The organism is Bordetella sp. BOR01, from assembly GCF_019218885.1.
In the GTDB taxonomy this organism is placed as follows: domain Bacteria; phylum Pseudomonadota; class Gammaproteobacteria; order Burkholderiales; family Burkholderiaceae_B; genus Bordetella_A.
In genome coordinates, this window is record NZ_JAHUWT010000006.1 from 113,678 (window position 1) to 226,148 (window position 112,471).

At 65.1% G+C, this 112,471-nt stretch carries 113 protein-coding genes (2 of these 113 cut by a window edge); 43 read left to right on the forward strand and 70 right to left on the reverse strand.

The window, feature by feature from the left end:
* The 4 genes from KW845_RS27890 to KW845_RS27905 form a co-directional block, all read left to right on the forward strand.
* Positions 1-1,090, forward strand: partial view of an inositol phosphate phosphatase SopB gene (locus tag KW845_RS27890; RefSeq protein WP_218372667.1) — the final stretch only. Its footprint begins 1,697 nt before the window's first position; 1,090 of the gene's 2,787 nt are visible here — the last part of the coding sequence; the start codon falls outside the window, past its left edge; it ends in the stop codon at positions 1,088-1,090.
* 38 nt (positions 1,091-1,128) lie between these two features.
* Positions 1,129-1,611 (forward strand): type III secretion system chaperone, encoded by a 483-nt coding sequence (locus KW845_RS27895; protein WP_218372668.1) that lies wholly within the window; start codon positions 1,129-1,131, stop codon positions 1,609-1,611.
* A gap of 309 nt (positions 1,612-1,920) precedes the next feature.
* Complete coding sequence (locus KW845_RS27900) at positions 1,921-2,241, forward strand: hypothetical protein (protein ID WP_218372669.1); 321 nt, start codon at positions 1,921-1,923, stop codon at positions 2,239-2,241.
* On the forward strand, positions 2,238-3,182 hold the full coding sequence (locus KW845_RS27905; protein WP_218372670.1) for a dihydrodipicolinate synthase family protein: 945 nt from the start codon (positions 2,238-2,240) through the stop codon (positions 3,180-3,182). The genes KW845_RS27900 and KW845_RS27905 overlap by 4 nt, the downstream gene beginning before the upstream one ends.
* Here KW845_RS27905 and proC read toward each other — a convergent pair.
* From proC to KW845_RS27920, 3 genes are all read right to left on the reverse strand, one after another.
* Positions 3,179-4,039 carry a pyrroline-5-carboxylate reductase gene (gene proC, locus KW845_RS27910; protein WP_255593004.1) on the reverse strand — a complete coding sequence of 287 codons (861 nt, stop codon included), beginning with the start codon at positions 4,037-4,039 and terminating at the stop codon, positions 3,179-3,181. The two genes, KW845_RS27905 and proC, sit on opposite strands and share 4 nt — an antisense overlap.
* A 14-nt stretch (positions 4,040-4,053) precedes the next feature.
* A complete protein-coding gene (locus KW845_RS27915) occupies positions 4,054-5,028 on the reverse strand; it encodes a tripartite tricarboxylate transporter substrate binding protein (protein ID WP_218372671.1) in 975 nt (324 codons plus the stop codon).
* A gap of 101 nt (positions 5,029-5,129) precedes the next feature.
* Positions 5,130-6,161, reverse strand: coding sequence for a LysR family transcriptional regulator (locus KW845_RS27920; RefSeq protein ID WP_218372672.1), 1,032 nt, complete (start codon positions 6,159-6,161; stop codon positions 5,130-5,132).
* 142 nt (positions 6,162-6,303) lie between these two features.
* Between KW845_RS27920 and KW845_RS27925 the strand changes: the two genes are divergently transcribed.
* Genes KW845_RS27925 through KW845_RS27935 form a run of 3 tightly spaced genes read left to right on the forward strand, consistent with a single transcriptional unit; the run spans position 6,304 to position 9,700 of the window.
* Entirely contained in the window at positions 6,304-7,671 is a 1,368-nt protein-coding gene (locus KW845_RS27925; protein WP_255593006.1) for an MmgE/PrpD family protein, read from the forward strand.
* Between the two features lie 56 nt (positions 7,672-7,727).
* Positions 7,728-8,510 carry an enoyl-CoA hydratase/isomerase family protein gene (locus KW845_RS27930; protein WP_218372674.1) on the forward strand — a complete coding sequence of 261 codons (783 nt, stop codon included), beginning with the start codon at positions 7,728-7,730 and terminating at the stop codon, positions 8,508-8,510.
* A 2-nt stretch (positions 8,511-8,512) separates the two neighbouring features.
* A complete protein-coding gene (locus tag KW845_RS27935) occupies positions 8,513-9,700 on the forward strand; it encodes a CaiB/BaiF CoA-transferase family protein (protein WP_218372675.1) in 1,188 nt (395 codons plus the stop codon).
* Positions 9,701-9,737: 37 nt separating this feature from the next.
* Here the strand turns inward: KW845_RS27935 and KW845_RS27940 are convergent, their stop codons facing one another.
* Both KW845_RS27940 and KW845_RS27945 read right to left on the reverse strand, forming a co-directional pair.
* Positions 9,738-10,505, reverse strand: a complete 768-nt coding sequence (locus KW845_RS27940; RefSeq protein ID WP_218372676.1) for an SDR family NAD(P)-dependent oxidoreductase — start codon at positions 10,503-10,505, stop codon at positions 9,738-9,740.
* A 163-nt stretch (positions 10,506-10,668) separates the two neighbouring features.
* On the reverse strand, positions 10,669-11,439 hold the full coding sequence (locus KW845_RS27945; protein ID WP_218372677.1) for an IclR family transcriptional regulator C-terminal domain-containing protein: 771 nt from the start codon (positions 11,437-11,439) through the stop codon (positions 10,669-10,671).
* Between the two features lie 140 nt (positions 11,440-11,579).
* Here KW845_RS27945 and KW845_RS27950 point away from each other — a divergent pair, with 140 nt between their 5' ends.
* Genes KW845_RS27950 through KW845_RS27970 form a run of 5 tightly spaced genes read left to right on the forward strand, consistent with a single transcriptional unit; the run spans position 11,580 to position 15,741 of the window.
* Positions 11,580-12,053, forward strand: coding sequence for a MaoC family dehydratase (locus tag KW845_RS27950; RefSeq protein WP_218372678.1), 474 nt, complete (start codon positions 11,580-11,582; stop codon positions 12,051-12,053).
* 27 nt (positions 12,054-12,080) lie between these two features.
* Positions 12,081-12,515 (forward strand): MaoC family dehydratase, encoded by a 435-nt coding sequence (locus KW845_RS27955; protein WP_218372679.1) that lies wholly within the window; start codon positions 12,081-12,083, stop codon positions 12,513-12,515.
* Positions 12,516-12,571: 56 nt separating this feature from the next.
* Positions 12,572-13,552, forward strand: a complete 981-nt coding sequence (locus tag KW845_RS27960; protein WP_218372680.1) for a tripartite tricarboxylate transporter substrate binding protein — start codon at positions 12,572-12,574, stop codon at positions 13,550-13,552.
* 14 nt (positions 13,553-13,566) lie between these two features.
* Positions 13,567-14,817 (forward strand): CaiB/BaiF CoA-transferase family protein, encoded by a 1,251-nt coding sequence (locus tag KW845_RS27965; RefSeq protein ID WP_218372681.1) that lies wholly within the window; start codon positions 13,567-13,569, stop codon positions 14,815-14,817.
* A gap of 54 nt (positions 14,818-14,871) precedes the next feature.
* Positions 14,872-15,741 carry a spermidine synthase gene (locus KW845_RS27970; protein ID WP_255593007.1) on the forward strand — a complete coding sequence of 290 codons (870 nt, stop codon included), beginning with the start codon at positions 14,872-14,874 and terminating at the stop codon, positions 15,739-15,741.
* Between the two features lie 35 nt (positions 15,742-15,776).
* Here KW845_RS27970 and KW845_RS27975 read toward each other — a convergent pair whose 3' ends face one another.
* The 6 genes from KW845_RS27975 to KW845_RS28000 are packed head-to-tail and all read right to left on the reverse strand — an operon-like array spanning position 15,777 to position 21,439.
* Complete coding sequence (locus KW845_RS27975) at positions 15,777-16,646, reverse strand: fumarylacetoacetate hydrolase family protein (RefSeq protein WP_218372682.1); 870 nt, start codon at positions 16,644-16,646, stop codon at positions 15,777-15,779.
* A gap of 44 nt (positions 16,647-16,690) precedes the next feature.
* Entirely contained in the window at positions 16,691-17,860 is a 1,170-nt protein-coding gene (locus KW845_RS27980; protein ID WP_218372683.1) for an acyl-CoA dehydrogenase family protein, read from the reverse strand.
* A 2-nt stretch (positions 17,861-17,862) separates the two neighbouring features.
* The gene (locus tag KW845_RS27985; protein WP_218372684.1) at positions 17,863-18,309 is read right to left on the reverse strand and encodes a heme-binding protein; all 447 of its coding nucleotides are present in this window, start codon (positions 18,307-18,309) and stop codon (positions 17,863-17,865) included.
* Between the two features lie 22 nt (positions 18,310-18,331).
* A complete protein-coding gene (locus tag KW845_RS27990; RefSeq protein ID WP_218372685.1) occupies positions 18,332-19,906 on the reverse strand; it encodes an AMP-binding protein in 1,575 nt (524 codons plus the stop codon).
* Positions 19,906-20,592 (reverse strand): enoyl-CoA hydratase/isomerase family protein, encoded by a 687-nt coding sequence (locus KW845_RS27995; protein WP_218372686.1) that lies wholly within the window; start codon positions 20,590-20,592, stop codon positions 19,906-19,908. The genes KW845_RS27990 and KW845_RS27995 overlap by 1 nt, the downstream gene beginning before the upstream one ends.
* Entirely contained in the window at positions 20,582-21,439 is an 858-nt protein-coding gene (locus tag KW845_RS28000) for an enoyl-CoA hydratase-related protein (RefSeq protein ID WP_218372687.1), read from the reverse strand. The genes KW845_RS27995 and KW845_RS28000 overlap by 11 nt, the downstream gene beginning before the upstream one ends.
* A 105-nt stretch (positions 21,440-21,544) precedes the next feature.
* Between KW845_RS28000 and KW845_RS28005 the strand changes: the two genes are divergently transcribed.
* Complete coding sequence (locus KW845_RS28005) at positions 21,545-22,480, forward strand: LysR family transcriptional regulator (RefSeq protein ID WP_218372688.1); 936 nt, start codon at positions 21,545-21,547, stop codon at positions 22,478-22,480.
* Positions 22,481-22,524: 44 nt separating this feature from the next.
* Here the strand turns inward: KW845_RS28005 and KW845_RS28010 are convergent, their stop codons facing one another.
* Positions 22,525-23,523, reverse strand: coding sequence for a tripartite tricarboxylate transporter substrate binding protein (locus KW845_RS28010; protein WP_218372689.1), 999 nt, complete (start codon positions 23,521-23,523; stop codon positions 22,525-22,527).
* A gap of 216 nt (positions 23,524-23,739) precedes the next feature.
* Here KW845_RS28010 and KW845_RS28015 point away from each other — a divergent pair, with 216 nt between their 5' ends.
* The gene (locus tag KW845_RS28015) at positions 23,740-24,651 is read left to right on the forward strand and encodes a DNA/RNA non-specific endonuclease (RefSeq protein ID WP_218372690.1); all 912 of its coding nucleotides are present in this window, start codon (positions 23,740-23,742) and stop codon (positions 24,649-24,651) included.
* 56 nt (positions 24,652-24,707) lie between these two features.
* On the opposite strand, the gene KW845_RS28020 is transcribed toward KW845_RS28015, so the two are convergent.
* From KW845_RS28020 to KW845_RS28030, 3 genes are read right to left on the reverse strand one after another with little or no spacing between them, the layout of a single operon-like run.
* The gene (locus tag KW845_RS28020; protein ID WP_218372691.1) at positions 24,708-25,172 is read right to left on the reverse strand and encodes a nuclear transport factor 2 family protein; all 465 of its coding nucleotides are present in this window, start codon (positions 25,170-25,172) and stop codon (positions 24,708-24,710) included.
* Positions 25,169-26,170, reverse strand: coding sequence for a tripartite tricarboxylate transporter substrate binding protein (locus tag KW845_RS28025; protein WP_218372692.1), 1,002 nt, complete (start codon positions 26,168-26,170; stop codon positions 25,169-25,171). The genes KW845_RS28020 and KW845_RS28025 overlap by 4 nt, the downstream gene beginning before the upstream one ends.
* Positions 26,167-27,045 carry an amidohydrolase gene (locus KW845_RS28030; RefSeq protein WP_218372693.1) on the reverse strand — a complete coding sequence of 293 codons (879 nt, stop codon included), beginning with the start codon at positions 27,043-27,045 and terminating at the stop codon, positions 26,167-26,169. Before KW845_RS28030 ends, KW845_RS28025 begins: the two co-directional genes overlap by 4 nt.
* A gap of 125 nt (positions 27,046-27,170) precedes the next feature.
* Here KW845_RS28030 and KW845_RS28035 point away from each other — a divergent pair, with 125 nt between their 5' ends.
* Positions 27,171-27,938 carry a helix-turn-helix domain-containing protein gene (locus KW845_RS28035; RefSeq protein ID WP_218372694.1) on the forward strand — a complete coding sequence of 256 codons (768 nt, stop codon included), beginning with the start codon at positions 27,171-27,173 and terminating at the stop codon, positions 27,936-27,938.
* 124 nt (positions 27,939-28,062) lie between these two features.
* Entirely contained in the window at positions 28,063-29,046 is a 984-nt protein-coding gene (locus KW845_RS28040) for a fumarylacetoacetate hydrolase family protein (protein WP_218372695.1), read from the forward strand.
* Between the two features lie 51 nt (positions 29,047-29,097).
* Here the strand turns inward: KW845_RS28040 and KW845_RS28045 are convergent, their stop codons facing one another.
* Both KW845_RS28045 and KW845_RS28050 read right to left on the reverse strand, forming a co-directional pair.
* Positions 29,098-30,768 carry an alpha/beta-hydrolase family protein gene (locus KW845_RS28045; protein ID WP_255593011.1) on the reverse strand — a complete coding sequence of 557 codons (1,671 nt, stop codon included), beginning with the start codon at positions 30,766-30,768 and terminating at the stop codon, positions 29,098-29,100.
* A gap of 139 nt (positions 30,769-30,907) precedes the next feature.
* Positions 30,908-31,342: an SgcJ/EcaC family oxidoreductase gene (locus KW845_RS28050; protein ID WP_218372696.1), complete on the reverse strand. Its 435-nt coding sequence runs from the start codon at positions 31,340-31,342 to the stop codon at positions 30,908-30,910.
* A 100-nt stretch (positions 31,343-31,442) separates the two neighbouring features.
* Between KW845_RS28050 and KW845_RS28055 the strand changes: the two genes are divergently transcribed.
* The 5 genes from KW845_RS28055 to KW845_RS28075 all read left to right on the forward strand — a co-directional run bounded on the left by KW845_RS28055 (position 31,443) and on the right by KW845_RS28075 (position 36,876).
* A complete protein-coding gene (locus KW845_RS28055) occupies positions 31,443-31,715 on the forward strand; it encodes a GNAT family N-acetyltransferase (protein WP_218372697.1) in 273 nt (90 codons plus the stop codon).
* Positions 31,716-32,077: 362 nt separating this feature from the next.
* Positions 32,078-32,995 carry an NAD(P)-dependent oxidoreductase gene (locus tag KW845_RS28060; RefSeq protein WP_218372698.1) on the forward strand — a complete coding sequence of 306 codons (918 nt, stop codon included), beginning with the start codon at positions 32,078-32,080 and terminating at the stop codon, positions 32,993-32,995.
* Between the two features lie 42 nt (positions 32,996-33,037).
* Positions 33,038-34,465 carry an NAD-dependent succinate-semialdehyde dehydrogenase gene (locus KW845_RS28065; RefSeq protein WP_218372699.1) on the forward strand — a complete coding sequence of 476 codons (1,428 nt, stop codon included), beginning with the start codon at positions 33,038-33,040 and terminating at the stop codon, positions 34,463-34,465.
* A gap of 147 nt (positions 34,466-34,612) precedes the next feature.
* Positions 34,613-35,593: a tripartite tricarboxylate transporter substrate binding protein gene (locus tag KW845_RS28070; RefSeq protein WP_218372700.1), complete on the forward strand. Its 981-nt coding sequence runs from the start codon at positions 34,613-34,615 to the stop codon at positions 35,591-35,593.
* Positions 35,594-36,216: 623 nt separating this feature from the next.
* The gene (locus KW845_RS28075) at positions 36,217-36,876 is read left to right on the forward strand and encodes an isoprenylcysteine carboxylmethyltransferase family protein (protein ID WP_218372701.1); all 660 of its coding nucleotides are present in this window, start codon (positions 36,217-36,219) and stop codon (positions 36,874-36,876) included.
* 88 nt (positions 36,877-36,964) lie between these two features.
* On the opposite strand, the gene KW845_RS28080 is transcribed toward KW845_RS28075, so the two are convergent.
* Entirely contained in the window at positions 36,965-37,825 is an 861-nt protein-coding gene (locus tag KW845_RS28080) for a c-type cytochrome (RefSeq protein WP_218372702.1), read from the reverse strand.
* A gap of 13 nt (positions 37,826-37,838) precedes the next feature.
* Positions 37,839-38,327: a cytochrome c family protein gene (locus KW845_RS28085; protein WP_218372703.1), complete on the reverse strand. Its 489-nt coding sequence runs from the start codon at positions 38,325-38,327 to the stop codon at positions 37,839-37,841.
* A 252-nt stretch (positions 38,328-38,579) separates the two neighbouring features.
* Between KW845_RS28085 and KW845_RS28090 the strand changes: the two genes are divergently transcribed.
* The 8 genes from KW845_RS28090 (at position 38,580) to KW845_RS28125 (ending at position 49,167) form a co-directional block, all read left to right on the forward strand.
* Positions 38,580-39,563, forward strand: a complete 984-nt coding sequence (locus tag KW845_RS28090) for a cytochrome c oxidase subunit II (protein WP_218372704.1) — start codon at positions 38,580-38,582, stop codon at positions 39,561-39,563.
* On the forward strand, positions 39,560-42,088 hold the full coding sequence (locus tag KW845_RS28095; protein ID WP_218372705.1) for a cbb3-type cytochrome c oxidase subunit I: 2,529 nt from the start codon (positions 39,560-39,562) through the stop codon (positions 42,086-42,088). The genes KW845_RS28090 and KW845_RS28095 overlap by 4 nt, the downstream gene beginning before the upstream one ends.
* Positions 42,089-42,091: 3 nt before the next feature.
* The gene (locus KW845_RS28100) at positions 42,092-42,439 is read left to right on the forward strand and encodes a hypothetical protein (RefSeq protein WP_218372706.1); all 348 of its coding nucleotides are present in this window, start codon (positions 42,092-42,094) and stop codon (positions 42,437-42,439) included.
* Between the two features lie 78 nt (positions 42,440-42,517).
* Positions 42,518-43,756 carry an MASE1 domain-containing protein gene (locus KW845_RS28105; protein WP_218372707.1) on the forward strand — a complete coding sequence of 413 codons (1,239 nt, stop codon included), beginning with the start codon at positions 42,518-42,520 and terminating at the stop codon, positions 43,754-43,756.
* Between the two features lie 40 nt (positions 43,757-43,796).
* Positions 43,797-45,152: an HdeD family acid-resistance protein gene (locus tag KW845_RS28110; protein WP_218372708.1), complete on the forward strand. Its 1,356-nt coding sequence runs from the start codon at positions 43,797-43,799 to the stop codon at positions 45,150-45,152.
* A 61-nt stretch (positions 45,153-45,213) separates the two neighbouring features.
* Entirely contained in the window at positions 45,214-46,716 is a 1,503-nt protein-coding gene (locus KW845_RS28115; RefSeq protein WP_218372709.1) for an ABC transporter substrate-binding protein, read from the forward strand.
* A gap of 20 nt (positions 46,717-46,736) precedes the next feature.
* Positions 46,737-48,536: a gamma-glutamyltransferase family protein gene (locus KW845_RS28120; RefSeq protein ID WP_218372828.1), complete on the forward strand. Its 1,800-nt coding sequence runs from the start codon at positions 46,737-46,739 to the stop codon at positions 48,534-48,536.
* A gap of 160 nt (positions 48,537-48,696) precedes the next feature.
* A complete protein-coding gene (locus tag KW845_RS28125) occupies positions 48,697-49,167 on the forward strand; it encodes a GNAT family N-acetyltransferase (RefSeq protein ID WP_218372710.1) in 471 nt (156 codons plus the stop codon).
* Between the two features lie 207 nt (positions 49,168-49,374).
* On the opposite strand, the gene KW845_RS28130 is transcribed toward KW845_RS28125, so the two are convergent.
* Entirely contained in the window at positions 49,375-50,079 is a 705-nt protein-coding gene (locus KW845_RS28130; protein ID WP_218372711.1) for a GntR family transcriptional regulator, read from the reverse strand.
* A gap of 105 nt (positions 50,080-50,184) precedes the next feature.
* Here KW845_RS28130 and araD point away from each other — a divergent pair, with 105 nt between their 5' ends.
* Genes araD through KW845_RS28145 form a run of 3 tightly spaced genes read left to right on the forward strand, consistent with a single transcriptional unit; the run spans position 50,185 to position 53,722 of the window.
* A complete protein-coding gene (gene araD / locus KW845_RS28135) occupies positions 50,185-51,918 on the forward strand; it encodes an L-arabinonate dehydratase (protein WP_218372712.1) in 1,734 nt (577 codons plus the stop codon).
* Between the two features lie 47 nt (positions 51,919-51,965).
* Complete coding sequence (locus KW845_RS28140) at positions 51,966-52,685, forward strand: ribonuclease activity regulator RraA (protein ID WP_218372713.1); 720 nt, start codon at positions 51,966-51,968, stop codon at positions 52,683-52,685.
* A 47-nt stretch (positions 52,686-52,732) separates the two neighbouring features.
* Positions 52,733-53,722 carry a tripartite tricarboxylate transporter substrate binding protein gene (locus KW845_RS28145; RefSeq protein ID WP_218372714.1) on the forward strand — a complete coding sequence of 330 codons (990 nt, stop codon included), beginning with the start codon at positions 52,733-52,735 and terminating at the stop codon, positions 53,720-53,722.
* Between the two features lie 27 nt (positions 53,723-53,749).
* Here the strand turns inward: KW845_RS28145 and KW845_RS28150 are convergent, their stop codons facing one another.
* The 5 genes from KW845_RS28150 to KW845_RS28170 form a co-directional block, all read right to left on the reverse strand.
* Positions 53,750-54,574, reverse strand: coding sequence for a polysaccharide deacetylase family protein (locus KW845_RS28150; protein WP_218372715.1), 825 nt, complete (start codon positions 54,572-54,574; stop codon positions 53,750-53,752).
* Positions 54,571-55,449 (reverse strand): polysaccharide deacetylase family protein, encoded by an 879-nt coding sequence (locus KW845_RS28155; protein ID WP_218372716.1) that lies wholly within the window; start codon positions 55,447-55,449, stop codon positions 54,571-54,573. Before KW845_RS28155 ends, KW845_RS28150 begins: the two co-directional genes overlap by 4 nt.
* Positions 55,450-55,460: 11 nt before the next feature.
* Entirely contained in the window at positions 55,461-56,573 is a 1,113-nt protein-coding gene (locus KW845_RS28160) for a C45 family peptidase (RefSeq protein WP_218372717.1), read from the reverse strand.
* A 54-nt stretch (positions 56,574-56,627) separates the two neighbouring features.
* Positions 56,628-57,611, reverse strand: a complete 984-nt coding sequence (locus KW845_RS28165) for a tripartite tricarboxylate transporter substrate binding protein (protein ID WP_218372718.1) — start codon at positions 57,609-57,611, stop codon at positions 56,628-56,630.
* A gap of 92 nt (positions 57,612-57,703) precedes the next feature.
* Positions 57,704-58,738: a tripartite tricarboxylate transporter substrate binding protein gene (locus tag KW845_RS28170; RefSeq protein ID WP_255593013.1), complete on the reverse strand. Its 1,035-nt coding sequence runs from the start codon at positions 58,736-58,738 to the stop codon at positions 57,704-57,706.
* 142 nt (positions 58,739-58,880) lie between these two features.
* Between KW845_RS28170 and KW845_RS28175 the strand changes: the two genes are divergently transcribed.
* From KW845_RS28175 to KW845_RS28185, 3 genes are all read left to right on the forward strand, one after another.
* Entirely contained in the window at positions 58,881-59,807 is a 927-nt protein-coding gene (locus KW845_RS28175) for a LysR family transcriptional regulator (protein ID WP_218372719.1), read from the forward strand.
* A gap of 63 nt (positions 59,808-59,870) precedes the next feature.
* A complete protein-coding gene (locus tag KW845_RS28180) occupies positions 59,871-60,230 on the forward strand; it encodes a DUF1428 domain-containing protein (RefSeq protein ID WP_218372720.1) in 360 nt (119 codons plus the stop codon).
* A 107-nt stretch (positions 60,231-60,337) separates the two neighbouring features.
* Positions 60,338-60,823 (forward strand): VOC family protein, encoded by a 486-nt coding sequence (locus KW845_RS28185; RefSeq protein ID WP_218372721.1) that lies wholly within the window; start codon positions 60,338-60,340, stop codon positions 60,821-60,823.
* Positions 60,824-60,828: 5 nt separating this feature from the next.
* On the opposite strand, the gene KW845_RS28190 is transcribed toward KW845_RS28185, so the two are convergent.
* Together KW845_RS28190 and KW845_RS28195 are read right to left on the reverse strand one after the other, a co-directional pair.
* The gene (locus KW845_RS28190; RefSeq protein ID WP_218372722.1) at positions 60,829-61,338 is read right to left on the reverse strand and encodes a DUF1993 family protein; all 510 of its coding nucleotides are present in this window, start codon (positions 61,336-61,338) and stop codon (positions 60,829-60,831) included.
* Between the two features lie 98 nt (positions 61,339-61,436).
* Positions 61,437-61,898 carry a GNAT family N-acetyltransferase gene (locus KW845_RS28195; RefSeq protein WP_218372723.1) on the reverse strand — a complete coding sequence of 154 codons (462 nt, stop codon included), beginning with the start codon at positions 61,896-61,898 and terminating at the stop codon, positions 61,437-61,439.
* A 163-nt stretch (positions 61,899-62,061) separates the two neighbouring features.
* Here KW845_RS28195 and KW845_RS28200 point away from each other — a divergent pair, with 163 nt between their 5' ends.
* Positions 62,062-62,718, forward strand: coding sequence for a hemolysin III family protein (locus KW845_RS28200; RefSeq protein WP_218372724.1), 657 nt, complete (start codon positions 62,062-62,064; stop codon positions 62,716-62,718).
* Between the two features lie 67 nt (positions 62,719-62,785).
* On the opposite strand, the gene KW845_RS28205 is transcribed toward KW845_RS28200, so the two are convergent.
* The gene (locus KW845_RS28205) at positions 62,786-63,622 is read right to left on the reverse strand and encodes a class II glutamine amidotransferase (RefSeq protein ID WP_218372725.1); all 837 of its coding nucleotides are present in this window, start codon (positions 63,620-63,622) and stop codon (positions 62,786-62,788) included.
* A 207-nt stretch (positions 63,623-63,829) separates the two neighbouring features.
* On the opposite strand from KW845_RS28205, the gene KW845_RS28210 reads away from it, so the two are divergent.
* Both KW845_RS28210 and KW845_RS28215 read left to right on the forward strand, forming a co-directional pair.
* Positions 63,830-65,071, forward strand: a complete 1,242-nt coding sequence (locus tag KW845_RS28210) for a sulfite oxidase (RefSeq protein WP_218372726.1) — start codon at positions 63,830-63,832, stop codon at positions 65,069-65,071.
* Between the two features lie 2 nt (positions 65,072-65,073).
* Positions 65,074-65,463 (forward strand): cytochrome c, encoded by a 390-nt coding sequence (locus tag KW845_RS28215; RefSeq protein ID WP_370628312.1) that lies wholly within the window; start codon positions 65,074-65,076, stop codon positions 65,461-65,463.
* A 24-nt stretch (positions 65,464-65,487) separates the two neighbouring features.
* Here the strand turns inward: KW845_RS28215 and KW845_RS28220 are convergent, their stop codons facing one another.
* Positions 65,488-65,910 (reverse strand): VOC family protein, encoded by a 423-nt coding sequence (locus tag KW845_RS28220; protein WP_218372727.1) that lies wholly within the window; start codon positions 65,908-65,910, stop codon positions 65,488-65,490.
* 9 nt (positions 65,911-65,919) lie between these two features.
* Positions 65,920-66,735: an aminoglycoside phosphotransferase family protein gene (locus tag KW845_RS28225; RefSeq protein WP_370628309.1), complete on the reverse strand. Its 816-nt coding sequence runs from the start codon at positions 66,733-66,735 to the stop codon at positions 65,920-65,922.
* A gap of 91 nt (positions 66,736-66,826) precedes the next feature.
* Between KW845_RS28225 and KW845_RS28230 the strand changes: the two genes are divergently transcribed.
* On the forward strand, positions 66,827-67,873 hold the full coding sequence (locus tag KW845_RS28230; protein WP_218372729.1) for an NADP(H)-dependent aldo-keto reductase: 1,047 nt from the start codon (positions 66,827-66,829) through the stop codon (positions 67,871-67,873).
* Between the two features lie 8 nt (positions 67,874-67,881).
* Here the strand turns inward: KW845_RS28230 and KW845_RS28235 are convergent, their stop codons facing one another.
* From KW845_RS28235 to KW845_RS28310, 16 genes are all read right to left on the reverse strand, one after another.
* Positions 67,882-68,469 carry a hypothetical protein gene (locus KW845_RS28235; RefSeq protein WP_218372730.1) on the reverse strand — a complete coding sequence of 196 codons (588 nt, stop codon included), beginning with the start codon at positions 68,467-68,469 and terminating at the stop codon, positions 67,882-67,884.
* A gap of 157 nt (positions 68,470-68,626) precedes the next feature.
* Entirely contained in the window at positions 68,627-69,355 is a 729-nt protein-coding gene (locus KW845_RS28240; RefSeq protein ID WP_218372731.1) for a haloacid dehalogenase type II, read from the reverse strand.
* Between the two features lie 24 nt (positions 69,356-69,379).
* Entirely contained in the window at positions 69,380-70,141 is a 762-nt protein-coding gene (locus tag KW845_RS28245) for an ABC transporter permease (RefSeq protein ID WP_218372732.1), read from the reverse strand.
* The gene (locus tag KW845_RS28250) at positions 70,138-71,064 is read right to left on the reverse strand and encodes an ABC transporter ATP-binding protein (protein WP_218372733.1); all 927 of its coding nucleotides are present in this window, start codon (positions 71,062-71,064) and stop codon (positions 70,138-70,140) included. Before KW845_RS28250 ends, KW845_RS28245 begins: the two co-directional genes overlap by 4 nt.
* Before the next feature lie 114 nt (positions 71,065-71,178).
* A complete protein-coding gene (locus KW845_RS28255; RefSeq protein WP_218372831.1) occupies positions 71,179-71,424 on the reverse strand; it encodes a hypothetical protein in 246 nt (81 codons plus the stop codon).
* A 13-nt stretch (positions 71,425-71,437) separates the two neighbouring features.
* On the reverse strand, positions 71,438-71,701 hold the full coding sequence (locus KW845_RS28260) for a hypothetical protein (RefSeq protein ID WP_255593015.1): 264 nt from the start codon (positions 71,699-71,701) through the stop codon (positions 71,438-71,440).
* Between the two features lie 24 nt (positions 71,702-71,725).
* Positions 71,726-73,246, reverse strand: a complete 1,521-nt coding sequence (ccoG, locus tag KW845_RS28265) for a cytochrome c oxidase accessory protein CcoG (protein WP_218372734.1) — start codon at positions 73,244-73,246, stop codon at positions 71,726-71,728.
* 13 nt (positions 73,247-73,259) lie between these two features.
* Positions 73,260-74,198 (reverse strand): cytochrome-c oxidase, cbb3-type subunit III, encoded by a 939-nt coding sequence (gene ccoP, locus KW845_RS28270; protein ID WP_218372735.1) that lies wholly within the window; start codon positions 74,196-74,198, stop codon positions 73,260-73,262.
* Positions 74,195-74,362: a CcoQ/FixQ family Cbb3-type cytochrome c oxidase assembly chaperone gene (locus KW845_RS28275; protein WP_218372736.1), complete on the reverse strand. Its 168-nt coding sequence runs from the start codon at positions 74,360-74,362 to the stop codon at positions 74,195-74,197. The genes ccoP and KW845_RS28275 overlap by 4 nt, the downstream gene beginning before the upstream one ends.
* Positions 74,363-74,364: 2 nt before the next feature.
* The gene (ccoO, locus tag KW845_RS28280) at positions 74,365-75,057 is read right to left on the reverse strand and encodes a cytochrome-c oxidase, cbb3-type subunit II (RefSeq protein ID WP_218372737.1); all 693 of its coding nucleotides are present in this window, start codon (positions 75,055-75,057) and stop codon (positions 74,365-74,367) included.
* An 11-nt stretch (positions 75,058-75,068) separates the two neighbouring features.
* Positions 75,069-76,547, reverse strand: coding sequence for a cytochrome-c oxidase, cbb3-type subunit I (gene ccoN, locus KW845_RS28285; protein WP_218372738.1), 1,479 nt, complete (start codon positions 76,545-76,547; stop codon positions 75,069-75,071).
* 87 nt (positions 76,548-76,634) lie between these two features.
* A complete protein-coding gene (gene ccoS / locus KW845_RS28290) occupies positions 76,635-76,778 on the reverse strand; it encodes a cbb3-type cytochrome oxidase assembly protein CcoS (RefSeq protein WP_218372739.1) in 144 nt (47 codons plus the stop codon).
* Positions 76,775-77,758, reverse strand: a complete 984-nt coding sequence (locus KW845_RS28295) for a hypothetical protein (RefSeq protein ID WP_218372740.1) — start codon at positions 77,756-77,758, stop codon at positions 76,775-76,777. The genes ccoS and KW845_RS28295 overlap by 4 nt, the downstream gene beginning before the upstream one ends.
* Positions 77,759-77,842: 84 nt before the next feature.
* Complete coding sequence (locus KW845_RS28300; RefSeq protein ID WP_218372741.1) at positions 77,843-79,051, reverse strand: CaiB/BaiF CoA-transferase family protein; 1,209 nt, start codon at positions 79,049-79,051, stop codon at positions 77,843-77,845.
* A gap of 38 nt (positions 79,052-79,089) precedes the next feature.
* Positions 79,090-79,959: a CoA ester lyase gene (locus tag KW845_RS28305; protein WP_218372742.1), complete on the reverse strand. Its 870-nt coding sequence runs from the start codon at positions 79,957-79,959 to the stop codon at positions 79,090-79,092.
* Between the two features lie 10 nt (positions 79,960-79,969).
* Positions 79,970-80,944, reverse strand: a complete 975-nt coding sequence (locus tag KW845_RS28310) for a tripartite tricarboxylate transporter substrate binding protein (protein ID WP_218372743.1) — start codon at positions 80,942-80,944, stop codon at positions 79,970-79,972.
* 135 nt (positions 80,945-81,079) lie between these two features.
* Here KW845_RS28310 and KW845_RS28315 point away from each other — a divergent pair, with 135 nt between their 5' ends.
* Positions 81,080-81,958, forward strand: a complete 879-nt coding sequence (locus KW845_RS28315; RefSeq protein ID WP_218372744.1) for a LysR family transcriptional regulator — start codon at positions 81,080-81,082, stop codon at positions 81,956-81,958.
* Positions 81,959-82,026: 68 nt separating this feature from the next.
* Here KW845_RS28315 and KW845_RS28320 read toward each other — a convergent pair whose 3' ends face one another.
* Positions 82,027-82,926 (reverse strand): LysR family transcriptional regulator, encoded by a 900-nt coding sequence (locus tag KW845_RS28320; protein WP_218372745.1) that lies wholly within the window; start codon positions 82,924-82,926, stop codon positions 82,027-82,029.
* 87 nt (positions 82,927-83,013) lie between these two features.
* On the opposite strand from KW845_RS28320, the gene KW845_RS28325 reads away from it, so the two are divergent.
* Positions 83,014-83,802: an NAD(P)H-dependent oxidoreductase gene (locus KW845_RS28325; protein WP_218372746.1), complete on the forward strand. Its 789-nt coding sequence runs from the start codon at positions 83,014-83,016 to the stop codon at positions 83,800-83,802.
* Between the two features lie 97 nt (positions 83,803-83,899).
* Here KW845_RS28325 and aceA read toward each other — a convergent pair whose 3' ends face one another.
* Positions 83,900-85,225, reverse strand: coding sequence for an isocitrate lyase (aceA, locus tag KW845_RS28330; protein WP_218372747.1), 1,326 nt, complete (start codon positions 85,223-85,225; stop codon positions 83,900-83,902).
* A 325-nt stretch (positions 85,226-85,550) separates the two neighbouring features.
* Here aceA and queF point away from each other — a divergent pair, with 325 nt between their 5' ends.
* A complete protein-coding gene (gene queF / locus KW845_RS28335) occupies positions 85,551-86,372 on the forward strand; it encodes an NADPH-dependent 7-cyano-7-deazaguanine reductase QueF (protein WP_218372748.1) in 822 nt (273 codons plus the stop codon).
* Positions 86,373-86,393: 21 nt separating this feature from the next.
* On the opposite strand, the gene KW845_RS28340 is transcribed toward queF, so the two are convergent.
* From KW845_RS28340 to KW845_RS28400, 13 genes are all read right to left on the reverse strand, one after another.
* On the reverse strand, positions 86,394-87,398 hold the full coding sequence (locus tag KW845_RS28340; protein WP_218372749.1) for a cytochrome-c peroxidase: 1,005 nt from the start codon (positions 87,396-87,398) through the stop codon (positions 86,394-86,396).
* 143 nt (positions 87,399-87,541) lie between these two features.
* Complete coding sequence (locus tag KW845_RS28345) at positions 87,542-88,849, reverse strand: MFS transporter (protein WP_218372750.1); 1,308 nt, start codon at positions 88,847-88,849, stop codon at positions 87,542-87,544.
* Positions 88,850-88,929: 80 nt separating this feature from the next.
* Complete coding sequence (pgsA, locus tag KW845_RS28350; RefSeq protein WP_218372751.1) at positions 88,930-89,502, reverse strand: CDP-diacylglycerol--glycerol-3-phosphate 3-phosphatidyltransferase; 573 nt, start codon at positions 89,500-89,502, stop codon at positions 88,930-88,932.
* A gap of 97 nt (positions 89,503-89,599) precedes the next feature.
* Entirely contained in the window at positions 89,600-91,429 is a 1,830-nt protein-coding gene (gene uvrC / locus KW845_RS28355) for an excinuclease ABC subunit UvrC (RefSeq protein ID WP_218372752.1), read from the reverse strand.
* Positions 91,392-92,447, reverse strand: a complete 1,056-nt coding sequence (gene nagZ / locus KW845_RS28360; RefSeq protein WP_218372753.1) for a beta-N-acetylhexosaminidase — start codon at positions 92,445-92,447, stop codon at positions 91,392-91,394. The genes uvrC and nagZ overlap by 38 nt, the downstream gene beginning before the upstream one ends.
* A 41-nt stretch (positions 92,448-92,488) precedes the next feature.
* Positions 92,489-92,926: a holo-ACP synthase gene (gene acpS / locus KW845_RS28365; protein WP_370628310.1), complete on the reverse strand. Its 438-nt coding sequence runs from the start codon at positions 92,924-92,926 to the stop codon at positions 92,489-92,491.
* 87 nt (positions 92,927-93,013) lie between these two features.
* Complete coding sequence (locus tag KW845_RS28370) at positions 93,014-93,754, reverse strand: pyridoxine 5'-phosphate synthase (RefSeq protein WP_218372755.1); 741 nt, start codon at positions 93,752-93,754, stop codon at positions 93,014-93,016.
* Positions 93,751-95,259, reverse strand: coding sequence for an efflux transporter outer membrane subunit (locus KW845_RS28375; RefSeq protein WP_218372756.1), 1,509 nt, complete (start codon positions 95,257-95,259; stop codon positions 93,751-93,753). The genes KW845_RS28370 and KW845_RS28375 overlap by 4 nt, the downstream gene beginning before the upstream one ends.
* Positions 95,256-98,480 (reverse strand): efflux RND transporter permease subunit, encoded by a 3,225-nt coding sequence (locus tag KW845_RS28380; RefSeq protein ID WP_218372757.1) that lies wholly within the window; start codon positions 98,478-98,480, stop codon positions 95,256-95,258. Before KW845_RS28380 ends, KW845_RS28375 begins: the two co-directional genes overlap by 4 nt.
* A gap of 61 nt (positions 98,481-98,541) precedes the next feature.
* Positions 98,542-99,768, reverse strand: coding sequence for an efflux RND transporter periplasmic adaptor subunit (locus KW845_RS28385; RefSeq protein WP_218372758.1), 1,227 nt, complete (start codon positions 99,766-99,768; stop codon positions 98,542-98,544).
* A gap of 118 nt (positions 99,769-99,886) precedes the next feature.
* Positions 99,887-100,300 carry a winged helix-turn-helix domain-containing protein gene (locus KW845_RS28390; RefSeq protein WP_218372759.1) on the reverse strand — a complete coding sequence of 138 codons (414 nt, stop codon included), beginning with the start codon at positions 100,298-100,300 and terminating at the stop codon, positions 99,887-99,889.
* A gap of 206 nt (positions 100,301-100,506) precedes the next feature.
* Positions 100,507-101,694 carry a patatin-like phospholipase family protein gene (locus tag KW845_RS28395; protein WP_218372760.1) on the reverse strand — a complete coding sequence of 396 codons (1,188 nt, stop codon included), beginning with the start codon at positions 101,692-101,694 and terminating at the stop codon, positions 100,507-100,509.
* Positions 101,691-102,278 (reverse strand): DUF4136 domain-containing protein, encoded by a 588-nt coding sequence (locus tag KW845_RS28400; protein ID WP_218372761.1) that lies wholly within the window; start codon positions 102,276-102,278, stop codon positions 101,691-101,693. The genes KW845_RS28395 and KW845_RS28400 overlap by 4 nt, the downstream gene beginning before the upstream one ends.
* A 141-nt stretch (positions 102,279-102,419) precedes the next feature.
* Between KW845_RS28400 and KW845_RS28405 the strand changes: the two genes are divergently transcribed.
* Positions 102,420-103,226: a TOBE domain-containing protein gene (locus tag KW845_RS28405; RefSeq protein ID WP_218372762.1), complete on the forward strand. Its 807-nt coding sequence runs from the start codon at positions 102,420-102,422 to the stop codon at positions 103,224-103,226.
* Between the two features lie 66 nt (positions 103,227-103,292).
* On the opposite strand, the gene KW845_RS28410 is transcribed toward KW845_RS28405, so the two are convergent.
* From KW845_RS28410 to KW845_RS28450, 9 genes are all read right to left on the reverse strand, one after another.
* Positions 103,293-104,087, reverse strand: a complete 795-nt coding sequence (locus tag KW845_RS28410) for an ABC transporter ATP-binding protein (RefSeq protein ID WP_218372763.1) — start codon at positions 104,085-104,087, stop codon at positions 103,293-103,295.
* A 2-nt stretch (positions 104,088-104,089) separates the two neighbouring features.
* Positions 104,090-104,980, reverse strand: coding sequence for an ABC transporter permease (locus tag KW845_RS28415; RefSeq protein WP_218372764.1), 891 nt, complete (start codon positions 104,978-104,980; stop codon positions 104,090-104,092).
* Between the two features lie 109 nt (positions 104,981-105,089).
* On the reverse strand, positions 105,090-106,064 hold the full coding sequence (locus tag KW845_RS28420) for an ABC transporter substrate-binding protein (protein ID WP_218372765.1): 975 nt from the start codon (positions 106,062-106,064) through the stop codon (positions 105,090-105,092).
* Between the two features lie 198 nt (positions 106,065-106,262).
* Positions 106,263-107,243: a tripartite tricarboxylate transporter substrate binding protein gene (locus KW845_RS28425; protein WP_218372766.1), complete on the reverse strand. Its 981-nt coding sequence runs from the start codon at positions 107,241-107,243 to the stop codon at positions 106,263-106,265.
* Between the two features lie 180 nt (positions 107,244-107,423).
* Positions 107,424-108,965 carry a malonyl-CoA synthase gene (locus tag KW845_RS28430; RefSeq protein ID WP_218372767.1) on the reverse strand — a complete coding sequence of 514 codons (1,542 nt, stop codon included), beginning with the start codon at positions 108,963-108,965 and terminating at the stop codon, positions 107,424-107,426.
* Positions 108,966-108,970: 5 nt separating this feature from the next.
* Positions 108,971-109,768: an enoyl-CoA hydratase/isomerase family protein gene (locus KW845_RS28435; RefSeq protein ID WP_218372768.1), complete on the reverse strand. Its 798-nt coding sequence runs from the start codon at positions 109,766-109,768 to the stop codon at positions 108,971-108,973.
* Between the two features lie 7 nt (positions 109,769-109,775).
* On the reverse strand, positions 109,776-111,077 hold the full coding sequence (locus tag KW845_RS28440; RefSeq protein ID WP_218372769.1) for a malonyl-CoA decarboxylase domain-containing protein: 1,302 nt from the start codon (positions 111,075-111,077) through the stop codon (positions 109,776-109,778).
* The gene (locus KW845_RS28445) at positions 111,028-111,789 is read right to left on the reverse strand and encodes a GntR family transcriptional regulator (protein ID WP_218372770.1); all 762 of its coding nucleotides are present in this window, start codon (positions 111,787-111,789) and stop codon (positions 111,028-111,030) included. The genes KW845_RS28440 and KW845_RS28445 overlap by 50 nt, the downstream gene beginning before the upstream one ends.
* Before the next feature lie 122 nt (positions 111,790-111,911).
* Positions 111,912-112,471: the 3' portion of a spermidine synthase gene (locus KW845_RS28450; protein WP_218372771.1), read on the reverse strand. It continues 211 nt past the right edge of the window; the window shows 560 of its 771 coding nt (coding positions 212-771); its start codon lies beyond the right edge, outside the window; its stop codon occupies positions 111,912-111,914.

Genomic DNA, 112,471 nt, shown 5'->3' on the forward strand with positions numbered 1-112,471 from the left:
CCTGGCCACTGTGGTGGGACACGGCGTGCTGGACATGTGGAAAATCAAAGACCCCGCCCAGCGCGCGCAGGCCAACACCAATGGCGCCAAGGAAGTCCTGGAACTGGCTGCCGCCAGCAATCCACGCCTGCAAATCCACTTGAACGCCGGTAACGCCATGACGATGACGCATGTCAGCGTCAACCTGATTTCGCCCGATACCCTGCGCAGTACCTGGTTGGTCGCCAAGGCCAAGCCTGACTATGCCGAGAACGACTACACGCAGGCCCAGTTCCGCGCATTCGAGGCACATTCGGGGCCTCGTACCCTGCAAGTCTACAACCCTGGCACCCAGGCGACTGCCGCTGCCAACGTGACGATCGACCCCATTACTTTCTCGTTCGGCATCAACTCGCTGGCTACTTCGTCCACTTCGACGGCAATGCTGGGTGTATGGCGCAACGTGCACGCTCACAATACCGACAATATGATCAAGCTGGTGGGCGACCTGGGCTCGGGCAATCACGGCGCGGTGGGCGCCCGGCCCGGCGGCTTCATTGGCCAGGTCTACGACCAATTGGAAACCGGCAAGGGCCGGGCCGCCGCACCGGCCGACGCACAGAAGCTGGACGGCTTGCAGAAGCAACTGCAAGTGCAGACAGACCTGGTCCGCCAGATGTTCACCAACAAAGCCTACGAGTCGGGCAATGGCGACACGGCCAAGATGGGCCGCGAGATCCTGGCCTTGCAGGCCCTGGCCGAACAAAGCCTGTCCACCCTGGAAGGCCTGCAACTGGGCGGCAACGACATGGCCGCCACCATGTCCAAGGGCTGCAAGAGCGACAAGGACCGCGGCGGCGTCACCGATGTGGAACTGAAATCCAAGCTGATCCTGCAGGACATGGGTGGCGACATGGCGCCCGACGCTCGCCTGGTGGGCGACGACCAGGAGCTTTACTACACCGTCAGCGCCGGCTCCGGCCAGCTGGAGAACCAGCGCTGGAACACCGGCCTGGGCGGCAGCAAAGAGGCCGGCCACTTGCTGGACCGCATTCCCAGCCTGCAAGTACGGCAGTTCCTCGCGGGCCTGGGCGCCTTCGCCAAAGCCTGATCCACGAATCCGCACCTCTTACGAACCAGGAGCACCCGATGTCCCTTACCCACTTCCAGGCCCTCGTACAGCAACTGGGTGCCCGCCTGGGCGCCCCCGACATGCATACCGACGATAGCGGCTACCTGGCGCTGACCATCGATAGCGTCGAAGCCCATTTCCAGTACGAGCCCGATGACGGCATCGTGGTGCTGTTCACCCGCCTGCAAGAAGTCGAGATCGAGCGCGCCGCAGAGATCTACGGCCTGCTGCTGGCCGCCAATCTGTTCTGGCAAGGCACGAACGGCGCCACCTTCAGCATCGACTTCGACACCGGCAAGGTCTTCCTGGCCGACCGCCGCAGGGCAGAAGGCCTGTCCGAACAAGAACTGGAAGACTGGCTGGAAGGCTTCGTGAACATTGCCATCCACTGGCAGCAGCGCCTGGAAACCGCCAATGCGGGTGGAGCGTTGTTCCCGGATGAGTCCCCTGCGGCCAATGGTGCGGCGGACCACGACGGCTTTCCGGGCGTGCGGGTGTAGCCGCTGGCGCGCCAGGCAGGCGGGCTGTGCATCGCCAGCGAAATACAGACCGGCTTTTGCCGCACCGGGCCGCACACCTGGGGCTTCCACCCGCATCGACTTGACCGGCGACGTGCACGGCCACGGCCTGGTGCAAGACTCCGAACGGGCGCTCCCGCACCGAAAAATTAACGCGGCCTTTACGCGGGAACCCCGTTTTTTTACAAGGCTTATATTCCCCCATTCCTATACTGACCCGGTGTCCAACCAACCGGGATCGAGCCGCGTGCGCCGACATGAATGGCGCAACCGGGCCGCCCTTGTCCACAGATGCTGCCGCGACCTGCGCTTTCCGAAGACCACCGCATTCGATCTCTGCCGCAAGGCGAATCCGTACCGCTGAGTGTTTCCCTGATCTTGCGCGTCGACCCGCGCAACGCCTTCCAGGCGCGCCGCCAATTGCATTCATGCATGGCGCCGGCCCCACGAATCGACGTCGTGGCAGACCCCAACGGCCATGGCCAGACCACTTTCATCATCAAGCTGGCGTATCGCGACGTCGATGCCCTGATGCATTACGTCATGACACACCTGCCGACAGCTGAATTCGGCGCCCTGGGCACCCGCCTGGCCACCGGAGCGGCACGATGAACGCCCCGCGCGAAAACGCGCCATCGGCCTGGGCCGGGCTATGGCTGCCGCTGGTCACCCCGTTGCGCGATGGCTATGTCGACATCGCCGCCATGCAAGCCTTGGCGCGCCGCTATGCGCAGGCGGGCGTGTCCGGCTTTGTGCTGTTCGGGTCCACCGGCGAAGGCAACCTGATCTCGATAAAAGAGAAATTCCTGGCCTGCGACGCGGTACGCTCGGCGGCTCCCCACCTGCCTGTCGTGCTGGGGGTGGGCGGGGTCGAACCCATGGGCGTCTTCCAGACGATCCGCAAGCTGGAACGGCTGCAGCCCGCGGGCTGGCTGGTACCCCCGCCCTATTACCTGCGCCCCGCGCCAGACGGCATCGTCTGGCACTACCGGCAGATTGCCTGGGCCACGCGCCTGCCCGTCATCATCTACGACGTTGCCAAGCGCACCGGCACCCAACTGAGCATCGAGTTGATCGAATACCTGTGCGCCCACACCACATGCGTGGCAGTCAAAGAATGTGATGCGCTGGCCCTGGCCGCGCTGAACGCCCGCCAGAAACTGCCCGGCCTGTGCGGCGAAGACACACTGTTCCTGGATCATTTCCTGCAGGGCGGCACCGGCGCCATGGCCGCCGCGGCCCATGTGCGGCCCGACATTTTCATGGCCGTGATGGCCCTGGCCCGAGCCGGCCACCACGATGTGGCGCAGACCTTGTTCGCCACCTTGAAACCCGTGATCCGGTTGCTGTACCAGGAACCGAACCCCGGTCCGATCAAGAAGTACTTGGCATCGGCGGGCCTCATTGCCGATGAGCTGCGGTTGCCCATGACGCCGGCCAGCGAGGGCCTGGCCAGCCGCCTGAAGCAGGCGATAGCCAAGCTGCCGGCCGAACATGAAGTGGCCGGGCTGGTGTCGGTGGCCGGCCAGCGCGCCGATGCGCGGTCCGGCTAAGTCCTGGAAAGCGCCTGGGCACGCGCATACGCGCCCTGAAGCGCACCCGCGACCGCGGCAGGCAACCGGTACTCATCCAGCACCCGCAAGCCTGCCGCCGTCGTGCCCCCTTTCGATGTCACTCGTTCGCGCAACACCGCGAACGGCGTGTCGTCACTGTCGGCCTGCTTCACCGCGCCCGCTGCGGTGCGCAGCACCAGCTCGCGCGCCTGCTCTTTCGAAAAGCCCAAGGCCTCGACCGCGGATTGGTAGCATTCCAGGAAATAAAATACATACCCAGGGCCGCTGCCCGTGGCGGCCGTCACCGCGTCAATACGTTCATCGCAGTCCACCCAGAACGTATGGCCTGTCGCGGCCATCAGGTTTTCCACCCATTGGCGCTCGGGCGGGGTGACGCCCGGCGTCGCAAGCATGCCTAATACGCCAGCACCCACCAGTGCAGGCGTATTAGGCATGACCCGCACAATCCGATCGCTTTGCAGCCTGGCCGCCAGCGTATCCGTGCTGATCCCCGCCACTATGCTCACGTGCAAGGGCGCACCCAGCACCGGCGCCACGGACGCTATTGCAGCGGCCAAGGCCTGGGGCTTGACGGCCCACACCACCACACCCGCTTCGGCCAAGGCAGCAGCGGCCGCGGGCAAGGTTCGGATACCCGTCGAAGCAGCGAGCTTTTGCCGCTGCGCATCATCGGGCTCGACCGCGATGATGCGCTTCGCGTCCCAGCCGGCATGCAGCAGCCCGGCGATCAAGGCGGTGGCCATCTGGCCACCGCCGATAAAACCGATGGCGGGGGCCTCCGGCTCCTGGTCCCCCGCGCGCCTGTCGTCGTCCACGGTCATTCTTGTGCTTGGCATCGTCGCAGCGCTTCTTACTCAGCCTTGATGCCGTTTTCGTCGATCACGACCGCCCACCTGGCATATTCCTTCGTCAGGCGTTCCTTCGCTTCGGCAAGGCTCGTCGGCTGGGGCTGGACCCCCATGAAACCGAACGTCTCGATGGTCTTGGGGGTTTGCAGCGCCTTGACCGCCAGGGTATTCAGTTTTTCCAGCACGTCCTTGGGCGTGCCGGAAGGCACCAGCAAGCTGTAGGTGGACACGACGTCATAGCTTGCCAGGCCCGCTTCCTTCGGTGTGGGCAGCGTGGGCAACGCCGGATTGCGTTCCGCGGTGGTGACCATCAGCCCCTTGATGCGGCCGCTGTCTTTATTGGAAACCACCGTGGGTGCGGTTGCGAACAGCACATCGATCTGTCCGCCCATGAGATCGACGATGGCCGGCCCCGCCCCCCGGTAGGGAACATGCATCGCGCCGCCAGGAACAGGCTTGAAGAACAGTTCCGCGGCGATGTGTTCCAGCGAGCCGACGCCCGTGGAACCATAGCTGAGCTTGTGCGACTTGGCGTAGTCCAGCAGCCCGGCCACGTTATCGACAGGCAGGTGTGGATTCACCATCAGCACCATGGGCTGGATCCCAAGCAGCGTCACCGGCGTGAAATCCTTCTCAAGATCGTAGCCCACCTTCGATCCGTACAAGATGCCGTTGATGCGATATGTGGTCGTGGGAGCAACCAGCAAGGTATATCCGTCGGGCGCGGCTTTCGCGGCAAACGCCGCACCGATGTTGCCCGAGAACCCGCCGCGGTTATCGACGATGACGCTCTGGTCCGAGACTTCGGCCAACTGCGACCCGATCAGCCGGGCGATCGAGTCGGCGCCGCCACCCGGTGGATAGCCGATGACGATGGTAATCGGCCGCGAAGGATAGGCCTGTGCCTGAACGGCCGGCGCCGACAGGCAAAGCACCGTAGCGCCCAGCAGCACGCGGAATGCAGTGAACAGTTTCATGGTTGGACCCCTTGGGTAGTGAATTCCGACGCGTCGTCTTCCACGACGCTGGCGGCAGTTTATACCCAGTTTACTTATTTAAACAATAAGCAAATCTAATATCAGGGGTTTTCCATGACCTTATCCCATGGAGTCAGGCTTCTGATCTGCGGTACCCACTGATGTTTAAGGATGGTCCTGGCAGTGGCGGATATCCGTTCCCATAGCGCGGCGTGCTCATCCTGGTGTGCCACCAGGCGCAAGGTTCGTTGCAGGCCTTCATTGGGCAAGGGCAGGTACTGGTATTCCTCGAGCAAAGGCCGGGTCTTCAGCACGCACAGCGGCGTGGTGATCGCCCAGCCCAGCCCGGCACGCACCATCGCCAGCACGGCATCGGAGGTATCGAATTCGTATTCCCGCTGCAGCGACAAGCCGTGGTGGCGCAAATACAGATCGATCTGGCGGCCAAGAAAGGCGCCGGGACTGTACCGTATGAAGGGCAGCGCGCGCCCCAATTCTTCCAGCCCGCCGCCTGGAACGGAAACCCCTTTCGGGGCAACGATGAAGAACGGCTCTTTGAGCAGGGGCAGATCAAGCAGCTTGGGGGCATCGCCTATATCGTCAGAGGTCACGATCAGGTCGATGCGCTGTTCCATCAAGCCACGGACATCGGTGCCAGAAACCCCCGAGGTCACGGACCACCGGGACGCCATGTTCGCGATTTCGCGCATCAGCACCGGGCCCACCGTACTGGCAAACGAATCGACCATGCCCATGCGCAACAGCGGCAGCTGGGCATTCTGCTGCAGACTGACCAGTTGCTCGAGTTCGCGCGAACGGCGCAACAGCTCGATGGCCCGTTCGTAGAACGTATTGCCGAACAGGGTCAGTTGCATCGGCCGTTTCGAACGATCGATCAGTTGCGCCCCCAGCCCGTTTTCTATGGTGCCGATAGCCTGCGAAACCGCCGATTGGGTCATGCCCAGCCGGTTCGCGGCGTGCGTCATGCCGTCTTCCTGGACGACCGTCACGAAAACCTCGATCAGGCGCAGGTTCAGCCAACTGCGGCCATTGGCCTGCCCCGCATCCGTCTGCGTGGCGGCGGCTTTTGTCGTGGATTTTTTTACAGCGGTCTTCGAGGCAGGCTTGCGCATACTATATTAAATAGCTAATATGTTTAATCATTAAATCTAATTATATAGAGATCGGTTGCCTTGCACATCTGCCGCATGGCGCGATCTTCTGTCGTCTCCATCCGACCCCTAGCGGTTTGTAACTTCACCCTCAGGAATTCGTATGCAAGCCAACCCTATCCTACCAGTGACACAGGCGCTCGCGGACTTTGTAGCCAATTTGACGTGGGAAAAGCTGCCGGCCGCCGTGCAGGAAGAAGGCCGCCTGGCCATTGCCGATACCATCGGCGGCGCGATCGCCGCCGTGGACGAGCCGGTGACCCGCACCGTGCTGGCCATTATCGAAGGCGAACCAGGCCCCAGCGCAATCTGGGGAACCACCTTGCGCACCACCCCGCGCAATGCCGCCCTGGTCAATGGCGCCATGGCGCACGCCCACGATATCGACGACACCAATCCGTCGATGCGCGGCCACCCCTCGTGCCCGGTCGTGCCCGCCCTCTTCGCGCTGGCTGCCAAGTCGGGCTCCACGGGCCAGGAACTGGTCACCGCCTATGTGGCGGGGGTGGAGGTCGCCACCAAGCTCGGGCGCGCCGTCAACATGACGCACTACAACAAAGGCTGGCACACCACCTTGACGCTGGGAACGCTGGGCGCCGCGGCTGCTTGCGCCAACCTGCTCAAACTGGACGCGGACAAGACCGCTATTGCCCTGGCCATCGCCGGCTCGCGCGCGGGCGGGCTGGTCGCCAACTTCGGCACCATGACCAAGCCCGTGCACGCCGGCTTCGCGGCCGAAGGCGGCGTGACGGCGGCGCTGCTGGCACAGGCCGGCACCACCGCCAACCCTGCCGCGCTCGAGGCCGAGAACGGCTTCTTCGACCTGTTCGTCGGCCTGGACAAAGTCGAGCCGGCCCTGGCCCTGGAGGCACTGAACGAACGCTTCGACCTGGTCGACCCGGGCAACATCTATAAGCAATACCCGACGTGCTCGTTGACGCATTGCGCCATCGACATGCTGCTCGACGGGCTGGCCGATGGCACGATCAAGACAGACCAGATCGAATCCATCGAATGCGCGGTGGGTTATCGCTGCGAAAGCACGCTGCCCTATCACGACGCCCGCACCGGCCTGCAGGGCAAGTTCAGCATGGAATACTGCCTGGCCGCGGCCCTGGCCTACGGCCAGGTCACATTTGCCGAGTTCGAGGACAGCAAGGTCCTGGCGCCGGCCATCGCCGACATCCACCAGAAGATCAAGCTGTACACCCACCCCGACCTGACCACGCCCGAATCCGTACCCGACGATTTCACGGACATCGTCATCAAGCATCGCGACGGCTCGGTGTTCCATGGCCGCGAACAAAAAGCCAAGGGCGATCCGGCCAAGCGCTGGACGCTGGAACAGTTCAAGGCCAAGTTCGTCCAGTGTTGCGCACCGATACTGGGCACCGAGCAAGCCGGCAAGCTGTGGGATGACCTGCATCGCCTAGATGCGTTGCCCACGGGCACGCTGAAGCCCCTGATCTGACCCGGCCGGCTCGCGAACCCATCGTTTCGTTTCCCCCATTACTGAAGGAACACCCCATGCCAGCCTACCCCGTCGAAGGCGTCACCGAGACCTTGAGCATCGACGTCAAAGACAAGGTCGCCGTTCTTACCCTGGATCGCCCCCAGGTGCTGAACGCGCTGAACCACCAGCAGCGCAGCAATCTGGAAGCCGCCTTCAGGGCGCTGGACGCCGACGTAGCAGTTCGCGTCATCGTGCTGCAAGGCAAGGGCCGCGCATTTTGCGCCGGCCAGGACCAGAAAGAAAGCGCCGCCATGGACGCGGCAGGCGCGCACCGTCGCATCGAAGGGTATGCGTCTCTGTATACCCTGATGCGCAGCCTGAGCAAGCCCATCATCGCCCGCATCCAGGGCTACGCAACAGGCGCCGGCCTGCAGCTTGCGCTGCTGTCCGACCTGCGTATCGCATCGACCGACGCCAAGCTGGGCATGACCGAACTGAACGTCGGGTCCGCCGCCATCATGGGTAGCGCGTTCCTGCTGCCGCTGATCGGCGAGGCCGAAATGCGCCGCCTGGTGATGATGTCGGAATTCGTGCCGGCCGAGAAAGCACTATCGATGAAGCTGTTGCACGAAGTCTTGCCGGCCGACGAGCTGGACGCACGCGTGATGGCGATCGCCACCAAGATGGCAGGCTGGCCGCCGCTGGGCATTGCGCTGACCAAAGAATGGTGGCGCAAGATGGGCGACGAGCTGTTCTTTGCCGCCATGGACCAGGCCCGCGAGTCGCACGCGAAGAACTTCGCCGCCGGCGGCCTATCCCACGGCGCCAAGAAATTCCTTGAGCGCGAAAGGGGTTGAACATGGCGCAGCTTCCCCTGAACGGCGTCCGCATCCTGGACCTGACCCAAGCTTTGGCAGGCCCGTTCGCCACCATGATCCTGGCGGACATGGGGGCCGAAGTCATCAAGATCGAGTCCCCTTCGGGCGACTTGACCCGCACGACGCCTCCGCACATTGTGCAGGGCACGTCGCTGTATTTCCTGACGAACAACCGCAACAAGCGCGGCATGATGCTCGACCTGAAAGAGGCCGGCGCGCTGGCGGCGTTCTACGATCTGTGCAAGGTCGCCGATGTGGTCATCTACAACTTCAGCGAAGGCGTGGTCGACCGCCTGAAGATCGATCCCGACACCCTGCGCGCCATCAATCCCGAACTGATCGTCTGCAACATGACGGGCTACGGCCGCAAGGGCCCGGATGCGCGCCGCCGCGCGGTCGATCCAATCATCCAGTCGCTGGCCGGCGCGGTCAGCATCACGGGCTTCCCGGGCGGCGAACCGGTTCGTGCCGGAGTTCCGTCGGCCGACCTTTCCACCGGCCTGTACGCCGCCATCGGGGTGCTTGCCGCGCTGCATGGCCGCTCGCAGACCGGAACGGGCAGCAGCGTAGAGGCCAGCCTGTTCCACTCGCAATTGAGCCTGCTTAACTACATGGCATCGTATTGCGCTTATTCGGGCGAAGTGCCGCAGCCCGTGGGCTCGGGCCATCCCGGCACGGTGCCCTCGCAAGTCTTCAAGACCGCCGATGGCTGGATCACGATCGACGCCGGGTTCGACCGGCATTTCCAGACACTGTGCCAAATCCTGGAGCAGGAAAGCCTTGCCCGGGATCCCCGCTTCATCTCGCGCCAGACGCGTGCCCAGAATCGCGGCGAATTGCTGCCGGTCATTATTGCGGAAATCGAAAAGCGCACCACGGCCGCATGGGTCCGCATCCTGGACGAGGCAGGCATCCCTTGCGGCAAGGTGAACAACGTCAGGGAAGCGCTGGAGTCCCCGCAAAGCACCGCCTACCATGCGCTGCGAGACATCGAGTATCGCGGCGAAACCGTCAAGGTACTGGCCACGCCAGTGTGGTTCGACGATGAGTGCCAGCACCCCGTCACCCGCCCGCCCGAGCTTGGCGAGCATACGTCGGAAATCCTGCGGTCTTTGCTGGGCTACGACGAAGAACGCATCCGCGCGGCGACACAGGTGTCCACGACCTGAGCCTTGCAGCGCGCAGGGCGCAAGCCCTGCGCAGCCTTCAATACATCGACTCGCCACCGTTCAGGTGGATAAGCTGGCCGGTCACATAGCTGGTCTGGGCAGCCAGGTACAGGCAGCAGTCCGCAACGTCGTCGGCATTGCCCAGGCGGCGCAGGGGCATGGTTTTCACAGCCTCTGCCCATAGCGCACGATAGTTCGGGTAGTTTGCTTCGTCGCGTATCGTGTCCATCTTGCCCGGGGCAATGGTGTTGGCGGTGACGTTGTATTCGCCGAACTCCACGGCAATCGCCTTGGCCAGCGAATGCAGGCCGGCCTTGGCCGTGACGTTGTGCGCCCGATTGGCGTAGGTGAAGAAGCCATCCCGTCCAGAAATATGGATGATCCGCCCCCACCGCTTATCGCGCATGGACGGCAGCACGGCGCGCGCCAGATAAAAGGCGGAACTCAGGCTGGTTTCGATCACGCGCCGCCAGTCTTCGACCGTGATATCCAGAAACGCCTGGCGCGGGCGCAAGCCCACATTGGACACCGCGATATCCACCGAGCCAAAGCGCTGCAAAGCCTGGTCCACCATGGCCTGCACCTGGTCGGGCTGCGTGACGTCGGCCAAGGCGCACAGCGCCTGCGCTCCCAGCGCCTGGACCTCGGCTGCCACGCTGCGCAGCGCATCCATGTCGCGGTGCCCGTTGAGCACCACATTGGCCCCCTGGCGCGCGAACCCCAGCGCGATACCGCGGCCCAGATTGCGCCCCGATCCCGTCACGAGCACCGTGCGGCCTTGCAAAGATAGATGGGTCGTTGCCATGTTCCCTTCCTGAATATGCCTTGAGCCGCCTGGATGCGCGGCGGCCTCTACCGCAGAGGCCTGATTAATTATATCTAATACAATATATTAGCAATAACTAATTATAAGCAAAATCAGGTAGCCGCAGCCGTTTCGAAGAAGCCGCGCAGAGCCCGCCTGGCAATCAGTAGCTGACCCCCGCCGCCCGCAGCTGCGAGGCGGTATGCCGCAGTTCCGGCAGGAATTCGCGCACTGCCGTGGCCTGGTCAAAACTGCCCGCCGGCAGGCTGACGTTGATGGCCGCGATGACGGCCCCGTCTTTGTCGCGTACCGGCACGCCCAGCCCGGCGATGGATTCGTCGAGCTCGCCGTCGATCCAGGCATAGCCCTGTTCGCGTACCAGTTCGATGGCGGCCTTCAGACGCGCGCGGTCCACCACCGTGGCACCGGTCAGTTTCTTCAGCGTGGCGTTGGCCAGGTAGGCATCCAGCGCCGTGTCGTCCAGCCCTGCCAGCAGCACCCGCCCCATCGACACCGCATGCGCCGGCAGCCGGCTGCCCAGCGACGGGCTCATGGGCAAGATGCGCCGCGTGTGCAAGCGCTGCACGTAGACGATGTCTTCCTCGTCCAGCACCGATACCGCGCATGACTGCCCGATGCGCGCGCACAGCTCTTCCAGCGCCAATTGCGCCTGCCGCCAGTACGGCAGCGAATACAGGTACGACAGCCCCAGCCGCAGCACCTTGGGGGTCAGCCAGTAGTACTTGCCGTCGGTCTTCACAAACGACAGATCGATCAGCGTCAGCAAAAAGCGCCGCACCGCCGTGCGCGGCAAATCGACCGCGTCGGCCACGTCGCCCAGGGTTTGCCGGGCGGCGCCCTGCCCCATGGCTTCAATGATTTTCAGCCCGCGCGCAAAGGTGCGAACAAAAGATTCGCTTTCTGGTGTTGCCATGCCTTACTCCCGCCGTGTGCTTGACACGACATTGAACGGCCCGCAGAATGACCATAAAGCGGATGTTTATATCCGCTAAGCGGTCATTGTAGCACGATGCCCCGATTTATCAACCGCCCCGTCAACCCTAGCCCGCCACCATGACAGAAACCACTTTCGAAACCGATTTCTGGAAAGACGACCCATCGCGCAAGATCTGGGACGACATCATTCCCGGCCAGCCGCGCAAGACCATTCCCTACACCCTGACCCTGGACGCCATCCAGAAATACTGCCGGGTGGTGGGCGACATGCATCCGCTGTATTTCGACGAGGAATACGCGCGCAATTCGCCCTACAAGGGCCTGATCGCGCCGCCGGCCATCCACATCCTGCTGATGTTCTCGTGTACCCCCGCCGATGACTGGATGCGCAGCCCCGGCACCGTCAATGCCGGCCAGTCCTGGAGCTACAACATTCCCGCCCGCCCCGGCGACGTCATCCGCCTGCAAGCCCGCGCGCTGGACAAGTTCATCAAGAAAGACCGCCTGTTCGCCGTGCACGACAACGTGTTCTTCAACCAGCACGACGAGGTCATCTGCAGTGGCCGCGGCTGGACCATCCGCCCCGTATAACCGCAGCGCGCACCAGGAACCACATTCATGAACCCCGCATTCGACACCTTGAAAACCGGCCAGCAGATCGACGGCACGCCGTTTTCGCCCACCCGCGAATCCATACGCGAATTCTGCGCAGCCTCGCTGGACTTCAACCCCCTGCACCTGGACGACAACTACATGCAGGGCAACTTCGGCAAGACCAATTTCGGCGGCATCATCATGCACGGCATGAACAACTTCGGCGTCATTGCCAAGATGCTGACCGACTGGCTGTACCCGCAAGGCGGCGTGCAGCGCCGCCTGGAAACCCGCTGGAAGGCACCGGTGAAACCGGGCGACACCATCACCCCCCGCGCCACCATCACCGCCACCCGCAAGACCGAGAAAAGCCAGTGGGTCACGCTGGACGTGCACGTCACCAACCAGCGCGGCGAAACCGTGGCCGTGGGCGAAGCCATGGTCGAGTTTCCCGGCTGATCGCACAAGCAGCAAAGACGTCCCACCCGCACAACAACACAAAACAGGAGACAACCATGCAAGCATGGATACACGCGGCAGCCACCGCCACCCTGGCCCTGGCCGCGGCCGTCGCGGTCCCCGCGGCCCAGGCCCAGCAACCCTACCCTACCCGCAGCGTCACCCTGGTGGTGCCCTTCCCGCCCGGCGGCACCACCGACATCCTGGCCCGCCTGCTGGCCAACGAGCTCGGCCAGCAATGGAAGCAGACCGTCGTCGTGGAAAACAAGCCCGGCGCCAGCGGCACCATCTTTTCCGAACAGCTGGCCCGCACCGAACCCGACGGCTACACCCTGATGCTGACGGCCACGCATCATGTCATCAACCCCAGCCTGTACAAGAACCTGCGCTACGACACGCGCACAGACTTCACGCCTATCGCCGAAGTGGCGGCGGTGCCCAACGTGCTGGTGGTCAACCCGAAGTTCCCCGCCACCACCGCGCAGGAACTGATCGCCTATGCCCGCGCCAACCCCGGCAAGGTGAACTTCGGCTCGGCCGGCACCGGCGGCGCCAACCACTTGTCGGGCGAACTGTTCAAGTCCATGACCGGCATCGACATGGTCCACATCCCCTACAAGGGCGCCGCCCCGGCCTTGAACGATTTGCTGGGCGGCCAGATTCCGGTGATGTTCGATTCCGTGCCCGGTGTGCTGCAGCACATCCAGGCCGGCAAGCTGCGCGCGCTGGGCGTCACGTCGCCGAAGCGCTCGCCGGCGCTGCCCGACGTACCCACCCTTGACGAGGCCGGCGTCAAGGGTTTCGAAGCCATGGCCTGGTTCGGCCTGTACGCGCCCGGCAAAATGCAGCCCGCCCTGGCCAGGCAAATATCCACCGACGTGCTCACCGCCCTGCAAAGCGCGCAGATCAAGCAGCAATTCAGCAAGCAAGGCGCCGAGCCCGGCACCATGACCCAGCCCGAGTTTGCCCGGTACGTGAACGCCGAGATCGACAAATGGGCCAAGGTCATCGCCGACGCCCACATCAGCATCCAATAAGGGAAACCCGCAACATGCCGGACGCAGCAACCGCCCTCGCCACGCCCGGCGCCCTGTCGCACATCAGGGTGCTGGACTTGTCCCGCATCCTGGCCGGGCCCTGGTGCACCCAGAACCTGGCCGACCTGGGCGCCGAGGTCATCAAGGTCGAGCGCCCCGGCAGCGGCGACGACACCCGCGCCTGGGGGCCGCCCTGGACCAAAGATGCGGCAGGCCATGACGCGGCCGACTCCACCTACTACGCCGCCGCCAACCGCGGCAAGAAGTCGGTCACCATCGACATCGCCAGCCCCGACGGCCAGCACCTGGTACGCGAACTGGCCGCCCGCAGCGATGTAGTGGTGGAAAACTACAAGATCGGCGACCTGAAACGCTACGGCCTGGACTACGACAGCCTGCGTGAAATCAATCCGGGCCTGGTGTACTGCTCTATTACCGGCTACGGGCAAAGCGGCCCCAGCGCCCACAAGCCCGGCTACGACTTCGTCTTCCAGGCCATCGGCGGCCTGATGAGCATTACCGGCGAGAACGACAGCCTGCCTGGCGGGGGGCCCCAGAAAACCGGCATCGCCATCGCCGACGTCATCACCGGCATGTATGCCACCATCGCCATCCTGGCGGCGTTGAACCACCGCGGCGAATCCGGCCAGGGGCAATACATCGACATGGCCTTGCTGGACTGCATCGTGGCCCTGGGCGGCAACCAGGTCACCGGCTACTTCGCCAACGGCAAAATTCCGCATCGCTATGGCAACGCACATGCCAGCCTGGTGCCCTATCAAGTGTTCACCGTGGCCGACGGCGAAATCGTCGTGGCCGTGGGCAACGACGTGCAGTGGCAACGCTACTGCGAAGCCATCGAACGGCCCGACATCGCGGCCGACCCACGCTGGACCAGAGTCAAGGGCCGCATTGTCGGCCGCAACGAACTGGTGCCCGAACTGGCCCGCGCCATGCTGACCCGCGGCGCCGATGACTGGATCATCCGCCTGGAAGCCGCGGACGTACCCTGCGGGCGCATCAACGACTACGAGCAAGTATTCCAGGATCCGCAGGTGCAATACCGCGGCCTGCGCGTGGACATGCCCAAGGCCGGCGGCGGTGTCGTATCCACTATTGCCAGCCCGCTGCGGCTGTGCGGCACGCCGGTGAAATACGAACTGCCCCCGCCCGAGGTCGGCGACAGTACCGATTATGTGCTGGGGCAACTGCTGGGATACGGCCAGCAAGACATCCAGGCCCTGAAACAGAAAAAAGTGGTTTAAGGGACGGCGATTTTCAGGGATATGATGTGCTGTCCTCACTCGACGCACATTCCCATGCCTTGCCTTCGCATCCACCTGGTCTCGCCCCTGATCTTGGGATGCGCCACCCTGTTCCTGCCGCCCGGTGCCCAGGCCGCCCCCCAACTGCTGCACAGCGAACCCTCGCAGTTCGGCAAGGTCCTGGTCTTTGAAGAAAACGGCGAACGCTGCATGAACTTCAACACCATGGTCGACCTAGGCCGGCAGACCTGCCTGGATATCGCCAAACCCGACAACCTGGTCTTCAGCTACACCCGCATGATGATCAGCTCGCTGTATGTAAAGCCTGATCCCAAGACTGTGCTGATCGTCGGCCTGGGCGGCGCGACCTTGCAGAAGACCTTGGCGAAGCTGCTGCCGGATGCCGTGATCGATACGGTGGAGATCGACCCGGCCGTAGGCAAAGTGGCAGAAAAGTACTTTGGCTACCGACCGGGACCGCGGCAGCGATTGTTCGTCGAGGATGGGCGCGCGTACATCGAGCGGGCGCATCGCGAAGGCCGGCAGTACGACATGGTGATGCTGGATGCCTTTGATGTGGACTACATTCCCGAGCACCTGATGACGCTGGAATTCCTGCAGCATGTGAAGGCAATACTGGCGCCCGGCGGAATTGTGGTGGCGAATACGTTCACCAACAGCGAACTGTATGAGCGGGAATCGGCCACTTATGCGGCGGTGTTCGGACAGTTCTTCAACCTGCGCGAGGGCAATCGGGTAATTGTGGCCGGACGGGGCACGCTACCCGACGAAAAAACGATTGCCGACAACGCGAACAAACTGGCGCAGCGGCTTGAACGCCTGGGTATCGACCAGGATCGCGCCCTGCAACGATTCACCCGGACCGAAAACGCAACGACGGCCGCAAAAGTCCTTCAAGACTAGCCCCCTGGCAAGGAGCCGGCCCCCCACATTTCCTTCTACACCGGAAATGCCTGATCGGCCTGCACCCGGTTGCGCAGGATACCCACGCCACTGACCTCGACTTCGACCGTATCGCCCACTGCCAGGTACCGTGGCGGCTTGCGCGCCATGCCGACGCCACCCGGCGTGCCGGTCACGATGACATCCCCTGGCGCCAGGGGCAGCATGGTCGAGCAGTACGCAATAAGCTCGCCAATACCAAAGATCATCAGGCTCGTATCCGAGTGCTGCATGACCTCGCCATTCAGCCGGGTCGTCAACTGCAGCGGTTCGCGGCGCGGATCGAGTTCGTCGGCGGTGGTCATCCAGGGGCCAAAGCCGCCGGTGGCCAGGAAATTCTTGCCGGGCCCCCACTGCGACGTATGCATCTGCCAGTCGCGCACCGAACCGTCGTTGTAGCAGGCATAGCCGGCCACATGGGACCATGCCTCGGCCACGGCAATGCGCCGGCCGGCCTTGCCGATGACCACCGCCACTTCGCACTCATAGTCGAGCTGAGCCGATTCACGCGGCATCAGCATGGCTTGATCATGGCCGACCTGGGACGCCGCGTAGCGCAGGAACACGGTTGGATGCGCGGCGCGCGCGATGCGGGTCTCTTCCAGATGGTCCGCATAGTTCACGCCGATGCAGAAGATTTTCTCGGCATCGGGGACCACCGGCAAATACGCGACTTCGGCCAGGCTCGCGTCGACGCGGCCGGCCTGGACATGCTCCCGGGCAATGGCCAGGCCATCGGGCTCGGCAAGCAGCTTGCGCAGCGTGGCATAGCGCGGGCCCAGGCGGGCGCCCAGGTCTATGACGGCATCGCCGCTTATCGCGCCATAGGTGTCGCGACCGGCGATTCGGAATGATCCAAGTTTCACAATGTGGTCCTTCGCGTTTGCAGCAGTGGCATGTGGACGACGCCTCAACGAGGCTTCAACCCCAGAGTGGCGGCAATGGCATTACGCTGCATCTGAGAGCTGCCCGCGCCCACGGTGGTGCTGCAGGAATCGCGGAAATGGCGCTGCATCTCGAATTCCATGCTGTACCCATAGGCCCCCATGATCTGCATGCCCCGGCGCGCCACGGCGGCATAGGTTTCCGACCCGTAGAGCTTGGCCATCGAGACGTCCTTCGTGGCATCGGCCCCGCGCGTGATGGTGGCGGTGGCACGGTCAACCAGCAAGCGGGCAGCGTCGACCTCGGTCTGCATGTCGGCCAGCATATGGGCAATGACCTGAAAATCCCCGATCGGGCGGCCGAACTGCTCGCGCTGCCTGGCGTAGTCCAGGGCCAGGTCCATCACCTTCTGCGCCGATCCCACATACCCGGCAGAAGTCAGCAGGCGTTCGGTCTGCAGGCAGGCAAGCAAGCCTGCCCATCCCGCGTCCAGCGGGCCCACCAGGTTTTCATCGGGCACGAACACATCGGTGAAAAAGACTTCGTAGGTGCCGGTGGCACGCCTGCCCAGCATGTCGAGCTTGCGGCATTCCACGCCCTGGGTATCGTTGGGCACCAGGAACATGGACATCCCCTTGCGCGGCGCGACATCGCCGTTGGTGCGCGCCAGTACCTGCAGCACATTGCCGCGCGACCCCGCCGCCGTGTTCCAGAGCTTCTGGCCGTTGAGCACCCACCCACCCTCGGCCCGGCGCGCGAAGGTCTTGATCGCGCTGACGTCGGAACCCGCCGACGGCTCGCTGATGCTGGTGGACAGGCGTAGCCGGCCGTCCATCAGCGCAGGCAGGAATTCCTGCTTCTGCGCCTCGGAGCCGATCTTCAACAGCGTCATCGCCGTATACAACGGCACGCTGTAGGCGGTGTAGACGTCATAGCTCCAGTAAGCCAGGTCTTGGGAAATCAGCACCAGGTCGCGCAGGCCGCCGCCCAGGCCGCCATATTCCTCGGGAAAGCCGATGCGGAACAGGCCAAGCTCGATCCAGGCGTCATAGATCTCGTAGGGGTACTGCGCATCGCGATCGATGCGTGCCAGGTATTCGGGCGTGGCCAGCTTGCTCATCACCCGGTGCAGGCTCTGGCGGTAGAGTCGTTGCTCTTCGGTTTGGTCTTCGGCGATCGTTGAATCCCAGTTCATGCTCAAGCTCCCGCATCGGCTGCCAGGCCGGCCGCTTCGATGCCGGCAATTGCGCAGACCTCGTCGTTCTCGGCAGAATCGCCGCTGATTCCAACCGCGCCCAATAGCGCGCCCCGCGCATCCCGGACCAGGACACTGCCGCGCACCGGCACCATGCCCCCCTGCGACACGGTGCCCAGGCTCTGGAAAAACGCCGGGTTGGCTGCGGCGCGGCGAGCCAGGTCGCGCCCGCCCACGCCCATGCCCAACGCCCCGCGGGCCTTGGCGATGGCGATGTCGCCGCGCAGCATGCTGGTGCCGTCATCGGCACGGAACACCTTCAGGCAGGCACGGGCGTCCAGCACCGCCACAGCCAGCGGGGCAAAGCCATGCCGGCGAGCGGCCGCCAGCGCCTCGCTGGCGATCTTGTCGGCCTGCGGCAAACCGAGGTCGCTTGGATGGGTAGTCAAGATGGGTCTCCTGGGTAAGCAATCAATTGACGGCGCGCTGCCGCTTGCCCCAAAAGGGCTTGCGCAAAGCGCCTTTGTCTATCTTCTGCACGTGCTGCAGGCGCGGCAGCGCGTCCAGGAACTGGATCGACCGTGGTTTCTTGTAGCTGGCAATCAGCGAACGGCAATGATCGATCAGCGCCTGCCCCGACACTGGCGCGGCGTCCGGACGCAGCACCACGCAGGCATGCACGGCCTCGCCCCACTGCGCATCGGGAATGCCGATGACCGCGGCCTCGAGCACCGCCGGATGGCGCTCCAGCGCTCGCTCGACTTCCGAGCTGTAGATGTTCTCGCCGCCGGACACGATCATGTCCTTCATGCGGTCCATGATGTAAAGGAAGTTCTCGGCGTCCAGGCGGCCGATGTCGCCCGTACGCAGCCAGCCGTCGACCAAGGCCTGGCCGGTCAGTGCCGGATTGTTCCAGTAACCGCTCATCAAGGCCGGCGAACGCAGCCATATCTCGCCTGCCTCATCCTGGCTGCAGGCGCTGCCATCGGCGCGCCGTATCTCGATGTCGCATCCCAGATGGGCCTGGCCCGCCGAGCGCAGCCGCTCTTTGCCTATGCCGGCCTGGGCATCGGCATGGATGTACTTGTGCAATACCGACGCGATGCCGCAAGCCTCGGTAAGCGCGTAGTACTGCAGCAAACGGCCGCCGAAGGCGTCCATTGCCCGGCTCTGGGTGTCGTCGGGAATGGGCGAAGAGGCATACTTGGCCGATTCCACTGCACTGAAGTCCAAGTCTTGCCCTTCCATCGCGTCCAGGATGGAACGCAACATGGTGGGCGCAAAATGAATGTCGGTAATCTTGCCCGATGCCAGCTCGCGCACTACCTGCGCGGCATCGAAGCGGCGGTGCAGCACCAGTTTTCCGCCATGCACCACGTACCCCATGCGCTGGGCGGTAGCACCGACATGGAACAAGGGCATGATCACGATCTGGGCACTGTCGGGCCGCACACCCGCGGGCGCGGCCAGCAGGCGCCCGGCCTCGACGAGCGCGCCGTGGCTCAGGACCACGCCCTTGGGCTTGCCGGTAGATCCGCTGGTGTAGATGATGTAGGCCGGGTCTTGCGCACCCGGCCCCACCGCGGGAACCTGTGCCGGGGCCTCTGCGACCGCCGCCTCGAATGCCTGCTCTCCGCGATTGGGCGCGGCGCCGATCAGCAGCAGCGCCGTCTCGCCGGCAGCCTGCCGGATGACGCGGGCCGACCTGGCAAATTCGCTGTCGGCAACGAGCACACGTGGCGCACAATCGGCGACGATACCGGCCAGTTCGGCATCGGCCAGCCTATGGTTCAGGGGCACGGCTATGAACCCGAACAGTTCGCAGGCGCACAGGGCCTGCAGCATCTCGATGGAGTTGCGCGCCAGCACCGCGACCCGCTCGCCGGGTGCGGCACCAAGCCGCGCCATGGCGTTGCCCGCCTGCGCAGCGGCGCGCAGCAATTCGGCATGCGATGCCGTGGCACCGTCGCATTCCAGCGCCGTTCGATGCGCGTACAGAGCGGCATTGCGGCGCAGCAGCGCGCCAATATTCTTCGCGTTGTTCACTACGGTTCGTCCCTGCAAGAAGATAAGGTATCGGCGTCGCGCGCAATGGCCGCGGCCAGGGCCAGCGCCTCGGCGACCACATCGCCATCCACCAACTGGCTGACCAGCCCCCAGCGCCAGGCTTGCCGCGCATCGAACGGCTTGCCCGTCAAGGCCGCATAGCTGGCCGCCCGTACCGGCAACGCGCCGCGCAGCGACTTGGCGATGGGCCCGCCAGGCACGAAACCGAAATTGATCTCGGGCATGCCGAAGACGGCATCGGGCGCGGCCAGCACGACGTCGGAACATTCCAGAATGGGCAGGGCCCCGCCCAGGCAATAGCCCCGCACTGCCGAAATGACCGGGCAGGCCACCCGGCGCAATAGCCGCGCGCGCCATTCGTCAGTGGCTGCACGTGCCCGGCGCAGTTCATCCGCGCTTCGATCGGAGTGGTCGAAGAAATCCTTCATGTCCATACCGGCGCAGAAATGTTGTCCGACACCGTGGAACACAATGGCACGCAGTGCGTTATCGGCCACCGCAGCGCGCAGCGTGGCGGCCAGCGCCAGCGTGGTTTCCACGCCGATGGCGTTGCGCTTGGCCGGCCTGTTCAGGCCTATGGCCAGGACACCGTCCAGCCATTGCAGGGCCAGCGCATCGCCGCCAACATAGCGTGCCGGCAAGGCCGCTGCCGCCTCACGCGTCATCGCCGCCCCGGTGCGTGCCCAACCCGGGACGGGTCTTGCCTTGCAGGAAACTTGCCACCGATTCGGCACGCGAACCGGGCCCGTGCTGCAGCATCTTCAGCTCGGCGAACTTGGCCGCGTTGTAGTCCAGGGCGGCGTCCCACGTCATGCTCTCGACATGCCGCAGGCTTTCTTTGGTGAATCGCAGTGCCACGGGATCCTTGCCGGCCAGTTCGCGCGCCAGCTGGTTGGCCTCGTCGTGCAATCGTGCCGCGGGCACCGCGCAGGTAATGATGCCCGTGCGCTCGGCTTCGGGGCCGTCGAAGGTTCGGCCCGACAGCGCGTAGTAGCTGGCCGATCGCGCAGTCATGGTGCGCGAGATGGCCTTGGCAACCGGCCCCGCGGGAAAGTGGCCGAAGTTGATTTCGGACAGCGCGAACTTGGTGTCGTCGGCCGCCAGCACAATGTCGCACGCCTCGATAATGCCGAAGGCGCCGCCGAAGCAGAAGCCGTGCACCACCGCGATCGTGGGTTGCGGCAGATTGCGCAGCAGGCGCACTCGCCAATGATTGGCTGCCTCGCGCGCGGCGCGCAGTTCCGCTTCGCCACGCTGGCTGGCATCGAAGAAGTCCTTGATGTCCATGCCGGCGCAAAAGCCGTCACCCTCGCCTGATATAATCACGACCCTGACGCGGTCGTCTTCCGCCACCGCTTCAAGCAGCCGCACCATTTCCCAGGTCAGCTCTACGCTCATGGCATTGCGCTTCTGCGGGCGATTCAGCGTGATGGCAAGAATGCCCTGGTCCAGCCGGGTCTTCAAATACTGAAAATCTTCCGGCAGTGTCGTTGCCTGGTCTGAATGGGGCACCAATGTCTCCTTCGAATTCCGAGCGGTCTTGCTGCGGTAACAAGATGATCGGGGTTTCGCGCGAAGCTGCCCATATCGGTACTTGAATTGCGAGGATGTGCTGTCATGGATATTCCGCGGCTTGATGCCTGGTCGCTGCATTGCTTTGCCGTACTGGTACGCGAAAGCAATGTCACACGTGCCGGCGCGGCGCTCGACCTGTCCCAGCCCGCCGCCAGCGCCATCCTCGCGCGGCTGCGCGACACATTCCAGGACCCCATCCTGGTGAAGTCCTCGTCGGGCATGGTGCCCACGCCCAAGGCGATCGAGATCGCCGCGCGCGCCGAACGTCTACTGGAAGAAATGCGCGAATTGCTGCGGCCGGCAGAGCCCGCGTTCGACCCTTCCCGCTTCAGCGGCGCGGTATCCTTCGCGGCCGCCGACGTCGTGCGGCTGCTGGTCCTGCCCCGGATCATGCAAGCGCTGCAGCGCGAAGCGCCCGGCTTGTCCATCGACACACACCACGCCGATCGAATCCGTATCCACGAGAAGCTGGAACGGGCCGACGTCGACCTTGGACTGGGCCCGCAAGTCGTGTCCACGGGCCGCCTGCACTATCGCGAGATCTGGTGCGACGAACCCGCAGTCCTTACCCGCGCCGGCACCGCAGCGGCACGCGCACAACTCGACCCCGCCGGCTTCGCCGCGTTGGGGCATATTCGGGTGGTGCCCAGCCGGCCGAGCTACTTCGACGAAGTACTGGACAAGGAACTGGCCGCCGCGGGGCTGCGCCGTCGGCTGGCGATGTCGGAACGCAGCTTCCTGATGCTGCCCAGCCTGATCGAGGCGACCGAGCTGGTGGCCGTGGTGCCGCAGCGTTTCGCCCGCTACGCCTGCGAACGCCACGGCCTGGAAATGTTCGCGCCGCCGCTGCCGATAGGCACCATCAGCCTGGGGCTGTACTGGCACGAGCGCACCCACCGCGAACCCCTGTTCCGCTGGTTGCGGTGGCGTATTGCAGAACTGGCCGGCGCCACCGGCACGGCGGCGCCGTCAGCGTAACGACGGCCGCAGCGAAACGCCGCCCCTCAAGCGTCTGCGCCGGCTCATGTCAGGCGGTCCTGCAGCGCATTCACGCGCGCTTTCCACAGTGCCATGTCGTCGGTCAGAAACCGGGGGAACGCGGACGGGTCGACCGACGGCACCTCGTAGCCGCTCGGTTCGATCGCGCGCGACCGGTATTCCGGCGACTGGACGATGTCCCAGATATCCCGGCGCAGCTGCGCCTGAATGGCGTCCGACGTACCCGCCTTCATGACCACGCCGAACCAGCCGCGCGCATCGAAATCGGGCATGTCCGCTTCGGCGAACGTGGGCACATCAGGCAGGTCGGGGCTGCGCGCGTCGCCGGAATACGCCAGCGCGCGCAGCCGGCCATCCTTGATATAGGGCAGCGGCGCCGACGGGGCCGAGATCATGGCTTGCACGTGGCCGGCAACCAGGTCGACCAAGGCCGGCGCAACGCCCTTGTAGGGAATATGCGTAGTCTGGATCCCGGCCTGCCGGCTAAGAATCTCCATCATCATGTGGGGCTGGCTGCCTACGCCGAACGACGCGTAGTTCACCTTGCCAGGGTTGGCCTTGGCATAGGCGATGAATTCGCGCAGGGTCTTCACGGGAAGGCTGGGCGCGACGCTGAGCACCGAGCCGTACTGGCCCAGCACCGAAATGGGCGTGAAATCCCGCCCCGCATCGTAAGGCATGGTCACCTTGGTAATAGGCGCGATGGCGGGGGCCAGCGACAGGCCCGCCTCGTTGGCAAGCAGCAGCGAATAGCCGTCGGCGGGCGCCCTGGCCACGTTCTCGGCACCTATCATCGTATTGGCGCCGGGCCGGTTCTCGACGATGACCGGCTGCCCCAGCTTGGCCGACAATTGCTCGGCCAGCGGGCGGGCCAGGTTGTCGGCGGCTCCGCCGGCGGGAAAAGGCACCACCAGGCGCAGCGGCTTGTCTGGATAGGATGAACCGCCCTGCGCAAGCACTCGCCAGGCGGGCACCGCCAGCGCGCCCGCACCCACGAAGCGCAGTACATGTCTTCTATTCATTGATTGTCTCCTCTCGATTCACCTGGAACGGGCTTTCGATGTGTCAACATCGTGGCGCATGACCGGCAAGTTGACCATGTGGAGACTTCGATTGCCGCCATGTGGGATGGCAAATACCGAAGCAACAGGGCGCGCAAGAGGCGAATTTGTCCCTCATCTACAATGCGTAGCCCTATTGGTTGCCCGACGGCAACCGGTTAGCAGCCCACAGGTAGCATGACGCGCGCGAAGAAACCCGTTTCCAGGAAAAGAAAATCAACAGCCAGAGGCCGTACCCGATCGGCCAACGGCTTTACGCGATTCTTGCGAGCATTCGTCGTTTCATCCCTGGCCAGTTTCGGCGCCGCCACCTACATGCTGAATCCGCAATGGCGGATTCCCGTGTCGGTAGAAGACGTCCTGGCGCGCCTGCCATGGCCGTCCCAGGAACATGCCGCCCCGGTAGCCGTGCCAACCGGGCCAACAATCCAGACGAAGTTCGCGGCATGCCCCCAGTTCTTTCCGGGCGGGCAGCCACCCGCCGTTCCCGCCGGACAGCAACGGCGGGAAATGTGCTTTTCCGCCTTCGCCGTTCTGCACGATGGCCAGACGAAGACACCCGTTTTCGTCGCCGAGCGCCTGAACCGCAAAATGCTGATCCAGGCCCAGGGGCTGCAACGAACAGACAAGTTCTACGCCGAGGCGCGCGTGCCTCGTGCCGAACGGGCCGAACTGGACGATTACCAGGGTTCGGGGTTTTCTCGCGGGCACATGGCCCCGGCGGCGGATATGTCGACCCGGGAAGCCATGGCGCAGAGCTTTTCCCTGGCGAATATGGTGCCGCAGGACCAGGCTCAAAACGCCGGGCCATGGAGCCGGATCGAGCAAGACACGCGGAAGTACGTGCTGCGGGCTGCAGGCGATGTGTATGTGCTTACCGGGCCTGTATACGGCAATCAGCCGCAGACCATTGGATTCGGGGTTGCGGTGCCGGACTATATCTACAAGGTCGTTTATGACGCGACGACCAGGCGGTCATGGGTGCATTGGCAGGCGAATAACGGTAGTGCAAGGGCTGGAGCACCCATCAGTTATGACGAGTTCGCCAAGCGGACCGGAATACGGATGTTGCCCGGCAATATCGATTGAGCAATTACCCGCTGGTTGAATTCGCCGCGCCCGGCCGGGCGGCGAAGAATGGCCGGTCATTGTGCAAGCTGGCCGCCCAGCGGCAGGCCGCCGCCGTCCTGGCGCTTGGGGTTACGGAAAATCCAGGTCACGCGGCGCGACAAGAAGCGCCACTGCCCATCTTTGTCGAGCAGGTACTCATCATCATAGTCGGCCACCAACAACGGCTCGGCCGGCAGCGGCGGTTCGCCGTTCTCGGCGAACAGGGTCAGAATGCATGAGCCGCGCACGCGGCGCTCGTCCATTGCCTCGAAGCGGAAGTTCGTATAAATGTGGCGACTGGTCCGTGGCCCCGCTGCTGCACGGCCGGCATAAGCCAGCCTTAATTCCGCCCGGCCGCGGCTGGCTTGGCCGGTCGAACGTTCGTACACGCCATCCTCGGTGAACAGCTCGGCGACCAGGCTTGAATCGCCCCGGTCGATCAGCCAGGCGAACTCGGCATTCAGCGCTTCCAACTGGACACGGGTTGAGACATCGATCATGGTTTCCCTCCCAGCCCCAGTCGCTTCAGAAGCGCCGTGTAATACGCATCTTCGTCCTTCAGCTCGGCGGCATAAGCGTTGGAGTCCAGGTACCGGACGCCGTTATAGGCATTGCGCATGGTGGTTCGATAGCCAGCCGACTGCGCGGCCTCGCCGATTGCGCGAGAGAGCTTTTCCACGATCGCCGGGTCCGTGCCCGCGGGTGCGAAAAAACCGTACTTGGTGCCTGCATCGATGTCGATACCCGACTCTTGCAAGGCCGGGATATCGGGCGAGGCCTCGAAGCGCCGTGCGCCCGTGGTGGCGATCGGCACGATCTTGTCTCCGCGGATCTGCGGCATGATCACGCCGGGCGCCCCGACAACCATGTCGATGCCGCCACCGAGCAACAGCGTGACCGCGGGCGCCATGCCTTGAAACGGCACATGCAACAGGGGCGCTCCCATTGCATCTGCCATGGCCTCGCCGGCAAGGTGCGTGGCGGTGCCAAGGCCCGCCGACCCGAAGGCCAACGGTGCGTTTGCGTGCTCGAGGGCGTACGCTTTCATTCCAGCGGCATCCTGAAATGGCAGCCCCTTGCGCGCCGCCACCAGAAACGGGATATCGATGACATTGCAAACCGGCACGAAGTCATCGATCTTGTAGGGCGCCGGGTTGAGCTTGGGCGCAATGGTCAGCACGGCAGTGGCCGTATACAGCAGCGTATAGCCATCCGGCGCGCTGCTCTTGACCATGTTGCTGCCTATGACGCCACCGGCGCCTCCGACGTTCTCGATAACCAGGGGCTGGCCCAGGGCCTTCTGCAAATCGGGCATCAAGGGCCGAATCTGCTGGTCGGCCCCGCCCGCCGCGTACGGGACGATGATCCGTATCGGGCGGTTTGGATAATCATGCGTGGCCGATGCCGATGCCAACGCCATGCCGGCGGGCAGCCCGCTCATCCCCAGGGCCACCAAGACCAACCGCAGGTTGCGCATTCCGGTACGCGGGCTTTTCATGGCGCCTCCTGGGTGGCAAGAGAATCGGCGAAGAAAAGCCTGGCGGGGTTGCCGCACAGCACAAGGTCGCGGTCTCTGCGATCTGGAAACCAGCGCCACATCAAGGCATACAAGGGGCCGTAATCCACCCGGCGGTCCATGCGGGTGAACGGCCAGTCCGACCCCCAGATGCAGTGGTCGATACCGAACGCCTCCACGAGCGCTTTCACATAGGGTTCAACGTCTTCGTGGGGCCACGGTTGCTGCGAAAATCGAAACACACCGGACAGTTTGATGTAGTGGCGACGCTGGCGCCCCAGTTCGAGCAAGGCGCTAAAGCCCTGGGCTTTCAAACCGTCAGGCACCGATGGCCGGCCGCAGTGATCGATGACCAGGGTCGCCCTTGATTCGCGCAGCAATGGCATCGCCGCCACGAGAAGATCCCCCGTATAGTGAATCAAGACCTTCCAGCCGGCGTCGTGCGCAAGCTGAAGTATGCGTTGACCATTGCCATCACCCAGGCTCGGACCCGACGGATGATGCAGGCTGAAGCGGATGCCTTGTATGCCTTGCGCATACAAGGCCCGGGCATCGGCCTCGGCAATATCGGTAGGCACCACGGCTATCCCCCGGAAACGGCCCTGGGAATGAGCAATGGCCTCCATCATGTAGCGGTTGTCCAGCCCATACCCTCCCAGCGGGTTGATCAGCACCGCGCGGCCAACTCCATTCGCATCCAGCACCGCCCGGTACTGCACCGCATCACCGATCTCGGCGGGGTGCAGATCGTACGTGCCACTGGCATGGAAGGGATAGCGCACGGGATCGAAAATGTGCGCGTGGCAGTCGATGGGGTCAACCGGACCCTCGGCGTCCGCGTTCGCCGGGCTTGGCATGGGGTGTCTCCTTAATTGATGTTGCGGCCATTGTAAGTAGCCGCCTGCCCAGACACCCTGCCAATTCGGTTGTCGTTTCGTGTCGTGGAATGATAGGCTAGCTTTTCGAATAGAAAGGCTTTCTCATGACCGCTTCCATGAACCTGGTCGTGCGCACGCTGGACGTGCTGCGAGCGCTGAACAAGCAGACGCATTGCTCTTTGCGCGATCTGCACCAAGCGACCGGCATCCCGAAGCCCACGGTGCACAGGCTATTGAACACCCTGAAGAACGAGGGCTATATACGATCGGACGTAGTCAAGGGCGTGTATTCGCTTACCGAGAAAGTGCGCCTGTTAAGCGATGGATATACCGAACACGATCTCGTGGTTGAACTCGGCGCGCCGGTATTGCTGCGCACCACGCGCCAGACCGGCCTGCCCTTCGCCATCGGCGTCGCTGATCGCAGCCGCATGGTGGTCCGTTACAGCAGCATGCCATACAGCCCCATCGCGCCGGAGCACACGACTATCGGAAACTCCCACCACATGGCGCGTTCCGCCATGGGCCTGGCCTTCCTGGCGTTCTGCAGCGCTGCCGAGCAAGAACGCCTGCTGCACTGGCTATCGCTGGAATCGACCGAATCGGCCTGGAGGTCGGCTGAGCGAGTCCTGCGCGCAGATATCGCGCTGGTCCGCAAGCGGGGTTTTGCGCTGCGTCGCCCAGACCCCAAACATACCAGTGCGACGCTGGCGGTGCCCATCCGGCATCAGGGAAGAACCTTGGGCGTGCTCTCGCTGACCACATTTCCATCGCTGCTCAATGGTGCCGCGATCACCGACTTTACCGAATTGTTGATACGCACCAGCAAGGAAATCGGCGTCGCCGTCGATCAGCACCAGCAAAACATCTAGCCGCTTTATTCCGCAGCACGGAATGTTTGGCCGCCATACTTTGCGCAGGCAGCAGCGCACGATATCTTGCACCGCATGGCCGGCGCGGGTTGCCGGACGAACCGTCGGAATCAAGGAGAGGTGAATGAAGCTTGCAAGCTACGCGCGAGATGGCCGTGCACGGATCGGATTCATCGTTGGCGAATATCTTCTGGATGTCCACGATGTGCTATCGCGCACGAACACGAACGGCAACTCTCCGGTCGCGACCGACGCCGACATCCATGCCTGGATTGAAGGCGGCGATGCCGCCTGGAAAGTCCTGCGCGCGGCGGCCGATTCCGTGGCCGATCTGGACGTGCCCCGGCATGCGCTACGGGATATGACCCTGCTGCCCGCCGTACAGCGACCGTCCAAAATCTGTTGCCTGGCCTTGAACAACAGCGCCAATGCCGACCGCATCATGAGCGGCCCCAAGCATCCCGCGATTTTCACCAAGCCGTCGTCGGCGCTGGTGGGGCACGGCGGCGCCATCCGGCTCAAGCCGCACTACGGCCGGGTACATCCGGAACCCGAACTGGCCCTCATCATCGGCCAGGGCGGTGCAGACATCCCGGCCGAACGCGCCTACGAACATGTTTTTGGCTACACCGCACACAATGACCTCACGTCGCCTACGATGCGCGGCGAAGACACTTTTCACTACCGCGCCATTCATCCCGCCGAGGGCGCCGCCGAGGGCGTGCGCTATGTGGACTCGCATGTATCCTACCCAGGCCGCTACAAGGGCGCCGATACGTTTTCGGCGCTGGGCCCGTGGATTGTGACGCGCGACGAAATTCCCGACCCGCATGCGCTGGACATCGAATGCCACGTCGGCGAGGAACGCTATGCCAGCGACAACACCGCCAATCTGTTCCACAAGACGCCAGAAGTCATAGCCTTTGTGTCGTCGTTCATGACGCTCTTCCCTGGCGACGTGATCTCGCTGGGCACCGCCCTGGCAGCCGGCGGGAAACCCGGCCGCGCCGTCCAGAATGCCGACCTGAACCAGATGCAAGGCCCCGTATCCGTGACCATCGAACGCATCGGCAAGCTGAGCAATCCCATCCAGCACTCAGGCCGGTAAGCGCAACGGCGCAGGCGGATGCATCGCGCAGCCGCCTGGTGCCAACCCACCCTAACGCTGGCGGGCGGCCGCCACAGCGCGCTTGAGCGCCGCAAGCGACTCGGGTGTCCAGCCCGAGGGCGAGGTCAGGCTGGCCCAGGCATCCACGTAATGGTCGAACGCATAGACGTGCCCGTGCCCCTTGGGCGGCTCGACCGCCAGCGCCAGGTCGAAGGCCAACTGCAAGAACGTCACCACCGGAATCCAGCGTATATCAGGCGAGACATCGGGCCCCAGCGGCGGCACCATCCAGTCCGGCCGGCGCCACAAGGCCCGCGGATCGAAGAACGTCACGGCATCGCTGGCGTACTGCAGGAACACCACGCGGAAATCGCCCCAGGGCTGCGGCGCCCGGTCCAGCGCATTTTCCTGCGCCGTGAAGCGCACCACCGAACCATCGCCGAAGGTCGGCAACCAGGCCGGCGATCCGGCATTGCGATCTGCCGTCACCGCCTGCCAGGTTGGCGTATTGAACGGCGGCCCCGACCACAAGGCGCCCTGGTAAGGCGCACCGATCACCTGATACAGGTCATGGCTGAGGTCGCCGTTCAGCGCACCCAGGCTAAGGCCCTGCAAATAGAGCCGTGGACGGTGCCGCGGATCCAGCCCACGCCAGTGACCGTACACCGTGGCAAACACCGCCCGCGCCGTCTCTACCCCGTAGTCGGGCTCGGCCAGCAAGGCCAGCCAGCTCAGCAGATAGGAATACTGCACCGACACCGTCGCCACATCGCCATGCAGCACGTATTCCAGCGCCGACTGGCTTTCCGGATCTACCCAGCCCGTGCCCGTGGGGGTGGCGATGACCAGGTTCGCCCGGTCGAAGGCCCCTATCCGCAGCAGCTCGCGCAGCGCCAGGTCGGCGCGCTCACGCGGCGACGCCGCCGAATTCAGGCCCACATACACGCGCAAGGGTTCGCGTGCCGGTTGGCCTGCAAGGCGTTCGATGTCCGCGGCATCCGGCCCCGCCGCCACCATGCGCCGGCCCTGGCGGCCAACCCGCTGCCAGTCGATCAGCGAACCCGGGCCGCCAGTCTTGTCCGCTGCCACGGGTTGCGCGATATCGTCTTCGACCAGCGCATCCAGGCGGCTGTAGATCTGGTCCGCCCAGCGCATGGCACCATGCGCCAGCACGCCATTGCCTATCGTCCAGAACAGCGCAGCCGTGATCACCACCGCCAGCAGCATCGCGGCCTGTCGCGACAGCACGCGCGACAGCCCCCGGGACACCCACCGTGCCAGCCAGCCGGCCAGCCGCCCAAGCCCCAGCAAGCAGGCAAACGTCAACAAGGCCAGGCCCGCGATGGTCCAAGGGCCCGCGCTGTCGATGTCCGGCATCTGCATCAGCGCGCGCAGCCGGTTCTGCCAGCCCGTGGCCCACCACAGCGCCAGGATCGCCGTCACGACGCAGGCTGCCAGCACCAGCATCACGCCGATCTGGTGTGCCCGGAGCGGCAGCGTCGGCAAGGCCAGTGCGCGCCAGATCCGGCGCAACAGCACCCCCAGGCCGTAGCCCACCGCCAGGCAGAAACCGCCCAGCACGCCCTGCACCAGCGGCGACCGCGGCACCAGCGAGGGGGTCAGCGACGCCGCGAAAAACAAAGTGCCCAGCACCAGCCCGATGCCACAGAAAGAGGTACCGCGCTCGGACGACAAAAACCCTGGAAAGGTCAAACGACGCATGGCGCGCATGCCTCCTGGCAGCCCTTTTGGAACGCCGATAATATCTGACAAAAGAGAAAAAACGGCGATTTCGTCGAGCCGGTGCGAATGGCCGGTTTATAGAAGCCTGCCATTCCTGAAAGGAATCAGGGCTGTCCGGTCAAGAACCCGGGCTGTTCCTTAGAACTGTTTCCCCCGTACGGGGATTCGTCAGCGTGACATTTTCCAGCGCCTTGATGCGCCATTGGCCAGCCTGCCGCGTCAGCACGGCCAGGATCAGCGTATCGACAGCGTGCGGGCCTGCCGGATGCGCTGCGCCGACTGCCAGGCGGCTCCAGAAATGTATGACTGCCGCGTCGTCGCCTATCACGGCCACGTCGATCAATTCGTTCTCGAGCGTTGAATCGCTGTAGATGGTGGCGTGGATGGGAGCATGCAACTTGACGATCTCATCGACGCCGCGCACGTAGTGTGCGAACCGGTTCACGAACGTTGCATCGTCATGGAACAACGTTCCGAGGGATTGCATGTCGTGATTGTTCCAGGCGGCCTGGAATGCGCCAGGGGTGTCTTCGGGTTGGTTCAGTTGAATCATGGGGGCCTCATGAGCATCTGTATGAAGGATACGCATGCAGATGGAAGATGCCAAGATGGACGAAATCGGAGTCTGCGAGTGACGGGCCAGCGAATTAAGGGTGCGAACAGCGCAACAAGGCGAACGCACGGCGTCGATTGCGATATTCGACAGGCCCGGCGGCGTGGGGCTTCTGAATTTCGCGCTGGTGCTGCCGCACTACAGAGGCAGAGGCGCTGGGCGGGACATGATGCAGGCGGCCCTGGACCATGCGTTTGAACAGGAGTTCTGGACCTTGCATTTTTTGCCTGCAGCCACGAGGTCGAATTCGAGAGATGGGAAAGCTGGTTTCGATTACGACTATATCGTGATGCAAAGCGTGAAGATTCAATAGGCTGTATGCATGATTCATCCGAACGGGCCCGTCGGAAATCCTGTATGCGGGCGATCAACCAAATAGCGCAGTTGCAGTAGAGCTATGCAATTTCACTATATCAATATCGAATAATCCGATAATTAAATATTCTTGTGACAAATAGCCAACATAGCTAAATTGAACAAGCGCTCAGGCCGCATCTCTCGAAGGTGAAGATGGGTTCGCACTCCACTTTGCAGTGCTGCCCGCGTTTCCCGCCTTCTGCTCTGGCGCTGAAGTAGCGATCAGTCACGCCACCGCCTGCCAGGCAGGGCGCGCCATTTCCGTTGCCGACTGAGGCGCGGCATGCGCCCTTCAGAGCAAATTCAAGGAGAACTTACGTGGCCCTTCAAAAAATCGGTGTGATCGGCTTGGGATTGATGGGGGGGAACATATGCCGTCGTCTTCTGAACGCGGCCACCTTCGACGTGACCGTGACCGATGTCGACCCGGCCAAGGCCCAGGAACTCGCCGGTTGCGGCGCCCGTGCCGCGGCCTCGGTCGATGAGGTGGTTCAATCCTGCGACATTGTCGCCATCAGCTTGCCCAATCCCGCGATTGTGAAGGACGCGCTGCTCAAAGAAAGTACCCGCATCGCGATGAAAAAGGGGTTGGTGATTCTCGATTTCAGCACACTCGATGCCACGACCAGCAAAGACGTCTCGGCTGCGTTGGCAGCCAACGATGTGCTTTATGTTGACACGCCCGTCAGCGGAGGCCCAGCCGAAGCCGTGAAAGGCGCGCTCACCATCATCATTGGTGCGCGTAAGGACGAGTTGCCGACGGCGATGCCTGTTCTGAATGCGCTGGGAACGTCGATTCATTTCGCCGACGCACGCGGCGCCGGCAGCACGATCAAGCTCGTCAACAACGTGATATCGCTCGGAAACGTACTAATCGCGGCCGAAGCCCTCGTGCTTGGCGCCAAAGCCGGTGTCGATGGAGGAACGATGTTCCGCATTCTGCAGCATTGCGGCGCGCGCTCCCTCAGTTTGGTCAAGCGGTTTCCCAAAGCGCTCAAAGGCAATTTCACGCCAGGTTTCATGGTTGATTTAGCCGAAAAAGACTTGGCGCTGGCGCTCGACATGGCGCACAAGATGAAGGTGCCGATGATGATGGCAAGCCTCAGCCATGACATCTATCTCACGGCCAGCAAGAGCGGCCGCGGCACGCTCGATACGAGTGCCGTCTTGCAGTATTTGGAAGAGATGAATGGCATCGAGGTGCGTGGCGAGACGGAAGTTGTTGTCAATGCCTGATTCGCCAGCAGGCACAAGAAGATAACTAAAGGAGTGGCCAGCATGGCGGAATACCCCAAGATCCAACTTTATATCGGCGGGGCCTGGAAGAGCGCGGACGGAGGGGCGGTGATCAACCCGTCCGATGGACGCGTGATCGGCACTGTGCCCTATGCCAGCCGAACTGATCTCGATGACGCACTCACCGCAGCCGCTGAAGGGTTCAAGGCCTGGTCGCGTATGAGCCCCTTGGAGCGGGCCGAGATCTTATGCAAGGCAACGGCTCTGATGCACGAGCGCATCGACGACATCGCCTATGCCATGACGCTCGAGCAGGGTAAACCGCTGCAACAGTCACGCCTGGAGGTCGTGCGCGGCAGCGGGATCATCCAATGGGACGCAGAGGAAGGGCGCCGCAGTTATGGCCGAATCATTCCCTATGACGCCGGAATGAGGGTTTCGACCATGCGTCAGCCGATCGGTGTCGTGGCGGGATTTTCACCGTGGAACTTCCCTGTGACCTCGCCCGCCCGCAAGATCGGCGGCGCACTGGCCGCCGGATGCTCGATGGTGCTGAAAGCATCCGAAGAGACGCCTGGCGGCGCGGTGCAGTTGGTGAAAGCTTTCGAGGATGCAGGATTGCCCAAGGGTGTGCTGAACCTGGTGTTTGGCGTGCCGTCGGAGATATCCGAGACACTGATTCCTGATCCGCGCGTGCGTTTGGTGACGTTCACGGGCTCGGTGCCCGTGGGGAAAAAATTGGCGGCGCTGGCAGCTGAGCATATGAAGCCCTCGCTGATGGAACTGGGTGGCCATGGACCGGTCATCGTGTGCGACGACGTCGATCCGGCGAACGTCGCAAAGGCTGCCGCGATTGGAAAGTCGCGCAATTCCGGCCAAGTTTGCACGGCGCCAACGCGCTTCTTCGTCGAAGAGGCCATCTACAGCCGCTTCATTACAGCCTTCGCGCAAGCAGCAGCCGCCGTCAAGGAAGGCGACGGCCTGGATGCATCCGTGCAGATGGGCCCGGTCGCCAATGAGAGACGTCTGGCCGCGATGGAAACAATGGTCGCCGACGCGCGCGCCAAGGGTGGGAAAGTCATGTGTGGTGGCGATCGCATCGGCACTCGCGGCTATCACTATCCACTTACCGTGATTGCCGATTGCACCGATGAGATGCGGGCCATGACAGAGGAGCCATTCGGGCCTTTGGCGCTGGTAGCGCCGGTCAAGAACCTGGATGAGGCGATCGCGAAAGCCAATGCATTGCCTTATGGCCTGACGGGCTATGCCTTCACTCACTCAGCGCGCAAGGTTGACCAGATATCGGACCAGATCGAGGTCGGCAACCTGTCTATCAATCACTTCGCTGGTTCGATTGCCGAGGCACCATTTGGCGGCGTGAAGGACAGCGGCTTTGGCCGGGAAGGCGGTGTAGAGGGCCTGTACAACTATACGGTGGTCAAGAGCATCGTGCACCTGACCACTTGAGATTCGATGGGGGACTTGGCCATTGGCTGGCCCAGCCCCGTGAACTCACTATATCTATATCGCATTGCTTTATAGATTTGAATTCCTGCAATCGATAAGTAATACGGTCAAGGCAAATGTAGAAATCAACTATATCAGGAGACGAAGATGAAATTTTTCCCCGCTCTGCACGCAGTGGCGCTGTTCATGACCGCCGCCTTTTGCGCTGGCTCGGCTTTCGCGCAAACCGCCGAATTTCCCAATCGGCCGATTCACTTGGTTTCCGGCTTCGCCCCAGGCGGCGCAACCGACCTCGTGGCGCGCATTGTGGCCCAGGGCGCGGGAGAAGTGCTCGGCCAGACAGTCGTGGTAGAGAACAAGCCCGGTGCGTCCGGCAACATCGCTGCCGGAATGGTTGCGCACTCGCCAGCGGATGGCTATTCGCTTTACTTGTGCAACGCTACCATTGCGATGCCCGCGATGTTCTCGAAATTGCCCTTCGATGCGCTCAAAGACTTCGTGCCTGTGACCATGATCGGCTATGGCCCTCAGGTACTGGCGGTTAACCCCAGGTTTCCGGTGCGTTCGGTACGCGAATTGATTGACTACGCGGCGAAGAACCCCGGCAAAGTGGACTACTCCTCCGCCGGAGTCGGGAACATCACGCACATAGCCATGGAACTATTGATTTCCATGACTGGCATGAAGCTCACTCACGTACCCTACAAAGGTGGCGCGCCGGCCACACTTGCCGCGATAAGCGGCGAGGTGCCGATGGTGATGACGACGATCAACGACGTGGTCGCCCATGCCAAGCAGGGCACGCTGGTGCCGCTGGCGATTTCCAGCAAGGAGCGAAGCAAAATACTGCCGAATGTGCCAACGATGGAGGAAGCCGGCGTGCCAGGCTACGAAGCGAGTTCCTGGTACGGCATTCTAGCTCCAGCGGGCACACCCAAACCGGTGGTGGACAAGCTCTACAAGGCGATCGTCAACGGCACGACTAAATCCGGCCTGAGCGAGAAACTGGTGGCGTCGGGTATGGACGTCGTATTCATGGGTCCGGAAGCCTTCGCTAAATTCCTGGATCAGGAAACGAACAAGTGGAACGGGATTATTGCTGACGCCAATATCTCCGTTGATGAGTGAGGATCGCTGCCGCGCGTATTCATCTCGTGGGTCACAGAATACCGAATTTCATGATCTCCCATACATGAGCACATACACCCAAGCTTCCGCTCATCTCCGCAGATAACTCTTCCCGCCGCTGTCAGTTACGCAATACCGCCCACCTCGAGGCCCCACGCAATACAGCCCCTCTCTACACTGGCACGTCCTGCCACTCCCTGAAAAAGGTACAGACGGCGTCAATCGTTGGCCCGTCCCACCCAACGACTGACCTTGGCACGACTTCTTGGACGCGCTAACTGACCCGTCATTGCAGACGAATGTGTCTCCTTGGCAATGCGACACTCCTTCTTTGCGGCCACTACACGGGTAGTTGGCGGCGTCCGATGGCGTCGACGTCATCGCGCCGATTGCAACCGACGCCATCGCAATCAGACGGAGAATAAACACACGCCACGGAAGCAAAGCGTCCAGCATCGCCTGTTCCTTTCCATAATAATTTTATGTCTGATAGTAACTATATAAAACTGAACATCAACCCTTGAAAACCCGTACGCATTGGTTTTCTCAGGCCTGTGCAAACAGGAATATCATTCCGCTAAGCGTTGCCGATAGCCCTCCGTCGCCGGACTCGCGAGGCCCCCATGCGCCCCACCCCCGCCATCGCCGTCACCACCCTGCTGGGCACCCTCTTCTACCTGGCCCTGGCCGTCATCGCCTACGGCGGCCTGACCCCGTTCTTCTCTCACCCCGCCCGCGGTGCGCTCACCGTCGTCCTCTTCGCCCTGTCGACCGTCGCGCTCTTCAGCGGCGGCAACTTGAATCGCGGCGAATACGAAGACCGCGACAACCGTTGGGTGCTGACGGCCTTCGCCGTCATCGGCCTGCTCAGCGGCTATGTGCCGGCCTATACCGACCGCATCGATGTCTGGACGATCGACGGCGACACTGTGCGCTGGGTTGGCGTGCTGCTGTTCGCTGCAGGCGGCGCGCTGCGCTTATGGCCGGTATTTGTATTGGGCCGCCGCTTCAGCGGGCTGGTGGCCATTCAACCCGGCCACGAACTCGTCACTACCGGCATCTATGCGAAGATCCGCAACCCCAGCTACCTGGGGCTGTTGATCAGCATGCTGGGCTGGGCGTTGGCGTTCCGATCCATCATCGGGGTGGTGCTGGTGGTGTGCATGGTGCCGCCGCTGATGGCGCGCATGCGCAGCGAAGAACGGCTGCTGCGGGCGCATTTTGGGGTGGAGTACGAGGCTTACCGCAGGCGGACGTGGCGGCTGGTTCCTTGGGTGTATTGAAAAAACGCCGCGGTGTCAGGCACCCCGCGGAAGCCTGACACCTGATGTATCCCCCAGCTGCGTCAATCCAGCGCGGCCGGTCGGCCGCCTACCTGGCGTCGTCCAGCGTGTACAGAAAGGCAGCCATATCGCGCGCGTCCTGCTCGCTGACGTCCAGGTCGGGCATGGCGGACATGGGATCGACGGCAAGCGGGTCGCGCAACCAGCGCACCATATTCGCCGGCGTGTTGGGCAGCACGCCGGCGATGTATTGCTGCCTGGCTATGCCCTGCAAGGGCGGGCCGACATGGCGGTTCGCGCCCACCACGCCAGGTATGGCGTGACAGGTCACGCACAGGTACTGGTGCATGGCCTTGCGGCCGGCCTCGGCATCGCCAAGCCGCAACTCGGCGGCGGGCGTGGCGGGCGGCACTGGCGGGGGGGCTGCGCGGGCATGGCGGATATCCCAGGCCCGATACTCGGCCGGCGACAGCGTGGGCAGGACTTTCATGAAAGCCACCACGTCCCAGATGTCGTCGTCGCTGATGCGGTACTGCCACGCAGGCATGCCCGTCATCTTGATGCCGTACCGTACCACCCAATACACCTCGGCGGCCGGCCAATGCCGGGCCGTGTCCACCAGCGCAGCCGGGGCCGGCATCAGGCCGCGTGCAAAGGGCTCGGCGGCGATACCGGGCGCGCCGTGGCACTGCACGCAGTGCGCGCGGAACAGCTTGAAGCCGTTGATGGCCCGCTGCGGATCATCCAGCGGCGGCACGCTGATGTCGGCGGCCCGCACGGTGATCGAGCGCTGCAGCGCGATATCCATCACATGGTTCACGGGCGGGGTATGCGGGCTGGTGGCGCTGCTGTCGTACCAGCCGCTATAGACCAGGCCCAGCGCGCCCACCGCACCGGCGGTGGCGGCGGCCCCCAGGGTAATGCCGACGATGCGCGTGGTGGTTTTCATGGGCGTCATCCTTTCAGCGCAGGGTGAGCAGGTAGGCGGCGATGTCGCGGGCGTCGGCCTCGCTCAGCCCCATGTTGGGCATGGCGGTATGGGGCGCGATGGCCGGTGGGTCGCGCAGCCAGCGCACCAGGTTGCCGGGCGTATTGGCCATCACGCCACCCAGATAGGCCCGGCTGGCCAGATGCTGCAATGACGGCCCGACCCGCGCGGACGGACCCCTGACGCCGGGGATGGCATGGCAGCTGACACAGCCATGATCCGTAATGCGCTTGCGGCCGCGCTCGATGTCGGCGCCCGGCAGCGCGCTGGCCTGGGCGGGGGGTGCCAGCGGCGGCGGCGGGTCGCCACAGCCGGCCAGCACGGCCAGCAGGCAGGCGCCCAGCCGCACAGGCAGCCGCCAAGCCCGGCCGCGCGGCGCACCGGGGCGCGGCCACGCCTTGCCACAGGCTTGCGCCAAACGGGCATACAGGGGGGGCAACCCGGCGGGGGTCGAGCGATGCATGGAGATCCCTTTTTCCATCACCCAAGCAAGTTCTTTGCCCGCACCGCCCTCGCCAGGGAACGCCCCCTTGGGCATGGAATTTGCAGCAAAAAAGCCCGCGGTGTGTAAATTTTCCCGTCGCCAGGGCGACTGTCGGGCCGCGCGGGGTGTGCACGCCGCTGGCACGGCATGTGCTTTGCACGCTGCCGATTCCTCTTCAGCTCCTTGCTTGCGCCCGGCGCTCGCGCATCGACTGACCGGCCCTGCCTTTATATGCCCGATTTCAGCGTCTACGCTTTACTTGCCGTACCGCTCGCCACCACATGGGCCGGACGGCAGTCGGCCCTGCATCCCAAGGCAGACCAGGCCAGCCTTGGCGCGGACATCGGCTGGGTGATGTTCGCGGGCGGCTCGGGGATCTTCCTGCTGGTAATGGTCATCCTGGTGCTGGCGCTGGTCGGGCCGCAGCGCTGGCGCCGCCATTTGTCCGGCCGCGCGTGGCTGATCGGGGCCGGCGTGGCGTTTCCGGTGGTGGTGCTGTCTGCGCTGTTGGTCTATAGCCTGGGGCTTGCGGCCTCGATGGTGCGTACCGATGCACCCGCGGCGGTGCGCATCGAGGTCATGGGCGAGATGTGGTGGTGGCGCGTGCGCTACCTGGATGAACAGGGCCAGGTGTTGTTCGAGACGGCCAACGATATCCGCATCCCGGTCGGCCAGCCGGTCGATTTGATGCTTACCTCGCGCAACGTCGTCCACAGTTTCTGGGTACCCAACCTGGCGGGCAAGCTGGACATGGTGCCGGGCCATGTGAACCGCCTGCGCATCCAGGCACGCGAAGCGGGGTCTTTTCGCGGGCAATGCGCGGAATTCTGTGGCGCCCAGCATGCCCAGATGATGTTCGACGTGCAGGTGCTGGCCCCGGCGGATTTCCAGGCCTGGCTGCAAGCGCAGCAACAGCCCGCACAGGCGCCGGCCGATGCGCAATTGCGGCAGGGCCGGCAGCTATTCACGCAAGCCTGTGCGCAGTGCCATACCGTGCGCGGCACGCAGGCTGCCGGCACGCTGGGCCCCGACCTGACGCACGTGGGCAGCCGCCTGTCGCTGGCGGCCGGGGTATTGCCGAACAACGTCGGTTCCCTGGCCGGCTGGATCGCGGGCAGCCAGCACATCAAGCCCGGCAATGCCATGCCGTCGTTCAACCAGCTGTCTGGCGAGCAACTGCGCGCCGTGGCCCATTACATGGAAAGCCTGCAATGAGGCCGGACACGACGCTGCCCAACCCATTGCCGCGCCCCGCTGGCGAACGGGAACACCTGGAACGCATCTGGCAGCGTCCGCAAGGCTGGCGTGCCATCACGGTGGTCAACAACAACTATATCGGGCTGCTGTACATCGGCACGGCGTTGCTGTTTTTCTTGCTGGCGGGTGTGCTGGCGCTGATGATGCGCACACAGTTGGCGGTGCCCGACAATACGCTGATCGGCCACGAACTCTACAACCAGTTGTTCACCATGCATGGCACGGTGATGATGTTCTTGTTTGCCGTGCCGGCGGTGGAAGCGATGGCGGTGCTGCTGCTGCCCAATATGCTGGGCGCGCGCGACCTGCCGTTTCCCCGCTTGTCGTCTTATGCGTACTGGGCCTACGCCATCGGCGGCCTGGTGTTCTTCTGCAGCATTTTCGTGGGCCTGGCGCCCGACGGCGGCTGGTTCATGTACCCGCCGCTGACCAGTTCGGCCTATTCGCCCGCCGTCAACGCCGACCTGTGGCTGCTGGGCATAGGCTTCATCGAGATATCGGCCATTGCCGGCGCCATCGAGCTGGCCACCGGCATTCTGCGCACGCGCGCACCGGGCATGACGCTGGACAAGATGCCGATATTTGCGTGGATCATGCTGGCGTTCTCGGGCATGGTCATCATCGCGTTTCCGGCCATTATCGTGGCAACCGCGTTACTGGAACTGGAACGTGCCTTCGGGCTGCCGTTCTTCATTGCGGAAAAAGGCGGCGACCCGCTGCTGTGGCAGCACTTGTTCTGGCTGTTCGGCCACCCCGAGGTCTACATCATTTTCTTGCCCGCGGCCGGCATGGTGTCGATGATTATTCCGGCCATGGTCGGCCGGCCGCTGGTGGGCTACCGGGCGGTGGTGATGGCCATCGTGGCCACCAGCTTTCTCAGCTTTGGGCTGTGGGTGCACCATATGTTCGCCACCGGCATTCCGCAACTGTCGCTCAGCTTCGCCTCGGCGGCCAGCATGGCGGTGTCTATCCCGACCGGCATCCAGATCTTCGCCTGGATCGCCACCATCGCGGCCGCGCCGCGGCTGCGGCCGCTGAAGACGCCCATGCTGTTCATCCTGGGCTTCTTCTTCATTTTCGTGCTGGGTGGCCTGACGGGCGTGATGGTGGCGGTGATTCCGTTCGACTGGCAGGCCCACGACACTTATTTCGTGGTGGCCCATCTGCATTACGTGCTGGTGGGCGGCATGGTGTTTCCGCTGTTCGCCGCGTTTTATTACTGGATGCCGTTTGTCAGCAGCCGCGCCCTGTCCGAACGCCTGGGCCGCTGGGCCTTCTGGCTGATGTTCGTCGGCTTCAACGTCAGTTTCTTTCCCATGCACCTGACCGGGCTGGCAGGCATGCCGCGCCGGGTGTACACGTACGCCGACAGCTACGGCTGGGGCCTGTTGAATATGGTGTCCACGGTAGGCGCATACATGATTGCCGCGGGCGTGCTGGTGTTCTTGATCGACCTGGCGCGCAATTTCCGGCCATCGGTTGCGCGCAATGCCGGCAATGTGTGGCAGGCCGGCACGCTGGAATGGCTGCCCGCCGGCGTGGCGGGCCCGCGCAGCGTACCCTGGATCACCAGCCGCGAACCGCTGTGGGACCAGCCCAACCTGGCCGCCGATGTCGATGCCGGTCGCTACTACCTGCCCGGCGCGCCCACCGGCGGACGCTCTACGCTGGTGACCAGCGCCATCGACGCGCGCCCGCAGTACGTGCTGCGCTTGCCCGGCCCGGGCTGGGCGCCGGTGCTGGCCGCGCTGGGCACCGCCGGCTTCTTCCTGCTGCTGACCGTGAAGCTGATGGTACCGGCCGTGCTGTTCGGCATATTGGCCGTGGCGATGATCCTGCGCTGGCTCTGGGATGCCGACCCCGCCCCCGATCATCCGCCGGTAGACATAGGCGGCGGGCTGCGGCTGCCGGTGTACTGTGCCGGCAGCGCCTCGCATTCGTGGTGGGCGATGGTGATGCTGATCATGGTGTGCGCCAGCATATTCAGCGCGCTGCTGTTCTCTTATCTGTTCCTGTGGACCACCTCGCCCGAGACCTGGCCGGCTTCGGCTCCGCTGGCGGCGCTGCGTTGGCCCCTGGCAGGTGGCGCACTGCTGGTGGGCAGCAGTGCGCTGGTGTGGATCGCCGGCCGGCGCTTGCAGCACGGCCACCATCATGGCTGGCTGCGGGCCGGCCTGCCGCTGGCCACCCTGATGCTGGCCGCGGCGGCGGGCCTCGAGGCCGATACGCAATGGCGCACCGGTCTGCGCCCGCAAGATAGCGCCTATGCCGCTGCCGTCTATGCCATTGCCGGCCTGCAAGGCGTGCTGGTGATCGCGGTGGGCTTCATGAGCCTGTTCACCTCGGCGCGCTCATGGGCCGGCAAGTTGGCGGCCAACCGGCGCGCCTGTTTCGACAACACGGCCTTGCTGTGGCATTACACGGTGGTGCAGGGCCTGGTGGGCGCGCTGGTGGTGCACGGTTTTCCGCGCTGGGTAGGCTAAGCCATGCATACGCCGCGCATATCGTTGTTCGTGCCCCTGCTTGCCGGCCCGCTGGTGTGGGCCGTGCATTTCGTGTTCATCTACGCGGCCAACGGCGTCTTCTGCGCGCGCCCGGCGCTGTATGGCTTGTGGGTGGACGCCGCATTGTCAGTGTGGGCAATGGGCGCCGCCGCAGTGCTGGCGATTGCCGCCATCGCGCTGATCTACTGGCGTCAACAGGCCCGCTGGCCGCAAACCGATGAGCCGGGATTCTTCCGTTGGGTGGCCGGTGCGCTCAGCCTGCTGGCCGTGATTGCGATCATCTGGCAAACCTTGCCGGTGCTGCTCGTGCCGGCCTGCCCGGCCGGCTGAGCGTGCCGCAGGGGAAGACAGCACCCCGTTTCCTGTGCCATACTGCGCGACAGCACACGCATCGGCAGATCTATCCGTATGGCCAGCTCCCTGCTTCGTTTTGCGCTATCGCTATTGCTGTGGGCGGCCTTGTATGCCGCCGGCGCCTATGTGTCGCTACAGCTCAACGACCCCGATACCCGCGTAGCCTTCATCTGGCTGCCTGCCGGCGTGGCAGTGTCGGCCTTTCTGCTTACCCCCCTGCATCGCTGGCCGGCCATGTTCGTCGCCTTCATGGTGGCCCGGCTGTCGATGGACGCCTGGCAACACCATGACTTCCTGCGTTCGATCAGTATCGGCTGCATCTCGGTGGCGGCCGATGCCAGCATTGCCTGGCTGGTGCGCCGCTACGCACGGCGCGGCGACGACCTGTACGGCGTGCAGGTGCTGATCGGCGCCACGCTGCTGGTCAGCGCGGCAGCGGCGGTGCTGGGCGTGGGCTGGCTGGCGTATCTAAGCGGCCTGTCTTTCCTGGACACGGTATGGATCTGGTGGGCGGCCAACGTCACTGGCGTACTGCTGCCTACTATCGCGATTCTCAGCTGGACGGATGTGGCCGGCAAGGCGCGGCGCCCCGGCGCGGTGGCCCTGCTGTGCGGCGCGGCGGCCTGGGTGCTGCTGTGCGCAAGCGCCTGGTATGTGTTCGCCGAGATCTCGCCCAGCGCGCATCGCGCGGCATTGGTGCTGCCGCTGGCCTGCGCACCCATCCTGCTGGCGGCAGTGATGTCGATGGCCTGGGGCAGCCGCGGCGGTGCGCTGGGCCTGATCAGCCTGGGCGCCATCGCCTTGTACTACGCCGCCGACGAGCGCGGCCCGTTCTTTCCGCATGGCTTGCAGCCCGGTGAATCGCTGCTGCTGGCGCAGTGCTATCTATCGATCACGGCGCTGTTGCTGGCTTTCTTGTGGGTCTATACCAACGGGCGGCGTCCGGGTGGCGCAATGGCCAGCGCGGACGCCGGCATCATGTACCAGTACGACCCGGCCAGCGGACGGCTGGCCTGGGATGGCGACCCGCAGGCGGTGCTGGGATTGGATACCGCCCCCTTGCGCAGCCTGGATGAACTGCTGGGACGCGTGCATCCGGATGATCGCGATGCGCTGAAGAAGCGCTGGGCGGCCGCGGCGGCCGGCCCGGTCGATGCGGCGCTGGGGCTGCGCGTGGCCGCGGGCACGGGATGGGTGCAAGTGGTGGATCGCAACCCCACGGCCATCGGCAGCGACCACGGCGTGGCGGTGGTGGGAACATGGCAGGCGCAGCAGCGGTGGGCGTGGCGATGAGGGCCGCGCATGGACTGGACACGGCAAGCAGGAGACCGCAATGATACAGATCGCGCTGCTGTTGTTCGGCGCTGATTTCGTACGGCGCCAGGCGGGAATACTGGCCTGGCTGGGCGCGGGGTGGGCGATTCTGGGCGTATTCATCGTGATCGATGGCCTGGACGGCGTGCGGTATTTCCCGGTGCATGTATTTGGCGCGTTCCTGCTGCTGGAAAGCCTGGTCACCCTTAGTGTTGCATCCGGTGGCGTTGGGGCGCAGAAGGCGGTGCTGTATTTCAAGGGCGGGCTGTTCCTGTTCATTGCGGTGCTGATCCTGTCGGGGCGCAATACCAGCAACCTGTTGCTGGCCATTGTGTTCGGGCTGGCGTATTTCGTGATGGGCACCCTGCAGATGGCGTCGTCGTGGGTGGTGCGGTTTCCGCACTGGAAGCAGGCCTTTCTGGGCGGGCTGGCGCAGATGGCGTTCGCCATCTTCCTGTTCCAGCCCTACCCCACGCACTACCACGGCACGCTGTCCGAATTCGTGGGCGTGACGCTGCTGGTGGGGGGCATCGGTACCTGGCGCATCGCGCGGCGCGCCCGCCGGTTGCGCGACGGCCGCTCGGTGTTCGACCTGCTGGCTCCCGGCGACCTGATTCCGCTCCGCTATCGCAAGCATCCGCCCACCGCGGCTGCCGCGCCCGTACCCGCGCCCACGCCGGACCCGGGCGACCCCGTGCAATCGCCCCTGGTGGTGCATGTATGGACGCCAGAAGGTTCGTCCAAGCACGCGCCGGTGCCGCGCCCGGTCATCAACCGGTACATCGCCGCGGTGGATACCAAGGGGGTGATATCCACCGGGCACGCGGCGCTGGAAATGCCGCCCGGCACCTACATCAGCCTGTATCCCGCCGTGGAAATCGACCGGTCGCCGTCAGAGTTTTTTCGCCTGCTGAAGGCAACCCGCGACAACGACGTGCCCGGCGAATTCCAGCCCGACTACCCCACCGAGTCGGCGGCCTGGTGCCCATCGACGCGGCAGATCCTGTTCCATCACTACAACCAGGAAGGCCTGCAGCGCTTCTGGCAGGCCTACCGGCAGCGCGAGATCTACAACCTGACGTACCGCAACTGCTCCAGCACGGTGTCGTTCGCGCTAGAGGCGGCCCTGGATGGTGCGTTGCAGCACGAGTCCAGTGCGTGGACGCGCGTGCTGCGCACGCTGCTGATGCCGGAACTGTGGATTGCCGCCCAGGTGCGCAAGCGCGCCACCACCATGGCATGGACGCCCGGGCTGGTGCTGGATTACGCGCGGGCACTGCGCGCCATCGTGCATCCGGCGCAAGCGTCGTGGCTGAGCAGCCTGCGCTGGGCGGCACGGCAATCGCGCGCATCGTCGTCCGATTTGGTAGATTGACGCCATTGGCGCCAGGCGCCCAGCATCACGACCGCGTTCAACTTCCAGAAAGGACTTACCCATGCGTAGCCTCTGCCTCGCCCTGGCCGCGGCCGGCCTGCTTGCCAGCGCCGCCGCCACCGCGCAATCCACCATGCGTATCGGCCTGCAAGACGACCCCGACGTGCTCGACCCGGCGCGCGCCCGCACCTTCGTGGGCCGCATCGTGTTCGCCTCGCTGTGCGACAAGCTGGTCGATATTTCGCCCGACCTGAAGTTCGTGCCACAGCTGGCCGAATCCTGGAAAACCAGCGACGACGGCATGACGCTGACGTTCACCTTGCGCGAAGGCGCCTTCTACCACGACGGCACGCCCATCGACGCGGCCTCGGTCAAGGCCAACCTGGACCGCGCCATGACGCTGCCCGACAGCAACCGCAAAAGCGAACTGGTCTCGGTGGCAAGCGTGGATGCGCCCGACGCGCGCACCGTGGTGCTGCACCTGAAAGAACCCGACGCCTCGCTGCTGTCGCAGTTGTCCGACCGCGCCGGCATGATGCTGTCGCCGGCCACCTTCGACAAAGACCCAGGCCGCACGCCGGTATGCTCCGGCCCGTACAAGTTCAAAGAACGCGTGCAGAACGACCGCATCGTACTGGAACGCTTCGACAAGTATTGGGACAAGGCCGACTACCATTTCGACCAGGTCGTCTTCACGCCCATGCCCGACACCACGGTGCGGCTGAACAACCTGCGTTCGGGCGGGCTGGACATCATCGAGCGCGTGGCGCCCAGCGACGTCAAGACGGTGAAAGAAGATCCCAACCTGACGCTGGCGCCCGTCACCGGCCTGGGCTACCAGGCCATCTCGGTCAACATCGCCAACGGCGCGCGCGCCGACAACCCGCTGGCCAAAGACAAGCGGGTACGCCAGGCGCTGGACCTGGCCATCGACCGCGACGTGATCAACCAGGTGGTGGGCGAAGGCATGTTCCAGCCGGCCCACCAGCCCTTCCCGCCAGCCAGCTTTGCGTATGACAAGCGCTTCGAGCGCGCCGGCCGCGACCCGAAGAAGGCACGGGAACTGCTGAAGCAGGCGGGCCACGACCGCGTGAAGTTCGAGCTGACCTTCGGCAATAACACCACCATGCAGCAAGTATTCGAGCTGGTGCAGGCCATGGGCGCGGAGGCCGGATTCGATATCTCGCTGCGGCCCCTGGAATTCGCCTCGCTGCAATCGGCGCTGCCGCGCGGCGACTTCCAGGTCGGGCAGACGGGCTGGTCGGGCCGCGTGGACCCCAGCGGCAATATCTTCCAGTACATCACCTGCCAAGGCAGCCTGAATGACGGCAAGTATTGCGATGCCGGCATGGACAAGCTGCTGAACGAAGCGCGCAGCGTGGCCGACGAGGCCAAGCGCCGCGACCTGTACTCGCAGGCCATGCAGAAAATGCAGGAAGACGATCCGCGCATCTACTTGTTCTACCTGCCCTGGATCTTCGGCACCCAGGCCAAGGTGCAAGGCTTCGTGCCCTACCCCGACGGCCTGATCCGCCTGAAGGGCGTGACGGTGGCCAAGCAATGAGCATCGATTCCGGATACCGCATGTTCACCACCCGGCCCGAGATCCTGGGCACTTTCGGGGTGGTGACCTCGACGCACTGGCTGGCCAGCAGCGCCGGCATGTCGCTGCTGGAACGCGGCGGCAACGCCTTCGACGCCGCCGTGGCGGCGGGCTTCGTGCTGCAAGTGGTAGAGCCGCACCTGGTGGGTCCGGCCGGCGAAGTGCCGGTGGTGTTCCACTCGGTGCGCACCGGCCGCACCGAAGTCTTGTGCGGACAAGGCCCCACGCCGGCCGGCGCCACGCTGGAACACTACCGGTCGCTGGGCCTTGCCCTGATTCCGGGCAACGGCCTGCTGCCGGCGGTGATCCCCGGCGCCTTCGATGCCTGGATGCTGCTGCTGCGCGACCACGGCACCCTGCGCGTGCGCGACGTGCTGGAACCGGCCATTTATTATGCCGACCATGGCCACGCGCTGATGCCGCGCATCGCCAACACCATCGCCGGCCTGCAAGACTTCTTCAGCACGCACTGGCCCACCACGGCGCAGGTGTACCTGCCGGGTGGCGCGCCGCCGCAAGCCCGCAAGCTGTTTCGCAACCCGGCGCTGGCCGAGACCTGGCGCCGCGTGCTGCGCGAGGCCGAGGCCGTGGGCGGCGACCGCGAACGCCAGATCGACGCCGCGCGCGATGCCTTCTACCGGGGCTTCGTGGCGCAAGCCATCGACCAGTACGCGCGCAACACCGAAGTCATGGACGAAAGCGGCACGCCGCACCGCGGCGTGCTCACCGCGCAAGACATGGCGGGCTGGTCGGCCACCTACGACACGCCGGCCACCTACGATTACCACGGCTATACCGTGGCCAAGGCGGGCGCCTGGAGTCAGGGGCCCGTGTTCCTGCAAACCCTGGCGCTGCTCAAGGGCCTGGACTTGCAACAGCCCGGGCCGAACGGCGCCGAGTTCGTGCACCGCATCACCGAGGCCATGAAACTGGCCTTCGCCGACCGCGAGGCCTATTACGGCGACCCGTCGTTTGTGCGCGTGCCGCTGGAACACCTGCTGTCGGATGCCTACAACGACGAACGCCGCGCCCTGATCGACCAGCTGGCCTCGCACGAACTGCGGCCCGGCCGCGTACCGGGCTTCGACGCGCAAGTCGACCGGGTCATGGATGTGCTGGCACGCCTGTCCAAGGTGACGCCGGTGGGCTCGCCCAGCAGCGAACCCACGCTGGCCGACATGCGCGCCTCGGCCAAGCGCGGCGACACCACGCACGTGGACGTGATCGACCGCTGGGGCAATATGGTGTCGGCCACGCCCTCGGGAGGCTGGCTGCAGTCTTCGCCGGTAATACCCGGACTGGGCTTCCCGCTGAACACGCGCGCGCAGATGTTCTGGCTGGAACCCGGCCTGCCCTGCACCCTGGCACCGGGCAAGCGCCCCCGCACCACGCTGACGCCGTCGCTGGCGCTGCGCGACGGACAGCCCTACATGGTGTTCGGTACGCCTGGCGGCGACCAGCAGGAACAGTGGCAGTTGTTGCTGTTCCTGCGCCACGTGCACCACGGGCTGAACCTGCAGGAAGCCATCGACCAGCCCATGTCGCACACCATGCACTTCCCGTCGTCGTTCTACCCGCGCGACCGCAAGCCGGGGCACTTGGCGGTGGAAACCTCGTTCGGCCCCGAAGTCATCGCCGACCTGCGCGCGCGCGGCCACGTGATCGAGGAAGAACCGGAATGGTCCACCGGCCGTCTGACCGCCGCCTCGCGCGATGCCGACGGACTGCTGCACGCGGCAGCCACGCCCAGGCTGATGCAGGCGTATGCGGTGGGAAGGTAGGTTTTGGACTCCAGGTGCGCTTGTGCCCAGTACGGCGTCAGACACCGTACGCTTGAGACAGCCGCTGCACACAGCGGCCACGCCGCCGGCCTGATCAGATGCATATCCACATGAATATCAGATACGTGCGCGCATTCCCGCCCCCCGAGGAGAACCATCCATGTTCCCTGCTACCCGAGAATCGGCCGTCGATATCGTCCGCGTGGTGCACGCCGATGATGCGCTGGTGGAGGCCTACGCACGCCTGCTGCCCCAACTGTCGCGCACGGCGTCTGCCTTGACGCTGGCTGATCTGCAGGCCATCGTCGATGCTCCCGGCACCGATGTATTCATTGCGATTGCCAAGGCACGCCAACGCATCGTGGGCACGCTGACACTGGTGCACTTTCGCATCCCCACCGGCATACGCGCCTGGATCGAGGATGTCGTCGTCGACCGCGCCGCCCGCGGCCTGGGCGCAGGCGCGGCCCTGACTCGCGCGGCCATCGCGCACAGCCGCGAACTGGGCGCCAAGACGCTGGACCTGACGTCCAACCCCAGCCGCCAGGCGGCACACCGCCTGTACGAGTCGTGCGGATTCGCGTTGCGCGACACACGCGTCTACCGCCACCAAGCCCAAGCCCCCCAATAACCCATCGCATGCCCTCCCCGAATGGCCCTCGACGCCGCGCAGGGCGGCGTCGAGGGCCGGCCCGGCACGATTTTCTTCTTCTCAAGCGCTGCGGCCCAAAACGCAAGAACCCAACCGTTCGCAACGACGCAGCGAGCCCAATTCAATGCAAGTCTGCGCGGGATGGCGTGAACGCCAGAAGAACAGACCCCGGACACGAGCCTCAACCTACCCCCGCCGCACATAATCCGGATACCGCTCGCAGATCTCATCGACCTGGCTCAAGGTTCCCGACAAGTGCTCCCGCAGCGCCTCTTGCGCCCCCGCGGCATCCTGCCGTGCAATCGCATCCACAATGCGCTGGTGATCGCGCAGGATCCGATCCGCCTTGCCGGCTTCCGGCAAATGCAGCCGCCGCAACCGGTCCACATGCCCGCTGTACCGCTGCTCCAGTTCCCACAGCCCCGCGACCCCGGCGGCCTGGTGCATTTCGCGATGAAACGCCCGGTCGGCATCCAGGAAGCCCTGGTAGCGGTCGGCGCCGCGATTGGCGCGCTGCATGTCGATATGCGCGCGCAGGCGCTCGACCAGGGCCGGGTCGTCGCGCTCGGCCAGCACGCGCACGATTTCCAGTTCCAGCGAACGGCGCAGGAAATGCGCCTGGCGCGCCGCGGCAATATCGATGCGGCTGACCGCGGTGGTGTGCTGGGGGTAGATATCCACCAGGCCCTCGTCGCGCAACTGGCTCAATGCATCGCGGATCGGGGTCTGGCTCAGCCCGAAGGCCTCGGCCAGTTCGCCGCGCGCCAGGGGCGCACCGGGCTGCAATTCCAGCGACACGATCAGTTCGCGCAATTTTTCGAAGACCTGCGGCGCGGCATGGCGCGAGCGGTCCAGGCGCAGGTCGGCAGGCAGGGCTGGCAGCGATGACATAGGCGGTTTGGCAACAGGGATGAAGGCGATTGTACCGGCCGGCCTGGTCATTGACGTACTAATATATTAGTGTTTTAATTTTGCAACCCTTATTCGGATAGCCTGATGCCCCGCTCTTACGACGACCTGCGCAGCGCCCGCTGGATGGCGCACGACGACCTGCGTTCCTTCGGCCACCGCTCGCGCATGATGCAAATGGGCTATGGCCCGCAAGACTGGGCCGGCCGCCCGGTCATTGCCATCATCAATACCTGGTCCGACCTGAACCCTTGCCACAGCCACTTCAAGCAACGGGTGGACGACGTCAAGCGGGGCGTGCTGCAGGCCGGCGGCTTTCCGGTGGAACTGCCCGCCATCTCGGTGTCGGAATCCTTCGTCAAGCCCACCACCATGCTCTATCGCAACTTCCTGGCTATGGAAACCGAAGAGCTGCTGCGCAGCCATCCGGTAGATGGCGCAGTGCTCATGGGCGGCTGCGACAAGACCACGCCGGGCCTGATCATGGGCGCCATCAGCGCCAACCTGCCCTGTATCTACCTGCCCGCCGGCCCCATGCTGCGCGGCAACTGGAAAGGCAAGGTGCTGGGCTCGGGCTCCGACGCCTGGAAGCTGTGGGACGAGCGCCGTGCCGGCAACATCACCAAGCAGGACTGGGCCGAAGTCGAAGGCGGCATCGCCCGCAGCTACGGCACCTGCATGACCATGGGCACGGCCAGCACCATGACTGCCATCGCCGAATCCATCGGCCTGACGCTGCCCGGCGCATCGTCGATTCCGGCAGCCGACGTCAACCACATGCGCATGTCGGCCGAATGCGGGCGCCGCGCGGTCGAGATGGTGTGGGAAGACCAGACGCCGCAAAAGATACTGACGCAGGCCTCGTTCATGAACGCCATCAATGTGGCCATGGCCATGGGCTGTTCCACCAATGCCATCGTGCACCTGGTAGCCATGTCGCGCCGCGCCGGGTGCGCCGTGGGGCTGGAAGACTTCGACGCGGCCAGCCGCAAGGTGCCGGTCATTGCCAATATCCGGCCCAGCGGCGACACCTACCTGATGGAAGACTTCTATTACGCCGGCGGCCTGCCCGGCCTGATGTCGCGCCTGGCCGATGCCCACCTGGACCTGTCGGCGCACACGGTCACGGGCCGCAGCCTGGGCGAGAACATCGCGGGCGCCGAGGTCTACAACGACGACGTGATCCGCCCGCTGGACCAGGCTATCTACCAGGAAGGCGCGCTGGCCGTACTGAAAGGCAACCTGGCGCCCGATGGCTGCGTGATCAAGCCCAGCGCCTGCGCGCCGCGCTATCTGCAGCACACCGGCCCGGCGCTGGTATTCGACGACTACCCCAGCATGAAAGCGGCGGTCGAAGACGAAAACCTGGATGTCAGCGCCGACCACATACTGATCCTGCGCAATGCCGGCCCGCAAGGCGGCCCGGGCATGCCCGAATGGGGCATGCTGCCCATTCCGGTCAAGCTGGTGAAAGCAGGCGTGCGCGACATGCTGCGCCTGTCCGATGCCCGCATGAGCGGCACCAGCTACGGCGCCTGCATCCTGCACGCGGCACCCGAGGCCTATGTGGGCGGCCCGCTGGCGCTGGTGCGCACGGGCGATCTCATCACCGTGGACGTGCCCGGCCGCGGCATCCACCTGAACATCAGCGACGCGGAGCTGGCCGCGCGCCGCGCCGCCTGGACCCCACCGCCCAGGCGCTACGAACGCGGCTACGGCTGGATGTACGCCCAGCACATTCTGCAGGCCAACGACGGCTGCGACTTCGACTTCCTGGAAACCGGCTTCGGCGCGCCCGTGGCCGAGCCCGACATTTTCTGACTGCGGCCCCTGCCCCGCCTCTACCCGGATTTGATCCCGAGATCGCCATGACCACCCTTTCCGACACCACCCGCGCCCGCCTGGCCGCGGTCAGCACCGCCACGCTTTGCACCGCGCTGTTCAAGCGCGGCCTGCGCAACCAATTCATCCAGGACGTGCGCCCGCTGAACCCCAGCCTGCCCAACATGGTGGGCCCGGCCTACACGCTGCGCTACATACCCGCGCGCGAAGACCTGAACACCATCCAGGTATTCGAAGACCCGAAGCACCCGCAACGCGTGGCCATCGAGTCCTGCCCCGAAGGCGCCGTGCTGGTCATGGACAGCCGCAAGGACGCGCGCGCCGCCTCGGCCGGCTCCATCCTGGTGACACGCCTGATGAAGCGCGGCGTAGCCGGCGTGGTCACCGACGGCGGCTTCCGAGATTCGCCCGAGATCGCCCGCCTGGGCATCCCCGCCTATCACCAGCGGCCCTCGGCGCCCACCAACCTGACGCTGCACCAGGCCCTGGACCTGAACGTGCCTATCGGCTGCGGCGACGTGGCGGTGTTTCCGGGCGACATCATGGTGGGCGATGGCGAAGGCGTGGTGGTGATCCCCGCCCAGATCGCCGACGAACTGGCGCGCGAGGCCGAGGAAATGACCGCGTTCGAGGACTTCGTCACCAGCGAAGTCCTGGCTGGCCGCAGCATCGCCGGCCTGTATCCGCCCACCGACCCCGCCACGCGCGAACGCTATGCCGCGTGGCGCACGCAGCACGGGCGCTGAAGGCCAGGCCGCCAGCTCCCCCACAACAACCCACAAAGGAGACAACCATGAACCCGATCCGACGGCGCCACCTGGCGCTGACCTTCGCCGCGGCCACGCTGGCCGCCTGCGGCCTGCCCGCCCAGGCAGCCGGCTGGCCCACCGACAAGCCCATTTCCTACGTGGTGCCCTTTACCGTGGGCGGATCCACCGATGTGGTGGGCCGCCTGCTGGCGCAGAAGCTGGGCGAACGGCTGAAACAGAGCGTCGTAGTGGAAAACAAGCCTGGCGCGGCCGGCGCCATCGGCGCCACCTATGTGGCCAAGGCGCCCGCCGACGGCTACACGCTGTTTGGCGGCACTATCAGCACGCATGCCATCAATGCCAGCCTGTACAAGAACCTGCGCTACGACCCGGTCAAGGATTTTGAACCCGTGTCGCTGGTAGCCACGCTGCCCAATGTGCTGCTGGTCGATCCCAACCTGGGCGTGAACTCGGTGGCCGACCTGATCGCCCTGCTCAAGCGAGATCCGGCCAAGCGCACGTTCGCATCGTCCGGGCCGGGCACGTCCACGCACCTGGCGGGCGAGCTGTTCGCCGACACCATCGACGTACCGCTGACGCACGTGCCGTACAAGGGCACGCCGCCCGCCATGGTGGATGTGTCCTCGGGCGCGGTAACCTTCATGTTCGACCAGATGACAGCCGCCCTGCCGCTGCTGCAAAACGGCAAGCTGAAGCTGCTGGCCGTGACCACGCCCAAGCGCATCGCGCTGTCGCCCGATACCCCCACCATGGAAGAAGCCGGCGTGCCGGGCTTCCAGATGGCATCCTGGCAGGCCGTGTACGCCCCCAAGGGCACGCCCAAGCCCATCGTCGATCGCCTGTCCCAGGAAATCGCCGCAATCCTGAAAGAGCCCGATGTGCAGGAAAAGCTCGGCAAGACCATGGGGATGGAGCTGGTGGGCAGCAGCCCCGAGGCCCTGCGAGACCTGATGGCCGCGGAAATTCCGCGTTGGGCGGAAGTGGTGCAGAAATCGGGCGCCAGCGTCGATTGAGCAGCTTGCCCGACCCGCACCACTTCCTTATATCTGCGGCTTGGGCATCGTCGGGAACGGCTCGACAACCGAATGCGCCGCGCGCCAGGCTTGCGCCAGGTCGCCTGCCCGGTAAAACGCCACGCCTGGCCGCTGCGCCAGGTCGCGCAGGAAATCTGCCACCATGCGCACGCGCGGCAAGCGGCTGCTGCCGACATCGCCGCGCGTATGCAGCGTCAGGTTCACATACCCGCCCGCGCAGTACTGCGCATCGGCCTCTTCCGCCCAGGCCCTGGCCACGCGGACATCGGTATGACGATGGGTATAGAACTTGGCGTCGGTCAGGTAATCGAACACCGGCAGCTCGACCAGCACGGCGCCGCCGCTGCCCATCACATAGGGGGCGTCGTCGTCCTGCGCACTGCTGTCGTAGGCATAGCCCAACGCAGCCAGCGCCGGCAGCGTAGCCTGCGTTACCAGCCCGTTGGCGGCACGCCAGCCGCGCGGTGCGTTGCCGGTCAGGCGTTGCAGGGTTTCGCGGTCGCGGCCCAGCTGGTCCAGGGTCTCGGGCTCGCCGGCCCGCGCCCGCACATAGCCGCGCACCGCCACCTCGTGGCCCCCGTCCAGCATGGCCTGCAGCACATGCGGATGCTTGCCGATCTCGGATGGCATGACAAAGAACGTGGCCTTTGCCTCGTTCTCGGCCAGCGCATCCAGCAGGCGCCAGATACCTACGCGCGCGCCATAGCGGCCATAGGAATAACGGCCGAACAGCCCGGCGCTGCCAGCTTCCTGCACATCGATGGCGGCCACATCCACGTTGATACCCACCACCACTGGACACGCGGCCAATTGATTGTCGGTCTTGCTCATACGCGTACCTCTTCGTAGCTTTGCGGATCAGCAGCCACCCACTGCTGGATTTCCGACAGCGTGGCAAAGTGCACGCCCTGGTGGCGCTGGATATGGCGCAGCGTGTCCTCTACCGCGCGCACCCGGCTGGGCGTGCCCGATCCCCACCCCGCGCGCGGATGCACGGTCAGCATGAAAAAGCCGCCCAGCGCGTAGCGCTCGTCGAATTCCCGCTTCCATTGGTCCACCACTTCGGACACCGGCGTCATCGAGAAATTGAAGAACGGGAAGTCGTCCAGGCTGTAGGTGTTGTTGGGAATTTCCACCATCGACTGCCCGCTGCCCAAATCCAGCATATAGGGCGTGTCGGCATCCTTGTCGCTGCTGTCGTAGCGGTACCCCAGTTCATGCAGTACCGGCAGCGTCACGCCGGTCTTCTGGCCCGATGGCGAACGCCAACCGCACGGCGCCTGGCCCAGCAGGTCGCCCAGGATCGAATGGGTCAGCTTCAGCCGGCGCGTTTCTTCGGCAGCTTCGAACAGCGTGCCTTCATGCACGTAGCCGTGCGCGCCGATCTCGTGGCCGGCGCGCTGGATGGCGCGCACGGCCTCGGGCGAGCACTCGGCATCGTAGCCGGGCACGAAGAACGTGGCTGGAATGCCCAGGCGCTCCAGCATATCCAGATGGCGCGGCACACCGCGCCGGGCCGAGTAGCGGCCGGCCGAATGCATGCCGAAGGGCTCCAGGCCCTTGCCGACTTCGTTGCCGGTGCCGTCGAAATCGACCGTATAGGCCACCAGGCAGCGCGCCTGCCTGGGCCAGGCCGGCATGGCCGTACTCGGGGCCTGGCCCGGCAGGCGCACGCCGCGGGTCAGGGTAGGTTCAGGCATGGACATGGCGTTTCCTTTCAGTCTGCGAACCCGTAGGTCGTGAAGGTGGAATCGACGGCCGGCAGCGCGGCCACTTCCATTTCGGCATCGGCCGGACGCATCACCACCGTGGCCACGGTGGCGCTCAGGTTGCTGGCCAGGTTCATGCGCGGCGGCCGGCACACCGACCACGGCGAGGCATAGTCATCCAGCAGGGCTGCCTTGATCTCGGCCACGCCGATCCCGCCCAGGTGCGGACGCAGCAACTGCTTGACGCGCATGTCGCGATACAGCGTGTCGGGCGTGGACGCGATGCCGGTGTCTTTCAGCTTGCCCAGCGCCACCGGGCTCAGCCAGTGGTTGGCGTGCACCAGCAGGCCATCTTCCGCATGCAGCAGGAAGGTCTCGTCGGGTGCACACTCGAAGTTCAGCGCCACCCCGCCACGGTGGCTGATGATCATGTTGTTCGAGCCCGACTTCAACGTGACGTAGGCGGCCCGCATGGCCAGCGCCATGTGCTCTTGTTCCAGGATCTTGCGGCGGATCAGCGGCAGCGGCACGCCCACGCGCCGGTAATCCAGGCTGGACTCCAGGAAGTTGGCCGTCAGGGAAATGCCGGCCGCATTCATGCCCGAGCGGGCCAGGCCGCCTGCCTCGGTAAAAGTCAGGATGTCGGGGCCGTCGTCGCGGCGAATGCGCAGCACCACCGCGGTCTCGGCGCATTCGTATTTCCAGTCCCAGTTCTGCGCGTGCACCAGCGAGCCATCCGCCGCGGCCTCGGGCAGCACGACCACACCGGTGCAGCCGTCCAGGTCGCCCGCGCCGATCAGCCGCTCGCGCAGCGCCGGGCTGGCTGCCAGCTTCAGGATCTCGGTACGGGCATTCAGCAACACCACATCGTCAAACGGTACATCGGCGCCCTGCGCGATGCCGCGCATCTCGGCCACATGGGCCGGATCGAACTTTTCCATCACCGGCAGGTAATCGCGCACCACCGCGGCCAGCGCGGCGCGGTCCAGTTCCAGCGTCTGCAATTGCGAGGTGTAATGGCCAATGCCCTTGTGGATGCGCTCGGCGGCCTGGCGGCCATATTGCTTGCCACGGGCCTCGGGCGCCCCCGAGACTTCGATAAGGGGAAACGCTGCAGTCATGTTGCTCCTTGGTTAGTCCATTGCCCCGCGCCCACGGCAGGCCCGGGGTGCGATTCAGATCAGCCTGGCACGGCGCAGCAAGTCGCCGGATTCATCATAGGTACGCCGCGCATAGGCGGCGAACTCCTCCGGGTTGCGGTACCACTGCGGCTGGTTCAGGGTGGCCAGCACGCGCTCGATGGCGGGCTCGCCCATGGCGCGATGAAACGCATGGTGCAGTTTCTGCACCACGTCGGGCGCGATGCCCTGCGGACCCAGCAGTCCCATCGGGGCCGACAACACCAGATCGTAGCCCTGCTCGGTGGCAGTCGGAACCTTTGGCCAGGCCGGCAAGCGCGAGGCGCCCAACGCCCCCAGCAGGCGCAGCTTGCCGCTCTGGATATACGGCACATAAGTACCCACCGAATCCATCACGACATCCACATAACCGCCCATCAGCGAGGTAGCCATGTCGGCGCCGCTCTTGAAGGGAATGTGCTGGAAGCGCACCCCGTACTTTTCCTGGAACGGCACCATGGTCACCGGCACCAGCGTAGTGGGATCGCCGGCCGCATACTGGATCTCGCCGGGACGCGTCTTGCCGGCCTGCATGAAATCGGCGAACGATTTCAGCGGCGAGTCGGCGCGCACCACCGCGCAGAATTCCAGGCTGGTCATGCCGATGACGTAGGTAAAGTCTTTCAGCGGTGAAAAGCCGATTTTCGGTTCCAGCCACGGCGCGCGGAACGTCGAGCCGGTGGACATCGCCAGCGTGTAGCCGTCGGGCCGCGCCCGCGCTGCCAGGCTGGCCGACAAGTTGCCGCCGGCGCCAGGCTTGTTCTCGATGATGACAGCCTGGCCCAGGTACGGTGCGGCGGTCACGCTCAGCACGCGCATGTACTGGTCGACCGAGCCGCCGGCCCCGAAGGGACACAGCAGCGTCACCGGCCGCGCAGGAAAATCCTGCGCCCATGCGGCGCGCCCTGCCAGGCCCAGCGCGGTGCCCGCGCCCAGCGCGTGCAGCGCACGGCGGCGCCCGGGTGAATCCAGTCTTTGCATAGCGAGTCTTCCTGTCCTGGAGAATGCCGGCCGCGGCCGGCAACGGCGAGCCGCCCCAGGCGGCCCGGCTACGTGCCCGCGCAGAAGCGCGCCTACGACGGCTTGATGTTGCCGGCCTTGACCAGCTTGCCCCACTTGGCCGACTCTTCCCTGATGAACGTGGCCATTTCTTCAGGCGTCGTGTACTGGGTTTCCAGGCCGCCATTCTTCAGGTTGTCGAAGGCAGGCGATGCCAGGGTCTTTTGCACCGCCTGGTTCAGGGCCTGTGTCGCCGCTTTCGGGGTGCCGGCCGGCACCATGATGCCGCCCCAGCCGATCGCCACGATGCCGGGAAAACCGCTTTCGGCAATGGTAGGCACGTCGGGCAGCACCGGCGAGCGCTCGGCGCCCGTGGTGGCCAGCGCAATGGCCTTGCCCGAGCGGATGTACGGCAACTGGTTGATGACTGTATCCATGAAAATCGGGAACTGCCCGCCCAGGAAGTCGCTGACCGCCGCCGCGGCGCTGCGGTATGGCACGCCAGGCATCTCCAGCTTGGCCTCGCTTTTCAGCAGCTCGGTGGCCAGGTGGCTGGAACTGCCGTTGGCCGTGATGCCATAAAAATATTTGCCCGGGCTGGCACGCACCAGCGCCACCAGGTCCTTGAAATTCCGGGCTTCGAAATCTGGGCGCACCACCAGCACGTTGTTGTACTTGCACACCAGCGATACCGGGTCGAAATCCTTTTGGGGGTTGTACGGCAGGTCCGGGTACAGGAACTGGTTGACCGTGTGCGTGCCGGTGATGGCAAACAGCAGCGTGTGGCCATCGGGCTGGGCGCGGCTGACGGCCTGGGCGCCGATGATGCCGGCCGCGCCAGGCATGTTCTTGACCACGACGTTGTGCGGCAGGTGTTCGGCCAGGCCTTGCGCGGCCACGCGCGCCACCACGTCGGTGCCGGCACCGGGGCCGCCGGGCACTACCAATTCGATTGGCGCCGAACCGGGGTATTGCGCCGCCGCCAGCGCGCGGCCGGCACCCAGGCCCTGCAGCAGGATCGCGGGGCCGGCTGCCGCGCCGCCGGCCAATATGCGTCGGCGCAAAGACGAAAAACCGGCGTGCGAATGCGTATTCGACTTCATCGACATCGTTTCCCCCTGGGCCGCGACTGCTGCGGCGTGGATTTATGGTGCGGAAACTTTGCAGCACTTCATTAGGAAAGTAAATCTAGAATAAATTTGTGATGTATAAAGAAAATCTTTCGTCATCCATCACCGGGCAGAAACCGCCATGAGCAGCATCCGGGTCTTGCGCAGTTTCATCGAGGTGGCGCGCTGCGGTTCGTTCGCAGCGGCCTCGGAACACGTCTCGCTGACGCCCGCCGCGGTGGGCCTGCAGATCCACAGCCTGGAAAGCGACCTGGGCTACCCCTTGTTCGACCGCATCGGCAAGAGCATCACGCTGAACCAGCGCGGCCATCGGCTGGTGCCGCGCATCCAGCAGTTGCTGATGCAGTACGACGCGCTGCGCCTGGAAGAGGCCGACCCGAAAGACCTGGCGGGTTCCATCAAGGTGGCGTCCATCGCGACCTCGATGAGCATGGTGGTCAAGGCGGTACTGCGCATTCGCCGCCAGTACCCGCGCCTGTCGGTCGAGCCGGGCATCAGTTATTCGGGCGACCTGGTATCGCGCGTGAAGGAAGGCGAGCTCGATGCCGCCGTTTCGGTCAAGAACGCCCATAAAGTGCCGGCCGGCGTGCTATGGACCCACTTGTATCGCGAACCGCTGGTATTCATCGCCAGCAAGCACGCCGCACGCCAGGGCGATATCGGGCAATTGCTGGCGCAGCGCCTGTTCCTGCGGGTGTCGCGCAGTTCCAACACCGGCACGCTGATCGACGAATTCATGCGCCGCCGCCACCTGAAGGCGGCCGAGTTCCTGGAAATGAACGCCATGCGCACCATCGTGGACATGGTCAAGGAAGACATGGGCGTGACCATCCTGCCGCTGCCGCGCGGCACCGGTTGGGACCACGATCCCGAACTGCACGTGCAAGGCTTCGACGACCCGACCGCACACCGCAGCATCGGACTGTTCGAAAACGAAAGCCGCTGCTTTCTCAGCAGCGTGCTGCGCGAATACCTGGTGGAAGAACTGGGGCGCGAATCGCCTGCAGGCCCCCCTGCAGGTACCGCCCGCGATACCCCACCGGCGTGATTTCCCGATAAAGTGGAACCCCGGCCTCGCGGGCCAACAACGCAGACACCAAGGAGCATCACCATGGAACAGTACGTAGACGGCTTCCTGCTTGCCGTACCGAAAGACAAGCTGGGCACTTACCAAGGCATGGCCACCACGGCCTGCATGGTATGGAAAGACCACGGCGCGCTGGACTACCGCGAATGCGTGGGCGATGACCTGAACATGGACCCGAACTGCGCCCGGTTCACCGACGCCGCCCACGCCGGCGACGACGAAGTCGTGGTGTTCGCATGGATTCTCTACCCCAGCAAGGCCGACCGCGACCGCATCAACGCCGCCGTCATGGCCGACCCCCGCTTGCACTGCGAAGAGGCCGAGGGGGTGTTCGACATGAAGCGCATGGCCTGGAGCGGCTTCCGCACCCTGGTTGCCATGTAACAACACGGTTGCAAAAAAGCCGGCCGGCGCTGTCGATCCGGCGTCACGCCGGCCGTCGTATCGATAGCGGCGTGCCAATCCGGCACCCACCCAACCAGGAGCCCACCATGGCCACCGTGAAACCCATTCCCGACGACATGCATTCCGTCACCCCGCACCTGATGTGCGAGGGCGCAGCCGAAGCCATCGATTTCTACGTCAAGGCATTCAAGGCGGTCGAGCTGGCGCGCATGCCCGGCCCCGGCGGCAAGATCATGCACGCCATGGTGCGCATCGGCGATTCCACCGTGATGCTGGCCGACGTGTTCCCCGAAGCGGAATGCGGTACGGCGGGCCCCAAGGCGCTGCAAGGCTCACCCGTCTACCTGCATCTGTATGTGGAAGACGTGGACGCCATCATGGCGCAGGCCGAAGCGGCCGGCGCCACCATCACCATGCCGGCGGCCGATATGTTCTGGGGCGACCGCTACGGCCAGTTGATCGATCCGGTGGGCCATCGCTGGTCGGTGGCCACCCACAAAGAAGACCTGACGCCCGAGCAAATGCAGAAGAACATGGAATCGGCCTTCGGCTGCGGGGACGGCAAGGCATAGCGCTGCTAGCGGTAGGGCCCCAGGTAATCGCGCTTGCCCAGCGGCACGCCCTCGTGGCGCAGGATGTCGTAGGCGGTAGTGATGTGGAAGAAGAAATTGGGCAGCGCGAAGCTCAGCAGGTAGGCATCGCCGCGAAACGACTGCTCGAAATCCTTGAAGCGGATCACCACCTCGCGCGCTTGCGCCTCGGCCAGCTGGTCTTCGGTAACACTGTTCACGTAGGCCAGCGTGTCGGCAATGCGCCGCTGCAGTTGCGCGCAGGTGCTTTCATCGTCGGCAAAGCGCGGCGCCTCGATACCGGTCAGGCGCTGCAGCGCCAGCTTGGATGAATCGCTGGCGCGCTGTACCTGCCCCGCCAGGGTCAGCATGTCGGGGGCCAGCCGCGCCCGTACCAGCGCGTCGGGGTCCTGACCCTGGCTACGGGCATGTTCCGCGCCTTTGTCCAGCAAACCGGACAGCACTTGCAGCGCGCGTGCAAACACCGGCACGGACGCCTGGTACATCGATATCGCCATTGGGGGTCTCCGTTGGGATCGGCGGGCCGGCAAGCCCAGACTACGACTGCCCATTCTACGCCGCCCGTTTCGTGCGCCCGGCCAGCCCGGCTGCCGTGCTAGAACACCTTGCGGTACACGATGAAGCCGGACAAGTCGGCCACCTGGTCGTACAGGCGGCGCGCGGTGGTATTGCCTTCTTGTGTTTGCCAGTACACCCGTGCGCAGCGGTCGGCCTGCGCCCGCTCGTATACCGACTGGATCAGTGCCCGGGCCACGCCGCGGCCGCGCGCGGCCGGTGCGGTGTACAGGTCTTGCAAGTAGCAGTTGGGGCCCAGCGCCGTCGTGCTGCGGTGATACAGGTAGTGCACCAGCCCCAGCAGCGCGCCACCGGATTCGGCCACCAGGGCGTGCATGGGCTCGTAGCCGTCGAAAAAGCGCGTCCAGGTGGTGCGCGTGATCTCTTCGGGCAGCGCGGTGGCGCCCACGCGTCCGTAGAAAGCGTTATAGCCGTCCCACAATGGCTGCCAGGCGACGAAGTCATCCGGGCGCACGGGGCGGATCTGTACGTCGGCGGGCATCAGGATCTCCGGCAGAGAAGGAAGCAGCCTTGAATTCTACAGGCCCGCCTCGCCTGCGGCGGCACTTGTGCGCGATCAAGCTCCAGTCGATGCAACGCCTTGAAATGCCAGGCACAAACGCCTAAGGTGTGCTATCGCATCACGCCACGCCCCGCTATTCACCATGCCCAGCCTCGATCGCCCCCAGACCCACGGCGAAGAAATCGCCAATACCGTCAGCCATGGGTTGGGTGCATTGGGCGCGCTGGCGGCCGCGCCGCTGCTGATCGTCGGCGCCACGCGGCAGGGTGACGCGGCGCTGGTGGCCGGGGCCGCCATCTTCGCGGCCAGCATGTGCCTGCTGTACCTGGCCTCCACGCTGTACCACGCCCTGCCGGCCGGCCGCGCCAAGCGGCTGTTCAACGTACTGGACCACTCCGCCATCTACCTGCTCATCGCCGGCACCTATACGCCGTTCACGCTGGGGCCGCTGCGCGGCCCATGGGGCTGGACCCTGCTGGTACTGATCTGGAGCCTGGCCGGCCTGGGCGTGGCGCTCAAGGCCAGCAAGCGGCTCGACCGCCCGCTCTGGTCCACCGGGCTGTACCTGGCCATGGGCTGGCTGGTGGCCATTGCGGTCAACCCGGTCCTCGAACGCGTGCCCTCCGGCGGGCTATGGCTGCTGTTGGCCGGTGGCCTGGCCTACACCGCCGGGGTGGTGTTCTTCGCCTTCGACTCGCGCTGGCGCTATGCGCATTTCGTGTGGCACCTGTTCGTGCTGGCAGGCACGGCCTGCCATTTCTTCGCGGCCCTGTGGTACGCCACGCCGGTCGCGGCCTGATCCGTACCCCGGCCCGGCGCATGGCCAGAACCATGGCCGCAATCAGGGCATGCTGCGGCGCGCCCGATCAGCTTCGGTCCGGCACGAACGAGCAAGCGCGCACCTGCCCGCCGCCGGCCACGATGGCCGTGCCCTCGGCCACTTCTTCCCACGCGCCGGGCAATTCAACCAGCGGCTCCGACAACAGCATGTAGGCATCGTCGTCCAGCGCGGCAATGCGCGGCTCGTCGGGATACAACTGCTTCAGGTGGCGCACGTCGGTGCTGTGGAACAGCGACCTTGAGTTCGCTTCGCTGGAATACCGCACGGCGATCAAATGCTGGCCATCCAGCACGCACACGGTCATGTTCAAGGGGTGCTCCACGCCATGCCGGTGCCCCACGTCTTCCACCAGCGCAGCCATGCGCTGCAGGGCCGGCACGGGCTCGGATTCCAGTCCCAGGCTCAGGGCCAGCAAGAACATGACCTCGGAATCCGTGGAACCTTCCAGCGACGTGAAATAGCGCGGGGCGATCTGCATCACCAGGTCGCGCCGCAGCAGCGGATAGTCGCGGATCAGCCCGTTGTGCACGAACAGCCAGCGCTCGTGGCGAAACGGATGGCAATTGGTTTCCTGCGCAGGCGTATCGGTAGCCGCGCGGATGTGCGCCACGAACAGCGGCGCCCGGATGGCGCGGGCCGCTTCGCGCAGGTTGCGATCGTTCCAGGCAGGATGAATGCTGCGGTAGCGGTACGGTAACTCGGCCGGATCGCGCCCGTACCAGCCCACGCCGAAGCCGTCGCCGTTGGTGGTGCTGGCGCCCAGGCGCGAATGCAGGCTTTGGTCGATAAGCGAATGCCGCGCCTTGAAAATCACAGTCTCCAGTTGCAAGGGACTACCGGTATAAGCCATCCAGCGACACATGGCGATGCTCCTGCTCGGGGTTCACAAAAGGGTTATATATTCTTTTTGACTAAAAATGCCATTCATTACAACCGGTTGACATATAAGCACGCATTGCCGATCATGGCGGGCAACCGTCGACACGGCGGCAAGGCGCCGCCAGGCGCCGCAACATAATCACAATACCGCGCCTGCCCCGGCAGTGCGCGGCAATCGGAGAGGCATGCCATGCAGACTACACCCCGCAATCCCGCGCGTCGCCGCCTGTTGGCCGGCAGCGCCGGCGCACTGGCCGCGGCCGGCCTGGGCGCCACCGGCGTCGTGCGCGCCAGCGAACAGGCGGCCGGCAAGGCCGCCGGACCCGCCGCATCGGCAGCGGCCAAGCCACTGCCGCCCTATGCCGCCTGGAAGGATGCCGACAGTGTCATCGTGCACAGCGCCAACACCATCGAGACCCGGCGCGGCGCGTTCGGCGACGGCGTCATCACGCCGGCGCGCGAGCTGTACGTGCGCAACAACCTGCCGCCGCCCGACGCGTCCATTCTTGACGACCGCGATGCCTGGACGATCGAGATCCAGGGCGTGAAGAATCCGCGCACGCTGACCCTGGGCGATCTCAAGACGCTGGGCGTGGACACCATCGCCACGGTGCTGCAATGCTCCGGCAACGGCCGCGGATTCTTCCCGCACAAACCCAGCGGCACGCAATGGCAGGTGGGCGCGGCCGGCTGCGTCATGTGGACCGGCGTTCCGGTGCGCACGCTGGTCGAGTACCTGGGCGGCATCGAGGGCGACCCCACCTACATGACCGGCACCGGCGGCGAGAAAATACCCGAAGGCCTGGACCCCAACACCCTGACCGTAGAACGCTCGGTACCGCGCGATACCCTGCAAGACGCCATGCTGGCCTGGGAAATGAACAACGAACCCCTGTCGCTGGCGCACGGCGGGCCGCTGCGGCTGATCGTGCCGGGCTATACAGGCGTCAACAACGTCAAGTACATCAAGCGCCTGGCCTTCACGGCCGAGCAAAGCCCGGCCAAGATCCAGCAGACCAGCTATCGCCTGGCGCCCATGGATGCCAAGCCCGGCCCCGACCAGCCGTCGGCCTGGGCCATGGAGCCCAAGTCATGGATCACCGCGCCCGGTGCCGAGGGCGCGCCCGTCAAGGCCGGCCGCGCGCTGGTGCGCGGCGTGGCGTTCGGCGGCATTCATGCGGTCAAGCGCGTGGACGTGTCCATCGACGGGGGCAAGACCTGGAAGCAGGCCGCGCTGGTGGGTCCCGACCTGGGCAAGTACGCCTGGCGCCAGTTTGCCCTGGCCGTCGACCTGCCCGCCGGCCCACACACCCTGGCCAGCCGCGTCGAAGACACCGAAGGCAATGTCCAGGTCGAGAACCGCGTCGAGAATGTGCGCGGCTACCTGAACTCCAGTTGGCGCGATCATGCGCTGACGATCAACGTGTCATGAGCATGGCGGCATCGATGCAGCATCCCATTGCGCAATACCCTCGCGCCCGTCGCGTTCGCGGCTGGCGGTTTTTTCTGCCCGCACTGGCGGCTGGCCTGGCCGGCCTGTATGCCGCCTGTGCCGGCGCGGCCGAGCCCGCCGACGCCGAAGCCGGCCGTGCGCTCTTTACCAAAGACACCACGCCCGCCTGTGCCGTTTGCCATACTCTGGCCGACGCCGGTGCGGTCGGGGCCATCGGCCCCAACCTCGATGAGCTGAAACCCGATGCCAACCGCGTCGCCCAGGCGGTGCGCAACGGCATCGGCGTGATGCCCGCCTTCGAATCGCTCAGCGATGCGGATGTACAGGTGCTGGCGCAGTACGTATCCAGCGCCACGGGCGCAGCCCAATAGGCTGCAGGCTGGCGCCGGGCGGTTTCAATCCTGGGGCAGCATCTGCGGGTTCCAGGCCACTTCCCATAGGTGCCCGTCGGGATCCTGGAAGTAGCCCGCATAGCCGCCCCAGAAGGTGTCGCCCGCGGGTTTGGCCACGGTGGCGCCGGCGGCGCGCACCTGCTGCATGACGCGGTCGACTTCGGCCTTGTCGGCCACGTTGTGCGCCAGCGAGAATTCCGTGGCGCTACGCGGCCCCAGGGCCAGGCCGCTGTCGTGGGCAAGGCTGGCGCGTGGCCACAGCGCCAGCTTCAGGCCCGGCTGCAAGTCGAAGAAGGCCACGGCGCCGTGTTCGAATTCATTGCCGATGATGCCCTGCGTGGGCAGGCCCAGGCCGTCGCGGTAGAACTGCACGGCACGGTCCAGGTCGTCCACGCCCAGGGTAATCAAGGTAATGCGAGGTTTCATGCGGGTCTCCTATTGATGGGACGCGGATGCGGCCAGTGCGGCCGCTGCGCGCTCGGCCACTTGCAGGGTGCCGGCAGCATCGGCGCCATCTTGCTGCCGCCATATCGCCGACAAGCCTGCCCAGGCCAGTATCCATTGCAACAGACGATGGCGCTCCAGCCCAGCCTCGCCGGCCACGATGTCCAGGCGCCGTTCGAATCGCCCTTGCGCTAACGCGGCGCCAGGGCTCGGATTGCAAAACAGGTTAGCGTAATCGAACCCGCGCTCGCCATGCAGGCGCTTGGGATCGATGGCCAGCCAGCCGCGTGCGCCGAAATCCAGCACATTGCCATGATGGATATCGCCGTGCAGCACGCCGACCTGCCGCGGCATGGCCAGCAGGCCACGGGCCGTGCGGGCGCACCGGCCCAGCAGGCCGCCCTGCCCCGCGGCGGCCGGCCACAGGTCGTGAAACCAGTCCTCCAGCGCGATCAGGTCCGGCAAGGCCCAGGGCCGCGGCGCATGCAGGCGCGCCACCGTAGCGCACAAGATGCGCGTGGCCCGCGCGTCGTCGCCCTGGCGGACCATCTGCGCCAGCGACAGCGGCCCCGATGCGCGTTCGAGCAGCAATGCATCGCGGTCGTACGCCAGCACACGTGCCGCGCCGTCGCCATTCCACCACATCATCAGGTGGCCGCCGTAGCGCTCTTCATCGTGGCGGGCCACTTTCAGCATCGCTGCCACGCCGGCCTGGCGCACCGGCAGCAAATCGCTGCCGGCCGTGACGACAGGCTTGCCGTCCGGCACCAGTTGCCAATCGCGCAGATACGGGTCGAATACGCTCACTGCGGCCCCCCGGGAAAGACAAGTCGGAATGCCACTCTGTCGACACGGTAGTAACATCGGGCGGCATCCCTTCCCACCCGGAGTCCTACCCTTGAAATACCGCAAACTTGGCCGTACCGACACGGAAGTCAGCCTGATCGGCCTGGGCACCATGACCTGGGGCGAGCAGAATACCGAAGCCGACGCCCACCAGCAACTCGATTACGCGCTGTCGCGCGGCATCAATCTGGTCGACACCGCGGAAATGTACCCGGTGCCGCCCAAGCCCGACACGCAAGGCCGCACCGAGACCTGCATCGGCACCTGGCTGGCCAAGACCAAGCGGCGCCACGACATCGTGCTGGCCAGCAAGGCGGCCGGCCCGGTACGCGACCCCAAGCGCCCTGGCCACATCCGCGACGGCAAGACCTTTCTCGACCGCAAGAACCTGACTGCCGCCCTGGATGCCAGCCTGAAGCGTCTGCAAACCGACTACCTGGACCTGTACCAGCTGCATTGGCCCGACCGCACCACAGCAACGTTCGGCCGCGCCTATCCATGGAAAGACGACGAATACACCGTGCCCGTGCAGGAAACCCTGGAAGTACTGCAAGATTTCGTGCGCGCAGGCAAGGTGCGCCACATCGGCGTGTCCAATGAAACGCCCTGGGGCGTGGCGCAATTCATCAAGCATGCCGAAACCCAGGGCCTGCCGCGCATCGCCTCTATCCAGAACCCCTACAACCTGCTCAATCGTACCTACGACAACGGCCTGTCCGAATTCAGCCACCTGGAGCAAATCGGCTTGCTGGCCTATTCGCCCCTGGCCATGGGGGTGCTGGCCGGCAAGTACCTGGACGGCGCCCGGCCCGAAGGCGCGCGCCTGACCTTGTTCACGCGCTTTACGCGCTACAGCAACGAACGGGCCGAAGCCGCCACGCGGCAGTACGTGCAACTGGCTCGCGACCACGGCTTGTCGCCCACCCACCTGGCGCTGGCCTGGATCAACCAGCAACCCTCGGTAGCCAGCAACCTGATCGGCGCCACCACCCTCGAACAGCTCAAGGAAAATATCGACAGTGTCGACGTGACCCTGCCGCCGGCCTTGCTGGAAGAGATCGACAGCATCCACGACCAGAACCCCAATCCGGCGCCCTAACGCCCTAGCTAGGCGCCAGGCTCCACCCATTCGCAATGGGGATGCTTGGCGCAGCTTGCCAACTGCCTCAGCCTGGCCACCGAAGTCTGGCCGCAACCGGGAATCGACAACAGTTCGATGCTGTCGGCCCGCAACAGTTGGTAGGGGGTCGTGATGCTTCGGCTCTGCAGCGCCAATGCCACGGACCGCGGCAACCGGGGCACCGACAAAACGAACGGCCGGTAAAGGTAACTGATCAGGGTCTGCGAGTTGAACCCCAGGTTGCCGTGCTCGAGCATGGCCGACACGGTGCGGTCTTGCATCAGGGCGCTCAGCATGCTCACCTTGACCGGAAGCGCCAGGTCATCTTCGACAATGGCACGCACCCAGATAAGCAGCTCGATGATCGGCTGGCGCGCCACCGGACCGCTGATGGGACACACAAGCGGGCCACTGGCAATACGGACCGGCTCGGCCACCCACCGGCCGCATTCCGGCACGCCAGGCCGCACAGATCGCGGCAAGCTGACGGTCTGCCCTTCTTTCAGCAGGCACGCCAGCGGCGTAGTGGGACGTAGATCCGCTCTGAACACATATTGAACAAGGCTGGCCACCATGCATGGCTCCCGGACATTGACGGCTCGCGGATCATCGTAGGAAGGGGCATGCACCTGCTGCTGGCAAGGCGTGCCCCGCCTTTCGAATGTATCGTAATTGCAGGAACGTCGATATATATCCGGGTGAATTATTTACATCAAGTGACACAATCCGGGCTTAAGCCTGGGCCAGCAACTGGTCGGCCAGGGCGCCGAAGTCATTGGCCACCGCATCCCAGTCTTGCTCGGCGCGCAGGTTGGTGGTTTGATTCGGCCCATGCTCGCCGGGCCGGCGAACGAAGGCGGTTTTCAGCCCGCATTGCCGCGCGGCCGCCAGGTCGCCGTTGTGCGCCGCCACCATGCACACCTGCGACGGGTCCAGGCCCAGCACCTCGGCGGTGCGCAGGTAGGCCTCGGGCATGGGCTTGTAGGCCTGCACTACCTCGGCACCCAAGATCGCGTCCCATGGCAGGCCGGCGCGCTTGGCCATGTCCAGCATCAGCCGGATATTGCCGTTGGACAGCGGGGCAATGATGTAGCGGGTTTTCAGGCGGGCCAGGCCGGCCACCGAATCGGGCCAGGGATCCAGGCGATGCCAGGCCAGGTTCAGCGCATCCAGCTCGTCGGCCGGTATGCCAGCCGGGTCGATACCCACGTCGCGCAAGGCCGCATCAAGGTTTTCGCGGTGCAATACATCCAGCCGCACGAACGGGCGCTGCCCGCTGCGTACCGCCTGCATCGACGGCCCGTAGTGCCTGCGCCAGGCATCGGCGAAAGCTGCCGGGTCCAGCTCGCCGTGGCCATGTCGCGCCAGCAACGGCGCCGCTTCGCGCGCAACGCCGCTGCGCCAGTCGACCACGGTGCCGAATACATCGAAAACCAATGCCTGCACTTTGTCCCATGCCATGATGTCTGCCTCGGTGTGGGCCGGCTAGGTCTTGAGCCGATAGCCCGTTTTGAATATCCAGTGCACGCCCGCCAGGCACGCCACCAGGAACGCCAGGGTCATGCCCAGGCTGATGCCCAGGCTGACGTCCGAGATGCCGAAGAAGCTCCAGCGAAAGCCACTGACCAGGTAGACCACCGGATTGAACAGGGTCACGCCCTGCCAGAACGGTGGCAGCATACTGATGGAATAAAACGTGCCGCCCAGGAAAGTAAGCGGCGTGATGATCATCAGCGGAATAATCTGCAGCTTTTCGAAGCCATCGGCCCAGATGCCGATAATGAAGCCGAACAGGCTGAAGGTCAGCGAGGTCAGCAACAGGAAGCCTATCATCCAGAACGGATGCTGGATCTGGAAATCGACGAACAGCCGCGCCGTTACCAGCGTGATCAACCCCAGGATAATGGACTTGCTGGCCGCCGCCCCCACATAGCCGGTGACGATTTCAAGATAAGAAATCGGCGCCGAATGGATTTCATAGATGGTGCCGGAAAAGCGCGGCATGTAGATGCCGAACGACGCATTGGCCACGCTTTGCGTCAGCAGCGACAGCATGATCATGCCCGGCACGATGAAGGCGCCATAGCTGACGCCTTCGATCTCGACCATGTGCGACCCGATCGCCGAGCCGAACACCACGAAATACAGCGCCGTGGAAACCACCGGCGAGGCCACGCTTTGCATCAGCGTGCGCCAGGCGCGGGCCATTTCGAACAGGTAGATGGCGCGGATGGCATAGAAGTTCATGATTGGGCACTCACCAGGCTGACGAAGATTTCCTCGAGCGAGCTTTCGGACGAACTGAGGTCGGTGAACTCGATGCCGCTTTCGTCCAGCTGGCGCAAGAGGCGCGCGATTTCACCGCCGCCCCGCTCGTTATCGTACGAATAGACCAGCCGGTGGCCTTCATCGGTGAGCTCCAGGCCGTAGCCGGCCAGCACCGCCGGCACGGTGCCCAGCGGCGATTTCAAGGTCAGGGCCAACTGGCGCTTGCCCAGCTTCTTCATCAGTGCGTGTTTTTCCTCGACCAGGATGATCTCGCCCTTGCGGATCACGCCGATGCGATCGGCCATTTCCTGGGCTTCCTCGATGTAGTGGGTGGTCAGGATGATGGTGACGCCGCTTTCGCGCAGGCGCCTCACCATGTCCCACATGCCGCGGCGCAGTTCGACGTCGACGCCCGCGGTCGGTTCGTCCAGGAACAGGATCTGCGGCTCGTGCGCCAGCGCCTTGGCGATCATCACGCGGCGCTTCATGCCGCCCGACAAGGCCATGATGCGCGAGTCTTTCTTGTCCCACAGCGAGAGCTCGCGCAGCACTTTCTCGACATAAGCCGGATTGGCCGGCTTGCCGAACAGGCCACGGCTGAACTTCACGGTATTCCACACGCTTTCAAAAGCGTCGGTGGATATTTCCTGTGGCACCAGGCCAATACGCGCGCGCGCCGCCCGGAACTCGGTCACGATATCGTGGCCGTCGGCAAGCACCTTGCCCTGCCCAGGGTTGACGATGCCGCAGATGATGCTGATCAGGGTGGTCTTGCCGGCCCCATTGGGGCCCAGCAGGGCGAAGATCTCGCCGCGGTGTATATCCAGGTTGATGTTCTTCAAGGCCTGGTGTCCCGACGCATATGTCTTGGACAAGCCTTGTACGGAAATGACGGGCTGCACGCGGACCTCGGTATGGCGGTGAAGGAACCGATTTTACTTGGTCGGCCCATAAGCATCGTTCCGCTGGCACCACAACAGTATTTCGCTGCCGGACGCGCCCGGCCCGCCATGTATCTAGAACGACGGGCCTTCGGTGTCCGGAGCGGCGCGCGGCGCCATCCAGGCGGTCAGCGCGCTGGACAAGGCCGCGATCAGCCACAGCACGAAGAACGACACCGTGTAGAAACCGATACGGCCAGGCTGCCAGCGGCCCAGCAACGGTACGTCCAGCGGGTCGACCAGGGCGAAGATCAGCCCGCAGCCCGCCGCGGCCGCCAGGAACGCGGGCCACAGGATCACCATCAGCAGGCGCCAGCGCATCGAGGGTTCCATGTCAGGGCTGCGCTGGCACCGCCGGGCTCGCGGCAGCGGTGTCCGGCGCCGCGACCGGCGCGCCGCCGGCGGGTGGCGCCTGCGGCGCACGCTCGACCACCAGCCCCCGCTTGATGGCCCCTTCGACGATGGGCTGGTCGGCAAAACGCGTCACGGCAAGGTAAATGGTGATGATGCAGCCCAGGATGGCCAGCAGCGGCCCGGTCATCAGGAACCAGGGCCAGGGTTCGCGATACCAGGCGTTGGGTGCTTTGGAAGTCGTCATGCGTAGGCTCCTGCGGGTCAAGGGTCAGTCAGGCATGTAAAAGCTGGAGGCCTCGTCGCGTGCCAGCACGCGGCCGTCGGCACCATGGGCGCGGGCCTGCACCACGATGGGATGCGAACCCGGCCCGGCAGCCTCGGCCGGCACCCGGATCACCACGGGCACCAGCTTGTTGGCATAAGGCTCCAGCGCGATTTCCTGGTCGTGCTGGCGCTCGACATGCACGTCCAGGCCAGGCAGGCCGGTGGCCTGCAATTGCAGCACCATGGCGGATCCGGAGGTATTGATGAGCTGCAGCCGGTAGACGTTTTCGATCAAGCCGCCCGAGGCTTCGCGCGCCAGGATGCCGCGGTCGCGGATCACATCGACCCGCAGCGGATTGCGCAAGGCCAGTGTCGCCACGAAGGCCGTCGCCAATGCCAGGATGACGCCGCCATAGACCAGCACGCGTGGGCGCAGCAGCCGCGCCCGCGCCTGGCGCGCCGGCCAGCCCTGCTCTACCGCGTGCTGCGACGCATAGCGGATCAGGCCGGCCGGATACTGCATCTTGCCCATGACCTGGTCGCAGGCATCGATGCAGGCGCCGCAGCCTATGCACATGTACTGCAGCCCGTCACGGATGTCGATGCCCGTGGGGCATACCTGCACGCACAGGCTGCAATCGACGCAATCGCCCAGCCCGGCGGCCTTGTAGTCGGCCTTGCGCGAGCGGCCGCCACGCGGCTCGCCGCGCCCCTTGTCGTAGGTGACCACGAAGGTGTCCGGATCGACCATGACGCTTTGGAAGCGCGCGTACGGGCACATGTACTTGCACACCGATTCGCGCATGAAGCCGGCATTGCCCCAGGTGGCGAAGCCGTAGAACAGCATCCAGAACCACTGCCACGGGCCCAGTTGCAGGGCCAGCAGGTCCAGGCCCAGGCCGCGGATGGGCGCGAAGTAGCCGATGAAGCTGTAGCCCGTCCACCAGGCAACGAGGATCCACAGCGCGTGCTTGGCCAGCTTCAGGCGCAATTTGCGCGGCGTCCAGGACGCCTCGTCCAGGCGGATCCGCGCCAGGCGATCGCCTTCGACCTTGCGCTCGATCCACATGAAGATCTCGGTATATACCGTTTGCGGACAGGCGTAGCCGCAGAACAGGCGCCCGGCCACCGCCGTGAACAGGAACAGCGCCAAGGCCGAGATCACCAGCAACACGGCCAGGTAGACCACGTCTTGCGGCCACAGCACCAGGCCGAACAAGTAGAACTTGCGCGCTCCCAGGTCGAACAGCACGGCCTGCCGGCCGTTCCACTGTAGCCATGGCAGGCCGTAGAACACCAGTTGCGTCAGGAATACGAGCACGATGCGCCAGCGGGCGAACACGCCGCTGACCGAGCGCGGGTAGATCTTGCCGCGTACCTCGGCCAAGGTCTGTTCCAGCATTTCCACGGCCGCGCCGGGCCGGGCCGCAGGCTGCTGCGGGCGCCACGCGGGCGTCCCGCCGTCTGCATCGCCCGATCCGGAGGCCTTGGGCTTGGACCGTCCAGAGGGTTCAGGCTGTTGCATTACTGCTTTACCCCTAATGCGGCGCGTTGGCGTTTGCCGCTGGCGTCGGGTTCGACAGCCCCCATACCCAGGCCGTCAGGATCTTGATCTGCTCGGGTGTCAGCACCGCATCGTGCGCGGGCATGCGGTTGTCGCGCCCTTCGAGAATGGTTTGCACAATGGTGGCTTCGGAACTGCCGTACAGCCAGGTGCCATCGGTAAGGTTGGGCGCGCCCAGGGCCTGGTTGCCCTTGCCATCAACGCCATGGCAGGCCACACAGTAGGTTTCGTAGGTACGCTGGCCTCGGAACACCTTGAGCGGATCGGCCGCCAGGTTCGACAGCGAACGCACATAGTGCGCCGCATCGCTGGCAGCGGCGGGCTCGATGGAGCCTTTCCAGGGCGGCATGATGCCGTGGCGCCCCTGCGTGATGGTTTGCTCGATGGTCTCGGGCGCGCCGCCGTACATCCAGTCGCCGTCGGTAAGGTTGGGAAAGCTGCGCGCGCCCCGGGCATCGGAACCATGGCACTGGGCGCACGTATTCAGGAACAGGCGTTCGCCGATCTGGCGCGCAGCCGGATCGGCCGCGATCTCGGGCGCCGTCATGCCGGCGTAGCGGGCATAGACCGGCTTGACCTGCTCGGCCAGTTGCGCCTGGTGGCGACGCACTTCGTCTGCCGTGGTGTAGCCCAGCACGCCCTGGAACATGCCCAGGCCGGGCATCAGTACCAGATATCCCAGCGCGAACAGGCACAGCAACAGGTACATCCAGGTCCACCAGCGGGGCACGGGATTGTTCAGTTCGGTAAGGTCTTCGTCCCAGACATGGCCGGTGTCGTCGACCGGCGCGCCCGACGGCCGGATACCCAGCCAGCGCCGCTGCGCGAACAGCAGCCACAAGCACCAGGCAATGCCGCCCAGCGCGATGAAGGCAATGAAATAGCCGAAGAAAGCGTGGCTGAAATCGTTCATGGCCGCGTTGCTCCTTGTGCGGGTCCGTTTTCATCGGGCAGCGCGAACGGCAGCATGGCCGATTCGTGGTTGGCGCGCTGCCGGCCGCGCGAACAGGCCCACCAGACGATGCCCAGGAAGGTGGCCATCGAGACGGCCGTCATGATTCCGTTGATGATCTGCATGGTCAGTTTCCTTGTACGGGCGCACCCTGCCCGGCCGCCTGCCGGGCTTGTTCGGCCTCGGCCTGGCGAGCCTGGCGCAGCCCTACGCCCAGACCCTGCAGGTAGGCGACCAGCGCGTCTTCTTCGGTCTTGCCGGCGATGTCTTGCGGTGCGGCCTGGATTTCGGCGTCGGTATAGGGCACGCCCAGGGTGTGCAGCGCCCGCATGCGAGCTTGCACGTTCTGGCCATCGAGTGCGGCACGCTGCAGCCAGGGGTACGAAGGCATGTTCGATTCGGGCACCACCAGGCGCGGGTCGCGCAGGTGGATGCGGTGCCATTCGTCGGAATAGCGTTCGCCCACGCGCGCCAGGTCGGGGCCGGTGCGCTTGGAACCCCACAGGAACGGGTAGTCGAACACCGATTCGGCGGCTTCCGAGTACGGGCCGTAGCGCTGCACTTCAGCCTGCAGCATGCGCACCTGCTGCGAATGACAGCCCAGGCAGCCCTCGCGGATGTAGACGTCGCGGCCCATCAGGCGCAAGGCGCTGTAGGGTTCGATGCCAGGCGCGGCCTGGGTGGTGGAATGCTGGAAGAAAAGCGGGATGATCTGTACCAGCCCCGCGAACGACACCACCAGGATGCTGGCGATGATCATCCAGCCGATGTTCGTTTCCAGCGTATGGTGCGAGAAAAAACCGTGTTGCTTGTTGGCCATGGAAAACCTCGTCAGGCAATGGCGGGCGTGGCAATGGCGGCCGCGCGGACTTGGGGCTCGCTGGTGGGAATGACCGGGTCGACGGCGCGCTGGCCGCGCAGCGTCATCCAGACGTTCCAGGCCATGATGAACACGCCTGACAAATACATTGCGCCACCCACGAACCGGATCACGTAGTAAGGCAGGCGCGTCTTGAGCTCTTCGACGAAGCTGTAGACCAGCGTGCCGTCGGAGGCGGTGTCGCGCCACATCAGGCCTTGCTGCACGCCGGCGATCCACATGGCGGCGATGTACAGCACCACCCCGATGGTGGCCACCCAGAAATGCAGCTCGACGGCCTTCATGCTGTGCATGGTGGTACGGCCGTACAGGCGCGGGATCAGGTAGTACAGCGAACCGAAGGTGATCATGGCCACCCAGCCCAGCGCGCCGGAGTGCACGTGGCCGACCGTCCAGTCGGTGTAGTGCGACAGCGCATTGACCGTGCGGATCGACATCATCGAGCCTTCGAAGGTGGACATGCCGTAGAACGACAGCGCGGTGACCATGAACTTCAGGATGGGGTCGGTGCGCAGGCGATGCCAGGCACCCTGCAGTGTCATGATGCCGTTGATCATGCCCCCCCACGACGGCGCCAGCAGGATCAGCGAAAACGCCATCCCCAGCGATTGGGTCCAGTCGGGCAGCGAGGTGTACAGCAAGTGGTGCGGCCCGGCCCACATGTAGGTGAAGGCCAGCGCCCAGAAGTGCACGATGGACAGGCGGTAGGAATAGATGGGCCGGCCGGCCTGCTTGGGCACGAAGTAGTACATCATGCCCAGGAAGCTGGTGGTCAGGAAGAAGCCCACCGCATTGTGGCCGTACCACCATTGCACCATGGCATCTTGCACGCCGGCATAGGCCGAGTACGATTTCCACAACGACACCGGGATTTCGATGTTGTTGAAGATGTGCAGGATGGCAATGGTGAGAATGTACGAACCGAAGAACCAGTTGGCTACATAGATATGGCGCACGCGGCGCCGCACGATGGTGCCGAAGAACACCACGGCGTAGGCCACCCACACCAGCGTGATGAGGATGTCGATGGGCCATTCGAGCTCGGCGTATTCTTTGCTGCTGGTGTAGCCCAGCGGCAGCGTGATGGCGGCGCCCACGATGACGGCCTGCCAGCCCCAGAAGGTGAAGGCGGCCAGCTTGTCGCTGAACAGCCGCGCCTGACAGGTGCGCTGCACGACGTAGTACGAGGTGGCGAACAGGCCGCTGCCACCGAAGGCGAAGATCACCGCATTGGTATGCAGGGGCCGCAGCCGGCCATAACCGAGCCAGGGAATGTCGAAATTGAGCTGGGGCCAGATAAGCTGCGCGGCGATCAATACGCCCACAGCCATGCCCACAATGCCCCAAACCACCGTCATGACAGCAAACTGCCTCACGACTTTGTAGTTGAACGTGTTTTGTCGATCGGCAGTTGTACTGCTATCAAACATGGTCTGTCCCCCAGTTGATACGGAGGTTGAATGATCGGCCGATGCGCGTTCGATTGTCTTGATTTCGGTCAAAAAATAGGACGAATCCTATGTGTCTGAATCGCGAAGAATGGAACTTCCGGCATCTTCGGTATCGTCGAACTGGCCGTTGAATACGGCCCAGCCCAGGGCCAGCGCGATGGCCAGCACGAACAGCATCGACAGCGGCAGCAGCAGGTACAGGATGTTCATGGCACGACCGAAACCGTTACGGCCGCGCAACCGACCGCGGCCAGCGCGCGGTAGCGGCGGTACAAATGCCAGGCGCAACCGGCCACCGCCAGCGACGACAGCAGCATGGTGGTTGCCGCCAGCCATGGCGCCACCCAGCCCGCCAGCGCCAGCGGCGTCAACAGCAGGTGCCAGGCCAGCGACCCGTACAGGCTTATGCCGGCAACGCGGCGCGTTGCTGCCAGCAGTGCGCGAAACTGCTGCGCATCAAGGCCCGGCTGCGCGGCGGCATGAGCGGCCGCCAGCGTAGTGGGCACCGCCATCGCCATGGCACAGGGACAACTGATGACCAGCAGCGCGACCATGACCGGCACCGCGTGGGCGGGGTCGAGCCAGGCCCAGACTGCCGCGGCCGCCAGCGCCAGGGCTACCTGGGCCGCAACGAAGCGGGCCGCCACGCGGTCGGCCGAAGCGCCCAGTGCACGGCGGCGGATTTCCAGGCGGGCGTGGCGCCAGGCCTGCACACGGCCGTGGCGCGGCGCCACCGATTGGCGCGCGCACAGCGCCAGGTAGCGGGCGGTAAGCAGGAACGCCACGAACATGGTGACCGAATCGAAGTAGACTTCGCCGCGCTGGGTCACGGTGGCGTGGACGCTGGGCAGGAAGGCCGCGACGATGCCCAGGGCCACGGGTACGTCCATGCCCGCCTGGCGGCGGTGCAGGCTGCGCGCCGCGCCCTGCCAGACCGGCCAGGCCGAGTACAGCGCCACCGGCAGGGTCAGGGCCAGGCTGGCCCAGTTCATGAGCACGATGGCCCAGTCGAGCGTGGCCAGGGCGTCGGGGGGGATGCCGTCGTGGCGCACATAGCCGGGCCAGGCGAACATCATGACCTGCATCATGGCCAGCCAGGCCCAGCCCAGGCGCAACAAGGCGTGGCGCCGCAGCTGCCGATCGGCGTGGGACAGGCCGGGCGGCACGGAGAAGATTGACGTAGCGGGCATGCGCCCGATCGTAGCCACCGGACGCATGGAACGGCTTGATAAAAATCAAGCCAACTAAAAGACCAGACCGATCTACGGGTACGGCTAAAGCACCGCCCGACGCGCGCGCAAGGCGGCGATCTGCTCGGCCGACAGTTCCAGTTCGGCCAGCACATTATCCGAATGCTGGCCGAAGGTGGGCGCGGCAAACGGTACCGGCCCCGGTGTGCGGCCATATTTGATGGGCTGCGTGAAGCCGCGGTAGCGGCCGACGACCGGATGCTGGTAATCGGCCACCATGCCTTCGGCCTGCACCTGGGGAAAATCGAACATGTCTTCGATGGTGCGCACTGCCGCGCACGGCACCTCTTCGCCGAATAGGGCTTCCCATTCGAGTGCGCTGCGGGCTTGCAGCGCCGCGTGCAGGCGCGGCACGATCTCGGCGCGATGCTGGGCGCGCTTGCGCACGGAATCGTAGCGGCTGTCGGCGGCCAGTTCGGCCAGGCCGGTCTTGGCGCACAGCGCGGCCCAGAAATGCGGCGTGTTGGCCGAAATGTACAGCCAGCCCTGGCGCGTGGGATGCAGGCCGGTAATACCGCCGGACCGCATATCGCGCCCGACCTCGCGCGGCTCGTGCTCGGCCCAGACCATGCGGGCCGACTGCAGCGTCAGGGCGCTGCGCAACAACGACACCCCCACGTACTGGCCCTGCCCGCTGCGCTCGCGCTCGTACAGGGCAGAAGCCACGCCCGAGGCCACCAGGGCCGAGGCGTAATAGTCGACCACCGAACCGTACAGGATCTCGGGCGGCCCTTCCGGCTTGCCCTGCAGGGCACACATGCCGGTCATGCTCTGCAGCACCTGGTCGTAGCCGGCCTTGTCTTTCAGCGGGCCGGTCTCGCCGTAACCGGTAACGGCGCAATACACCAGGCGCGGGTTGATCTCTTGCAGTTGCTCGTAGGCAATGCCCAGGCGTGCCGGCACGCTGGGACGGAAGTTGTGCACCAGCACGTCGGCGCGGCGGGCCAGTTCACGCAGCACCTGCTGTGCATCGGACTGTTTCAGGTCGAGTGCCACCCCGCGCTTGCTGCGGTTCACGCCCAGGAAGGCGCGGCTTTCGGTTTCAAGCGTAGACGGATATTTGCGCAGATTGTCGCCCGCGGGCGGCTCGATCTTGATCACGTCGGCGCCCTGGTCGGCCAACAAGGCGCAGCCATAGGGGCCGGCGATGTAGGCGCTGAGATCCAGCACCCGCACGCCATGCAGCGGGCCACGGCCCGCGGGAGTATCGGCAATGGTGGCAGAAGAAGTCATGAATCAGTCCAACTGGGCGGCGCACCGGGCGCCGCGGCTTAGCGGGGCAGCAGCCCCAGGCGGGCGGCAGTCTGCACGATGGCCTCGGCGCGGCGCACGAACGGGGCATCGACCATCTTGCCATCGACCACGTAGGCCCCCACGCCCTGGGCATCGGCATCGCGGGCCGCCTCGATCACGCGCACGGCATGCGCGATTTCTTCGTCGGTGGGACGAAAAACTGCATTGGCCAACGGCACCTGGCTGGGGTGGATGCAGCTCTTGCCCAGGAACCCCAGGCGACGCGCCAGGGCGGCCTCGGCCTGGAATCCTTCGGTATCGCGGATGTCGGCAAATGCGGAGTCGTAGGCAAAGACCCCGGCTTCTGCCGCGGCCAGGCGCAAGGTGAACATGGCCTGCTGCACGGCCGCGGGTTCGCGCCTGGCGATACCCGCGGGTTCGAACAGATCGCCCAGCCCCAGTTGCAGGCCGGCGACCCTAGGGTCGGCAGCGGCCAGGTCGGCCGCCTGGCGCAGCGCGCGCGGCGATTCGATATTGAGCAACAGGCGCACGGGGCGCGTCACGCCGTTGGCGCGCTCGGCCTGGGCCAGCTCGCGCGCGGCTTCGCGCACCTGCCCGGCCTCTTCGGCCTTGGGCAAGTTCAGCAAGTGCAGGCCTTCTTGCACCACGGCGTGCAAATCGGCCTTGAAATGGGCGGTATCCAGGGCATTGACGCGCACGATCAGGGTCTTGCCGCTGTCGCGCGCCAAGGGCGCGGCCAGCCACTGGCCCAACTGCTGGCGCGCATCGTCTTTGCGTTCGGCCGCGACCGAATCTTCCAGGTCGAACGACAGCGCATCGGCCGGACCGGCCAGCGCCTTCGCGTACAGTTCCGGCCGCGAAGCCGGGACGAACAGTTTGCTTCTCATGGCGATCACGTCATTCAATGGTGATGTTGCGGTCTTGGGCAACCTGCTTCCACTTGGCGGCATCGGCGCGGACTTGCTCGGCGAACTGGGCGGGGTCGAGGTCGACCGGTACGGCGCTTTCGTTGGCGAACATCTCGCGCATCTGGGGCTCGGACACGATAGCGCGAACCGCGGCATTGAGCTGGCGCACAATAGGCTCGGGCGTGGCGGCCGGCGCCAGCAGACCCCACCATAGTTCGACGGAATAGCCCGGCTGGGCTTCGCCCACGGTGGGCACGTCGGGATAGAACTGCGAGCGCTCGGGCGACGTCACGGCCATGACCCGCAGCCGGTCGCCCTTGAGCAACGAGGCCGCCGAGGCAAAGCTGGCCACGACAAAATCGACACGGCCGCCAGCCAGGTCGTTCAGCGCCTGCGACATCCCCTTGTACGGCACATGCGTAAACGAGGTCTGTGCGCCGCCGGCCAGGATCTCGGCGGCCATCTGGTTCACCGACCCCAGCCCGGCACTGCCATAGTTGAGCTTGCCCGGCTCTTTGCTTCCCACTGTCAACAAGTCGGGCAGGCTGGCATATTTGCTGTCTTTGGCCACTACCAGTGCCATCGGGCTCTTGGCCAGCATGGCTACCGGCGCGAAGCTGCGCACCACGTCATATTTGATATTGGGTTGTACCGCCGCGCTGGTGGTCAGCGACGATGACGACAGCATCAGCACAGAGCCATCGGGGGTGGCCCGCGCCACGTAATCGGCGCCTATCGTGCCGCCGGCGCCGGGCCGGTTTTCGACAATGACCGACGACGGCAACTTGGCCGACAGTTTTTCGGCCAGCACCCGTGCGAAGACGTCATTGCTGCCCCCGGGCGGGAACGGCACCACGATGGTGATCGCCTCGGGAATCGAGGCGCCGGGTTGGGCGGCGCAGGCAGGCAAGGCGGCCGATGCGCCGGCCAGCAGCGCAAGACCAGCGAAAGCAGCTTTGATCATGTGAGTTGTCTCCGGATTATGGCCCGCCGCACTGTGTGCGGCAGCGATTCTGTCTTGGATTGGAACCGTAGATGCTAGGCCAGCCATCCGATGATATAAAGCGAGGATTGCTAAAACACTACGTGAGAATTTCTCATGAAGATCGAGTCCTTTCGCACGCTGAACGCGGTATTGCGGGGCGGCAGTTTCGCCGCGGCGGCGGCCGACATGAACCTGTCGCCCAGCGCGGTCAGCCTGCAGATGAAGCAGATGGAGCAGTACTTCGGCCAGCCCCTGTTCGATCGGTCGGCATTGCAGGCGCGGCCCAATGCGTTGGCCGCGGAAGTCGACGCCGTACTTTGCGAGGCGCTGTCCAAGCTGGATGCGCTGCGCCGCCGCAACTCTCCGGCAGTGGCCGGCATGGTGCGCCTGGGTACCATCGAGCCGCTGCAGGTGACGTTGCTGCCGCCGCTGCTGCGCTGGGTGCGCGAACACCATCCCCTGCTGGACGTGCGGCTGGTACGCGGGCGGGTAACCGACCTGGTCGAAAAACTGAAGACCGGCGAGATTGATGCCGCCATCATCGTGCAGCCTGAATCCGGGGGGTCTCGGCGCCTGTCGTGGACCCCCCTGTTTCGCGAACCGCTGGTGGCCATTGCCCCACCCGACGCTACCGGCGAAACGCTGGCCGAGCTGCTGCACCGGTACGAGTGGATACGCTTTGACAAAAGCACCGTCGGCGGCCGGCTGGCGGCGCGCTACGTGGCCCGCCATGCCCCGCATGCGCGCTGTCGCATCGACCTGCAGTCGCTGGCCGCGTTGACGGCGTTGGTGTCGGAAGGATTGGGGGTATCGGTGTTGCCCGACCCCGGGCAGCACGTGTATGCCGTGCACCCCGTGCGGGTGCTGTTGCTGGGCAGGCACGGCCCGGCGCGGCAGGTTTCGTTCGTATGCCGCCAGCCCGACCAGGAAAACCGCCTGGTGCTGGCGCTGCTGTCGGGGGCCCGGGCGGCGCACGCCCGGCGGCAGGCCTGAAAAAATACCTGCCCAAATGCTGCGCCTGAGCGGCAACGAAATGCCCCCATTGGATGAACTATCCAGGGCTACTTTACTGACTTGGCAATATGTTCGCGCAGCCACTGATGCGCCGGGTCACGATGAATTCGCTCATGCCACAGCATGAGCATCTCGAAGCCCGGAACGTCTATGGGCGGCTCGGTCACCTGCAACATGGCGTTCCCGCGCGCCAACCGGGCAGGCACCATCGCGACCAAGTCGGTGCTGGCCAGCACCGCACCCAGGAACAGGAAGTGCGGCACTGACAGGGCGACTCGTCGCGTCAGCCCCAGCTTGGCCAATTCCCTATCCGTCACGCCATGAAAACCGCTGCCATCCGGCGACACGACCGCATGGTCGAGTTTGCAGAATTGCGCCAGCGTCGGGCGACGCTTCAGGCGCGGATGGCCGACGCGTCCGGCCAGCACATAGCGTTCCGTGAACATTGGACGACGGCGCAGATTCATCGGCGCTTCGGCGCTGATGTGAAAGGCGAGGTCGATGTCGCCCTGTTCCGCCTGGCGTGCCAGTGCCGGCGGGGTCAATTCCAGGATTGCCAATCGCGTTCCCGGCGCCGAGGTCCGCAAACCGGCCAGAGCCGGCAGCACGATCGTGGATTCGCCGTAGTCCGACGCCGCTACGCGCCAAGTCTGATCGGCCTGTGCCGGATCGAAGGGGCTGGACGGGGCGACCGCCTGTTCCAGCGCTTTGAGCGCGTTGCGTAGCGGCTTCCGCAGTTCATCGGCACGTGTGGTGGGCCGCATGCCGCGCGGACCGGGCAGCAGTAGCGGATTGCCGAAGATCTCTCGCAGCTTGGCAAGCTGCACGCTAACAGTAGGTTGCGACAGATGCAGGCGTTCGGCCACGCGGGTCACGTTGTGCTCGGCCAGCAAGGCGTCGAGCGTGACCAGAAGATTCAAGTCGATCCTTCTCAAGGCATTGTTCATTATAATACCTGAAATTCTGGAAATTCATTTCCAATATATCTCAGGCGATCCTATCGTGCCATCTACTTACTGATGGAGCGCCATGCCATGAATGTCCTGCTCGTCTACGCCCACCCCGAGCCGCGATCCCTGAACGGCTCGCTCAGGGACTTCTGCGTGCAACGCCTGGAGCGCAACGGCCATGCGGTTCGGGTATCCGACTTGTACGCCATGTACTGGAAAACCGCATTGGATGCTCATGACAACACTGCGCACGAGCCGGGTACGCGCTTCGATGCCTCGCTGGACTCGATGCGGGCGTTCGAGAACGGCACCCAGGGCGCGGACATCACGCGCGAGCAGGATAAGCTGCGCTGGGCCGACGCCGTCATTCTGCAGTTCCCGCTGTGGTGGTATTCGATGCCAGCCATTCTCAAGGGTTGGATCGACCGTGTGTATGCCTGCGGCTTCGCTTATGGCGTGGGCGAGCACTCCGACACGCACTGGGGTGACCGCTTTGGCGAAGGCGTGATGGCTGGCAAGCGCGCCATGCTGGTGGTGACGACGGGCGGCTGGGCCTCGCACTACGCGCCACGCGGCATCAACGGCCCGATCGACGATCTTCTGTTCCCCATCCAGCACGGCATCCTGTTCTACCCGGGCTTTGACGTGCTGCCGCCGCATGTGATCTATCGCAGCGGCAAGATCGATGATGTGGGGTTTGAGCAGGCCTGCGGGGCGCTGGGGCAACGGCTGGACGATCTCTGGACAACGGCGCCCATTCCATTCCGCAGGCAGAACGCTGGAGACTATCTCATTCCGGAATTGACGCTACGGCCCGAGATCGAGCCGGGAAAACCCGGCTTCGACATCCATATCGGGCTGGATCAATCCTGATCAATGCAAAAAAAGGGATGCCCGCAGGCATCCCGAAACCACCCTACTACAGCAACTGCTTGATGGCGCCGGGCATGCCGCCTCGGGCGCCGGTGAATCAGGCGACCCGCACCTTTGAGGGCTCGCCATGCTCGAACTGCGCCTCTTCGGTGGAACCGGTCAGGGCCGTGGTGGACGACTGCCCGCCCTCGATGGCCTGCGTGACGGCATCGAAATAGCCCGTGCCCACTTCGCGCTGGTGCTTGACCGCGGTAAAGCCCAGTTCGGCGGCGGCGAATTCTTTCTGCTGCAGCTCGACGAAGGCGCTCATCTGGCGGCGCGCATAGCCGTGCGCCAATTCGAACATGCCGTAGTTCAGCGCATGGAAACCGGCCAGCGTGATGAACTGGAACTTGTAGCCCATGGCGCCCAGCTCGCGCTGGAACTTGGCCACGGTGGCGTCGTCCAGATTCTTCTTCCAGTTGAACGAGGGCGAGCAGTTATAGGCCAGCAGCTTGCCGGGGAACTGGCGATGGATGGCCTCGGCAAATTTGCGCGCATATTCCAGGTTGGGCGTCGAGGTTTCGCACCAGATCAGGTCGGCATACGGCGCATAGGCCAGGCCGCGCGAGATGGCCTGGTCTATGCCGGCCTTGGTGCGGAAGAAGCCTTCGACAGTGCGTTCGCCCGTGATGAAGGGAAGATCGTTTTCGTCGACGTCGCTGGTGACCAGGTCGGCCGCGTCGGCATCGGTACGGGCCAGCAGCACGGTGGGCGTGCCCATGACGTCGGCCGCCAGGCGCGCCGACACCAGCTTGGCCACGGCCTCGCGAGTGGGCACCAGCACCTTGCCGCCCATGTGGCCGCACTTCTTCACCGAGGCAAGCTGGTCTTCGAAGTGCACGCCGGCCGCGCCCGCCTCGATCATGGCCTTCATGAGCTCGAAGGCATTGAGCACGCCGCCGAACCCCGCCTCGGCATCGGCCACGATAGGTGCGTAGTAATCGATGTAGCCCTCATCGCCCGGGTTCCTGCCTTCCATCCATTGGATCTGGTCGCAGCGCGACAGGGCATTGTTGATGCGGCGAACCACCTGCGGCACCGAGTTGGCCGGATACAGCGACTGGTCGGGGTACATCTCGCCGGCCAGGTTGGCGTCGCCCGCCACTTGCCAGCCGGACAGGTAGATGGCCTTCAGGCCCGCCTTGACTTGTTGCATGGCCTGGTTGCCAGTCAGCGCCCCCAGTGAATTGACGAATGGCTCGCTGTGCATCAATTCCCACAGCCGGGCAGCGCCACGGCGCGCCAGTGTGTGCTCGACAGCCACCGAGCCGCGCAGGCGAATGACGTCTTCGGCGCTATAGGCACGCTTGATGCCCTGCCACCGGGTGTCCTCGGCCCAGCTCTTCTGCAGATTGCGGATTTCGGTTTCGCGGTTGCTCATGAAATGCTCCTGGTTGGTAAGGAAAAGACTAAGAATCTGTGGCTGGCGCGATGTCGCCTCGTTGGATAAAAGTCTATGCCTGTGCTGCAGGGCAATGTGGAACCATCTCTTATATAAGACTTAAAATTTTTCTATTTATATTCATATAGTTATGAAATGATTTTCATATTATGAAAACAATTCGCCCGCTGTGAAATGGCGTGACGCTGCTGTGCAGCAGCGGCTTTCATATGGCGGCCCGTCCTTTCCACGATATGGAATATTCACCCGGCCGCAGGCCCTACAATGCGAGTCTTCCCGATCGTTGCTCTCGATGTCCCCGTCCATGTCTTTGCCGAATGCCCCGCTGGGCCAGAATGTCGCCTATCCGGCGCACTACGATCCCAGCCTGCTGTTTCCCATTGCGCGCGCCCACAACCGGGCCAGCCTGAACCTGTCCGGGCCCCTGCCCTTCGCGGGCGTGGATGTCTGGAATGCGTATGAATTGTCATGGCTGGATCCCAAGGGCAAGCCGCAGGTCGCCATGGCCACCATCACCGTGCCGGCCGACAGCCCCAACATCATCGAATCGAAGTCGTTCAAGCTGTACCTGAACTCGTTCAACCAGACGCGCCTGGAAGGCGCGCCGGTGCTAGCCGAGCGGTTGACAGCAGATTTGTCGGCCGCGGCGGGCGCGACGGTAGGCGTGGATGTGATATTGCCGACGCGTTTTGGCGCGCTGGCCATGGCCGAACTGGACGGCGAATACCTGGACGAGCTGGATGTCGAGATCGACACCTATACGCCCGATGCCGGCCTGCTGCGCTGCGCGCAGGGCGAACCGGTATCCGAGACGCTGGCATCGCGGCTGTTGAAATCGAACTGCCCGGTGACGGGACAGCCCGACTGGGCCAGCGTGCAGATCCGCTATTGCGGCCGCCCGCTGGACCGGCCGGCGCTGCTGCGCTATCTGGTGTCGTTTCGCGAGCATGCCGAATTCCATGAGCATTGCGTGGAACGCATCTACACCGACATCATGGCAGCCTGCCAGCCGCAGCACTTGACGGTGTATGCCCGCTATACGCGGCGCGGCGGCCTGGACATCAACCCCTGGCGCAGCAACACGGCTGCGTCCGCGCCGCCCGACCTGCGCACGGCGCGGCAATGACGGCGCGCCGCTTGCCTGGGTTCAGTTCGCAAAGGGCACGGGGCGCGGCGTGCCGTCGGCCGAAGGCGGCAGCAGCGGCAACTGGACAGCAGGCTGGTCGCCGGTAAGCGTCTTCAGGAAGGCCACGATCTGGCCGTTTTCTTCCGGCGTGAAGGTGCGGCCCAGTTGCAGGCGCCCCATGACGTCGACAGCCTGGGCCAGGGTATCGGCCGCACCGTCATGAAAGTACGGATACGTGAGCTCGACGTTGCGCAAGGTGGGTACCTTGAACATGAAGCGGTCGGCATCATCGCCCGTGACGCCGGCCCGGCCTTCGGCCGGGTGGGCGGTTTCGTAGGGTGTGATCAGGCCCATTTTCTGGAACGAATTGCCGCCCGCGGCAGCCCCGTTATGGCAAGCCACGCAACCACTGTTCTTGAACAGCTTGTAGCCGGCCAGTTCTTTTACTGTCAGGGCCTTTTGATCGCCGCGCAGCCATAGGTCGAAGCGCGAATTGGGCGTGACCAGAATTTCTTCGAATGCGGCCAGCGCGTCGGTGACCTTGTCGATGGTGATGGTGCCGGCACCAAACACCTGCTTGAATTCGGCCTGGTAGCCGGGAATGGAGTTCAGCACCTGGATGGCCAGCTCGTGCGACGAGGCCATTTCGGCCGGGTTGGCAATCGGGCCGCCGGCCTGTTCGCGCAGGTCTTTTGCGCGGCCGTCCCAGAACTGCACGAAGTTCAGGCTGGAATTGAGTACCGTGGGCGAATTGATATCGCCTTGTTGCCAGTTGTGGCCGATGGAGGCCTTCAGGTTGTCGGACCCGCCCCGGCTGAGGTTGTGGCAGGAATTACAGGATATGAATCCGGAACGCGACAATCGGGGTTCGAAGAACAGCTTCTTGCCTAGCTGGACCTTGGCGGGGTCGCTGATGACAGCGGGCTCGATGGGTTGTATGGGTTCTTGTTGCTGCGCGCAAACCTGTTGCGTCCAGAAACCCGTGGCCAAGGCAACGGCCCAAACAATGCGCGACGTATTGATCATGTTGCAATCCTGTCTAATAGCCTTTCGGCAGGCAGGGTTATTACAACGAAATGGTGCGCCGCCAGCCTTGCGCGGCGTCAAGACGTCAGGTCACTGTCAGCTTGGTGGCCTAGTTAGGCCTTGCAAGCCTGAGCCAGCGGGCCTTACTTCTGGGTGCTGTAGCCGCTGGCGGATGCGGGAGCCGCGGCTGACGCCCGAGCCTGCACGGCAATCCACTGGGCCAGCAATGCCGCCACGGCGAAAGCCAGCCCGGCGCCCACCCAGGGGCCCTGGTTGATGCCGGCATCCAGCAACAGGCCGAAGGTCAGCGGCCCCAGGGCCGAGCCCACGTCCATGCCGGAATACACCAATCCATAGACCGAGCCGGTAGATCCCTTGGGTGTCACCCGCCGGATCAGCATGTCGCGCGAAGGGGCTGCCACGCCGGAACAAAACCCGGCCAGGCCGACGACCGCGGCCGCCAGGCCGGCGGGTACCAGGCCCAGCGCCAGCACCACCAGCGTCAGGCCGGCCAAGATCAGGGCAACCGTTACCGTACGCTCGGTGCGGGGGGTAGCCGATACCAGGAAGCCCCCCGCCGCCATGCCCAGGGCCGACGCCACCATGTAGCCCGACAAGGCAGAACTGGCGGCAACCTTGGACAGGTCGTAGAGCTGGCCCAGCAGCGGGATGGTGTAGTTCTGCACTGACGACAGGGCAATCGAAGTGCAGGCAAAGAACAGGAAAGCGCCCCACAGCGCGGGCTTGGACAACAGCGTGGACAAGGTGGCCAGCACGCCCTCTTGGGGCGGGGTGGCGGCGGGTGGTTCGGCGGCCTTGCGCTGGGCCGGGTCTGCCACCGCGGCCGGGCCGCCCAGCAGGTTGCGCCCCAGGATGGTCAGCAACAGCACCAGCGCCACCAGGCCGGCGGCACTGAAGGCAGCCACGCGCCAGTCGGCCAGCAAGGTAATGGACGTAATGAATACGGGGGTCAGGGCCCAGCCCAGGTTGCCCGTCAATCCGTGCGTGCTGAAGGCATGCCCCAGGCGCGGCGCGCTGACGCGGTGGTTCATGATGGAATAGTCGGCCGGGTGGAAGACCGAATTGCCGATACCGCCCACCACGGCCGCCAGCAGCAGCATGGCGTAGCCGTTGGCCGAGCCGATCAGCACGCCGGACAGCACGAAACTGGCCAGGCCGAACCACAGCACCGGCCGCGCGCCGACGCGGTCCACCACGAAACCCGAGGAAGCCTGGCCGACACCCGACACCACATAGAAAGTGGAAACCAGCAAGCCCAAGCGCGCGAAATCCAGGTCGAACGTCGTGCCCAACGAGACATACAGCGAAGGCAGGACAAGTTGGAAGAAATGCGACGAAGCGTGCGCAACGCCGATCAGCAGGATGGTGAGCCAGTCTCGGCGGCGAAGGTCGGCACAATCCAGCGTGGCGGTGTCTGCGGCAGAAGGCATGTCAGCAATGGCCCGGAGGGCAATGAAAAGCGCGGGCGCTGCGGGCCCGCGTGGGTTCTATAGTGTAGGTACGCGCCGGCCTATTGGGACTTCTCGCGGATGGCGGGCCAGGCGCGCTGCAGGTAATACAACATCGACCATACCGTGAGCACGGCCGCAATGATGATCAGCGCATCGCCCAGCAGCCGGCTGGACATCCCGAACAGCGGCTGGTTGTACAACAGGCACGGTATGGCGATCATCTGGGCGGCGGTCTTGAACTTGCCCAGGCGGTGCACCGCCACGCTGGCGCTGGCACCGATCTTGGCCATCCATTCGCGCAGCGCCGAAATGGTGATTTCGCGGCCGATGATGATCAGCGAAATGAAGGCATCGACCCGCCCCAGGTCGAGCAGCACGATCAGGGCGGCGCAGACCATGAGCTTGTCGGCTACCGGGTCGAGGAAGGCGCCGAAGGCCGAAGTCTGGTTCCAGCGGCGTGCCAGCCAGCCGTCGAACCAGTCGGTCAGGGCAGCGATGATGAAGGCCCAGGCGGCCAGGGTATCGCGGGCAGGCTCGGCCATCCAGGTATTGGGAATGTAGAACAGCCCCACTACCATCGGGATCATGGCAATGCGCAGCCACGTCAGGATAATAGGCACGTTGATAGGCATAATGAACGTATGCTACATCACCGGCGGAAAAAGCGTCCCCCAGGAGACGCTCTTGACGAGGGCGACCCGACAGTAAAAGACGCAACAAAAAACCCCATCAGCCCCGCAGCGCCTCGTAAATGCGCTCGGCCAGGTCGTGCGAAATGCCCTCGACCGAGGCCAGGTCTTCGATACTGGCCGAGGCCACCCCCGAGAATCCGCCAAAACGCGCCAACAGCCTCTGGCGGCGGCGCGCCCCGACGCCTTCGATTTCTTCCAGGCGCGACACATTGCGAGCCTTGGCGCGGCGCGCGCGCATGCCGGTGATGGCAAAACGGTGGGCTTCGTCGCGTATCTGGGCGATCAGCATCAGGGCGGCCGATTCGCCGCCCAGCGCCACCGGCGGGCGTTCGTCGGCAAATACCAGGGTTTCCAGGCCGACCTTGCGCCCTTCCCCCTTGGCCACCCCGACCAGGGTCTGAATATCCAGGCCCAACTCGGCGAATACTTGCCGCGCCACCTCGACCTGGCCTTTGCCGCCATCGATGAGTACCAGCCCGGGCATGGGCGCCTCGCCGTCGGCCACTTTGCCGAAGCGCCGCGTCAGTACTTGCCGCATGGCTGCGTAGTCGTCGCCCGGCGTGATGCCGGCGATGTTGTAGCGCCGGTATTGCGACGGCTGCATGTCATGGTGCATGAACACTACACAGGATGCCTGGGTTGCCTCGCCGGCGGTGTGGCTGATGTCGAAACACTCGATGCGCAAGGCGTCGAGCGCCGTATCGTCGGTATCCAGGTCGAGCGCCTCGGCCAGTGCCAGCGTGCGGGCGGCGCGGGCACCCGATTCGGTCAAGGCGCGGGCCAGCGCCATTTCGGCATTCTTGGCGGCCTGCTCGAGCCAGGCCCTGCGCACGCCCTGGGGCCGGGTCAGCACGCGCGCCGGCCGGGTCTTGGCCTGTTCGGCCAGCAGCGCCAGCAGGCCAGCATCGGGCAAGGCGTGGCTGCACACCAGCACGGGCGGCAGCGGATTATCGGTGTAGTGCTGGGCAATGAAGGCCTCGAGCACCTGCGGGGCCTCCTGGCCATCGACATGCACCGGAAAGAACGGCTTGTCGCCCAGGTGCCGGCCCGCGCGCACCATGGCCAGGTTCACGCAGGTCTTGCCGCCGGCCGATGCCACCACAATGATGTCGGTGTCTTCGCCGCCCACGTCTTCCATGGTTTGCTGGTGCAGCACGCGCGCCAGCGAACCCATCTGGTCGCGCAGTGCCGCGGCCTGCTCGAAGCGCAAATCGCCCGAGGCCTGCAACATGCGCTGCTCGATCTCGCCCATGACCTCGCGCGCCTCGCCGTTCAGGAAGCGCGCGGCGCGGTCGACATCGCGCGCGTAGTCGTCGGCCTCGATGGCGCCCACGCACGGCGCCGAGCAGCGGCCGATCTGGTGCAGCAGGCAAGGCCGCGAACGGTTGGCGAATACCGTGTCTTCGCAGGTGCGCAGGCGAAAGACCTTCTGCAGGATCTGGATGGTCTCGCGCACTGCCCAGGCGTTGGGAAACGGCCCGAAGAACTGGCCGCGCTTGTTGGTGGCCCCCCGGTAATAGGCGATGCGCGGCCAGGCATGGCCGGTGATCCACAGATAGGGATACGACTTGTCGTCGCGAAACAGGATGTTGTAGCGCGGCCGCAGGCTCTTGATCAGGTTGTTTTCAAGCAGCAGCGCCTCGGCCTCGGAGCGCGTGACCGTGACCTCGACACGCGCCACCTTCGCCACCATCTGGGCGATGCGCGGGCTGGCCAGGTTCTTCTGGAAGTATGACGAGACGCGCTTTTTCAGGTCGCGCGCCTTGCCGACATACATGACGTCGCCGCCGGCATCTACATGACGGTAGACGCCGGGCAGGTGCGGCAGGTCAGCCAGGAATGATTTGAGATTGAAGTCGTCGGGCATGCTGGTAACGATTCTCGGCCTGCAGGGTATCCCAGTCGGGCGCGGTGAAACGCGGCATCAGGCGGCGGATACGGGCAACAGACTCGGGGGCGTGCGCTTCATCCAGGCGCGCCAGCAATTCGTCGGCCAGGTCGGGACGATTGCATACCAGCACCATGTCGCACCCCGCGCCCAGCGCGGCCTGCGCGCGTGCCAGGATGTCGCCGGCCACCGCCGCGCCTTCCATGGTGAGGTCGTCGGAAAACACCACGCCGTCGTAGCCGAGCTGGCCGCGCAAGATGTCTTGCACCCAGCGCCGCGAAAACCCGGCCGGCTGCTTGTCGACCTTGGGGTAGATGACGTGGGCGGGCATCACGGCCGGCAGCACGGCATCGCCCAGCCAGGCATAGGGCGCGGCGTCGTCTTTCAGGATGCGTTCGAGCGTGCGCGGATCGACCGGGATCTCGTGGTGCGAATCGGCGCCCACGAAACCGTGTCCGGGAAAATGCTTGCCGCAAGCGGCCATGCCGGCCTGCGCCAGGCCCTGGGCCAGGGCCCGCGCCAGCATGGCCACGACGCGCGGGTCGCGATGGAAGGCGCGATTGCCGATGACCTTGCTGACGCTGTAGTCCAGGTCGAGCACGGGCGTGAAGCTGAGATCGACGCCGCAGGCGCGCAGCTCGGCCGCCAGCACATAGCCGGCGTCGGTGGCCAGGCGCATGGCGGTAAGCGGGTCGCGGTCCCAGGCTTTGCCCAGCTCTTGCATGGCGGGCAGCGCCGTGAAGCCGTCGTCGCGAAAGCGCTGCACCCGGCCGCCCTCGTGGTCGACCGCGATCAGCAGGGGCACGCCGCGCGCGCGGTGAATCTTGCGCGTCAGCGCGCACAGTTGGCGGCGATTTTCGAAGTTGCGCGCGAACAGGATGACGCCACCCACCAGCGGATGCCGCAGGCGGCGCTTCTCTTCTTTGGTCAGGGTGGTGCCGGCCACGTCGACCATGACTGGGCCGGGTGGCAGCGGGGCTTTGCTTTTCTTGGCCATACGGACTTGTCCTTTGATATCCGGGTAAAGACGAACCGGCCTCAGGGCTTGCGCTCGACCACCACATAGGCGGCAGCCAGGTCGGATTCGTCGGTAATGGAGACATGGGCGGCGCCGAAGCGCGGTTCGTACCATTCGAGCAGGCTGGGCGCGATCACCAGCACCGGGCGCCCACCCGGGGCATTGAGCGTTTGCACGCGCGTCCAGGTCATGGGCATGCGCATGCCCAGGCCGATGGCCTTGGAAAACGCTTCCTTGGCCGCAAAGCGCGTGGCCAGGAAGCGCACGCCACGGGCCGCGTCGCGGGCACGGCGCGCATGGAATTTCTGCAGCTCTTCGGGGCCCAGGACTTTCTCGGCGAAGCGGTCGCCGTGGCGCGCCAGCGCGCGTTCGACGCGATCGATTCGCAGCAGATCCATGCCTATGCCGGCAATGCCGCCGGATGGCATGGGGGGCGAAATAACGGGCGTATCAGACATCGGGTTCAGGGTCGGCATTGAGCATGCGGGACGGCAGCCGTCCGGTATCCGGCAATGATACGCGACCGCGCCGGGCCTCGCGCCGGCTCAGCGGCCGCGCAGCGCCTGCAGGCGCGCCTGCACCATCGATGCCTTCATGTCGCGCACGGCCTTTTCCCAGCCGTCGAACACCGCCTGGGCCACGATGGCATGGCCGATGTTGAGCTCGGCAATACCATCCAGGGCGGCAATGGGAGCCACGTTGCCATAGTGCAGGCCATGGCCGGCGTTGACCCGCATGCCATGGCGCAGGCCCTCGGCCAGCGCGGCGCGCAGGCGGTCGAACTCGGGCCCGGCCTGGGCGTCGGACGCTTCGGCGTAGGCTCCGGTGTGCAGCTCGATGACCGTGGCGCCAGCCTGAGCCGCCGCCTGGATCTGGACGGGCTCGGGATCGATGAACAACGATACCCGGATACCGGCATCGTGCAGGCGTGCCACGGCATCGCGCACGGCGGGCAGTGCCCCGGCGACATCCAGCCCGCCTTCGGTGGTGAGTTCGGTGCGTTTCTCGGGCACCAGGCAGACGTCGCTGGGGCGCACGGCGCACGCGATCTCGAGCATTTCCGGCGTGACCGCGCATTCGAGATTCATGCGGGTGCGCAGCAGCGGCCGGATGGCATGCACGTCGGCATCCTGGATATGGCGGCGGTCTTCGCGCAAATGCAGGGTGATCAGGTCGGCGCCGGCATCTTCGGCGCGCAGCGCGGCCGCCACCGGGTCGGGATAGACCGTGTGGCGCTGCTGGCGCAGCGTAGCCACGTGATCGATATTGACACCCAGTTCTATCATGGTGCTTTGGTAGACGATACTTGCGTGGCTTCGGCCCAGCCCCCGCCCAATGCCTTGTACAGCTCGACCCGGTTGTTCAGCGCTTCCAGGCCCGCCTGGACCAGGCCCAATTGGGCGCTGAAGAAATCGACCTGGGCCGTCTGCACTTGCAGGTAGCTGTCGATGCCGTTGGTGTAGCGCAGGTTGGACAATTCCAGCGTGCGGGCGGTGGAAGTCTGCAGCGAACGCAGCGCATCGAGCTGGGCGCCGTAGGTGGCCTCGCCGGCCAGGGCGTCGGAGACTTCCTGGAAGGCTTGCTGGATGGTCTGCTCGTACTGCGCCACGGCGATGTTGTCGCGCGCCTTGGCCAGGTTCAGCCCTTCGCGGATACTGCCGCCGGCAAAGATGGGCGTGGTGATGGAAGGCGTGAAGTTCCAGGCCCGTTGACTGCCTTCGAACAGCGACCCCATCGACGGACTGGCGACCCCCAGCATGCCGGTCAGCGAGATGGTGGGGAAGAACGCCGCGCGTGCCGCGCCGATATTGGCATTGGCCGCCTTCAGCTGGTTCTCGGCCGCCATGATGTCGGGACGGCGTTCCAGCATGTCGGACGGCAGGCCGGCCGGCACCGTGGCCAGCAACTGGTCGCGGCCGAACTCCGCCGGCGGCGGCAGGTCGGCCGGCAGCGGCGTGCCCACCAGCACGGTCAGGGCATTGATGGCCTGGGCCCGTACCCGCGCCAGTTGCGCCAGATCGGCCGAGGCCGAGTCGAGCAGGCCCTTGGACTGGTTGAGGTCGAGCTCGGAGGCCACGCCGCCGTCGAAGCGGCGCTTGACCAGGTCGTAGGATTCCTGGCGCGACGCCAGGGTCTTGCGGGTAAGGTCCAGTTGGACTTCGGCGGCGCGCTGGGTGAAATAGCTTTGCGCCACCGCGCCCACCAGGGTGATATGCACGCTGCGCTGGGCCTGCTCGGTCGACAGGTACTGCTGGTAGGCCGCCTCGGACAGGTTGCGCAAGCGCCCGAACAAGTCGATTTCGAAGGTGGTCAGGCCGATGCCCGCCTGAAAGCTGTTGGTGGTCGACGGCGCGTCTTCGCCACCCAGGCGCATATTGGCCGGCGTGCGCTGGCGCGTGCCTTCGGCGCCGGCGCCGATGCTGGGCCATTGTGCGCCGCGCTGCACGCCGTACTGGGCACGGGCCTCTTCCACCCGCTGCACGGCGACGCGCAAATCGCGGTTGTTGACCAGCGACAGCTCGATCAGGGCCTGCAGGCGTTGATCGCGGAAGAAGTCGCGCCAGCCGATGTCGGCCGCCGGCACGGCGCCCGCGGGCGCCACGTCCTGGGCAGGCTGTTCCGACAAGGACGTGGGCTGGTTGTACGCGCCGTACTGCACCTTGGGCTGCGCGGGCCAATCGCCCGGCACGGGCGGTTCGGGCCGCTTGTAATCGGGCGCCAGCGAGCAGCCGGCCAGCACCGCCGCCAGGCACGCCGACAGCGCGGTTCGTTTGTACGTCAGGGCTGTCATTCCTTGCCCTCCTGGCTGGGGGCCGCGGACGGCCCGTTGCCGGATTGATCGGGCGCCGCTTCGCGGGCGCGCTTGGCGGCCTGCTCGGCTTCGAATTCCTTGAGCTCGTTGCCCAGCAGGCGCGGCTTGGTCTTGAAGAGGCTGAGCACCACCACGAAGAAGGTAGGCACGAAGATCACCGCGAACGGCGTGGCCGCCAGCATGCCGCCCAGCACGCCGATACCCACCGCGCGCTGGCTGGCTGCGCCCGCCCCCGTGGCGATGGCCAACGGGATCACCCCCAGGATGAAGGCCAGCGAGGTCATCAGGATGGGGCGGAAGCGCAGGCGCGCCGCCTCGATCGTGGCCTCGTACAGGCCCATGCCGCGGGCGTGCTGGTCTTTGGCGAACTCGACGATCAGGATGGCGTTCTTGGCGGCAAGGCCGATCACGGTGACCATGCCCACCTGGAAGTACACGTCGTTGGACATGCCCAGGACGGACACCAGCGCCACGGCGCCCAGCATGCCCAGCGGCACCACCAGCATCACCGACAGCGGGATGGCCCAGCTTTCGTACAGCGCCGCCAGCACCAGGAACACCACCAGCAGCGACAGGCCCATCAGGATGGGGGCCTGGCTGCCCGCTTGGCGCTCTTGGTACGACAGGCCGTTCCATTCGTAGCCGAAGCCGGACGGCAGCTGGCCCACCAGGCGCTCCATTTCGGCCATGGCCTCGCCGGTGGTGTAGCCGGGCGCCGCGTCGCCGCCGATACGCATCGACTCGTAGCTGTTGTAGCGCACCACCTGCACCGGCCCTTGGGTCCATTTGGCCGACACGAAGCTGGACAGGGGCACCATGCCGCCCTGGGTGTTGTTGACGTTCATCCGCAGGATGTCTTCGACCTGCATGCGGTGGCGGGCCTCGGCCTGCACCCAGATGTTCTGCATGCGCCCCATGTTGGGGAACTTGTCGATGTAGGCCGAACCCAGCGCCGTGGAGAGCAGCGTGGCGGCCGCGTCGAAGTCCACGCCCAGGGTGGCGGCCTTGTCACGGTCGATGGTCAGGTTCAGTTGCGGGCCATCGCCCAGGCCGGTAATACGCACCTGCGACAGCACGGGGCTCTTCATGGCCAGGCCCATCAACTGGCCGGTGGCCTGGGCCAATGCCTCGCTGCCTGCGTTGGCGCGATCCTGCAAGCGGAAGTCGAAGCCGCTGGCATTGCCCAGCGAGGAAATCGCGGGCGGCACCAGCGTGAAGACCTGCGCGTCATGGATGCCCATCAATTGCTTCTGGAAAGCGGCAAACGCGATCGCGCCAGCCGAATCCTGGGGTTCCTTGCGCTGCGAGAAGTCTTTCAGCGTCGAGAAGGCGATGGCCGCGTTCAGGCCGTTGCCGTTGAAGCTGTAGCCCTGCACCGTGATGATGTTCTCGACCGCGGGCTGCGACATGAAATACTGTTCGACCTGCTCGAGCACTTCGACGGTGCGGTTGGCGCTGGCGCCGGTGGGCAATTCGATGTTGCTGACCACGTAGCCCTGGTCTTCTTCAGGCAGGAAGGACGACGGCAGGCGCAGGTACAGCCAGCCCAGCAACACCACCAGCAGCAGGAAGAACAGCATCATGCGGCCGCCCTTGTGCAGCATGCGCGCGACCCAGTTCTGGTAGTTGTGCGTGGTGGCATCGAACTTGCGGTTGAACCAGCCGAAGAAACCCTTCTTGTCGACGTGGTGGCCCTTGGGAATGGGTTTCAGGATGGTGGCGCACAAGGCCGGCGTGAATGTCAGGGCCAGGAAGGCCGAGAAGAAGATCGACACGGCCATGGCTACCGAGAACTGGCGGTAGATGACGCCCACCGAACCGCTCATGAAGGCCAGCGGCAGGAACACCGTGACCAGCACCAGCGTGATACCCACGATGGCGCCGCTGATCTGCGGCATGGCCTTCTTGGTGGCCTCTTTGGGCGGCAAGCCTTCGGTGGCCATGATGCGCTCGACGTTCTCGACCACCACGATGGCATCGTCGACCAGGATGCCGATGGCCAGCACCATGGCGAACATGGTCAGTACGTTGATGGAAAAGCCCAGCGCCAGCATCACCGCGAACGCGCCCAGCATGGCCACCGGCACGACCAGGGCCGGGATCAGGGTGTAGCGGACGTTCTGCAGGAACAGGAACATCACCAGGAACACCAGCACCATGGCTTCGCCCAGGGTGTGCACCACCTGCTCGATGGATACCTTGACGTAAGGCGCGGTGTCGTAGGGAATGTCGTACTTGATGTCGCCCGGGAAATACTGGGACAGCGATTCCATCTGGGCCCGCACGCCTTCGGCCGTGGCCAGGGCGTTGGCATCGGGCGACAGCACGATGGCGAAGGCCGCGGTGGGCTTGCCGTTCAGGCGCGCGCCGAACTGGTAGTTGTCGGCGCCGACCTCGATGCGCGCGACGTCGCGCATGCGCACGGACGAACCATCGGTGTTGGCGCGCAGCACGATATTGCCGAATGCCTCTACCGTGGACAATTGCCCGTTGACGATCACCGTGGCGGTGGCACGCTGGCTGGCGGGGTTGGGCGGCGCGCCCATGCTGCCCGCCGAGATCAGGAGGTTTTGCCGGCTGATGGCCGCGTTGACATCGGATGCGCTGAGGTTGAAACCCACCAGCTTGTCGGGATCGATCCAGATGCGCATGGCGCGCGGCGCGGCGAACAACTGGAACTGCCCCACGCCAGGCACCCGCGACACCGGGTTCTGCACGTTGCGGGTGATGTAGTCGGCCAGCGCGGTCTGGTCCAGCGTGCCGTCGGTGGACGACAGCGTGACGATCATCAGGAAGCCGGCGCTGGTCTGCTCGTAATTGATGCCCTGCTGCGACACGGCCACCGGCAATTGCGCAGACACGTTGGACACGCGGTTCTGCACGTCGACCTGCGCCAGGTCGGGATCGGTGCCCGGCGCAAACGTGGCGGTGATCTGCGACTGGCCATACGAGTCACTGACGGACTCGTAATACAGCAGGCCCTTGGCGCCGTTGAGCTGGTCTTCGATGATACTGGTGACCGACTCGGCCACTTCCTTGGCCGAAGCCCCCGGATAAGTGGCCGTGATGGTGATCGCCGGCGGTGCCACGTCGGGGTACTGCGAGATCGGCATGTTGGGAATAGCCAACAGCCCGGCCAGCAGGATGAACAGGGCAACTACCCAGGCGAAGATCGGTCTTTCGATAAAAAATTGCGGCATGTGGGCCAACTCTGAAAGTGCTCACGAAAACAGGAACGCGGCGCATCGCGCCGCGTGCCGTTCAGGACTTCTGCCCCGGGGCCGGTTCCTGGGGCTTGGCCCCTTCGCCACCGGCGGGCGCGCCGCCTGCTGGCGGGGCGGCCTTGCCGGCGCCCCCGGGGTTCCAGGGGGAAGCCTCTACAGGTGCGCCGGGACGGATTTTCTGGAAACCCTCGACCACGACCACGTCGCCCGCCTTGAGCCCGCTGGTAATGAGCCACTGATTGTCGACCACCGACCCGGTGGTAACAGGCACCTGCTCGATCTTTTTGTCCTTGACCAGCATCAGGCTCTGCATGCCGTCGGCGGTACGCTGCAAGGATTGCTGGGGCACCAGCAGCGCCTGCTGGTCGATGCCTTCGTCGACACGCACGCGCACGTACATGCCGGGCAGCAGGATGTGGTCGGGGTTCGGGACCTCGGCGCGCAGGTTCACCTGGCCGGTGGTCGGGTCGACCGTGATGCCGGTAAACAGCAACTTGCCGGGATGAGCATAGATAGAGCCGTCTTCGAGCACCACGCTGACCCGCGCAGCATCCGGACCGACGCGCTGCATCTGCCCGCTGGCGAACGCCCTGCGCAGCTTGGCCAGGTCGGTGGTGCTTTGCGTGAAGTCGATATAGACCGGATCGAGCTGCTGCACCAGCGCCATCTGCGTGGCCGAGGTGGACTCGACCAGCGCGCCTTCGGTGACCAGCGGCTTGCCGATGCGCCCGGTGATGGGCGAGGTGACATCGGTATAGCCCAGGTTGATCAAGGCCGTATCCAGATTGGCCTTGGAGGCGGCTACCGCGGCTTCGGCCTGGCGGCTGCTGGCGACGGCGTTGTCGTATTCCTGTTTGCTGACGGCATTGGCCTTGACCAGCGGCGCATAGCGATTGGCCAGCGCCTTGGCGCTGAACAGGTCGGCCTGCGATTGCTTGAGCTGGGCGGCGGCCTGGTCGCGTGCGGCCCGGTAGGGTGCCGGGTCGATCTTGAACAAGAGCTGCCCGTCCTTGACGTCACCGCCCTGCTCGAATTCGATCTTTTGCACGATGCCGGTGACGCGCGCGCGAATTTGCGCATCGCGCACTGCGTCGACGCGACCCGGCAGGTCGGACACGATCGAGGCGGCTTTGGGCTGGACGGTAATGACGCTGACCTGCGGCATGCCCGGATTCATGTGCGGTTGTTCTTTGCAGCCTGCCAGGGCCAAGGCGACAAGCACGGCGGCACCGAATCCCGAGACACGATGAGGCGAAAAACGCATGGATTCCTCACGGAGTAGAACCGTGGCGCGCGAGCCCGCGCGCACGGGACCGAACGCATGGAGAGGCGTCCGGGAAGCCCGTTAATGTACCGTATTTTGGCTATAAAACGGCAGCTTTTCACGCATTCTTGCTGTATTGCGCACTGTATTTCGCTTCGGAGGCGCCCGCCTCGGCAATCAGATGGCCCAGGAATACGTAGCCCATGCCATGTACCGTATGCAGCGGCAGGGTGATGCCCATGTCGCGCACTTTCTTGCGCAGCCGGCTGATGGACACGTTGATGGTGCGCAGGTTGGACTGCGGCAAGGCCTGCGCCAGCGCCTCGCGCGCGAGCTCGCGCTGCGGGCTGGCCAGCAGGCACAGGAAGCATGCGCGCTCGATGGTGGTCAGGTTCAAGTGCTTTCCGTTGGGCATGACGAGCACCCAACCCTGGTACATCAGGCCCCACCAGCCATCGTTGCCACCGCTGCCCGCATTTGGCGCAAACTGGGCGTGATGGGTAAAGGAATAGGCGGAGTGGGGGATGGCCATGTTGGTCTCAGGGGAATTGGCGACGCGTTGCAATGCCGCGACAGTGAGCGACGAGACTGGCACATTGAATTGCCCGTCCATACGAAAGGCTACCTGGCATACGGCCGCTGCCACCCTGCGCGGCATCCAGGCAAAGCCAAAATCGGACGGTTCTTATCCGCGAAATGCGTCAAGCCTGGGTTGGCGCCACGGCGCCTGGCCGGGGGTCAACGCGGCGGGCGGTGGATGTCGTGCGTGACGAAGCCCTGGCCGGGCGACGGCCGTTCGAGCACGGCAGGATCGGCCAATGTACGTTGGATATCGGTAAGCCCGCTTTGCCAATGGTCGCGCATGGCTTCGGAGCCGAACTCGTAGTCTTTCGAGTTGCGCTCGTAGCGCTTGGCTTCGTAGATCAGGTTGATGACGTTGACCGCCGGGGTGCAGGCCAGCTCGCGGATGTCGGCCAGTTCGGCGCTGTTGCGCTCGTGCTCGGGCAGGCGCTCGAGCAGGCGCTGCAAGCCGTGGCGCAGCTTGAGCACCCGCTGAAAGGTGTTCGTGACGGTACGGGTGCGGCTGGAATACTGGATGTCTTTTTGCCGCTCGGCCACTTCTTCCAGGGTGGTGGGCAGCGGCCCGCGCGCCGGCCACAGGTCGACCTGGAAGGCCAGGGTGTCGCGCATGGGGTGCGCCGACAGCACGTGCGCCAGCGGCGTATTCGAGACCACGCCGCCGTCCCAGTAGTATTCGCCGTCGATTTCCACGGCTGGAAAGCCCGGCGGCAGCGCGCCCGAGGCCATGATGTGCTCGGCCCGCAAAGTGATGCGGGTGCTGTCGAAGTAGGCGAAATTGCCGGTACGGACATTGACGGCGCCAAAGCTGGCCCGCACATCGCCCCGGTTGAGCAGATCGAAATCCACATACTGGCGCAGCGTGGCCGCCAGCGGTGCGGTGTCATAGAAGCTGGTGGCGGCCGGCCCGCCGCGCAGCCAGTACGGCGGCGGGTAGCGCGGCTTGAAAAACCCCGGCTGCCCGGACATCAGGGCCTGGAACGCGGCCATTTGGCCGTTCATGGCCGGCGAGCCGAAGCCGAACGGGATGCCCTGGAACATTTGGGCCAGGGTATCGCCCCAGGGCAATGTCGAGAAACCCGTGGGGCGGCAGATGCTTTCCCAGAACCCGCGCAGGCGCTCGGCGCGCTCGTCGGGCGGCGAACCGGCGATGATGGCGGCATTGATCGCCCCGATCGAGATGCCGGCGATCCAGTTCGGACGGATGCCGGCTTCGTGCAAGCCTTGGTAGACCCCGGCCTGGTACGAGCCCAGGGCCCCGCCGCCCTGCAGCACCAGGGCCACCGTGTCGTAGCGGGAAACGGTCGGCTGGCGCCGGCCGCGCCGGGGCACCCCCGCGGTGCTCATTTGGTTCGGGCGGGCAATTGCAGCGCCGCGTTGCCCGCGCGGAACGGATAGCGGCTGAATATCTGCGCCACACTATTGTCGACATTTGGCGAAGACGCGGCCGCGCCGACGTTGTCAATGATGCCGGCGCTGACGCCTTCCCATACCAATTGCTTGCGCTTGGCGTCGATCAGGTCGATATTCAGCGTGCCTTCGTTGTACTGGTAGACGTCGCTACCCCAGCCGTAGCCAGGCCAACCGCCATAGAAACCAGCGCGGTACCCGTAGTAAGGCCCAGGCGGCGCCGGCGTGACTTCGGTTTTCTGTTGCAGCTTGGCGTTGAAATTGATCAGCAGATCGGGCGATTGCGCGTCGTAGGTATAGCCGCGCATTTCCATCTGGCTGCGCGTGGCGGTTTTCAGGCGTTCAGTCAGCAACGAGCTGTAGCCCGCCTTGTCAGTGCCCAGGGGCGACATGAATCCGAAGCTGCGATAGTTGGCGAAATCGGCGCCATGATCGTAGTCGCTGCGGATGGTGGGCCCGGAGGCGCAGGCCGACAACAAGCTGGCCACGGCCAGGGCAGGCAAGAGCGCGATGCGTTTCATTGGGGTCTCCGCGAGAAGGTCGCGCACGAATCATGCCGTGAAGCCTGCAAACTTGCAATGCAATCTCATTCGCATCCATGCCTCTTCCATGCATCAAGGGGGTGCGCCGCTACACTATGCACTGCTTTCCATCTTCCTGCCATGGCCACACCTGCTCTTGAACTCGACGGCTCGATCTGGCTGCGCGCCGGCACCCAGACCTGGGGCGGCAAGAACCGCATCGACCTGCTGACCCAGATCGACGCCACCGGCTCGATCAGCGCGGCCGCACGCGCGGTGGGCATGAGCTACAAGGGCGCCTGGGATGCCATAGACGCCATGAACAACCTGGCCGGCGAACCCCTGGTGCTGCGCGCCACGGGCGGCAAAGGCGGCGGCGGCGCCCGCCTGACCGATCGCGCACACAAGCTGGTGGCCACTTTCCAGGCCCTGGAAACCGAACACCGGCGCGTCATGGCCCACCTGGCGCAAGCCGGCCTGGACGCCGCCGGCGACCTGAACCTGATGAGACGCATCATGCTGAAGACCAGCGCCCGCAACAAGCTGCTGGGCATCGTCAGTGCCATCCGCACCGGTGCGGTCAATGACGAAATCCGCCTGCGCATCGCGGGCGGCCACGAGATCGTGGCCACCATCACGCGCGAAAGCACGGTCGAACTGGCCCTGGAGGTAGGCACCGAGGCGATTGCGCTGGTGAAGGCGCCTTCGGTGCTGATCGCCCTGCCCGGCGACGGCATGCGGCTGTCGGCGGGCAACCAGTTGCCCGGTGTCGTGGCCCAGGTGCGCACGGGTGCGGTCAATAGCGAAGTGATCCTGGACCTGGATGGCGGCGGCACGATCGCGGCCATTGTCACGCAGGACAGCGCGCAAGCGCTGCAACTGGCGCCGGGCATGCCGGCGCTGGCGGTGTTCAATGCCTCGAGCGTGATCCTGGGCGTGGTGGCCTAGCGGCGAGAGCCTCGGACAAGCCTTGCGGACGATAGGCGCCAGGCAGCCAAGCACATCCGGCGGCCATCAGCCCAGCAGCAGCGCGTCGTCGGACAGCTTTTCGCCCCGCACCCGCTCGAACATGGCCAGCAGGTCGGGCACGTCCATGCCCTTGCGCTGGTCGCCCGAGACATCCAGCACTACCTGCCCCTGGTGCAGCATGACCGTGCGTTCGCCGACGTCGAGCGCCTGGCGCATGCTATGGGTGACCATCATGGTGGTCAGCTTGGTTTCGGCCACGATGCGCGCGGTCAGTTGCAGCACGAAATCGGCCGTGCGCGGGTCCAGCGCCGCCGTGTGCTCGTCGAGCAGCAGGATGCGCGAAGGCTGCAATGCCGCCATCAGCAGGCTGACTGCCTGCCGTTGCCCGCCGGACAGCAGGCCGATGCGGTCGGTCAGGCGGTTTTCCAGACCCAGGCCCAGTGTGGCCAGGCGCTCGCGAAAGCCAGCGCGCATGGCAGCCTTGACCGCGCGGCCGAAACCGCGGCGCGCGCCGCGCAACTGCGCCAGCGCCATGTTTTCTTCGATGGTCAGGTCTTCGCAGGTGCCGGCCATCGGGTCCTGGAACACGCGTGCCACCCTGCCGGCACGCTGCCAGACCGGCTCGCGGGTGACGTCGGCGCCGTCGATCTCGATGCGGCCGGAATCCACGGGCAGGTCGCCCGATACGGCGTTCAGGAACGTGGACTTGCCGGCGCCGTTGGAACCGATGACCGTCACGAATTGCCCGCTGGGGATCTCGAGCGACAGGCCTGTCAAGGCCCGCGTCTCGATGGGGGTGCCGGCATTAAATGTGATTTTCAGGTCTTGCGCGCGCAGCATGGTCAGGCTCCTTTTTTGCCGATCAGGCGGCGCTTCATCATGGGAATCACCAGGGCAATGGTGACCAGCACGGCGGTGACCAGGTTCAGGTCTTGCGCCTGCAGGCCGATGAAGTCGCTGTTCAGGGCCAGCGCAATGAAGAAGCGGTAGACGATGGCACCCACGATGACCGCCAGCGTGGCCAGCACCAGCTTGCGCGACGGCAGGATGCTTTCGCCGACGATCACCGCTGCCAGGCCGATGACGATGGTGCCGATGCCCATCGAGATATCGGCCCCGCCCTGGGTTTGCGCGAACAACGCGCCGGCCAGCCCCACCAGCGCGTTGGACAGCGCCATGCCGGCCAGGATCATGCCGCCGGTATTGACGCCCTGGGAGCGCGCCATGCGGCCGTTGGAGCCGGTGGCGCGCATGGCCAGGCCGGTCTGGGTGGCCAGGAACCAGTCAAGCAGAAGCTTGACGATGATCACTACCCCCACCAGGATCAGCGGCCGTGCCACGTAGTCGCTGAGCCACTCGGGCTGCAGGATGGTGAATACGGTGGACTCGGTGATCAGGGGCACGTTGGGCCTGCCCATGATGCGCAAGTTGACGGAATACAGGGCGATCATCATCAGGATGCTGGCCAGCAGGTCCATGATGCGCAGCTTGACGTTGAGCCAGCCGGTGATCAGCCCCGCCACGGCACCCGCCGCGGTGGCGGCCAGGGTGGCCGAGAACGGATCCACGCCGCCCGAGATGAGCGTGGCGGCGACCGCGCCGCCCAGGGGGAAGCTGCCGTCCACGGTCAGGTCGGGAAAACGCAGCAGCCGGAAGGAAATCAGTACGCCCAGCGCGACCAGGCTGAAAATCAGGCCGATTTCCAGGGCGCCAAGCAAAGAGAACAGGGACATGAATCGACTCTGGCCAGCCGTGTCTTGTGAACCCAGCCGGCGCTGCCTTGAATTGTGTTCGGTGAATTAAAGCACGCGCCGCCGGCCCTGCGGGACCGGCGGCAGCGGATTACTTGACGACCTCGGCGGCCGACTTCAGCAGCGCGTCGGGCAGCGTGACGCCCTGCTTGGACGCGGCGCCCGGGTTGACGAACAAGCGCAGGTTGGAACTGGTTTCCGACGGGATGGCGCCAGGCTTCTCGCCCTTCAGGATGCGCACCACGATCTTGCCGGTTTGCACGCCCAGGTCGTGGTAGTCGATACCCAGCGCCGCGATGGCGCCGCGCTTGACGCTGTCGGTATCGGACGCCACCAGCGGGATCTTGGCGTCGTTGCCGACCTTGACCAGCGATTCATAGGCCGACACGACGTTGTTGTCGGTGTTGGTATAGATGACATCGACCTTGCCGATCAGGCTGCGCGCGGCCGAGGCCACGTCGACCGTACGCGGCGCGGCGGCCTCGACCAGCGTCATGCCGGCCTTGGGCAGCAGGTCTTGCAGCTGCTTGACCACCACCACCGAGTTGGCCTCGCCGGGGTTGTAGACCATGCCCACGCGCTTGGCCTCGGGCACGACCTTCTTGATCAGTTCGATTTGCTTGTCGAGCGCCAGCAGGTCGGATACGCCGGTGACGTTGGTGCCCGAGGCACCCATGCTGGGCACCAGTTGGGCCGCCACCGGGTCGGTTACGGCCGAATACACCACGGGGACATCCTTGGTGGCCGCTACCACCGATTGGGCCGACGGCGTGGCGATCGCCACGATGGCGTCGGGGCGGTCGCCCACGAATTTGCGCGCGATCTGCGCAGCCGTGCCGGTATTGCCCTGGGCACTTTGGTACTGCCACTTGAGGTTCTTGCCGGATTCATAGCCGGCCTGCTTCAGGGCGTCCTGGACGCCATCGCGCACGGCATCGAGGGCCGGGTGTTCGACAATGGCCGTGACGGCCACCGATTTCTGCTGCGCCGCGGCAGGAACAGCGTGGATAGCCAGCGCCGCCGCCAGTGCGCCCACCGTCAGAAAATGTTTTTTTCCGATCAGCATAGGGTCAACTCCTTGCACCGTTTTGGTGTTGTTTATTATCACGGCCGGCGCCGGCGGCTTCCCGCCGACCTGCCGGCCCGTGAAACCGCTAAGTCTAACGTGTCGGGCCGGGCTTGGCGGCGCGGGAAATCCCTGAAATGGTGCACGAAGGCATCCGGCCCACCACGCATGCGCGTGGGGCCGGATCGGCGCTGCCGATCAATCCAGTGTGACGCCGGAATCCTTCACCACCTTGCCCCAGCGACCGATCTCGCTATCGACGAAGGTGCCGAACTGATCGCCCGTCAGGTTCGGAATGGCCGAGCCGTTGCCTGCCCAGATTTCCTTGATCTTCGGCGTGTTCAGCGCCTTGGTGACCTCGGCGATCATCTTGTCCACCACGGGCTTGGGCGTGCCCGCCGGGGCCCACAGCGCATACCAGGTCGAGACCTCGTAATTGGGCACCCCGGCCTGCGCCACCGTGGGCACGTTCGGGAACGAGGGCGAGCGCTCGGCCGAAGCCACCGCCAGCGGCTTGATGCTGCCGGCGCGGATGTGCCCTGCCGACGAACCCAGCCCGTCGAATGCCATGTCGACCTGCCCGCCGATCAGGGCCGACAGCATCGGGCCGGCCCCCTGGTAGGGAACATCCACCAGCTTGATGCCGGTCTGCATGGCGAACAGTTCGCCGGCCAGGTGGTGGGTGCTGCCCTTGCCCGCGGTACCGAAGTTGATTTCGCCGGGACGCTTGCGCGCGTATTCGATGAACTCCTGCAGGGTGTTGACGGGCAGCTTCGACGTATTGATCACCACCACCTGCGGCGGCTGGGCCAGCAGCGCAACCGGCACGAAGTCTTTCTGGATGTCGTAGCTCAGGTTCTTGTACAGCGACGGCGCAACAGCATGATGCGCTCCTCCCATGAAGAACGTGTAGCCGTCCGGCTTGGCCTTGGCGGCCACCGCGGCGCCCACCGTGCCGCCGGCGCCGCCCTTGTTGTCCACCACCACGGTCTGGCCAAGCTGGGTGCTGAGCTGCTGGGCCAGGGGACGGGCGAAAGTGTCGGTGCCCCCGCCAGCGGGGAACGGCACGATGAGCGTGATGGGATGGTCGGGCCAATCGGCGGCGGCCGCAGGGGCCAACGCCGCGCCGGCGCCCAGTGCGGCCACCACGGCCAGGGCGCGAATAACGGAATGGTTCATTTCATCTCCTCGATTGATACAGCTCGTTGGGCTGCTTGCGTCTGGTCTTGTTATGGAAGGTGCTGCGGCAATGCAGGTGCTGCCTGTGTGCTTGGTATGTTCAGTGCCTGGTGGAATGCACCTCCTGCCGGTCAAGGGTTGTAGAGGGGACCGCCAGCCGGCCGTTCCCCGCGAGCCTGCCTACACAGTCTTGTACGATTCGCGCAGCACGTTCTTCTGCACCTTGCCCATGGTGTTGCGCGGCAACTGGTCGACCACGTGGATCTGCTTGGGCACCTTGAAATTGGCGATGCGCGACTTCAGTTCGGCCTGCATGCCCCCGGTGTCCAGCGACGTGCCCGCGCGCGGCACCACCACGGCAACCACCGCCTCGCCGAAATCCGGGTGCGGCACGCCGATCACCGCCGATTCGGATACGCCGGGCATTTCATCGATGATCAGCTCGATTTCCTTGGGGTAGACGTTGTAGCCGCCCGAAATGATCAAGTCCTTGCTGCGCCCCACGATGGACAGGTAGTCGCCGGGCACGGCGCGCCCGCCCGATTCGCCGCCCCAGCGGCCCACGTCGCCGGTGCGGAACCAGCCGTCGGCGGTGAACTCTTCGCGCGTCTTCTCGGGCATGCGCCAATAGCCGGCGAACACATTGGGCCCGCGCACCTGCACATTGCCGATCTCGCCCGTGCCCAGCGCGGTGCCGGCATCGTCGACCACCCGCGCCTGCACGCCGGGCAACGCCTTGCCCACGGTACCGCCCAGGCGTTCGCCCACGGCTGGATCGTAGGGGTTGGACGTGAGCATCACGGTTTCGCTCATGCCATAGCGCTCAAGAATGGTGTGGCCGGTGCGTTCGTGGAACTCGCTGAACGTTTCCATCAGCAGCGGCGCCGAGCCGGAAATGAACAGGCGCATGCGTGCGCAGGCGGCGCGGTTGAAGCGCGCATCGGCCAACAGGCGCACGTAGTACGTGGGCACGCCCATCATCACCGTGCAGCGCGGCAGGTAGTGCAAGGCCTGGTCGACATCGAGCCTGGGCAGCCAGATCATGCGCGCCCCGGCCAGCAGCGCACCGTGCGAGGCCACGAACAAGCCGTGCACATGGAAAATGGGCAGCATGTGCAGCAGCACATCGTCGGCGCGCCAGCCCCAGTAGCGGTGCAGCACCTGGGCGTTCGAGGCCAGGTTGCCGTGCGACAGCATGGCGCCCTTGCTGCGGCCGGTGGTGCCCGAGGTATACAGGATGGCGGCCAGGTCGTCGGCGCCGCGCGCCACGGTCTCGAACGACTGGCCCAGGCCACCCGCGGCGGCCAGCAGCGTGCCGCTGCGATCTTCATCCAGGGTATAGACGTGGCGGGTACCGGCCTGGCCGGCTACCCGCTGCATCCACGCCAGGTTCTTGCTGCTGCACACCACCACCGCGGGCTCGGCATCGCCCAGGAAATAGGCGACTTCGGTCTCGCGATAGGCCGTGTTCAGGGGCAAGTACACGAAACCGGCGCGCAGCGTGGCCAGGTACAACAGCAGGGCCTCGGGCGACTTCTCGACCTGCACCGCCACCCGTGCGCCCTCGGGCAGGCCCAGCGACGCCAGCAAGTTGGCCAGGCAGGCGCTGGCGCGATCGATGTCATCCCAGGTGTAGAGCAGGTCGGGGGTTTCCAGCGCGACCTTGCTGCGGTCGGCGGGGAAACCGCCCGCCAGTGTGGTGTACAGGTTGGCGTTGCTCACCTTGTCTAGTCTCCAGTGAATACGGGCGGCCGCCCGGCCAGGAAGGCACTGACACCTTCCTGATGGTCGCGGCTATCGGCATAAGAAAAGAAATCTTGATAGTCGGCTTCGGCCAGCGGCGTGGCCTGCAGCAGCCGGCGCGCCTGGCGTTTGTTGATGCGGGCGGCCAGCGGCGCGCCGCGCATGATACGTTCGGCGCTGGCGCGTGCCTGCGCGGCCACCTCGGCGTCAGGCACGACGCGGGTCAGCAGGCCCAGCCCCTGTGCCTCGGCACTGTCGAACACCCGCCCTTCCAGCAGAATCGCCAAGGTCGCGGCCGGGCCGGCCAGCGCCAGCAGGCCGCGCATTTCATCGGGAGCCATGGGAAAACCCAGCCGGTTGATAGGAACGCCGAAGCGCGCCGATGCGCCGGCGATGCGCAGGTCGCACTGGCAGGCGATTTCCAGGCCGCCGCCCACGCACACGCCCTCGATCTGGGCCACGACGGGATGCGGGCATTGCGCCACGGCAGCCAGGGCCGGTGCCAGCACCTGCTGATGATAATGGCGCACCTGCCGGACATCGCCGCGCACCGCCGGGAACTCGCGGATATCTGCGCCGGCGGCGAACTGTCCGCCCTGGCCGCGCACCACCACGCAACGCACGGCCGGGTCGGTGGCCAGCGCCTCGAACACACTGCGCAACTGCGCCCACATGGCAACCGTGATGGCGTTCAGGCGCCCGGGATGCGACAGCGTGACCCAGGCCAGCGCGCCCTCGCGCGCCAGCAGCACCTGCCCCGAAGGTAGCGTATCGTCGTGCATGGCCGCCCTATCCGATGCGCGCAATGCCGCGGCTGACGCGCGGCTTGCCTTCGCCGAGCCGGGTCAGGTTGGCATCCAGGTCATCCAGGTCGTACAGGTAATTGACCATCATGCCGCAAGACTGGCCCAGCCCCTTGGTCGAGGTATCGGCGGCCCAGTTCAGGCGCTCGATGCGTGCGCCATTGCCCAGGTGAAAGCGCGCCACGGGATCCAGCGGCTGGCCGTTCTTCATGGACAACAGATAATGCGCCGCCAGCTTCAGGCCCGCGCGCTGCACGACTTCTGACGGCTTGCCGCCGGCGGCCTTGGCCAGCCGCGCCGCCCAGCGTGCGCCGTCGGGCGCGCCGGCGCGGGTGCGGGCCTTGTCGCGCACAATGGCCTCGACCTCTTGCGCGCTCAGGCGCGACAGCCAGTCGACCAGGCCCGGCATGGGCGACAGCGTGGCGAACGAGCGCAGCTTGGGCAATTCCTCGAGCAGGCATTCGATGACTCGCTTGAGCAGGAAGTTGCCGAAGCTGATGCCGCGCAACCCCGGCTGCGTGTTCGAGATCGAATAGAAAATGGCCCAGCGCGCCTTGTCCAGGTCTTGCGGCGGCGCAGCCATGTCCAGCACCGTCTGCACGTTGTCGGCCATCTGCGTCGCGAAGGCCACTTCGACGAAGATCAGCGGCACGTCGGGCATCTGCGGATGGAAGTACGCATAGCAGCGGCGGTCGGGCGCCACGCGATGGCGCAGGTCGTCCCACGAGCGGATCTCGTGCACGGCCTCGTAGATGATCAGCTTTTCCAGCAGCGAGGCGGGCGAATCCCAGGTCAGCGGGCGCAGTTCCAGCAAGCCCACGTCGAACCATGCCGACAGCAAGGTTTCCAGGTCTTTGTCCAGGGCCTGCAAACCGGCCACTTGCTTGCGCCAGCGCAGCATGTCGGCGCGCAAGGCCACCAGGAAACGCAAGCCGTCGGGCAAGGCATTGAAGCGCTTGAACAGCTTCGGGCCGTGGTCGCCGCGCGGCTCGAGGCCGGCGCCGACTTGCGCCAGGCCGGCCAGCAATTCGCGCCGGCGCTTGCTGTCGGCGGCGGCATAGGCGCCGCACCAGGCGCGCGCCAGTTTGTTGGCGGCCACGTCGGTCAGGCGGGCCTGGAACAGGGGCAGGATCTCGGCGGTGCCGGGCAGTTTGCCGCTGTTGTTCCACAGGCGGCCCAGCCGGGCCATCAGGCCGGCGCTTTCCACCGCGGCGTCGTCATCCGGCAAGGTATCGCCCTCAGGCGGCCGGGCGCCGCGCGCGAACGGACTGGAGTCTAGGGCGGTCATGGGCTGCCTCCTGGGTGGGGGATGAAGAAGAATCGGGTACCGCATCGGCGGCGTCGTCGGCCTGGCTGGCCAGCAGGCGCAAGGCGTCGAGCTGGCGCAGCAGGTGCTTGCGCGCCAGGGCCTCGGCGGCATCGGGGTCGCGCGCCTTGAGGGCGGCGAAAATCGCCAGGTGCTCGGCGCACGACTCGGCGATGCGGCCCGGCACGGTCAGGCTCTTGTGGCGAAACAGGCTGAGCACCTTGCGCAGGTTGCCCACCATGTCCGACAGCCAGCGGTTGTCGGCCAAGGTCTGCACCGCTTCGTGGATCAGGAAATTCGTGTCGTAATACGCATCGACCCGGCCGGCGGCAGCATGGGCTGCCAGCGCCTGGTGCAGCGGCTCGAGCGCTGCCAGTTCGGCATCGGACGCTTTCAGGGCGGCTTCGTGGGCACAGCGCCCTTCCAGCATGGCCATCAGCGGGAAGATGTCTTCCAGGTCGCGCAGCGACAACTCGTTGACAAAGCAGCCGCGGCGCGGCTCCAGCCGGACCAGGCCTTCGGTGGCCAGCACCTTCAGCGCTTCGCGCAGCGGCGTGCGCGATATGCCCAGCAGGCCGGTCAGGCGGGTTTCATCGATCCATTCGCCACTGGCCAAGGCCTGCGACCGGATCATGGCGCGCAGGCGATCGGCGACCTCTAGATACAACGCTTGCCGGACGATGGGAGCGGTCATTGGGGGCTCGCGAGCGATTCCTGTAATTCATAATTATAGGAAAGCTCATCATACCTGCCGACCCCGGGCACGGGAAGCCCCCATGGAACTGGGGGAATCCCGCAGGTGCGGCAAATGGCGGGTCAGAGATGCAGGACGCCCGCCACGGCGTGGCGTATCAGGGCGCGGGCCCAGCGCCGGGCTGGCAGGCCGTACTGGCCTTCCACCTGCTCGGCGCGCGCCAGCAGCCGGGCCGGCGTGATGGCCAGCGGCGGGCCGGTGAAGGCCAGCACGATCTGGTTGCCTTCGTCGATCTCGGGCAGCAGCACGATACGGTCGTCGAAAGCCCGGCGCAGATTCTCGATATTGCGGCCGAAGCTTTCATGCTGGCCGAACAAATTGACCGACAGCACGCCGATTTCGCCCAGTACCCGCCGGCAATCGCGGTAGAAAGCCACCGAGTCGCGCACCGGCCCGCGTGCGGACGCGTCGTACAGGTCGACCATCAGTACCGGGCAGCGGCCCGCATGGCGCGGATCGGCCACCCAGGCGGCCGCATCGTCATGCTCCACCGACAAGCGCGGCACGCTGGGCAGGCGAAAGAACATCTGGCATACGGCCGTGACTTGCGGGTTCCATTCCACCGCGGCCACGGGGCTGCGGGTGTGCTTCAGGCAGAAGCGCGCCAGCGACCCGGCCCCCA

Coding starts and splice junctions, on each gene's coding strand:
- KW845_RS27895 (WP_218372668.1), top strand. CDS start 1,129: ATGTCCCTTACCCACTTCCAGGCCCTCGTACAGCAACTGGGTGCCCGC.
- KW845_RS27900 (WP_218372669.1), top strand. CDS start 1,921: ATGCTGCCGCGACCTGCGCTTTCCGAAGACCACCGCATTCGATCTCTG.
- KW845_RS27905 (WP_218372670.1), top strand. CDS start 2,238: ATGAACGCCCCGCGCGAAAACGCGCCATCGGCCTGGGCCGGGCTATGG.
- proC (WP_255593004.1), bottom strand. CDS start 4,039: ATGCCAAGCACAAGAATGACCGTGGACGACGACAGGCGCGCGGGGGAC.
- KW845_RS27915 (WP_218372671.1), bottom strand. CDS start 5,028: ATGAAACTGTTCACTGCATTCCGCGTGCTGCTGGGCGCTACGGTGCTT.
- KW845_RS27920 (WP_218372672.1), bottom strand. CDS start 6,161: ATGCGCAAGCCTGCCTCGAAGACCGCTGTAAAAAAATCCACGACAAAA.
- KW845_RS27925 (WP_255593006.1), top strand. CDS start 6,304: ATGCAAGCCAACCCTATCCTACCAGTGACACAGGCGCTCGCGGACTTT.
- KW845_RS27930 (WP_218372674.1), top strand. CDS start 7,728: ATGCCAGCCTACCCCGTCGAAGGCGTCACCGAGACCTTGAGCATCGAC.
- KW845_RS27935 (WP_218372675.1), top strand. CDS start 8,513: ATGGCGCAGCTTCCCCTGAACGGCGTCCGCATCCTGGACCTGACCCAA.
- KW845_RS27940 (WP_218372676.1), bottom strand. CDS start 10,505: ATGGCAACGACCCATCTATCTTTGCAAGGCCGCACGGTGCTCGTGACG.
- KW845_RS27945 (WP_218372677.1), bottom strand. CDS start 11,439: ATGGCAACACCAGAAAGCGAATCTTTTGTTCGCACCTTTGCGCGCGGG.
- KW845_RS27950 (WP_218372678.1), top strand. CDS start 11,580: ATGACAGAAACCACTTTCGAAACCGATTTCTGGAAAGACGACCCATCG.
- KW845_RS27955 (WP_218372679.1), top strand. CDS start 12,081: ATGAACCCCGCATTCGACACCTTGAAAACCGGCCAGCAGATCGACGGC.
- KW845_RS27960 (WP_218372680.1), top strand. CDS start 12,572: ATGCAAGCATGGATACACGCGGCAGCCACCGCCACCCTGGCCCTGGCC.
- KW845_RS27965 (WP_218372681.1), top strand. CDS start 13,567: ATGCCGGACGCAGCAACCGCCCTCGCCACGCCCGGCGCCCTGTCGCAC.
- KW845_RS27970 (WP_255593007.1), top strand. CDS start 14,872: ATGCCTTGCCTTCGCATCCACCTGGTCTCGCCCCTGATCTTGGGATGC.
- KW845_RS27980 (WP_218372683.1), bottom strand. CDS start 17,860: ATGAACTGGGATTCAACGATCGCCGAAGACCAAACCGAAGAGCAACGA.
- KW845_RS27995 (WP_218372686.1), bottom strand. CDS start 20,592: ATGACGCGTGAGGCGGCAGCGGCCTTGCCGGCACGCTATGTTGGCGGC.
- KW845_RS28005 (WP_218372688.1), top strand. CDS start 21,545: ATGGATATTCCGCGGCTTGATGCCTGGTCGCTGCATTGCTTTGCCGTA.
- KW845_RS28010 (WP_218372689.1), bottom strand. CDS start 23,523: ATGAATAGAAGACATGTACTGCGCTTCGTGGGTGCGGGCGCGCTGGCG.
- KW845_RS28015 (WP_218372690.1), top strand. CDS start 23,740: ATGACGCGCGCGAAGAAACCCGTTTCCAGGAAAAGAAAATCAACAGCC.
- KW845_RS28020 (WP_218372691.1), bottom strand. CDS start 25,172: ATGATCGATGTCTCAACCCGTGTCCAGTTGGAAGCGCTGAATGCCGAG.
- KW845_RS28025 (WP_218372692.1), bottom strand. CDS start 26,170: ATGAAAAGCCCGCGTACCGGAATGCGCAACCTGCGGTTGGTCTTGGTG.
- KW845_RS28030 (WP_218372693.1), bottom strand. CDS start 27,045: ATGCCAAGCCCGGCGAACGCGGACGCCGAGGGTCCGGTTGACCCCATC.
- KW845_RS28035 (WP_218372694.1), top strand. CDS start 27,171: ATGACCGCTTCCATGAACCTGGTCGTGCGCACGCTGGACGTGCTGCGA.
- KW845_RS28040 (WP_218372695.1), top strand. CDS start 28,063: ATGAAGCTTGCAAGCTACGCGCGAGATGGCCGTGCACGGATCGGATTC.
- KW845_RS28045 (WP_255593011.1), bottom strand. CDS start 30,768: ATGCGTCGTTTGACCTTTCCAGGGTTTTTGTCGTCCGAGCGCGGTACC.
- KW845_RS28050 (WP_218372696.1), bottom strand. CDS start 31,342: ATGATTCAACTGAACCAACCCGAAGACACCCCTGGCGCATTCCAGGCC.
- KW845_RS28065 (WP_218372699.1), top strand. CDS start 33,038: ATGGCGGAATACCCCAAGATCCAACTTTATATCGGCGGGGCCTGGAAG.
- KW845_RS28070 (WP_218372700.1), top strand. CDS start 34,613: ATGAAATTTTTCCCCGCTCTGCACGCAGTGGCGCTGTTCATGACCGCC.
- KW845_RS28075 (WP_218372701.1), top strand. CDS start 36,217: ATGCGCCCCACCCCCGCCATCGCCGTCACCACCCTGCTGGGCACCCTC.
- KW845_RS28080 (WP_218372702.1), bottom strand. CDS start 37,825: ATGAAAACCACCACGCGCATCGTCGGCATTACCCTGGGGGCCGCCGCC.
- KW845_RS28085 (WP_218372703.1), bottom strand. CDS start 38,327: ATGCATCGCTCGACCCCCGCCGGGTTGCCCCCCCTGTATGCCCGTTTG.
- KW845_RS28090 (WP_218372704.1), top strand. CDS start 38,580: ATGCCCGATTTCAGCGTCTACGCTTTACTTGCCGTACCGCTCGCCACC.
- KW845_RS28095 (WP_218372705.1), top strand. CDS start 39,560: ATGAGGCCGGACACGACGCTGCCCAACCCATTGCCGCGCCCCGCTGGC.
- KW845_RS28100 (WP_218372706.1), top strand. CDS start 42,092: ATGCATACGCCGCGCATATCGTTGTTCGTGCCCCTGCTTGCCGGCCCG.
- KW845_RS28105 (WP_218372707.1), top strand. CDS start 42,518: ATGGCCAGCTCCCTGCTTCGTTTTGCGCTATCGCTATTGCTGTGGGCG.
- KW845_RS28110 (WP_218372708.1), top strand. CDS start 43,797: ATGATACAGATCGCGCTGCTGTTGTTCGGCGCTGATTTCGTACGGCGC.
- KW845_RS28115 (WP_218372709.1), top strand. CDS start 45,214: ATGCGTAGCCTCTGCCTCGCCCTGGCCGCGGCCGGCCTGCTTGCCAGC.
- KW845_RS28120 (WP_218372828.1), top strand. CDS start 46,737: ATGTTCACCACCCGGCCCGAGATCCTGGGCACTTTCGGGGTGGTGACC.
- KW845_RS28125 (WP_218372710.1), top strand. CDS start 48,697: ATGTTCCCTGCTACCCGAGAATCGGCCGTCGATATCGTCCGCGTGGTG.
- KW845_RS28130 (WP_218372711.1), bottom strand. CDS start 50,079: ATGTCATCGCTGCCAGCCCTGCCTGCCGACCTGCGCCTGGACCGCTCG.
- araD (WP_218372712.1), top strand. CDS start 50,185: ATGCCCCGCTCTTACGACGACCTGCGCAGCGCCCGCTGGATGGCGCAC.
- KW845_RS28140 (WP_218372713.1), top strand. CDS start 51,966: ATGACCACCCTTTCCGACACCACCCGCGCCCGCCTGGCCGCGGTCAGC.
- KW845_RS28145 (WP_218372714.1), top strand. CDS start 52,733: ATGAACCCGATCCGACGGCGCCACCTGGCGCTGACCTTCGCCGCGGCC.
- KW845_RS28150 (WP_218372715.1), bottom strand. CDS start 54,574: ATGAGCAAGACCGACAATCAATTGGCCGCGTGTCCAGTGGTGGTGGGT.
- KW845_RS28155 (WP_218372716.1), bottom strand. CDS start 55,449: ATGTCCATGCCTGAACCTACCCTGACCCGCGGCGTGCGCCTGCCGGGC.
- KW845_RS28160 (WP_218372717.1), bottom strand. CDS start 56,573: ATGACTGCAGCGTTTCCCCTTATCGAAGTCTCGGGGGCGCCCGAGGCC.
- KW845_RS28165 (WP_218372718.1), bottom strand. CDS start 57,611: ATGCAAAGACTGGATTCACCCGGGCGCCGCCGTGCGCTGCACGCGCTG.
- KW845_RS28170 (WP_255593013.1), bottom strand. CDS start 58,738: ATGTCGATGAAGTCGAATACGCATTCGCACGCCGGTTTTTCGTCTTTG.
- KW845_RS28175 (WP_218372719.1), top strand. CDS start 58,881: ATGAGCAGCATCCGGGTCTTGCGCAGTTTCATCGAGGTGGCGCGCTGC.
- KW845_RS28180 (WP_218372720.1), top strand. CDS start 59,871: ATGGAACAGTACGTAGACGGCTTCCTGCTTGCCGTACCGAAAGACAAG.
- KW845_RS28185 (WP_218372721.1), top strand. CDS start 60,338: ATGGCCACCGTGAAACCCATTCCCGACGACATGCATTCCGTCACCCCG.
- KW845_RS28190 (WP_218372722.1), bottom strand. CDS start 61,338: ATGGCGATATCGATGTACCAGGCGTCCGTGCCGGTGTTTGCACGCGCG.
- KW845_RS28195 (WP_218372723.1), bottom strand. CDS start 61,898: ATGCCCGCCGACGTACAGATCCGCCCCGTGCGCCCGGATGACTTCGTC.
- KW845_RS28200 (WP_218372724.1), top strand. CDS start 62,062: ATGCCCAGCCTCGATCGCCCCCAGACCCACGGCGAAGAAATCGCCAAT.
- KW845_RS28205 (WP_218372725.1), bottom strand. CDS start 63,622: ATGTGTCGCTGGATGGCTTATACCGGTAGTCCCTTGCAACTGGAGACT.
- KW845_RS28210 (WP_218372726.1), top strand. CDS start 63,830: ATGCAGACTACACCCCGCAATCCCGCGCGTCGCCGCCTGTTGGCCGGC.
- KW845_RS28215 (WP_370628312.1), top strand. CDS start 65,074: ATGGCGGCATCGATGCAGCATCCCATTGCGCAATACCCTCGCGCCCGT.
- KW845_RS28220 (WP_218372727.1), bottom strand. CDS start 65,910: ATGAAACCTCGCATTACCTTGATTACCCTGGGCGTGGACGACCTGGAC.
- KW845_RS28235 (WP_218372730.1), bottom strand. CDS start 68,469: ATGGTGGCCAGCCTTGTTCAATATGTGTTCAGAGCGGATCTACGTCCC.
- KW845_RS28240 (WP_218372731.1), bottom strand. CDS start 69,355: ATGGCATGGGACAAAGTGCAGGCATTGGTTTTCGATGTATTCGGCACC.
- KW845_RS28245 (WP_218372732.1), bottom strand. CDS start 70,141: ATGAACTTCTATGCCATCCGCGCCATCTACCTGTTCGAAATGGCCCGC.
- KW845_RS28255 (WP_218372831.1), bottom strand. CDS start 71,424: ATGCGCTGGCGCCTGCTGATGGTGATCCTGTGGCCCGCGTTCCTGGCG.
- KW845_RS28260 (WP_255593015.1), bottom strand. CDS start 71,701: ATGACGACTTCCAAAGCACCCAACGCCTGGTATCGCGAACCCTGGCCC.
- ccoG (WP_218372734.1), bottom strand. CDS start 73,246: ATGCAACAGCCTGAACCCTCTGGACGGTCCAAGCCCAAGGCCTCCGGA.
- ccoP (WP_218372735.1), bottom strand. CDS start 74,198: ATGAACGATTTCAGCCACGCTTTCTTCGGCTATTTCATTGCCTTCATC.
- KW845_RS28275 (WP_218372736.1), bottom strand. CDS start 74,362: ATGCAGATCATCAACGGAATCATGACGGCCGTCTCGATGGCCACCTTC.
- ccoO (WP_218372737.1), bottom strand. CDS start 75,057: ATGGCCAACAAGCAACACGGTTTTTTCTCGCACCATACGCTGGAAACG.
- ccoN (WP_218372738.1), bottom strand. CDS start 76,547: ATGTTTGATAGCAGTACAACTGCCGATCGACAAAACACGTTCAACTAC.
- ccoS (WP_218372739.1), bottom strand. CDS start 76,778: ATGAACATCCTGTACCTGCTGCTGCCGCTGTCGATGCTGTTCGTGCTG.
- KW845_RS28295 (WP_218372740.1), bottom strand. CDS start 77,758: ATGCCCGCTACGTCAATCTTCTCCGTGCCGCCCGGCCTGTCCCACGCC.
- KW845_RS28300 (WP_218372741.1), bottom strand. CDS start 79,051: ATGACTTCTTCTGCCACCATTGCCGATACTCCCGCGGGCCGTGGCCCG.
- KW845_RS28305 (WP_218372742.1), bottom strand. CDS start 79,959: ATGAGAAGCAAACTGTTCGTCCCGGCTTCGCGGCCGGAACTGTACGCG.
- KW845_RS28310 (WP_218372743.1), bottom strand. CDS start 80,944: ATGATCAAAGCTGCTTTCGCTGGTCTTGCGCTGCTGGCCGGCGCATCG.
- KW845_RS28315 (WP_218372744.1), top strand. CDS start 81,080: ATGAAGATCGAGTCCTTTCGCACGCTGAACGCGGTATTGCGGGGCGGC.
- KW845_RS28320 (WP_218372745.1), bottom strand. CDS start 82,926: ATGAACAATGCCTTGAGAAGGATCGACTTGAATCTTCTGGTCACGCTC.
- KW845_RS28325 (WP_218372746.1), top strand. CDS start 83,014: ATGAATGTCCTGCTCGTCTACGCCCACCCCGAGCCGCGATCCCTGAAC.
- aceA (WP_218372747.1), bottom strand. CDS start 85,225: ATGAGCAACCGCGAAACCGAAATCCGCAATCTGCAGAAGAGCTGGGCC.
- queF (WP_218372748.1), top strand. CDS start 85,551: ATGTCTTTGCCGAATGCCCCGCTGGGCCAGAATGTCGCCTATCCGGCG.
- KW845_RS28340 (WP_218372749.1), bottom strand. CDS start 87,398: ATGATCAATACGTCGCGCATTGTTTGGGCCGTTGCCTTGGCCACGGGT.
- KW845_RS28345 (WP_218372750.1), bottom strand. CDS start 88,849: ATGCCTTCTGCCGCAGACACCGCCACGCTGGATTGTGCCGACCTTCGC.
- pgsA (WP_218372751.1), bottom strand. CDS start 89,502: ATGCCTATCAACGTGCCTATTATCCTGACGTGGCTGCGCATTGCCATG.
- uvrC (WP_218372752.1), bottom strand. CDS start 91,429: ATGCCCGACGACTTCAATCTCAAATCATTCCTGGCTGACCTGCCGCAC.
- nagZ (WP_218372753.1), bottom strand. CDS start 92,447: ATGGCCAAGAAAAGCAAAGCCCCGCTGCCACCCGGCCCAGTCATGGTC.
- acpS (WP_370628310.1), bottom strand. CDS start 92,926: ATGTCTGATACGCCCGTTATTTCGCCCCCCATGCCATCCGGCGGCATT.
- KW845_RS28370 (WP_218372755.1), bottom strand. CDS start 93,754: ATGATAGAACTGGGTGTCAATATCGATCACGTGGCTACGCTGCGCCAG.
- KW845_RS28375 (WP_218372756.1), bottom strand. CDS start 95,259: ATGACAGCCCTGACGTACAAACGAACCGCGCTGTCGGCGTGCCTGGCG.
- KW845_RS28380 (WP_218372757.1), bottom strand. CDS start 98,480: ATGCCGCAATTTTTTATCGAAAGACCGATCTTCGCCTGGGTAGTTGCC.
- KW845_RS28385 (WP_218372758.1), bottom strand. CDS start 99,768: ATGCGTTTTTCGCCTCATCGTGTCTCGGGATTCGGTGCCGCCGTGCTT.
- KW845_RS28390 (WP_218372759.1), bottom strand. CDS start 100,300: ATGGCCATCCCCCACTCCGCCTATTCCTTTACCCATCACGCCCAGTTT.
- KW845_RS28395 (WP_218372760.1), bottom strand. CDS start 101,694: ATGAGCACCGCGGGGGTGCCCCGGCGCGGCCGGCGCCAGCCGACCGTT.
- KW845_RS28400 (WP_218372761.1), bottom strand. CDS start 102,278: ATGAAACGCATCGCGCTCTTGCCTGCCCTGGCCGTGGCCAGCTTGTTG.
- KW845_RS28405 (WP_218372762.1), top strand. CDS start 102,420: ATGGCCACACCTGCTCTTGAACTCGACGGCTCGATCTGGCTGCGCGCC.
- KW845_RS28410 (WP_218372763.1), bottom strand. CDS start 104,087: ATGCTGCGCGCGCAAGACCTGAAAATCACATTTAATGCCGGCACCCCC.
- KW845_RS28415 (WP_218372764.1), bottom strand. CDS start 104,980: ATGTCCCTGTTCTCTTTGCTTGGCGCCCTGGAAATCGGCCTGATTTTC.
- KW845_RS28420 (WP_218372765.1), bottom strand. CDS start 106,064: ATGCTGATCGGAAAAAAACATTTTCTGACGGTGGGCGCACTGGCGGCG.
- KW845_RS28425 (WP_218372766.1), bottom strand. CDS start 107,243: ATGAACCATTCCGTTATTCGCGCCCTGGCCGTGGTGGCCGCACTGGGC.
- KW845_RS28435 (WP_218372768.1), bottom strand. CDS start 109,768: ATGCACGACGATACGCTACCTTCGGGGCAGGTGCTGCTGGCGCGCGAG.
- KW845_RS28440 (WP_218372769.1), bottom strand. CDS start 111,077: ATGACCGCCCTAGACTCCAGTCCGTTCGCGCGCGGCGCCCGGCCGCCT.
- KW845_RS28445 (WP_218372770.1), bottom strand. CDS start 111,789: ATGACCGCTCCCATCGTCCGGCAAGCGTTGTATCTAGAGGTCGCCGAT.